This window comes from Sphingobacterium multivorum, assembly GCF_039511225.1.
GTDB lineage: Bacteria > Bacteroidota > Bacteroidia > Sphingobacteriales > Sphingobacteriaceae > Sphingobacterium.
The window spans coordinates 1-115,343 of the sequence record NZ_CP154261.1 but is presented as its reverse complement, the minus strand read 5'-3'; the positions used below and the strand labels follow the sequence as shown (position 1 = coordinate 115,343).

At 39.6% G+C, this 115,343-nt stretch carries 94 protein-coding genes, 2 tRNA genes and 1 pseudogene (1 of these 97 running past the window's edge); 44 read left to right on the top strand and 53 right to left on the bottom strand.

What is annotated here, in order from left to right:
* The 3 genes in view from AAH582_RS00485 to AAH582_RS00475 are tightly spaced (at most 60 nt apart) and all read left to right on the top strand, a layout consistent with a single transcriptional unit that may run on beyond the window.
* Positions 1-2,377, top strand: partial view of a TonB-dependent receptor gene (locus AAH582_RS00485; protein WP_343320910.1) — the 3' portion only. 1,022 nt of this gene lie to the left of the window's left edge; only the last 2,377 of its 3,399 coding nucleotides appear in the window; its start codon lies off the left edge, out of view; the stop codon is at positions 2,375-2,377.
* Between the two features lie 11 nt (positions 2,378-2,388).
* Positions 2,389-4,194 (top strand): RagB/SusD family nutrient uptake outer membrane protein, encoded by a 1,806-nt coding sequence (locus tag AAH582_RS00480; protein ID WP_046672630.1) that lies wholly within the window; start codon positions 2,389-2,391, stop codon positions 4,192-4,194.
* 60 nt (positions 4,195-4,254) lie between these two features.
* The gene (locus AAH582_RS00475; RefSeq protein ID WP_343320909.1) at positions 4,255-6,636 is read left to right on the top strand and encodes a PQQ-binding-like beta-propeller repeat protein; all 2,382 of its coding nucleotides are present in this window, start codon (positions 4,255-4,257) and stop codon (positions 6,634-6,636) included.
* 205 nt (positions 6,637-6,841) lie between these two features.
* Here the strand turns inward: AAH582_RS00475 and AAH582_RS00470 are convergent, their stop codons facing one another.
* Together AAH582_RS00470 and AAH582_RS00465 are read right to left on the bottom strand one after the other, a co-directional pair.
* On the bottom strand, positions 6,842-7,477 hold the full coding sequence (locus AAH582_RS00470; RefSeq protein WP_046672629.1) for a carbonic anhydrase family protein: 636 nt from the start codon (positions 7,475-7,477) through the stop codon (positions 6,842-6,844).
* 82 nt (positions 7,478-7,559) lie between these two features.
* Entirely contained in the window at positions 7,560-8,546 is a 987-nt protein-coding gene (locus AAH582_RS00465) for a phosphotransferase (protein WP_046672628.1), read from the bottom strand.
* Positions 8,547-9,753: 1,207 nt separating this feature from the next.
* On the opposite strand from AAH582_RS00465, the gene AAH582_RS00460 reads away from it, so the two are divergent.
* From AAH582_RS00460 to AAH582_RS24830, 5 genes and pseudogenes are all read left to right on the top strand, one after another.
* Positions 9,754-10,659, top strand: coding sequence for a hypothetical protein (locus tag AAH582_RS00460; protein ID WP_343320908.1), 906 nt, complete (start codon positions 9,754-9,756; stop codon positions 10,657-10,659).
* Between the two features lie 319 nt (positions 10,660-10,978).
* Positions 10,979-15,112 (top strand): DUF5977 domain-containing protein, encoded by a 4,134-nt coding sequence (locus AAH582_RS00455; protein ID WP_343320907.1) that lies wholly within the window; start codon positions 10,979-10,981, stop codon positions 15,110-15,112.
* Positions 15,113-15,125: 13 nt separating this feature from the next.
* A complete protein-coding gene (locus AAH582_RS00450) occupies positions 15,126-18,563 on the top strand; it encodes an RHS repeat domain-containing protein (protein ID WP_343320906.1) in 3,438 nt (1,145 codons plus the stop codon).
* A gap of 2 nt (positions 18,564-18,565) precedes the next feature.
* Entirely contained in the window at positions 18,566-19,111 is a 546-nt protein-coding gene (locus AAH582_RS00445) for a hypothetical protein (protein WP_343320905.1), read from the top strand.
* 377 nt (positions 19,112-19,488) lie between these two features.
* Positions 19,489-20,607 (top strand): annotated as a pseudogene (locus AAH582_RS24830) (IS256 family transposase).
* A 309-nt stretch (positions 20,608-20,916) separates the two neighbouring features.
* Here the strand turns inward: AAH582_RS24830 and AAH582_RS00435 are convergent.
* Positions 20,917-21,342 (bottom strand): DUF3805 domain-containing protein, encoded by a 426-nt coding sequence (locus AAH582_RS00435; protein ID WP_343320904.1) that lies wholly within the window; start codon positions 21,340-21,342, stop codon positions 20,917-20,919.
* A 322-nt stretch (positions 21,343-21,664) separates the two neighbouring features.
* Here AAH582_RS00435 and AAH582_RS00430 point away from each other — a divergent pair, with 322 nt between their 5' ends.
* A complete protein-coding gene (locus AAH582_RS00430) occupies positions 21,665-21,799 on the top strand; it encodes a hypothetical protein (protein ID WP_343320903.1) in 135 nt (44 codons plus the stop codon).
* A gap of 310 nt (positions 21,800-22,109) precedes the next feature.
* Here AAH582_RS00430 and AAH582_RS00425 read toward each other — a convergent pair whose 3' ends face one another.
* Positions 22,110-22,781, bottom strand: coding sequence for a phage integrase SAM-like domain and Arm DNA-binding domain-containing protein (locus AAH582_RS00425; protein WP_343320902.1), 672 nt, complete (start codon positions 22,779-22,781; stop codon positions 22,110-22,112).
* A 244-nt stretch (positions 22,782-23,025) separates the two neighbouring features.
* Positions 23,026-23,097, bottom strand: a tRNA-Glu gene (locus tag AAH582_RS00420).
* A 140-nt stretch (positions 23,098-23,237) separates the two neighbouring features.
* On the opposite strand from AAH582_RS00420, the gene AAH582_RS00415 reads away from it, so the two are divergent.
* Complete coding sequence (locus AAH582_RS00415; protein WP_343320901.1) at positions 23,238-25,754, top strand: family 20 glycosylhydrolase; 2,517 nt, start codon at positions 23,238-23,240, stop codon at positions 25,752-25,754.
* Positions 25,755-25,938: 184 nt separating this feature from the next.
* Here AAH582_RS00415 and AAH582_RS00410 read toward each other — a convergent pair whose 3' ends face one another.
* The 3 genes from AAH582_RS00410 to AAH582_RS00400 all read right to left on the bottom strand — a co-directional run bounded on the left by AAH582_RS00410 (position 25,939) and on the right by AAH582_RS00400 (position 31,790).
* A complete protein-coding gene (locus AAH582_RS00410) occupies positions 25,939-28,428 on the bottom strand; it encodes a TonB-dependent receptor (protein ID WP_084823088.1) in 2,490 nt (829 codons plus the stop codon).
* 143 nt (positions 28,429-28,571) lie between these two features.
* Entirely contained in the window at positions 28,572-30,500 is a 1,929-nt protein-coding gene (gene nagB, locus AAH582_RS00405) for a glucosamine-6-phosphate deaminase (RefSeq protein WP_046672626.1), read from the bottom strand.
* A gap of 141 nt (positions 30,501-30,641) precedes the next feature.
* The gene (locus AAH582_RS00400) at positions 30,642-31,790 is read right to left on the bottom strand and encodes a methionine aminotransferase (protein ID WP_343320900.1); all 1,149 of its coding nucleotides are present in this window, start codon (positions 31,788-31,790) and stop codon (positions 30,642-30,644) included.
* Between the two features lie 72 nt (positions 31,791-31,862).
* On the opposite strand from AAH582_RS00400, the gene AAH582_RS00395 reads away from it, so the two are divergent.
* On the top strand, positions 31,863-32,546 hold the full coding sequence (locus AAH582_RS00395) for a peroxiredoxin family protein (protein ID WP_046672624.1): 684 nt from the start codon (positions 31,863-31,865) through the stop codon (positions 32,544-32,546).
* A 76-nt stretch (positions 32,547-32,622) separates the two neighbouring features.
* On the opposite strand, the gene radA is transcribed toward AAH582_RS00395, so the two are convergent.
* The 3 genes from radA to AAH582_RS00380 form a co-directional block, all read right to left on the bottom strand.
* Positions 32,623-34,008 (bottom strand): DNA repair protein RadA, encoded by a 1,386-nt coding sequence (radA, locus tag AAH582_RS00390; protein ID WP_343320899.1) that lies wholly within the window; start codon positions 34,006-34,008, stop codon positions 32,623-32,625.
* 238 nt (positions 34,009-34,246) lie between these two features.
* Complete coding sequence (locus tag AAH582_RS00385; protein WP_343320898.1) at positions 34,247-35,407, bottom strand: dipeptidase; 1,161 nt, start codon at positions 35,405-35,407, stop codon at positions 34,247-34,249.
* The gene (locus tag AAH582_RS00380) at positions 35,404-37,128 is read right to left on the bottom strand and encodes a serine hydrolase domain-containing protein (protein WP_343320897.1); all 1,725 of its coding nucleotides are present in this window, start codon (positions 37,126-37,128) and stop codon (positions 35,404-35,406) included. Before AAH582_RS00380 ends, AAH582_RS00385 begins: the two co-directional genes overlap by 4 nt.
* Before the next feature lie 230 nt (positions 37,129-37,358).
* Here AAH582_RS00380 and xseA point away from each other — a divergent pair, with 230 nt between their 5' ends.
* Complete coding sequence (gene xseA / locus AAH582_RS00375) at positions 37,359-38,645, top strand: exodeoxyribonuclease VII large subunit (protein ID WP_343320896.1); 1,287 nt, start codon at positions 37,359-37,361, stop codon at positions 38,643-38,645.
* 49 nt (positions 38,646-38,694) lie between these two features.
* Positions 38,695-38,916 (top strand): exodeoxyribonuclease VII small subunit, encoded by a 222-nt coding sequence (gene xseB / locus AAH582_RS00370; protein WP_046672619.1) that lies wholly within the window; start codon positions 38,695-38,697, stop codon positions 38,914-38,916.
* Between the two features lies 1 nt (position 38,917).
* Here the strand turns inward: xseB and AAH582_RS00365 are convergent, their stop codons facing one another.
* The 8 genes from AAH582_RS00365 to AAH582_RS00330 form a co-directional block, all read right to left on the bottom strand.
* Positions 38,918-39,295, bottom strand: a complete 378-nt coding sequence (locus AAH582_RS00365) for a hypothetical protein (RefSeq protein ID WP_046672618.1) — start codon at positions 39,293-39,295, stop codon at positions 38,918-38,920.
* Positions 39,296-39,343: 48 nt separating this feature from the next.
* Entirely contained in the window at positions 39,344-39,988 is a 645-nt protein-coding gene (locus AAH582_RS00360; protein ID WP_046672617.1) for an MgtC/SapB family protein, read from the bottom strand.
* A gap of 147 nt (positions 39,989-40,135) precedes the next feature.
* Positions 40,136-40,849, bottom strand: a complete 714-nt coding sequence (locus AAH582_RS00355; protein ID WP_343320895.1) for a pirin family protein — start codon at positions 40,847-40,849, stop codon at positions 40,136-40,138.
* 98 nt (positions 40,850-40,947) lie between these two features.
* Entirely contained in the window at positions 40,948-41,694 is a 747-nt protein-coding gene (locus AAH582_RS00350) for an aspartate/glutamate racemase family protein (protein ID WP_343320894.1), read from the bottom strand.
* A 57-nt stretch (positions 41,695-41,751) separates the two neighbouring features.
* On the bottom strand, positions 41,752-42,735 hold the full coding sequence (locus tag AAH582_RS00345; RefSeq protein ID WP_343320893.1) for a DUF4973 domain-containing protein: 984 nt from the start codon (positions 42,733-42,735) through the stop codon (positions 41,752-41,754).
* 15 nt (positions 42,736-42,750) lie between these two features.
* Positions 42,751-44,808, bottom strand: coding sequence for a RagB/SusD family nutrient uptake outer membrane protein (locus AAH582_RS00340; protein ID WP_343320892.1), 2,058 nt, complete (start codon positions 44,806-44,808; stop codon positions 42,751-42,753).
* Positions 44,809-44,819: 11 nt separating this feature from the next.
* Positions 44,820-47,906, bottom strand: coding sequence for a SusC/RagA family TonB-linked outer membrane protein (locus tag AAH582_RS00335; protein ID WP_231585210.1), 3,087 nt, complete (start codon positions 47,904-47,906; stop codon positions 44,820-44,822).
* 10 nt (positions 47,907-47,916) lie between these two features.
* A complete protein-coding gene (locus AAH582_RS00330; RefSeq protein WP_343320891.1) occupies positions 47,917-49,374 on the bottom strand; it encodes an IPT/TIG domain-containing protein in 1,458 nt (485 codons plus the stop codon).
* Positions 49,375-50,016: 642 nt separating this feature from the next.
* Here AAH582_RS00330 and AAH582_RS00325 point away from each other — a divergent pair.
* Genes AAH582_RS00325 through AAH582_RS00315 form a run of 3 tightly spaced genes read left to right on the top strand, consistent with a single transcriptional unit; the run spans position 50,017 to position 54,062 of the window.
* Positions 50,017-51,771 (top strand): sensor histidine kinase, encoded by a 1,755-nt coding sequence (locus AAH582_RS00325; RefSeq protein WP_343320890.1) that lies wholly within the window; start codon positions 50,017-50,019, stop codon positions 51,769-51,771.
* 4 nt (positions 51,772-51,775) lie between these two features.
* On the top strand, positions 51,776-52,543 hold the full coding sequence (locus AAH582_RS00320) for a LytR/AlgR family response regulator transcription factor (RefSeq protein ID WP_343320889.1): 768 nt from the start codon (positions 51,776-51,778) through the stop codon (positions 52,541-52,543).
* The gene (locus tag AAH582_RS00315; protein ID WP_343320888.1) at positions 52,533-54,062 is read left to right on the top strand and encodes a TlpA family protein disulfide reductase; all 1,530 of its coding nucleotides are present in this window, start codon (positions 52,533-52,535) and stop codon (positions 54,060-54,062) included. The genes AAH582_RS00320 and AAH582_RS00315 overlap by 11 nt, the downstream gene beginning before the upstream one ends.
* Positions 54,063-54,125: 63 nt before the next feature.
* On the opposite strand, the gene AAH582_RS00310 is transcribed toward AAH582_RS00315, so the two are convergent.
* Both AAH582_RS00310 and purD read right to left on the bottom strand, forming a co-directional pair.
* Positions 54,126-54,197, bottom strand: a tRNA-Glu gene (locus tag AAH582_RS00310).
* An 89-nt stretch (positions 54,198-54,286) separates the two neighbouring features.
* The gene (gene purD / locus AAH582_RS00305; RefSeq protein ID WP_343320887.1) at positions 54,287-55,561 is read right to left on the bottom strand and encodes a phosphoribosylamine--glycine ligase; all 1,275 of its coding nucleotides are present in this window, start codon (positions 55,559-55,561) and stop codon (positions 54,287-54,289) included.
* Positions 55,562-55,685: 124 nt separating this feature from the next.
* On the opposite strand from purD, the gene AAH582_RS00300 reads away from it, so the two are divergent.
* The 7 genes from AAH582_RS00300 (at position 55,686) to idi (ending at position 64,192) form a co-directional block, all read left to right on the top strand.
* Positions 55,686-58,370, top strand: coding sequence for a carboxypeptidase-like regulatory domain-containing protein (locus tag AAH582_RS00300; RefSeq protein ID WP_343320886.1), 2,685 nt, complete (start codon positions 55,686-55,688; stop codon positions 58,368-58,370).
* Positions 58,371-58,406: 36 nt separating this feature from the next.
* Positions 58,407-59,171: an enoyl-CoA hydratase/isomerase family protein gene (locus AAH582_RS00295; protein ID WP_343320885.1), complete on the top strand. Its 765-nt coding sequence runs from the start codon at positions 58,407-58,409 to the stop codon at positions 59,169-59,171.
* A 17-nt stretch (positions 59,172-59,188) separates the two neighbouring features.
* A complete protein-coding gene (locus AAH582_RS00290) occupies positions 59,189-59,872 on the top strand; it encodes a hypothetical protein (RefSeq protein ID WP_156167559.1) in 684 nt (227 codons plus the stop codon).
* A 32-nt stretch (positions 59,873-59,904) separates the two neighbouring features.
* Entirely contained in the window at positions 59,905-61,641 is a 1,737-nt protein-coding gene (locus AAH582_RS00285) for a phospho-sugar mutase (protein ID WP_343320884.1), read from the top strand.
* Positions 61,641-62,183 (top strand): NUDIX hydrolase, encoded by a 543-nt coding sequence (locus tag AAH582_RS00280; RefSeq protein WP_046672608.1) that lies wholly within the window; start codon positions 61,641-61,643, stop codon positions 62,181-62,183. Before AAH582_RS00285 ends, AAH582_RS00280 begins: the two co-directional genes overlap by 1 nt.
* 79 nt (positions 62,184-62,262) lie before the next feature.
* Positions 62,263-63,576, top strand: a complete 1,314-nt coding sequence (locus AAH582_RS00275) for a nicotinamide mononucleotide adenylyltransferase (protein ID WP_333576003.1) — start codon at positions 62,263-62,265, stop codon at positions 63,574-63,576.
* 76 nt (positions 63,577-63,652) lie between these two features.
* Positions 63,653-64,192 carry an isopentenyl-diphosphate Delta-isomerase gene (gene idi / locus AAH582_RS00270; protein ID WP_343320883.1) on the top strand — a complete coding sequence of 180 codons (540 nt, stop codon included), beginning with the start codon at positions 63,653-63,655 and terminating at the stop codon, positions 64,190-64,192.
* Positions 64,193-64,265: 73 nt separating this feature from the next.
* On the opposite strand, the gene AAH582_RS00265 is transcribed toward idi, so the two are convergent.
* The 3 genes from AAH582_RS00265 to gcvP form a co-directional block, all read right to left on the bottom strand.
* Entirely contained in the window at positions 64,266-65,093 is an 828-nt protein-coding gene (locus tag AAH582_RS00265) for an N-acetylmuramoyl-L-alanine amidase (protein WP_343320882.1), read from the bottom strand.
* A 157-nt stretch (positions 65,094-65,250) separates the two neighbouring features.
* Positions 65,251-65,907, bottom strand: coding sequence for a hypothetical protein (locus AAH582_RS00260; protein ID WP_070562550.1), 657 nt, complete (start codon positions 65,905-65,907; stop codon positions 65,251-65,253).
* 201 nt (positions 65,908-66,108) lie between these two features.
* On the bottom strand, positions 66,109-68,982 hold the full coding sequence (gene gcvP, locus AAH582_RS00255) for an aminomethyl-transferring glycine dehydrogenase (RefSeq protein WP_046672603.1): 2,874 nt from the start codon (positions 68,980-68,982) through the stop codon (positions 66,109-66,111).
* A 575-nt stretch (positions 68,983-69,557) separates the two neighbouring features.
* Between gcvP and ctlX the strand changes: the two genes are divergently transcribed.
* Positions 69,558-70,508 (top strand): citrulline utilization hydrolase CtlX, encoded by a 951-nt coding sequence (gene ctlX / locus AAH582_RS00250; RefSeq protein ID WP_343320881.1) that lies wholly within the window; start codon positions 69,558-69,560, stop codon positions 70,506-70,508.
* 141 nt (positions 70,509-70,649) lie between these two features.
* Here ctlX and AAH582_RS00245 read toward each other — a convergent pair whose 3' ends face one another.
* From AAH582_RS00245 to rpmB, 7 genes are all read right to left on the bottom strand, one after another.
* A complete protein-coding gene (locus tag AAH582_RS00245) occupies positions 70,650-73,829 on the bottom strand; it encodes a TonB-dependent receptor (protein WP_343320880.1) in 3,180 nt (1,059 codons plus the stop codon).
* Positions 73,830-74,122: 293 nt separating this feature from the next.
* Positions 74,123-75,712: a bacillithiol biosynthesis cysteine-adding enzyme BshC gene (gene bshC, locus AAH582_RS00240; protein WP_343320879.1), complete on the bottom strand. Its 1,590-nt coding sequence runs from the start codon at positions 75,710-75,712 to the stop codon at positions 74,123-74,125.
* Between the two features lie 360 nt (positions 75,713-76,072).
* Positions 76,073-77,410, bottom strand: a complete 1,338-nt coding sequence (gene rimO, locus AAH582_RS00235) for a 30S ribosomal protein S12 methylthiotransferase RimO (RefSeq protein ID WP_046672599.1) — start codon at positions 77,408-77,410, stop codon at positions 76,073-76,075.
* A gap of 18 nt (positions 77,411-77,428) precedes the next feature.
* Positions 77,429-78,391, bottom strand: a complete 963-nt coding sequence (gene ftsY / locus AAH582_RS00230) for a signal recognition particle-docking protein FtsY (protein WP_046672598.1) — start codon at positions 78,389-78,391, stop codon at positions 77,429-77,431.
* 138 nt (positions 78,392-78,529) lie between these two features.
* A complete protein-coding gene (locus AAH582_RS00225; protein WP_070562566.1) occupies positions 78,530-78,691 on the bottom strand; it encodes a DUF4295 domain-containing protein in 162 nt (53 codons plus the stop codon).
* 51 nt (positions 78,692-78,742) lie between these two features.
* The gene (gene rpmG, locus AAH582_RS00220) at positions 78,743-78,925 is read right to left on the bottom strand and encodes a 50S ribosomal protein L33 (protein WP_002998409.1); all 183 of its coding nucleotides are present in this window, start codon (positions 78,923-78,925) and stop codon (positions 78,743-78,745) included.
* A 76-nt stretch (positions 78,926-79,001) separates the two neighbouring features.
* A complete protein-coding gene (rpmB, locus tag AAH582_RS00215; protein WP_046672597.1) occupies positions 79,002-79,235 on the bottom strand; it encodes a 50S ribosomal protein L28 in 234 nt (77 codons plus the stop codon).
* 217 nt (positions 79,236-79,452) lie between these two features.
* Between rpmB and AAH582_RS00210 the strand changes: the two genes are divergently transcribed.
* The 3 genes from AAH582_RS00210 to AAH582_RS00200 all read left to right on the top strand — a co-directional run bounded on the left by AAH582_RS00210 (position 79,453) and on the right by AAH582_RS00200 (position 81,131).
* Positions 79,453-79,704: a hypothetical protein gene (locus AAH582_RS00210; protein ID WP_046672596.1), complete on the top strand. Its 252-nt coding sequence runs from the start codon at positions 79,453-79,455 to the stop codon at positions 79,702-79,704.
* Positions 79,688-80,410 (top strand): DNA repair protein RecO, encoded by a 723-nt coding sequence (gene recO, locus AAH582_RS00205; RefSeq protein ID WP_046672595.1) that lies wholly within the window; start codon positions 79,688-79,690, stop codon positions 80,408-80,410. Before AAH582_RS00210 ends, recO begins: the two co-directional genes overlap by 17 nt.
* Before the next feature lie 232 nt (positions 80,411-80,642).
* A complete protein-coding gene (locus tag AAH582_RS00200) occupies positions 80,643-81,131 on the top strand; it encodes a DUF805 domain-containing protein (RefSeq protein ID WP_343320878.1) in 489 nt (162 codons plus the stop codon).
* A 139-nt stretch (positions 81,132-81,270) separates the two neighbouring features.
* On the opposite strand, the gene AAH582_RS00195 is transcribed toward AAH582_RS00200, so the two are convergent.
* Positions 81,271-81,465: a quinol oxidase subunit 4 gene (locus AAH582_RS00195; RefSeq protein ID WP_343320877.1), complete on the bottom strand. Its 195-nt coding sequence runs from the start codon at positions 81,463-81,465 to the stop codon at positions 81,271-81,273.
* A 178-nt stretch (positions 81,466-81,643) separates the two neighbouring features.
* Positions 81,644-81,835, bottom strand: coding sequence for a cold-shock protein (locus AAH582_RS00190; protein ID WP_046672593.1), 192 nt, complete (start codon positions 81,833-81,835; stop codon positions 81,644-81,646).
* 162 nt (positions 81,836-81,997) lie between these two features.
* Between AAH582_RS00190 and AAH582_RS00185 the strand changes: the two genes are divergently transcribed.
* From AAH582_RS00185 to gcvT, 6 genes are all read left to right on the top strand, one after another.
* Positions 81,998-82,714 (top strand): SIMPL domain-containing protein, encoded by a 717-nt coding sequence (locus tag AAH582_RS00185; protein WP_046672592.1) that lies wholly within the window; start codon positions 81,998-82,000, stop codon positions 82,712-82,714.
* A 2-nt stretch (positions 82,715-82,716) separates the two neighbouring features.
* Complete coding sequence (locus AAH582_RS00180; protein WP_046672591.1) at positions 82,717-83,214, top strand: DUF4112 domain-containing protein; 498 nt, start codon at positions 82,717-82,719, stop codon at positions 83,212-83,214.
* A 140-nt stretch (positions 83,215-83,354) separates the two neighbouring features.
* Positions 83,355-83,723 (top strand): DUF4359 domain-containing protein, encoded by a 369-nt coding sequence (locus AAH582_RS00175; protein ID WP_046672590.1) that lies wholly within the window; start codon positions 83,355-83,357, stop codon positions 83,721-83,723.
* A gap of 1 nt (position 83,724) precedes the next feature.
* Entirely contained in the window at positions 83,725-84,417 is a 693-nt protein-coding gene (locus tag AAH582_RS00170; protein WP_046672589.1) for a pseudouridine synthase, read from the top strand.
* Positions 84,411-85,229, top strand: coding sequence for a DUF6929 family protein (locus AAH582_RS00165; protein ID WP_286754194.1), 819 nt, complete (start codon positions 84,411-84,413; stop codon positions 85,227-85,229). Before AAH582_RS00170 ends, AAH582_RS00165 begins: the two co-directional genes overlap by 7 nt.
* Positions 85,230-85,309: 80 nt before the next feature.
* Positions 85,310-86,392, top strand: coding sequence for a glycine cleavage system aminomethyltransferase GcvT (gcvT, locus tag AAH582_RS00160; protein WP_070562585.1), 1,083 nt, complete (start codon positions 85,310-85,312; stop codon positions 86,390-86,392).
* 33 nt (positions 86,393-86,425) lie between these two features.
* Here the strand turns inward: gcvT and AAH582_RS00155 are convergent, their stop codons facing one another.
* Positions 86,426-86,656, bottom strand: a complete 231-nt coding sequence (locus AAH582_RS00155; protein ID WP_343320876.1) for a DUF6358 family protein — start codon at positions 86,654-86,656, stop codon at positions 86,426-86,428.
* 302 nt (positions 86,657-86,958) lie between these two features.
* Complete coding sequence (locus AAH582_RS00150) at positions 86,959-87,273, bottom strand: rhodanese-like domain-containing protein (RefSeq protein WP_046672584.1); 315 nt, start codon at positions 87,271-87,273, stop codon at positions 86,959-86,961.
* 247 nt (positions 87,274-87,520) lie between these two features.
* Between AAH582_RS00150 and AAH582_RS00145 the strand changes: the two genes are divergently transcribed.
* Positions 87,521-88,825, top strand: coding sequence for a M20/M25/M40 family metallo-hydrolase (locus AAH582_RS00145; protein WP_343320875.1), 1,305 nt, complete (start codon positions 87,521-87,523; stop codon positions 88,823-88,825).
* Between the two features lie 9 nt (positions 88,826-88,834).
* Here AAH582_RS00145 and AAH582_RS00140 read toward each other — a convergent pair whose 3' ends face one another.
* The 8 genes from AAH582_RS00140 to surE form a co-directional block, all read right to left on the bottom strand.
* The gene (locus AAH582_RS00140; protein WP_343320874.1) at positions 88,835-89,323 is read right to left on the bottom strand and encodes a GNAT family N-acetyltransferase; all 489 of its coding nucleotides are present in this window, start codon (positions 89,321-89,323) and stop codon (positions 88,835-88,837) included.
* Positions 89,320-89,904: a thiamine diphosphokinase gene (locus tag AAH582_RS00135; RefSeq protein ID WP_343320873.1), complete on the bottom strand. Its 585-nt coding sequence runs from the start codon at positions 89,902-89,904 to the stop codon at positions 89,320-89,322. Before AAH582_RS00135 ends, AAH582_RS00140 begins: the two co-directional genes overlap by 4 nt.
* Positions 89,905-89,911: 7 nt before the next feature.
* Complete coding sequence (locus AAH582_RS00130; RefSeq protein ID WP_112375450.1) at positions 89,912-91,102, bottom strand: M20 metallopeptidase family protein; 1,191 nt, start codon at positions 91,100-91,102, stop codon at positions 89,912-89,914.
* Between the two features lie 13 nt (positions 91,103-91,115).
* Positions 91,116-91,574: an SPOR domain-containing protein gene (locus AAH582_RS00125; protein WP_046672580.1), complete on the bottom strand. Its 459-nt coding sequence runs from the start codon at positions 91,572-91,574 to the stop codon at positions 91,116-91,118.
* Between the two features lie 20 nt (positions 91,575-91,594).
* A complete protein-coding gene (secA, locus tag AAH582_RS00120) occupies positions 91,595-94,882 on the bottom strand; it encodes a preprotein translocase subunit SecA (protein ID WP_112375175.1) in 3,288 nt (1,095 codons plus the stop codon).
* A gap of 257 nt (positions 94,883-95,139) precedes the next feature.
* On the bottom strand, positions 95,140-96,009 hold the full coding sequence (locus AAH582_RS00115) for a menaquinone biosynthesis family protein (RefSeq protein ID WP_070562601.1): 870 nt from the start codon (positions 96,007-96,009) through the stop codon (positions 95,140-95,142).
* Positions 96,010-96,057: 48 nt separating this feature from the next.
* Positions 96,058-96,318 (bottom strand): hypothetical protein, encoded by a 261-nt coding sequence (locus tag AAH582_RS00110; RefSeq protein WP_046672577.1) that lies wholly within the window; start codon positions 96,316-96,318, stop codon positions 96,058-96,060.
* Positions 96,308-97,108 (bottom strand): 5'/3'-nucleotidase SurE, encoded by an 801-nt coding sequence (surE, locus tag AAH582_RS00105; protein WP_046672576.1) that lies wholly within the window; start codon positions 97,106-97,108, stop codon positions 96,308-96,310. Before surE ends, AAH582_RS00110 begins: the two co-directional genes overlap by 11 nt.
* Positions 97,109-97,705: 597 nt before the next feature.
* Between surE and kduI the strand changes: the two genes are divergently transcribed.
* From kduI to AAH582_RS00090, 3 genes are read left to right on the top strand one after another with little or no spacing between them, the layout of a single operon-like run.
* Complete coding sequence (kduI, locus tag AAH582_RS00100; protein WP_343320872.1) at positions 97,706-98,551, top strand: 5-dehydro-4-deoxy-D-glucuronate isomerase; 846 nt, start codon at positions 97,706-97,708, stop codon at positions 98,549-98,551.
* Between the two features lies 1 nt (position 98,552).
* Positions 98,553-99,674: a DUF4861 family protein gene (locus AAH582_RS00095; RefSeq protein ID WP_046672574.1), complete on the top strand. Its 1,122-nt coding sequence runs from the start codon at positions 98,553-98,555 to the stop codon at positions 99,672-99,674.
* A 5-nt stretch (positions 99,675-99,679) separates the two neighbouring features.
* The gene (locus tag AAH582_RS00090; protein ID WP_172462444.1) at positions 99,680-100,444 is read left to right on the top strand and encodes an SDR family oxidoreductase; all 765 of its coding nucleotides are present in this window, start codon (positions 99,680-99,682) and stop codon (positions 100,442-100,444) included.
* A gap of 27 nt (positions 100,445-100,471) precedes the next feature.
* Here the strand turns inward: AAH582_RS00090 and AAH582_RS00085 are convergent, their stop codons facing one another.
* From AAH582_RS00085 to dnaN, 9 genes are all read right to left on the bottom strand, one after another.
* The gene (locus AAH582_RS00085; RefSeq protein WP_343320871.1) at positions 100,472-101,311 is read right to left on the bottom strand and encodes an SUMF1/EgtB/PvdO family nonheme iron enzyme; all 840 of its coding nucleotides are present in this window, start codon (positions 101,309-101,311) and stop codon (positions 100,472-100,474) included.
* Positions 101,312-101,371: 60 nt separating this feature from the next.
* Positions 101,372-102,127: a hypothetical protein gene (locus tag AAH582_RS00080; RefSeq protein ID WP_343320870.1), complete on the bottom strand. Its 756-nt coding sequence runs from the start codon at positions 102,125-102,127 to the stop codon at positions 101,372-101,374.
* 302 nt (positions 102,128-102,429) lie between these two features.
* A complete protein-coding gene (gene nadD, locus AAH582_RS00075) occupies positions 102,430-103,005 on the bottom strand; it encodes a nicotinate (nicotinamide) nucleotide adenylyltransferase (protein WP_343320869.1) in 576 nt (191 codons plus the stop codon).
* Between the two features lie 4 nt (positions 103,006-103,009).
* Positions 103,010-103,579 (bottom strand): guanylate kinase, encoded by a 570-nt coding sequence (gene gmk / locus AAH582_RS00070; RefSeq protein WP_046672570.1) that lies wholly within the window; start codon positions 103,577-103,579, stop codon positions 103,010-103,012.
* A gap of 2 nt (positions 103,580-103,581) precedes the next feature.
* Positions 103,582-104,457, bottom strand: coding sequence for a YicC/YloC family endoribonuclease (locus AAH582_RS00065; RefSeq protein WP_084823085.1), 876 nt, complete (start codon positions 104,455-104,457; stop codon positions 103,582-103,584).
* Between the two features lie 83 nt (positions 104,458-104,540).
* Positions 104,541-105,113 (bottom strand): CAP domain-containing protein, encoded by a 573-nt coding sequence (locus AAH582_RS00060; RefSeq protein WP_046672568.1) that lies wholly within the window; start codon positions 105,111-105,113, stop codon positions 104,541-104,543.
* Between the two features lie 166 nt (positions 105,114-105,279).
* The gene (locus tag AAH582_RS00055; RefSeq protein WP_343320868.1) at positions 105,280-105,927 is read right to left on the bottom strand and encodes a DedA family protein; all 648 of its coding nucleotides are present in this window, start codon (positions 105,925-105,927) and stop codon (positions 105,280-105,282) included.
* Between the two features lie 27 nt (positions 105,928-105,954).
* On the bottom strand, positions 105,955-106,617 hold the full coding sequence (locus AAH582_RS00050; RefSeq protein ID WP_046672566.1) for a DedA family protein: 663 nt from the start codon (positions 106,615-106,617) through the stop codon (positions 105,955-105,957).
* Between the two features lie 13 nt (positions 106,618-106,630).
* Positions 106,631-107,752 carry a DNA polymerase III subunit beta gene (gene dnaN / locus AAH582_RS00045; protein WP_046672565.1) on the bottom strand — a complete coding sequence of 374 codons (1,122 nt, stop codon included), beginning with the start codon at positions 107,750-107,752 and terminating at the stop codon, positions 106,631-106,633.
* A 209-nt stretch (positions 107,753-107,961) separates the two neighbouring features.
* Here dnaN and AAH582_RS00040 point away from each other — a divergent pair, with 209 nt between their 5' ends.
* The 7 genes from AAH582_RS00040 (at position 107,962) to AAH582_RS00010 (ending at position 113,767) form a co-directional block, all read left to right on the top strand.
* The gene (locus tag AAH582_RS00040; RefSeq protein ID WP_070562628.1) at positions 107,962-109,104 is read left to right on the top strand and encodes an ATP-binding protein; all 1,143 of its coding nucleotides are present in this window, start codon (positions 107,962-107,964) and stop codon (positions 109,102-109,104) included.
* 10 nt (positions 109,105-109,114) lie between these two features.
* Positions 109,115-110,488 carry a PSP1 domain-containing protein gene (locus tag AAH582_RS00035; RefSeq protein ID WP_343320867.1) on the top strand — a complete coding sequence of 458 codons (1,374 nt, stop codon included), beginning with the start codon at positions 109,115-109,117 and terminating at the stop codon, positions 110,486-110,488.
* Between the two features lie 53 nt (positions 110,489-110,541).
* A complete protein-coding gene (locus AAH582_RS00030) occupies positions 110,542-111,012 on the top strand; it encodes a gliding motility lipoprotein GldH (RefSeq protein ID WP_343320866.1) in 471 nt (156 codons plus the stop codon).
* Complete coding sequence (lpxK, locus tag AAH582_RS00025; RefSeq protein WP_343320865.1) at positions 111,009-112,058, top strand: tetraacyldisaccharide 4'-kinase; 1,050 nt, start codon at positions 111,009-111,011, stop codon at positions 112,056-112,058. Before AAH582_RS00030 ends, lpxK begins: the two co-directional genes overlap by 4 nt.
* Positions 112,059-112,219: 161 nt before the next feature.
* On the top strand, positions 112,220-112,588 hold the full coding sequence (locus tag AAH582_RS00020) for a hypothetical protein (RefSeq protein WP_343320864.1): 369 nt from the start codon (positions 112,220-112,222) through the stop codon (positions 112,586-112,588).
* Between the two features lie 339 nt (positions 112,589-112,927).
* Positions 112,928-113,311 carry a hypothetical protein gene (locus tag AAH582_RS00015; RefSeq protein ID WP_343320863.1) on the top strand — a complete coding sequence of 128 codons (384 nt, stop codon included), beginning with the start codon at positions 112,928-112,930 and terminating at the stop codon, positions 113,309-113,311.
* A 54-nt stretch (positions 113,312-113,365) separates the two neighbouring features.
* Positions 113,366-113,767, top strand: coding sequence for a hypothetical protein (locus tag AAH582_RS00010; protein WP_343320862.1), 402 nt, complete (start codon positions 113,366-113,368; stop codon positions 113,765-113,767).
* A 151-nt stretch (positions 113,768-113,918) separates the two neighbouring features.
* Here AAH582_RS00010 and dnaA read toward each other — a convergent pair whose 3' ends face one another.
* Positions 113,919-115,343: a chromosomal replication initiator protein DnaA gene (gene dnaA, locus AAH582_RS00005; RefSeq protein ID WP_046672557.1), complete on the bottom strand. Its 1,425-nt coding sequence runs from the start codon at positions 115,341-115,343 to the stop codon at positions 113,919-113,921.

The window sequence follows — 115,343 nt, the reverse complement described above, 5'->3', positions numbered from 1 at the left end:
ATATAAACACGATGCAGCTTACCCATTATATGATTTATATCCGGATGCCGTACGTGAATATGCGAAAAAGCTTCAGCAGGACCCGAGTTTACCGAACACGATCCTAGACCCTACAAACCCAGAGAAATGGGCGTACTATGGTCAAACTGACTGGATGAAGGAAGCCTATAAAAAATTGGCTCCAACCAATACGCTTAACTTGAGCTTGGGTAAAAGAACGGACAAATTAAGCTACTTATTTTCCGGTGAATACTATAAGCTCGACGGGGCCCTAAAATATGGGAATGACAAACTTAACCGTTATAATGTCCGCAACAAAATGGATATGCAAGTCACTCCTTGGTTGAACTTCGGAAATAATACGATATTAACAAGCCGACAATATGAAGCGCCTGTTTTTATGAGCGGAGATTTCTTCTGGAATGTGAACCGCACCCCGTCTTTGGATGTTCCTAAAAATCCGGACGGTAGCTGGACCCAATCAGGGGCTAGTTTATTAGGACTATTACAAGAAGGAGGACGAAGAAAAGAAAACATCAACGAGTTCCAAACGACATTCAATGCCAAAGCAGATCTGATCAAAAACATATGGACAGCCAATGCAGATGTTACTTTCCGTCGTTCTTTCGGTGTAATCGATGGTTATAATCGTCCTGTACAGTACAAGACGGGGCCGAATGCTACGCCTCAATATGCTGGTGGAACTGTACCTTCCGCATACAAACAGCAGGAAAACACCCGATATGATGTAATCAACGTGTATACACAATATACACAACAGTTTAATGACCACCATGTCAGCGCCCTAGTCGGTTATAACCAAGAATATCGGAATACCGAAAAGAATTACGCGCTTAAAAATGGCCTTTATTCTGCTGATATACCATCCATCGGTTTAGGTAGTGGAGCGACAACCGTTACCCATAGTATCGACGATTATGCACTGCAAGGTATATTTTATCGTCTAAACTATGATTATAAAGGGCGCTACCTCATTGAATCAAATGGCCGCCTGGACGGTTCTTCACGCTTTCCAAAGGGTGACCGCTGGGGATTTTTCCCATCGGTATCTGCGGGATGGGTACTTTCTGAAGAGCAGTTCTTTAGCCCGCTCAAATCTGCGATCAACTTCTTAAAACTTCGGGGTTCTTATGGACAATTGGGCAACCAGACTGTCTATGATAATAATATGAATCCGCTAAGTTATCCTTATTTGCCATCTATGGCAGTCGATAATGGTATTCCTCGCGTTATTGAAGGCAATCGTCCGATCTCCCTTAATCCACCATTAGTCGTGGCCAAGTCCTTAACCTGGGAACGTATTTCAACAATCAACGGCGGTATTGACCTTACTGTACTCAACAACCGTCTGAATACGACATTTGATATTTACAAACGTACCAACGAGGGAATGCTGATCCCAGGAAGAACGCTTCCCGGGGCTTTTGGAGCTGACGCGCCGAACTTCAATGCGGCCGACATGAAGACAAATGGTTGGGATTTACGCATTAGCTGGAAAGATAAGTTCGACCTAGCTGGATCGCCATTCCATTACAACGCCACATTTACACTGGCAAACAGCAAAGCTACCATTACCAAATTTGATAACCCAACGGGCGATATCAGGCAACATTATGCCGGACAGCGCATCGGTGAGATATGGGGTCTTCAAGCAGATGGTTTCTTCCAAAATGAGGATGAGCTAGCTAAACTGAACCAAACCGACGTAGGAACGGACGATCAACAATATAAATTCTATGTTGGAGACATTAAGTTCAAGGATATCGCTGGAGGGCCAGATGGAGGACCTGACGGAAAGATCACCAAAGGAAAACAAACGCTTGCTGACCATGGTGACCTCAAAATTCTAGGTAACTCTGAAGTTCAATATCCATATAGCTTTGACCTATCAGGGTCATGGAAAGGTTTTGACCTACGTGTATTTCTTCAAGGTGTCGGAAAAAGAGACTGGTATCCACCGGGCAGCCAAATCTATTTCTGGGGAATTTATGCACAACCCTGGACGAATGTGACCAAGCAAAACTTAGACCACTGGACTCCAGATAACAGAGATGGGTACTTTCCACGGATAAAATCGTACAGTGCAGAAGATACCGGAGAAGAGCTCGGCATGCCGAATACACGTTACTTGCAGAACGCAGCCTATTTAAGGGTAAAAAACATCACTTTCGGCTATAGCCTTTCGCAGAATTTCACGAAAAGAATTGGCTTACAGGCCGTGCGCTTCTATGTAAGTGGTGAAAATCTATTTGAACGCTCAGGGCTTAAAGTAAGCATAGACCCAGAAGCTTTAGGAAGCACTCGAGTATATCCTTTCCAACGCACGTATGCATTTGGATTAAATGTTAAGTTTTAATACGCATATTCATGAAAATATTTCACTATACTACACTAGCATTGTCTTTGTCACTACTGACAATAAGCTGTAATAAAGACTTTTTGGATCGTAGCAACAAGACTGCTGTGACAGATCAAAATTTCTTTAAAACGCCTGAAGATCTCAAAACCTATACCAATGGCTTTTATCGATTTATGGGCGCATCATATGACGACATCTTCTCAGATAATATCGGTGGATTCACAGGAAGCAGCTCAACCAACAATATGCTCCGTGGTACGCTAACACAAGGTAACGCATCTGGTTGGTCCGATGAATGGAAAAATTTACGCCGCATCAACTATATGATGGATCACCTTGGTACTGTAACCGGCGATCAGGCACAAATAGACCATTATGTTGGCATCGCCCGTTTCTTTCGTGCCTACATCTACTTTAATTTAGTGCGCGATTACAACAATGTTCCTTGGTATGACACGGCTTTGGGTGCTGAGGACGAAGCGATGTACAAGGACCAGGATTCGCGCGAGGTTGTTGTTAAACATATGATGGAGGATCTTGAATTTGCCGCAGCCCATATCAGAGAAGATAAAGTGGCCGGTAATTTCAAAGAACGTGTAACACAAGGCGCTGCATTAACACTGTTAGCTCGCATTGCCTTGCACGAAGGAACATTCCGTAAATACCACGAGGAGTTGAATTTACAAGCTACGGCAGATGAGTTCTTAAAAAGAGCAGCTTCAGCCTCTCAAGAAGTTATCAATTCTGGGAAATACAAAATTCATAACACCGGCGCCAAAGAAGTTGACTTTAGAACATTGTTCAGCAGCAACAATCTATCGTCGAATACAGAAGCGATTTTTATCCAAAAGAATGACCGTTCACTGGGTATAGCAAACAATTCACACACGGTATTGGACTGGCAATGGGCGTTAAGCGGAGAATTAATGGAAGAATTTCTAACAGCTGACGGGAAATCCTTTACATCAACTCCGGATTACAAAACGAAAACCTTTACGCAAATATTTCAGAACAGGGATCCTCGCCTGGCTGAAACCATTATGCCTGCCGGATTTAAAACGGATCCGAATAATCCTACGCCTTATTTAATAAAACCTAGTTTTGGCGGATATCTACAGATTAAATTCTACCCTAGAGATCCTGCACTTCGCGGTGGCTGGGTAGCAAACTACACCGATCTTCCTATTATGCGTTATGCTGAAGTATTGCTTATCAATGCCGAAGCTAAAGCCGAATTGGGCACGCTTACACAAGCTGATTTGGATGCAACCGTGAATGTTTTACGTGGGCGAGTCGGTGTACCAGCGTTACAGTTAGCAACAGCCAATGCACAGGTAGATCCTGTTCTTGCGGCGCGCTATCCAAACGCTCAAGGAGCCAATAAAGGAGCCTTGTTAGAAATCCGTCGTGAGCGCCGTGTCGAGCTTGCCTGTGAAGGTTTCCGTTTCAACGATGTGCTCCGTTGGAAAACTGGCGACCTACTGGCGGTTGCGCCGCATGGAATCTACGTACCTGCATTAGGTGCCATGGACGTTACCGGTGATGGAAATCCGGATATTGCCATTCTTGAAAATGAGAAAGCAACAGGTCCAATCGACCAGTTACCAGATGCTGTAAAAACCAAACTCGTAAAATATTACCTCGATGGGGGCGCATTTTACCTCAGCAATGGTACTTCGGGATATATTATGATGACTGTTGACCAAAAAAATAAGCGGTCATTTGTCTCGCCAAAATACTATTACAAACCAATCCCATTGGGACAAATAACATTGAATCCTAATCTAAAACAAGTTTTTGGATGGGATAAATAGTTAATAACCTTCACTTTTTGCTAGCTCTGAAACCGGAGCTAGCTTTTTTATTTAAACAACATGAAATTATTCCAATTACTTGCCTGCTGTCTTCTTCCAATTCCTGCCCTTTTTGCCCAACAACGCGTCGGTCGGGTTTATGAAGATCAGAATGCGAATAACCTGTTCGAACAGAACGAAAACCTGCTCGGTGGAATCACAGTATCCGATGGCTATGACGTGGTAAAAAGCAATAGCGACGGAACGTATACGCTGCCCCATAATCCCAACGCCCGCTTTTTGTCTGTCACTGTCCCGAGTGGCTACAAGGCAACCAAAACACATTACATTCCATTGCGTGCGGATGTCAAAAATCTGGACTTCGCTTTAGTTAAAGATGCGGTTCAACAAAACGATTTTCTACGGTTTATCCAAATCACCGATACAGAAACACCTTTATACGGACCTTGGATTGATAATGTCAGAAACTACGCCAAACAACAGCGTGCAAGTCTGATCATGCATACCGGAGATATCTGCTATGAGCCAGGCATGCTTTTTCATGCCAAGCAGGTGAACAGTGAACTCATGGGCAGACCGACTTATTATACGGTCGGAAATCATGACCTTGTCAAAGGTGAATATGGCGAGAAGCTATTTGAAGATCTTTTTGGCCCGACCTATTACTCATTTGATGCAGGGCCCGCTCACTTCGTCGTTACGCCAATGCCAAATGGAGATTATAAACCTAGCTACACTGCTGATCAGATCATCGCCTGGCTCAAAAAAGATCTAGCTGCCATGGATAAATCCAAGCCGTTGATCTTTATAAACCATGACTTCTTTGTAGGTCCTGACTTTGTACTTAAAGGAGAAAAAGAACAGATTGATTTAAAACAATATAACCTTAAAGCCTGGTTCTATGGACACTGGCACAACAATTTTGTCTTCAAACAAAATGGTGTCTATGTCGTTTGTTCCAATGCCCCCAACAAAGGTGGTATTGATAATTCTGCCGCACAGTTTGTTGTCGTCGATATTGACAAACAAGGAATCAAGAATATCAAGCCGATCTACACAAACTTACGTGACCACATCCAGTTGGTTCTGCCCGTGCTCAATCAGCCGTTAAATGCAGACCAAACACTGCCTATACTGGTCAACGCCTACGATAGTGAGCGACAAATACAGGGTGTAGACCTCACGGTATACGCGCATGATACCGGAAATCGCATAAGCTCGGTTCCGTTGAAAGCCGCAGGAGATTGGACATGGCAAGCAAATGTCCCTTTCAAAAAACAAAATCAAAAGGGACAATACGATGCACTTATCACCGTTCGCTACGAGAATGGCGAACAGACTTTAAAGAAAGAAAAGTTTAGTCTCGCGCCAGCAGAAAATGATAAGATCAAACTACAGTGGTCCACATCAGTCAATGGAAATATCTGGAAGACAAGTCCATTGGTTGTTGGCGACAAACTTTTTATAGCCACAATGGATGATGGTTTAGGAACCAATCACGCGATCAAAGCCCTGGATAAACGTAGCGGGAAAGTATTGTGGTCTCTGCCAACGATAAATTCTATTAAGCATAGATTGCGTTTCAGCGACGGCATATTATTGGCTACGGATGTTGAAACCAATGTTTATGCCATTGATGCAAATACAGGCAAAGTCCTCTGGACAAAGAAACCTTCGGCTCCAAGTCTCCCGACCTTTGTTTCTGGTGCCGCTCTTGACAAGGACATTTATTATACCGGACTAGGAAAACGCATGTCTGCGATTGACATCCATACGGGTAAACCGTTATGGGAAGGTGTAGAACCTTCAGGGGGAGAAGCTACTCCGGCAGAGCTATCGGTTGTCGGTCAGGTTCTTTTAGCTGGATACAACTGGAATGCACTCTGTGCTTATGATATCCATACCGGAAAGCTCCTTTGGAAGCGTCAGGAAGATGGTTTACGTTTTAGAACTGGTGGGGTAACCGCTCAAAATGATTACATCTATACGACCGGCCTCAATGGCATCTTTAAGATCGATCTAAAAACAGGAGAAATCGTACAAAAGAGCATTAAAACCGACGATTTTAAGGTAATGACCGCACCAAAAATCGGTGACAACCTTTTGGTTATGCCAACTTCCACCAACGGAATCAAGGCGTATGATCTGCAGACTTTGGAAGAGAAGTGGCATTTTCCCACTGGAGAAGCGCTTGTCTATTCTTCGGCATACAGTAGTCCTGATAACCGTAAGCTGGTCGGCACAGTTGAATCGGCAGTTATTGAAGTCAAAGACAAGTTAGTGTTTGGTGCTTCAGACGGCTATGTCTATGTCCTTAATAAAGCGGGCAAACTCTTATCAAAATTCAACCTGGGTGCCCCTATATTTTCGGACATCACAGTGGATGGCAATTTGATTTATGTGGCTGATTTCGCCGGAAATGTTTCGTGCTTTAAACTCTAGTAGCTCTAAATAAAACAAGCGCGGATCTAACTTTCATTTAAGTTAGATCCACGCTTACTTTTTCTATTTTTACAAGCGAATGCACATTCCATTTCTGCTCGAGATTAACAAATCGTAGGACAGCTCTGTACCTCATCTTACCTAAAGTCAGCTACGGTTCCCAGTCTTTTATAACCGACAAAACATGTGCGTCAGTTTCTACAACTTACAACCAACTTACGCTACCAGTTTCAACGTCATAGTTCGCTCCGACAATCTTAATTTTACCCTCTTCTTCAAGTTTACGGAGCGTTGAACTCTGTCTGCGAATGTCACGGATCGCATGTTTAATGTTCTGTTGATTTAGCTTTTCAAGCAGCACACTATTTTTAGAAGAACGTTCTTCCCCCTGCTCGATCACTTCATTGATGATCGGATCAAAATGATTAATCAAATGATTTAGGTTGTCCATTCCCATGCCCTCGATCTGCGCAGCATCCAATCCTCCTTTTAATGCCCCACATTTGGTATGCCCCAAAACGACAACAAGCTTAGAACCAGCTACATTGCAACCAAACTCCATCGAACCCAAAATATCCTGATTGACAAAATTTCCGGCAATCCGGATGCTGAAGATATCACCCAATCCCTGATCAAATATAAGCTCCGCTGAGGTGCGGCTATCGATGCAGCTTAGCACTACCGCAAATGGCCACTGCCCTTCACGCGTAGCGTTCACCTGTTCGAGTAGATCGCGGTTAGCTTTCAGGTTATTAACAAAACGCTGGTTTCCTTCTTTCAAAAAGTCCAGTGCCTTCTGTGGTGTAATTGTTGATTGTGTTTCGTACGTATGTGCCTTCATAAAATTATATTATTTGGAATATTAAAGGTAAAATTAATACGTTACATTTATATTACCAACAAGACAAAATACGTGTAATAGCTTACATAGCCCCAGTGACTTCGTTGTTTGTGTAATAATCCATCCAAGCTTTAATTCTTCCGACAAACATTTTAAGATAATTTTCTGTCAAAAATATGTTGGACCAATCAAATCTCTGTGCCTGTACTCCAAGATAAAAAACAAAAATAGCAGCGCCTGCTTTTGGTATTAACCTGAGCTCTTTTTCAGATAAAGGTCTATTACTTTGGTATCCACGCAGGAAACTTTGGATTTTTAATTCATACTGCTCTTTATCTGATTCTATGAAAAACAGCTGTTTGCAGAAATATCCAACGTCTAAAATTTGCCATCCATTTCCACAAAAGTCAAAGTCAAAAATGGTAATCTCATGCTCGTCTGTAACGGCCATATTATCATACCAGATATCCATATGTATAATTCCGGTTTTTGTATTATCAAAATCTGAATTTTGAAAATTTCTGCCAAACCCCTCGATGAATTCCATTTCTGGCAACTTGTCTGAAAAGAATTGTTGTAAATACGCATAAGGTAGTTCTATAAGAGACTTCTTATTGTAAGACACACGGTTAATATTCTTGTTTTCGGTATAGTTGTGGATATTTGCCATTAGAGAACCTATCCTAAAACACGTTTCGATGTCCATAAATCGAATTTTCTCCCCTTGAGCAAAGGAAAAAAGTACAACGTATCTGATTCCTTCAGGCGCATTTATTTCTTGAATGAACCCTCCATCTTTATCTTCAATTGGAAAAGAAACACTTAAATTATTCTTCTTCAATGATTTCAAAAGTTCAAGTTCTTCAATAATTTCGGATTTTGACCGCCAATTATGACTATAAACGCGCAAAACGTATTTCGTTTCGGTGTTGGAAAGAAAATACGTGTGATTCATTCCTGTTCTGAATAAGGAACATTGGTATTTGTCGTCTAGGCCATATCTATTTATCACAAAATCGCCTAATTGTTTGGCAGAAAGAGTAGATGCTATAACAGGAAATGTTGTCATTTTTTTTTCGTTAAATTTATGATTTCGTTGATGAAGGTTGTTTTTTCGAGTACATACGAGCCCCGGTCATTTCCCTTTTTCAATTCTTTTAGGCTCTTTTTTATTTTAGTTATTTCTGGAATTATTAATCGAATCAAGGCTTTAAGCGAATCCTGTATTCCCCTACAACTTTTGTTTATGGCCCACTTCGTTTCTTGAAAGTTCCTATTGGTTTTGTAGATACTAAGACAAAAAAAGCTTGCAATATGAATTGCAAGCTTTTTTAAATTTTAATCTTTCGATCTGTAGCCCGTAGGGGAATCGAACCCTACTTGCATCAATCTATTTATCAATATTTTACAAACCTTCCATTTCCCTACTCATCGAATAACTCACTGGTTTGATATACATTTTAGCTGCAAGTACTTAGTTTGTAAATAACAAATTATCAATAATTTATTTTTCCGTTTCGTTGCTTTTTTCGGAAAAGAAACAACTTTCTTTAAATAATTGTTTGGAGAAAAGCTATAGTTGGATTCAAATGTCCTTCCTGAAGAAGCAAATCTAAATTTTGGCTTGTTAGGATTTTGATACACGAACTAATGAAATATCATTTCATTATTCACGGGTTTTTCCACAATATTAAATTTTAATATAACTACATTCAACTTATTTTCAGTCAGTTATAGCGTCCTCGATATTCTTCTTCCATTTTTTAAAAATCCAACTCATCCAAGTCCATTATGTGCAAAATATGTTATTTCAGAATTAGAAATTAATTTAATATAGTTTTTGCCCGTGTTTATATATCCAACAATTTCATTTTGAAGTCCAAACAATAGTGGTCTATAATCTGTAGCAAAACAAGCTATATCATCTCCACCATATGTATGATGTTCTTTAAATTTCGTATAAAAATAACCGATTTGAATCTAGGTTGAAATAATAAGAAAAAAGCTCTCTACAAATAGTATGGATACGTGGTTTACACGTAAAAATCAATAACAAAGAAACAGTTGAAAAATATGATATTTTAAAAATGAGTGGTTATTTAAAAATAATTTTTCTATAAATTTTAAATAATATTTTGGATAAATATTATTTAAAATCGTATATTTAAGCTTTAGCATATATCCTACAAATCTAGCCGAGAAAAGTAACAAATATTTGATTTTATTGCCGTCCCTACATTTTTAAATTCGATTTTATCTAACCAATTAACTTGATCATGAACAAGCTTCAAGCGGGACTTCTGTTCTTTCTTAGTGCTGTTGCTATAAAAAGCAATGCACAAAATTTATTAAACCTCAATGAATGGGTAGCCGGTACTGGCGGCATTACTGGTTTTTCCGCTAATGGTCTGGCGACTGAAAACGAACGTGAATGGGGAATTGGTCCGCAAGGCCAACAAGTAATTGTCTGGAAAGGAACACCGAGTGGAGACCAGAGCGGAGATGGAGGATGGAATTCGACCAACATTTCTATCAATCATCAGAAAACCTATCGTTACACAGCATGGATAAAGAAAACAAATTCTAAAACTGGAACTACTTATTTGGGTTGTGGCGGAGCAGTTAATTCACTCGCGGGAGTGGCTAATAATAACCCTTACTTTTGGTATGGTAATCTTCCAGAACTGGATCGTTGGTATCTATTGGTAGGATATGTGCACGGTTCCAATGATCCATCAACTGTAAGTTCAGGTGGAATTTATGATGGTGTAACAGGGAAAAAAGTTCTTTCGACAACTGACTATAAATTCGCTCCTACTGCGACAACTACCTATCACCGCTCCTATCTATTTTATGACACAAATACAGGTGACCGCCAATATTTCTATGGGCCTAGATTGGAAGAGGTCAATGGTAATGAGCCTACCATCAGTTCCCTTTTAGACAATCCGGTTGGTGCTGGTGATTTTTACTTTTCAGGAAAAGTCGGTATCAAGACACAGATACCGGGGGATTACGATCTGGTGGTTAATGGCAAGATCCGTAGTCAGGAAATTAAGGTAGAAACTGCTGGCTGGGCTGACTATGTATTTGAAGAAGATTATAAACTTCCCACATTGGCTGAAACTGAAAGATTTATCCAAAAAAAACGGACATTTACCGGATGTCCCAAAAGCAAGTGAAGTAGAAGCAAATGGTATTTCATTAGGAGAAATGAATAAAGTACTATTGAAGAAAATAGAAGAGCTAACCCTACACTTTATAGAAAAGGATAAAATATTAAAGCAAGTGATTGAACGTCTTGAAAAGTCAGAGACGTCCTTAGCTACCGTTCTGAATGAGCAGTCAAAGAAAAGTCGTTAACTAAACTTTGATTGTTAAAATAAACTATCCTACCGCTTATGAACAAATATTGACCTAGCGTTCGATTCGATAAAGAATTAAGTCGGCTATCCGAACCACATAAGCGATCATATGCATTACTGTTACAATTAAACACGAATGAAAAACAATATTCTCTTACTTGCTTCTATCTGGCTGATGGGATTAGGTCTCTCTGTCAAAGGACAAGTGATCAATAAGGGTACGTCAATCGTCCCTAAAGTAATTTCCAAAAGCCCCCAAGCGGCAGCCTTGGGAACTTACGGTTTAAAATCCATCGATCTGTTCACAGGCAAACCTGAAATTAATATCGATCTCTATACAATTAAAGTTGGTGGTTACAGTTTTCCTATAAAACTCAGTTATAATACGGATCTGGTCAAACCAAACGAGCATCCTGGTATTATGGGACTTGGATGGTCTCTTGTAAACGGTGGGGTGATTAACAGAAGTGTTAATGGGGGCGTTGATGAGTACCTGAGCAACCAATCGTTGTTCACTCGAGCCTCTTATTATGACGATTATAGCGTATTGAACCGACCAAATTGGTATACATCGACATTTTTGGATACTCTTGAAGCCGGTATACGACAGGCATTTCCAGGGGGACCTTATAAAGAACGTGCTTTCCCTTCGCCTGATCGATTTTCCTTTAGCGTAAATGGCTTGAACGGTAGCTTTTATAAGAACCATCTCGGAAAGTGGCAGGTGACATCAAACAGGAATATTGATATACAGGTCGTTGATAGTATCATAAGCAATTACAAAGTAACCGAGAAATTATATTCCGAATTTAATCAGGTAATAAATCCAGAGGTTAAGCGGATAATCTACGGATTCAAATTAACAGATGATCAAGGATATCAATATATATTTGGAATGCAGCCCAATTCAATTGAATTTTCGGCTACCCCTGATCCCTCAGCAACCTCCGCTAACGAAGATCTCGTAGCAAATTCTTGGCATCTGACAAAGATAATCCTACCAAATACAGGACAAATCATTGACTTTCAATATACAAGCGATCAGCGAGCCATTTTAAAATATTATGCTGCCTATGCAAGCGGGAATACTAAAGTAGCAGGATATGAACAAAAGTATTCAAGAGAAGCCAATAGCATTGTTAAAAACCTACAGGTATATCTTGCCAAAATCAAAACGGACGAAATTGAAATCAATTTTTACCAGAGTCTTTCAAATGATCTTGACTACACATTTCCCACACCCAACTCCCCTGAAGGTATGAGATTATGGAAGCCATATATGGATAAATATGGTCCTCACGGTAGTGACATCGTTAATACCTACCCCACGAAGAAACACTGGTATAAACTAGATTCCATGGTGGTGAAATCCTTATTGTCAAACGAACGTTTGCAGAAGAATGTTCCCTCTTATCTTGAGAATCCAACAACCCGGCTCTTTTTGACCGGACTCAACATATACGGTAATAATAACCAAGATTTAAAGCAATATAGTTTCGGATATACGGATACCAAGCTTCCAGCCTATGGCACAATGGAGACGGACCATCAGGGTTTTTATAATGGGAAAAACTTTTTTAGTTCGGTGCGACCAGACGATAACGGATATTACACTTTTGCACAACTAAACACGTTATTTCCAAAATATAAGGATCCAAATACCTTGTCCATTAGCAGCAAGGGATATCTGAATATGATTTCTTATCCGACTAAAGGAACAGATATGCTCGTATATGAGCAAAATTCTTATTCGAAATTTGTTGATCCCGATTGGACTAATGCCCTTTTTGGGATAACAAAAAATCAAATTAATAAGAATGCCAGCGGATTACGGATAAGAAAAGTCATTTCCTATCCCAGAGACAGTCTTAAAGTATTAACCCGGGAGTATTTCTATGTGAACGATCTTATTGCGGGAGATACGCTATCCAGTGGTGTACTTTCGGGTGAACCTGTCTATTTTGAAAAAGCAACTGATAGCTCCGAATTTGAGTACTTTAAGTTTCGCGTAAATCCTATACTGATTGATAACTCCACTAATGGAAATCACATTACATACACCAGAGTATACGAGAAAGATGACACAGGAAGTTTAACGGAATATACTTTTACCAATCAAGATAATGGTTTTGGTGATAAACCGGCCAACATAATCAAGAGCAATACACTGGTCAAGAACGGCGCAGACAAAGTCATTCTAATGAATCAGCTGAAATTTGGTTCCCTGGAACATGAGCGAGGACAACCTCTCAGGATTCGCTACTTTGACGATAAGAAAAAATTACTAAAAAAAGAAACTTATGAATACCGCGGTAAGACTGTTACTGCCAATACCGGTATGAGAGCCGTCGATTATCAGTTCGAGTTCTTTGGGCAACCTGATAACTACGGTATATTTACCGACCTATCCAACTATTTTGAAAGTAGAAAAATGTCTGCTTATGATATATATACTTATCATTCCTATCTAAAGTCAAAGAGTACCGTAGAGTATGGTGTTATAGCTGGTGATTCTATTGTTACAAGCTTAGATTACCGTTATAATGATGGGGCTACGCATCAACTGAAAAACGTTACCCGAAACGGTTCAGATGGCAAGGCTACTAGAGAATCTTATCTTTATCCAACGGATTTTCAGGGACAAAATATCTATCAGGCCATGGTTGCCAGAAATATGGTCAGTACGGTTGTAGTAGACAGTACAATAGTCGGAAATGTGCTCGCTAAACAAACACGTACCAATTATGGATCTTTTACTCCTGTAACAGATAAAACACTTCTATTACCATCCTCTGTGGAACATAAAATTAAAAATGGCCCTTGGATCACCGACTATACAGTCAATGTATATACACCGAATGCTGAAATAGCAGAAATAAAATATCCCAATAATGTAGTGGAAACCTATCTTTGGGGTTATCAGTTTAACTATCCAATCGCCAAGATCCTGAGCAACGGCACAAATTATAACGCTGCATTAACTCTTATGGCCAATGGCTGGACTGTAAGCAACAGTCCGAGCCTGAGTGAGTCAGCTCTGAGTTCAGCATTACTTAGTTTAAGAAATAAGTTGAAAGCAACAACTAGTCAGCTCTGGACCTATACTTATAAACCAGAAATAGGTATGAGCAGCGAAACTGAACCTTCGGGAGAAAGTACTTTTTATGATTATGACTCATTCGGCCGCTTGAAGCATATCAAAGAGCTCAATGGACATATAAAAAAGTCCTTTGAATACGTATATAGCAATAAATCAGCTAGTAAAATGTATCGTAGTACAAAAAAATCACAGGTATTTACAGTATCATGTCCCACAGGACAAGTTGGCGACCAGATCACATACACCGTTGATTCCGGAGCTTACTATTCCTTTGTGAGCCAACTTGAAGCAGATAAACAGGCTCAAGACGATATCAATGCGAATGGACAGAAATATGCTAATGGAACAGGAGGGTGCAAAGTTATAGTCAGCTCCACAAATATCGGTCTCGATACTCATCAGGTTCAGGGCTCATTGGTCTTTGTAAGCACGGACAATTTCTCGTACCGTTTTCAAAACCCGGGAATCAATGCCACACTGGCCCTGCCCGTTGGAAATTATACATTGAAATTTGGAACTCCCGGAACAAATGCACTTTTTGATATTAATGGACAAAATCTCAAACTCGTAGACCTTCAAGCGGGGGGGGAAGCTTTGTTGGGTAATTATTACATTGGTGCTCCTTTTTATATCAAGGCAAGTACTACATATTATAAAAACGTAGCCATGAGCCAGAATTTTACTAAAAATGATTGTCCAAGTGGGCAACAGGGAGAAGTAATTGCTTATTCCGTACCTGCAGGATCCTACCTGTCACTTATTTCTCAAGCAGATGCAGACCAAAAAGCGACGGCAGAGATCAACGCCAATGGACAAGTCAGGGCTAATAACATTGGTACCTGCAAAACTTTTGTTTCGGTAAACTTTCAGCGCTATTCGAGCATCAATAATTTTAATCCAGTAACCGTAGAGTTCGTCCCCTCAGGAAAGAGTTCAGGAAGTAGCTACACATTTCCTTCGACCAACTCCGGCACTATAAATGAATCGATCGCAACGGGAAACTACATACTTAAATTTACTACACCAACTTCGATTCCATTTCCTGTTCAGATCACATTAAATGGCAGTAATATCGGAACTGTTCCTTCGGGTCAGACCAGTACTTCTATTTCGGTCAGTTTAGTCCAGGGAATGACGTATAGTTTAAAAATTAATGTTAATGATCTGTAAAAACCCAATAATAATGAAACGATATTTAACATTGCTATTTGTTTTGATGGGTTCGTTCCTACACTCGCAAGCACTCAAAAACGATACAACACTTAGTGCTTACAATAACCAGAGTATTATCCAGGCGTTGAGAAGTATTACCTTGACTAATGGCTTTCATATTCCAATTGGCAGTAATGTTATCCTGTCCATTGCATCTTTTCCTCAGCTGGTGAGCCAGCCCAGTAAAGATCAGAACTATGTCCTGACAAGAACCTTCCGTAAATCCGGTGTCACACCTGCGGCCTTCAACGTTGTACGCAATATAGGTGAAGAAAATCAGAGCATTGACTATTTTGACGGGCTTGGACGTGGTTATCAATCTATTCAGCTGATGGCCAGCCCCAGTTATAAAGATATCGTACAGCATATCGAATATGACGCGACGGGAAGAGAAAGTGTTAGATACCTTCCCTATGCCGAGCAATTCAGTGGCAACGGAGCATTCAAAACCGCAGCCAAAACAAACCAACTAGCCTTTTATAAAGCAGCAGGAAGCTGGGATACATCCGCAGTAAAAACACCCAATCCTTATGCGGTGACAATATTTGAAAACAGTGCGTTGAACCGGGTGAAAGAAAAAGGAGATGCGGGCGCCATCTGGCAGCCGGATGCCACAGGAACCGGGCATACAGTCCGTACGGACTATGGCAGCAATGTTGACAGCGAACCCGTGAAACTCTGGAAAATAGATTATAATACTGCAGGTAAACCCATCGGCGCAACGAGTTCTGGAAGCTTTACTAAGGGACGGCTTTACAGGACCACGGTAAAAGACGAAAACTGGGTCAGCGGGAAAGCTGGAACTGCGGATGAATATAAGGATTTTGAAGACCGTATTGTATTGAAGCGTGTTTGGAAAAGTAATACAGCCGCATTGGATACATACTATCTGTATGATGATTTAGGTAGCCTCGTTTACGTAATGCCTCCGGCTGTTTCGGTGTCCAAATTCACTGAAGGAGACCTTCCATTCAAGAATTACATCTATGCATATCATTATGATGACCGCGGCAGAGTAGTAGAAAGAAAGATTCCAGGAAAAGGCTGGGAATGGCTGGTCTACAATGTGAGCGATCAATTGGTGATGAAGCAGGATTCAGTTCAACGTCCTAAAAACGAGTGGACTTATAATAAATATGATGCCTTCGGAAATATCATTGAATCAGGCATATATATAAATACCAATATCACAACACGTAAAGCCGCGCAGGATACCATAGACAATTATAAATATAAAAATGTAGCTTATTATTTTGAAGAGCGGACGGATAGCACAGAATATAGCAATCGCAGTTTTCCAGGTAATGCGGGGCGAAAAATCCTTATCACGAATTTCTATGATAACTATACATTTAAGGATAATAATCTCACTGGGCTTGGAGCGGGCGGAATTGTTAAGAGTGACAGAACCAAGGGACTACTTACTGCTAGCCGAGTCGCTCTGGACGACGGACAAGCGCCTCTATTGACTATTTATTATTATGATGATTATGGGCAGATAATTCGTAGCGCAGCCCAGAATCAGCTTGCGGGTACGGACGTGGAGACCAATACTTACTTATTTAGCGGAGAGTTGAAAACGAGTGAACGGGTACATCGCATTGCGTCCAATCCTTCAGCAACGACGATACTAACAACAAATGAGTACGACCACGTCGGTAGATTGATTGAGACCAAGAAAAAGATGAATACCCTTGCCGAAATCTCCCAGAACAAACAATCCTATAATGAAATCGGTCAGTTGAAACAGAAGAATTTCCATAATTCCACAACCGGGGCTGTACAGGAAATTGTTTACGGCTATAACGAACGTGGTTGGACCAAATCAATTAACAATCCGTCAAATGTCACATCAAAGCGAATATTTGGTCTAGCGCTGACATATGGTGATAAGGCGGATAGTTATAACGGCAATATTGGATCCATGACTTGGAACACCAAGTCAGCTACAATGCAGCCTGTCCAGACTTATACTTATACCTACGACAAACTTGATCGCTTGATTAAAGGGAGTTATAAAAATGCAGCAGCAACTTCTCCCGCAAATAAAAAGAATTTCTACGATGAAGAGCTGGTATATGATGACTTGGGAAATATTGACAGCCTCCGCAGACGTAATGGTAGTAGCAGTACATGGTATAATGATTTTAAGTACAGCTATTCCGGGAACCAGTTATTAAGTATCGCCGACGGCGGCAGTGCGGCACGGAACAATACTTTTGTCTATGATGGTAACGGTAGTGCGGTGTCAAATCTCCGCTTAGGGATCACAAAAATTGAATACAATTATTTAAATTTACCCAAAAAGCTTATCAAGGGAACCGATACTTTGTACTATAGCTATGATGCTACAGGACAGAAACTAACAAAAAAGCTAAGAAATGCTGTGACCCAATATATTGATGGCATTCAGTATAAGAATGGGACCATTGAGTTTATCCAGACAGAGGAAGGGCGTATACTTCCAAATGGTAGCTCTTTTATTTATGAATATTTCCTAAAAGACCATCTGGGGAATACACGGGCAGTAGTCGACAATAATGGCTCGGTGAAGCAGATTCAGGATTACTATCCTTTTGGTATGGAAATGAACCAAGGGAACGCATTGAACAATTCCAACCTGTACAAATATAATGGAAAGGAGAAACAGGTAGAGCTTGGACTCGACCAGATGGACTACGGGGCAAGATTCTATGATGCAGAAATTGGCAGATGGAATGTGGTTGATCCCTTAGCAGACCAAATGCGTAGGCACTCTCCCTATAATTATGCTTTTGACAACCCTATCAGATTTATTGATCCAGATGGAAGAGGGCCGTTTGATCCTCCTACTAAGAAACAACAAAGAGTGGCTGCAGGGGTGATTGTGGGGGGAGCTGCGGGAGGAACATTGGCTGCTGGTATTATCGGAGGATCTTTAGCCGTGGGTGGGGCCGTTGCCGGGGGAGGAACTGCAACAATTGTCGGTGCGCCAGTAGGCTGGGTACTCGGTGGAGCAATAGCTGGAGGCGGACTCCTCGTTGGGAGCTTGGTCGCAGTCTATGAGAATTATACTGAAAGTAGAGCTGCAAAACCAAGCCGTATTGTTCTTAGCCAAGGAAAAACAGAAAAAAAGGCTCCGAATCCTAATGGTGCTAAAGGAAAACCTGATCATCAGGAGAAAGTACAGGAATTGGCTAAAAAAGCAAAATCTGAACATCCTGACAAACAGGTTGTTACTGAAAAAAAGATCAAATCAGAAGGCTCAAATAGGAGACCTGACGTACAAGTCGTAGATCCTAAGACAGAAAAAACAACAAAAGTATACGAAGCAGAGCGAAGACCTGAAAGTAAAAGGAATAAAAAGAGAGAAGCAGAGTATGACCGTTTAGGAATAGAACATGAAACACATAAAGTGGGGGGTAAATAGATATGAATTTAAAATTTTATTTCAATAACCATGAAATTCAAAAATTATTTGAATTTCTCATTTCAATTCAAGGTAAATTAATTCCTGATTTGCTATTTGGGGATTCAAATTATCAATATATAGAAAAATATGAAGAATTTGATTCAATTTTAAGATATCAAACAATTCATTTTTTTTTAGTTAGTGATTCATTCCAATTTGAAAGGTTAAAAGTAGCAGAAAATGAATATATAAAAGAAGGCAATAAGTACTTTATAATTCAACGTAAAGGAGGTCCCTATATAGATTTATTCTTTTATCGTGGATTTTCCGACGATGCAGCCGTTAAACATAAGAGTTCCGAAATAGATATATACAGCAAATTTATTCATGTAGATAGCTATGAAGAGTTTAAAGCAACGGAAGAACTGATCGTATATTATAAGTTTATTGTAGATTATATTAGGAAAAGGAGTAAAAGAATAAAAATCGGTACAAAAAAACATTATATAGGCTTAGAACTATTGATTGATAAAGATTTTTTAGAACAAAATAAGATAACATTATGATTACGTAATCTCCAAAAATGGAGATATCTGTTGAAACATCGGCATCAACCTAAATCATTATGTAACTTATTCTAATAGGGATTCCAGTTATTAGAAACTTAACCGAAATCCTTGTTTTGATTTATAGATGGGTAAGTCCTTCCATGTACGCTCCTTGAAAAACTTAAGAAAAAGTATTCGGAGACTATAATTAATAGAAATATCTGTAAATGGAGTCTGTAATGTAAATTGTATCAATGGAATATTCAATAAGATTATTTATTTTCAATTATTTAAATAACACAATTATGAAAGAAAAAGACTCGATTTTTCGTTAGTGTTTACTTTTAAGGAATTCAAGCGGGCTTCGTCGTTTTAAACGCTTCAAGGCTGAAGCCATATAAGGTCTTTACGAAAGTAAAAATTTGTCTCCAATAATGGCGTTCTAACGCCGTTAATGAAGCATCTGCTGGATGGAGAACTGGAATACCACTTTAACGATGAGAAAGCTCCGGGCAATAACAACCGGCGAAATAACAGGGCAAAAAAAAGAGAGTCCGAGGTTCCAATACCAGAACTTGTGAGCTGGAGGCAGGCTAGGATAGATCGAGAACTTTAGAACCTAAAGTAGTACCTAAAAGATTATTAATCGTCACTGAACAGCTTGAGAGACACGTGCTGAACATATATGCCAAAGGATTGAGTACACCTGCATTAAGTGAGTTTATCCGCGAAATTTATGGTATGAAGATCTCTACTACTGAAAAATCTCGTATTACCGAAAGTGTTCTCCCAGCAGTAAATGAATGGAGTAGTAGGCCCCTGAAAGCTGTTAATCCCTTTGTATTTCTGGACTGGAACTGGTGAATCAAGGGCTATCTATAACATATTGGGAGTCGGTATGGACGATAGATAGATCCGATCGGCCTTTATCGTCCAGAAAACGAGAGGCCCAAACTTCTGGCTTTCGGTGCTTACCGACCTTAAACAGCGTGGTGTTGAAGACATCCTTGTTACTTGTATAAATGATCAAAAAGAGTATCCCGAGGCTATAGAAGTTATTTTTCCAAAAACAAAGATCCAGCTATGTATTGTTCACCAGATCAGAACAAGTGTGCATTATACAAGCGAAAATTATAACATGCTAGTAATAGAGAGCCTAAAGCTAGCCTATAAGCAGTGAACGAATAAATGAGATATGTGAACCTGCTGTCATTCGAAGGAAAATGGGGTAAGAAAGACTCCCTTCTGTCAAATCCTGGGGGGATAACTGGACTAATTGTAATCTCTCTACTTATTTCGAGTACGAGGATCAAGTTCGCAAGGAAATATACACCACCAATCCGATCGAAAGAATGCTCGGTCAGATATAAAAAATCATTAAGTCCAACGGAGCTTTCATCTCCGATCAGACGCTAATAAAATGATGTATCTAATCATAAAGTATATCGCAAAAAAAGACGATGCCAATACATAACTGGGGCTTGATCATATCCCAACTTTATTTTAGATTTTAGAAAAGGCTCAAATTAGAATGTGCTTTTTAAAGTTTAATCCTATGACACGTTTTGAGTTATACTCCCAGTACATAATTATTAATTGACATTTATTACGTCTCAATCTCTTCGTCAAAATATGACTGGAGGATCCGACAGAAAAAATCTATTTTTCTTAAAATTTTCGAACAGGCAGTCCTAGAATGTGTACCAAGACCTATATTTAATGGCCTCGAAAATAGTCTCATTTATCAATCAACAGTTACTGCTCTATTTCATAGACATTTCTCACGTAAGATTAAGATATAGGTTTTGTTTATACACATTTTGCTATTTCTCTATTTTTAAGGTTGCTATTATACGATTAATTTCTTTCAGCTCTTCAACGATCTCCGGTGAAGCAATGCTAACAGTATCAATAGTATAACTACAATAGATTATTTTATTGTAATCCGCGAAAATCCAATTAAAAATTGTTAAAGCATCACCATTATTTTCCGATGAGGAGATATAATAGAGATATTTGTGCCCAACATCATTTCTCAAGACACTTCCACCATTCTCTTCGCATAGGTCTACCAAATACTCTTCGCTATTAAAACTATTAGATTCTATTTCTAATGGCGTGATTCTAAAGCTTCCTGTTTGTTCAGTATAGAAAAGATACGTCCCCTCTTCCTCTTCGACATAAATCAAATTAATAGGATAACTAAACTTTATCCATCCTTGATTAGAAACAAACTGATTATATTTCATATATCGTAAATTATATTCGAATTGATAATTTAAGATAAATAAAATTATTTCTGTCTCCAATCTCAAAGTTCGAAAAAGATCGTTATTAGCTCTTGATTATGGCAAATTGGCTCTTTTTTAGGACTTTTTTTATGGTACTGTGTTTCTTCCTCTATGACATACCATTATAGAAGTAAATGCCTGTGGAGTACATAACTCAGCGATTTTAGCTTGATTTGCAGGCACCCGTTTATTCCCAATTTTTCTTTCTAACCTGTCCATATCTACGGCGACCCTATTGTCCAATAATTTCGCTGAATGCTGTGTGGTTCTGATATTAAGTATGGCCGAGCTTTTGGAGACTGTTTCTATCGGAACACTATTGGCAAGTGTGACGGAGGTAGCGAAAGTATGGCGTGATTTGTGGAAGGTCAGTTCTTGGGCAATCTCACACAAGTCAGCTATTTCCTTAAGATAACTGTTCATTTTCTGATTACTCAGCGCAGGAAGCACCATATCCTTTGACACACATGCTGGCTAGTCACGATACCGTTCAATAATTTCATGTGGCTTGGACAATAGTGGAATATTTGACGAAGTTTCAGTTTTCTCTCTGCTTGAGAAGATCCAGAGCTTTCCGTTCACGCCCCTGCAATATCGGCCCATTTTTGTTTCTTCACATCTGCATAGGACAATCCTGTGTAACAGCAAAAATACGAAGATATCACGCACATGGGCAGACCTTGGTATCTTGAACAACTTTTACTATTCTCCGCAGTTCAGCATTTTCAGAAACTCTTCTCTTTAGCTTTCGCCTTGATCTTGTAGAATGCAATTGGATCCTCCGTTATCCATCTGTGCGCAATACAGATCTTGATGATCTTGCGCAGGTGCTTCATGTATTTCGCTGCCGATACTGCTGAACATCCCATCATAGCTCGCAGAAAGAATTCATACCCGCTGACAAATGCATGGCCGATCTTTCTTGTATCAATATCCAGCGACCTGTATTCTTTTTCAAGATATCCACAAATATGTAATAAAGAGGTCTCATAACCTTGGAGCGTATTGGGTTTGAATCCAATTCCCAACAATGCTTCCATCTGCATATTATGTTCCCTAAATACATCAAGGAGTTGCTTTCGTTTGATATCTTTTCCCTGACACCTAAGTTTGATGGATTCTGCCGTAATTTCTTCTCCTGCCGCTATCATAGCCGTATGGATAGTACTTACTTTACTTACAAGTGTATCAAGGTAACTGTTCAGGGTTTTGACAGTTTCGGTGGTACCTTTTACCCGATTGGCTTTGGAATTCCATTTTGATGGCTCACATTCACGTCCAACCGAAGTCTCCTTTGGTAGGCCGTCGACTGTAATCCGCATGTAGATTGGCTTGGGGCCACTAACATAATTTTTTGGTTTCTTCAAGTAGAAGAGCAAGGAATAATTTGTACTCATGACAACATCATTTAAGTGAAACAAATGTAGCATTGCAACTAAAACGGATCAAGGTTTAACTTTTGAATACACTGATTTTCAATTAATTAAGCCGTTACCAGTGAGTAAGTGTACTAGATGAAATGACTCACTGAATGACTCACTTTTTTATTGGGAATTTTTAGAAGTTTTGTAGTTACTGAAAAACAAAAAGCCTGCAAATTAAACATTTGCAGGCTTTTGTATGTTTTGACTTTTAGATGTGTAGCCCGTAGGGGAATCGAACCCCTGTTTCAAGAATGAAAATCTTGCGTCCTAACCCCTAGACGAACGGGCCGTTTTCTGTTTCGGTGTGCAAATATAGAAATATTTATAAATGTGTCAAAATTTTTATCTTTTTTTTATTCATTTTTTTTGAAATAGATCATAAAACCCTCTAGAATAGCTATATTTAAAGTCATTGAAAAAGTAACCAACATGACTAATTTAAAAAAAATCAAAAAACCGCTACTCTATGCCGGACTAGGCTTGGCTTTATTAAGTCAGGAAGCCTATGCTCAGAAATCGAGTGCAATCGCAGATCAACTGCAACTCACCTGGAAGGTCAAAGACGGAGAGAATATCCGTAAAAATCCGGTTTCTACCCTAATTTTAAAAAACAAGGGAAAAAATGCTGTTCAACTCAACGACTGGAGCCTTTGGTTTAATTTTATTCGCTCTATTGATCCCGATAAGGTCGACAAACGTTTTGCGATAGACCACCGAAACGGGGATCTCTTTCAGGTTAGCTTTAAGAAAAATAACTTTTTATTAAATGCGCAAGATACGGTCCACATCGATTTTATCACAACCGGACTGGTCAATTATACGGATGGGCCAATTGGTCTATACCTAAAAAATAATAAAACTGGGCTTGCAACAAATATTTCGGATTATTCTGCTGTTAAAATCGCTCCCCAGTCGGACGCTGAAAAAACAGATTACTTTGCTTATAAATACGACCAAAACAAGCTTGTAGAGGGGACAGCAGCACAACATATCATTCCCTTACCAAGTAATATCATCATAAAAACTAACGAGAAATTCAATCTACCGACAGGTACAAAACTTTTTGTCGATAAGGATTTTGCGAGCGAATCGGCCTTTCTGACAAACTTTTTTTCAGCATATTCAGGTATCAAGCTAACGGCTTCATCTAGCCCTCAGGGTGGCATCGAGATTGTCAAAGCAAATAACTTAAAGCCAGAATCCTATCACTTGACGATTGGTGCGAAAGGTATACGAATAGAAGCTTCCGATAAAGCCGGTGCATTTTATGCCATACAATCTTTAAAATCGCTGATCAATCACAGTCAATGGAATAAAGCCACAAAATCAATCGCTTTGCCATACGGTAACATTGAAGATAGCCCACGCTATGGCTACCGTGGATTTATGCTGGATGCTGCCCGTAATTTCCATAGCAAAGCCGAGGTTTTGAAAATATTGGATCTCATGGCTTCTTACAAGTTGAACAAGTTCCATTTCCATTTCATTGACGACGAAGGTTGGCGATTGGAAATTCCTTCTCTACCTGAATTAACGGCTATCGGAGCCAATCGTTCGGCTAATTTTGAAGATGGAAAAGCGATACAGTCTGCTTATGGTTCTGGAGCGACCGCCAAAACCCATCAATTCTACAGTGTTTCTGACTATATCGAAATTTTAAAATATGCACAGGCAAGACATATCGATGTCATACCCGAAGTAGAAACTCCTGGTCATGCGCGTGCAGCGATTAAAGCAATGCGTGCGCGTTTTGCGCATTATTCAAAACTTGGCGATAAACAGAAGGCAGAGGAATTCTTGCTGGACGATGCTGAGGACAAGTCCGTTTACAACTCTGCACAAAACTGGAATGACAATGTCATGAACCCTGCCCTACCTTCAACCTATCACTTTCTGAGCAAGGTGATCGATGAAATCAAAGCAATACATGATCAAGCTGGAGTTCCGTTGAAAATTATCGATCTGGGAGGCGACGAAACGCCAAGTGGTGTTTGGGGGAAATCGCCAAAGGTGTCGGCCTTTATGAAGGAGAATAATATCGCCAATGTACTCGATGTATGGCCACTGTATATTGCCAAAATTAATACCCTTGTTCAAGAAAAAGGATTGACGATGTCGGGATGGGAAGAAATGGGTATGCGCAATAAAGGAAAAGGCATGGTTGTAAATGCCGATCTGGGAAAATCCGGCATCCATTTGAATGTATGGAACAATCTCCCTGGCCAAGGACAGGAAGACCTCGCTTATCGATTGGCAAATGCTGGTTATAAAGTTGTTTATACGAGTGCTGCAAACAACTACCTCGATATGTCTTGGGACCGTGACTTTGCAGATCCAGGACACAGTTGGGTAGGCACGGTTAATCTGAATAGAACTTATTCGTTCTCTCCTGAAAATTTCTTCATCAACCTACGGAAGGATGATACTGGAAAAGATCTTAAACCAGAGGCTTACACCAACAAAGAACAGCTTACAGCCGAAGGGAAGAAAAATCTTCTTGGTATTAAAGGTGCTTTATGGGCGGAAAAGGTATCCACTGACCAACGTCTTGAGGAAATGATATTCCCACGTTTGATAGCGATTGCTGATCGCGCGTGGGCACCCGAACAGGCCTGGGAAAAAGGGGATTCTTTCGACGAAGCTACTTATCGCAAATCGTATACCGCCTTTATCAAAAAATTAGGTGAGGATGAATTGAAAAAACTGGATAGGGCAAATGGGGGCTATACCTATCGACTTCCAAAAATTGGAATCAAGAAAGAGGGCAGCCAACTCCTTATTAATACCGATTATCCTGGTTTCAAAGTCTATTATAGCGACAACGGAAGTAACCCAACATTAAAATCAAAACTGGTGAACGGTCCGATACCTTTCCAGAACGGAAAAAAATACTTATTTAAAGTATTTGATGCCAAAGGACGATCAGGTGATGTGATCAGCTATTAATTCATCGGGATTCATCTTGGTGAGCGCGATTGGCGTTGAAAATAAAAAAGCTGCTTTAAAATAACATCAGTCGCTCCAGCGTCCACTAGATGAAAAGACACTTAAACTGATAAAGGAAAATAGCATAAAAATAGGGCTGTCCAACTTCTTTGGACAGCCCTTCTGTTTATATAGACTTATATCTTTAAAACTTATAACTCAATGCAACAGCAGCATTTCTTGGATCAATCTGATTAATAAAACCACCGCGGAAGTATGAATTCAATCCGATCTCATTGGTGATATTATTTACAAAAACTTTCGCATCAAATTTGCGCCATTTGTATCCCACCTGTGCATTTAATGTGGTATATGCAGGCATATTGAAAGGTTCTGTACCATAATATTCGCCGTGTCCATTTGGGGTTAAGCTATATTCATTCACAGGTCGGTCTCCAACATAATAAACTCCGGCACTTAAGCTCAGGTTCCGAAGAGCTCCTTGATTAAATACATATTGTATCCATGCATTTGCCGTATGTTTTGGCGCATTCATCGGTGCGGATCCATCCATATAAGATGGTGAATTTTTATACCGCGCGTCTAAATAAGCATAGCCCAACATCACTGTCAAATTTTCCAATACACGACCGTTCAACTCAGCCTCAATACCATCGCGGACCAAATCCCCGGCCTTAAAGTATAATCCTGTGGCGACATTCGTGCCTGGTGTATACTCCGCATTCGTCAAGTTTGAGGTATAAATATGGAAATAGGTTAAATTGAAACGTAAGCGATTATTCAGCCAATCGGATTTAATTCCACCCTCAAATTGTTCGGTTTTAGAAGCACCTGCCGCTGTACCATCTGTTAAAGGATTTGCCGCATTCCTTAAATTCGTTGAGTTTGTATAAGATCCAAATACATTGAAATTTTCAAATGGCGTAACAATCACTCCCGCCATTGGATTCCAAGCCGACTCCCTTTTATTACCGTTTGATGTAAAATCTTTTGTTGTAATTTCGGAATAACGTAAACCTAATACAGCCTTAATGTATTTGTTAAATTCAATAACGTCTTGCCCCATAAATCCTATAGAAGAATAATAACTCCGTACAGGAGTTCCTGCTGTATAGGCAATTTGCTTTCCTTTTCGCTGGTTACCCAACGAATCGACGTATACCACTTCCGAAAGATCATTCACCCAATCACCATGGATATCAATAATATCAATTACATTGCTATTTTGATCGGCTTTTTTCAAAAGAACATTTTTCTCCAGTGGACTTAATTTTCCGGCAAAAGAAGTTGTTGTTGCATCAGCAATACGATAGTCCACCCCTGCCTGAACCAAATGTTTTACCTTACCCGTATAAAGATCTTTTCCGATCAAGTCAAACTGAAACGTTTTATTCTTGTCATCGCGCAGGCTCTTGCTCATTGAGCGCGAGAAGGTATTATATTGTTTTGCATCATCTTTAATCAATGAGGAAGATGATGATTGGTTATCAACCTGATAAGATGACGTTGCAATAGAAGCTCGGATGCTCCAGCGATCAGTCAGTTCATGATTGATCTGCGCCATAAAGCTCTTCATCTCTGTATTATTATTATCGGAATTGAAGCCCAAAAACTTATTGTTCGGGATAACATATAGCGCATTCACCCCCTGTGAAGGATTTAAATTGACAGCGGAATTAACCGGCGTGCGATTATCATTAAAATAATCACCCTCCAAAGTAATTGTCGTCTTATCCGTTGGTTTCCAAGCTAACGATGGATTTAAATAAACACGGTTAGAGGATACACTTTTACGGTAGCTATCACTACGTTCATACGCTCCATCCATTCGAAAAGCAACGGTCTGTTTTTTATCCAGTACCGTTTGGAAATCAAAGGTTGGGCGGAATTGTCCCCAGCTTCCTGCACGGACACCCACCTCACCGGAATTCGTGAAATTAGGGGTTTTAGTGACCACATTGATTACCCCACCAGCATTACCAATATCGGTAATAACCCCCTGTGTAACGGCAGCAGACCCTTTAATCATTTGAATAGACTCCACACCTTGCATATCAACAACTCCAGACGCCGTCTGAAATTGAGAGTCCATCCGCACGCCATTCTTCAATACAGGTACCCCTCTGAACCCACGGGTTGATAAAGATTCTTTAACACCCCCATAAGAACCAAACAAGGTTACACCGGGAATATTTCTTACAGCATCCGTCAAAGTAAGAATACCCTGATCTTGAATTACCTTATTGGAAATGACAGAAATACTCTGAATTTGATCCGAAGGTTTTAATGGCATACGTGTAATCATCTCCAAGCCTTTTGGCTTTTTGTTACGTTCACCAAACACTTCTACCTCATCAATGGCCTGCTCATTGCTCACTAGCGTAATGGGATCAATAATCACTTCAGGGCTTTTTGTGCTAAAAACATAATCGATAACGGTTGTTTGGTAGCCCATGTAGGTGAATTTAATCACCGTATTTTGGTCGATGCCATGCAGTCTAAAATGACCTCTATGATCGGTACGTACTTTTTTATCTCCGATTGAAACGGTTACTGAACTTAAAGGATTATTTTGTGTATCGACGACTTTACCTTTGACGATTCCCGAAGTTTGACCATATACTGCACCTCCGATTAAAAATGTAGAAGCAAGAGCTAGTAAGTGTTTGTCCATGTTAATAATTTTGGGTAATTATTTTTAATTATTCTAAATAACAAAGCAAAGGTATAAAAAATAAACTATTTAGAATGATTAAAAATAAAAAAGTCCTGAACCAACTCAGGCTCAGGACTTTTTTATTTATTTAGACAATTATTTTAGTCAAATTTCCATCTTACGAACGCTTCGATAGCTTCATAGTTTGCCAAACCTAATTGGTCATATAAAGCTGCGGTTTCGCTTGTACGGTCTTCAGCACGCACCCAGAATTCACGTGGATCATCTCCAGGGAATACAGGCAAATCTTTTTGAGACTGGTGTTTAAAGATGGCTAAACGTTTGCGATAAACTTCTTGTGGCGATAAAGGAACGGCCATTTGGATCTCGTGGATAGGATATTCATGCCATGCTCCACGGTATAACCATAACCAACAATCTTTGGTCCACTCATCCGTTTTACTCAATCTGTTTAGTGCTTCAAACAGAATGTCGAAACATACTTTATGTGTACCGTGTGGGTCAGCAAAGTCACCCGCAGCAAATACCTGATGTGGTTTTACGTGGCGCAACAATTCCATTGTTTGTTGAATATCATCTTCAAAAGATACATTTTTTGAAAACTTCTGTCTATCATAGAACGGTAGATCTTGGAAATGGATATTCTCATCTGGCAAACCTACCAAACGAGCTCCTGCGATCGCCTCACCCTTACGGATTAATGCTTTGATTTTACGGACAAGTTCAGTATCGATCTGATTTGGTTTTTTTGTTGCAAAAATTGCTCTTTCCTCATCATAAATGCGGCCGATCTGAGAAGCTTCTGCCTCTGCCCCAATTTGTTTAGCAAGATCTTCAGCAAACTCCAGATAACGTACCACATCATCATCCCAAACAGCTGTATTACCACAAGTTTGGTAAGCAACATGGACATTGTGTCCTTGATCTGCCAGGCGAATAAATGTACCGCCCATTGAGATGACATCATCATCAGGGTGTGGAGAAAATACAATCACATTTTTCTTCGCTGGATTGGCACGCTCAGGACGTTGTGAATCGTCAACATTGGGTTTACCCCCTGGCCATCCCGTGATCGTATGTTGAAGTTCGTTAAATATACGGATGTTAATATTATATGCTGGACCGGTCTCTGTAACCAACTTGGCCATCCCGTGCGCATTATAATCCTCGTCGGTAAGTTTCAGGATTGGTTTTTTGATCTCTAAAGCCAACCAAACGACTGCTTTTTTAATTAATGAAGGTGTCCAGGTAACATCTTCTGCCAACCAAGGAAGATCAAAACGTGTCAATAATGAAGCTGCCGCTTCATCAAGGATAAATTCAACGTTGTCCGATAACTGAAGATAAGTTGCAGGTATCTCTGCGGAGATTTCTCCTTCAACTGCTTTTTTAATGATCTCGGCCTTTGTCTCGGTCCAAGCCATTAAAATAATTTCTCTCGCTTTGAAAATTGTACCTACGCCCATGGTAATCGCTTTTGTTGGTACATTCTCTTTTCCACCAAAAGCACGGGAAGCATCGCGACGAGTCAAATCGTCCAACGTTACGACACGTGTACCTGAGTTAGGTGCAGAACCTGGCTCATTGAAACCGATATGGCCGGTACGGCCAATACCTAATAATTGAATATCTAAACCTCCTGCTGCTGTAATCTTCTGTTCGTAAGCCTCACAGAATGCATTTACTTGGTCAGGAGCTAAGGTACCATCTGGAATATTTACATTAGCCGCATCAATATCTACGTGATCGAACAAGTTTTTGTTCATAAAGGTCACATAACTCTGATCGGCATCAGGTTGCATAGGGTAGTATTCGTCAAGATTGAAGGTAATCACGTTCTTAAAGCTTAAACCTTCTTCTTTATGCAAACGAATCAATTCTTGATAGACTTTTACCGGAGTGGCACCGGTAGCAAGGCCCAGAACAGCTTTCTCACCTTTCTCTTGCTTTGCACGAATAATTTCAGCAATACGATTTGCAACGTTTTTCGAAGCTGAATTTTGATCTGGATAGACGCTCACAGGGACTTTTTCGAAGCGTGTTTCTTCCAATAAATTTAATCTAGCCATTTTATGGGTATGTTGATAAACGTGAATTACAAATTTATAAAATTAGTACCTCAAGTTGAAGTAAAATTTTAATAAAGTGGTTCTTTCTTAGCGATATTTTAAATAAAACCTTTTAGCTATTCTTTTACCTCAATAATACAGCTATACCTTATTCAGAATCTCGACAGCTTTTAATAGCGTTTCATCCTTTTTAGCAAAACAAACCCGCAAAACTTGTTGATTTGTAGCTTCTTTATAGAACGCTGAAAGTGGGATGGTTGCAATTTTGTGCTGCCTGGTTAACGAACAAGCAAATTCAAATTCCTTCTCCTGACTGATAGCACTGTAATCGATATTCAGGAAATAAGTTCCCTCGCAGGGAAGAATCTTAAACCGGGATCCCTTTAATCCGTCTTTCAATAGGTTTCTTTTTCGCTCAAAAAATTCCGATAGGCCTTTGACATAGCTTATATCCTCCAGATATTCCGCGATAGCGAATTGCATGGGTGTATTTACGCTAAATACATTGAATTGATGTACTTTTCTAAATTCCTGCATTAATTGTGGCGGAGCAATGCAATAACCAATCTTCCAACCCGTGGTATGCAATAGCTTTCCAAAGGAAGCAACAACAAAACTTCGCTCGCGTAAGGAGGGTATTTCCAATACCGATTGAGGCGAGACACCATCGAAAACGATATGCTCGTACACTTCATCACTCAACAAGAGTGCGTTGGTACCTGCCAACAAGTTCCCAAGTTTAATTAACTCTTCTTTACCCAGCACTTTACCTGTTGGATTATTCGGATTATTAATGATGATTAAGCGGGTTCTGGAATTAATTAACGTAGCGACGTAATCCCAGTCAATCTGAAAATCAGGTGCCATTAATCGCACGGGGACAACTTTACCGCCAAACAATTCGATAGTCGGCGCATAACAATCGTATGCCGGTTCAAAGATAATAACCTCATCTTGCGGTCTAACGACTGCGGCAATAGCTGTAAAAATTGCTTGGGTACCACCCGATGTCACAGTAAGCTCCGCCGTTGCATCGACCGCCACGTTATAAACTTCCCGGTATTTTTTGGAGATCGTATCGCGTAATGTCTGTGCTCCGATCATTGGCGCGTATTGGTTATGTCCCGTTTCCATTGCCTTAGAAACCAATTCCACCAACTTCGGATCGGTCTCAAAGTCAGGAAAACCTTGCGACAGATTTAAAGCGTGCTGCTCATTCGCAAGCATCGTCATTTTAGTAAAGATCGTCGTACCGACATGTGGAAGTTTAGAAGTTAGGTTAAAGTTCATTTTTTGACATTTTATTAATCTACTAAATTAGTGGATTTTCCTATATTTGTAAATATATATAAGAATAATAACATGATAAAATACATCACACTACTTTTTTTAATTCTGCCATTCATTGGTTCTGCACAAAAAAAGGAACTTACCAAAGAGGAGTATATTGCCCGCGTTAAAGCTGCTCCGGATTCTATCTCGACATTGGTTGACTTGCGTAGAGTTGGCGGATATGACCCGGTTTATCCCGAGCTTCAGGCGCTTTATAATACGTTGAGTAAAAATGTCAAGAATTCAAGTGAAGGGAAAGAGTTCCAAGACTATTTAAATACCTTGGAAACGGTTCAAATTGGAAAAATAGCGCCAGCGTTTACGCAAAATGACACTACTGGAAATCCTGTAAAACTTTCGGACTTTAAAGGAAAATATGTGCTTCTTGATTTTTGGGCATCTTGGTGCCCCGATTGCCGTGTCGAAAGCCCGGATCTTGTCAAAACATACCAACAATTCAAAGGTGAAAACTTTGAAATATTGGGTATATCCTTTGATAAGGATCGCAATTCTTGGATTAAAGCCATCCATGCAGATAAATTGCACTGGCGTCATGTTTCAGATCTTAAACGTTGGCAAAATGATGTCGGAACCTTATACGGCGTAAAATCTATCCCGCAGAATGTCCTGATCGATCCCAATGGGAAAATTGTAGCGAAGAACTTACATGGTGATGCTTTACGTGCAAAATTGAAAGAAGTATTGAAAAAGTAAACGATAGGCAATACATAAAAAGACCATGCTTTCTTAAAGCATGGTCTTTTTATTTGTATACTCATCTTTTAATCCGCTAGCCAAACAGGGCACTGAAGATGTCCTCCAATTTAGCAACCGGACGGATGGCAATATTATATTTTTTAGCGTCCAATCCTTTGGTATTGAATTTAGAAATAAAAATACCATCAAAGCCAAGCTTCTCAGCCTCCTGTATCCGCTGTTCTATACGATTTACGGCTCTGATTTCGCCCGATAAACCAATCTCACCTGCGAAAGTCAGATTGGAGCGAATCGCGATGTCCTGTTGTGAAGAAATAATTGCAACAACGACAGCCAAATCGATCGCAGGATCTTCAACACGCAACCCACCGGCAATATTCAAAAATACATCTTGTGCGCTTAACCTAAAACCAAAGCGTTTCTCTAAAACAGCCAACAGCATATTTAATCGCTTCGTGTCGTAACCTGTGGAAGAGCGCTGTGCATTTCCAAATGCCGTATTACTCACCAGCGCCTGTACTTCAATCATCATAGGGCGCATTCCTTCGAGCATCGCCGCAATGGAAACCCCACTGACAGGTTCATCGCGTTGGGAAATCATAATCTCCGAAGGATTCGACACTTCCCGTAGCCCCGACCCCTGCATTTCATAAATACCGAGTTCTGAAGCCGATCCAAAGCGATTTTTTACAGCCCGTAAAATTCGGTAGACGTGGTGGCGATCACCTTCGAATTGAAGCACCGTATCCACCATATGTTCTAAAACCTTGGGACCTGCGATAGACCCGTCCTTGGTAATATGCCCAACAATAAAAACTGGTGTACTCGTTTCCTTTGCAAACCGAAGTAACTCTGCGGTACATTCGCGTACCTGAGAAACCGACCCTGGTGCCGATTCAATTTGTGAGGAATGTAAAGTTTGTATAGAATCTATGACAATAACATTGGGCTGTACCGTCTCGACCTGCTTGAAAATATTTTGAGTAGATGTTTCGGTAAGAATATAACAATTTGCTTTGGATGATTGTGACAATCGTTCTGCCCGCATCTTAATTTGCTGTTCGCTTTCTTCCCCAGAAATATAAAGTGTCTTGACTTGTGGGATCGATAAAGCGAGCTGTAACATCAACGTAGACTTCCCAATACCCGGTTCGCCTCCGATAAGTACCAATGACCCCGGAACAATACCGCCGCCAAGAACCCGGTTGAACTCCTGATCAGGAGTCAATATCCGTAATTCATCCTGATAGACAATTTCGTGGATGATCGCAGCTTTATTCGCTCTCTTTGTGCTTCCTCCTGTGGTAGAACTACGCCATTCAGGCACTTTTGAGCTCGCCTTTTCGACGACTTCCTCAACAAAGCTATTCCATTGCTTGCATGAAGGGCATTGCCCCATCCATTTGGGAGACTCGTAGCCACAGTTTTGACAGAAGTATGCAGATTTTGATTTTGCCATGCTACGAAATTACAAATTTATAGCGGTTAAAAGCGTAATATCCTCCCCCGCACCTATTATATGCATTATCCAAGATATTACGGAAGGACTGGTTAGCCTTTCGCTAATACTGCTTCGATAAGGGTTAATTCCATACGCTGTATTATTACTATATACTACATCACTGCTTTAACAATACCTCAACAATACTGCATGTATACTGGAACCCTACTGAAAAGCCTTAAAAAAGCCAAGGTGTTTATCCTTCATTTTCTTTTAAGATCCGCAAGAAATTTTGTCCCATAATCTTCGCAACATCCGTCTTTGTATATCCTCTCTCCAACAGCGCTTTGGTCAGTAACGGAAATTTAGAAACATCTTCTAGACCTTGGGGTGAGGATTCTATGCCATCGAAATCCGATCCTACAGCAACATGGTCTATACCCACTTTTTTGACCAAGTAGTCAATATGATCCAATAATTTCGACAGTGGAGCATCGGCTTGCTGTTGAAGTTCCTTTGGCAACTTTTCATACATGGCCCAGGTACTCATTTTTGTATCCCCGGTATCACCAAATTGACTTGCATACAAACCCTTAAGCATTGTTTCATAGGCAGGATCCAAAAAACCTGAATAAAAATTCACACCAACAACGCCGCCATTTTTTTTCAGAGCCGCTAATTGTGCATCTTTCAGATTGCGGAAATGTGGACATAATGCATAGGCATTGCTATGCGAAACTAAGATCGGTTTGGTCGTTATCGCCAGCACGTCATAGAAAGTCTGCTCTCCTCCATGAGATAGATCTACCATCATCCCCAATTCGTTCATTTTGCGGATAATTGCTCGTCCTTGCCCCGTCAACCCCTTATCTTTGGAACGCATATCTCCCGATTCCATCGCGGCGCAGCTTGCCCAAGGCAAATTGTAGTTCCAGGTCAAAGTGAGGTATTTGGCGCCGCGCTCATGAAGCCGAACCAAATGGTCAACACTTCCTTCAATCATATTTCCACCTTCCACACCGATCAACGCAGCTATTTTACCTGTTTTTAAGATCGCATCAATGTCACCTGAAGATTTTGCCAAACTTATTTTATCGGCATTTGCTGCAATCATCTTTTCCAATGCATAGATCTGGTCATTGGCATGCTTAAATGCTCCGGATTTCCACTTCGCGTCATCGGACCACACAGCAAAGACCTGCACATCTACACCGCCTTCCCGCAGTCGAGGCAAATCTGTCGCTCCCGTACTTATTCGCTGGCCGATATCTTTTCCCTGGAAAATGGATTCATAAATCACATCATTGTGTCCGTCGACGACCACCAAATCTTGGTGTATCTGTTTATAGTCTTGACTATATCCAACATTGTTGAGTGTTGTCATTGCTAGTCCAAGTAATAGGAGACCTTTTATCATTTTTGACTTTCATTGATCGTTTCGTAAATGGCGTCCTGAATCCGACTTCTGATATTAAGGTCGAGGAGCTTGGTATTCACCTGAGGATGTACACGATTGGACAAAAAGATATAAATCAACTGATTTTGCGGATCAATCCAGATACATGTTCCCGTATAGCCTGTATGTCCGAATACAGTGCTATTCGCTAACTTAGATGGATATTCATTTTTCGGATTCGGATCCCAGCGGTCAAAACCTAGTCCCCGCCGACTGCTTGCCGATTGCTTTGAGGTAAATAAATCGACTGTTTCTGTTTTGAAGTAACGTTCACCCCCATATTCCCCTCTATTCAATAGCAACTGACCATAGATTGCCAAATCATTTGCGGTAGCAAATAATCCAGCATGCCCAGCAATACCGCCAGCCATTGCCGCCCCCTGATCGTGTACGTAGCCTTCTAACAATGTTTTTCGAAAGGAGGTGTCCTGCTCTGTAGGAACGATTTCATCCTTTGCAAAACGCTCGCGGGGAAGATAGCCAGCACGCTTCATCCCCAATGGTCTATAAAAGTTCTCCTGCACATAATCTTGCATTGGCTCAGCAGTCTGATGTTCTGCAACTTCTTTCATGACATACATGCTGATATCACTATACACATAATTTCCCGTGGGTTTTACCGGTGATTTTAGCATCTCTGGCCACATGACGTCACGGTAATAATTGTTGAGGATATACCTATTATCGGCCATTTTCACCTGATGGTTAACGTCGGCTGCCGATACAACATCGCCCCCTTTCAGATATTTATAAAAGGGAATAAAAGGTGTAAATCCCGCTTCATGTAACATGACGGAACGAAGCTTGATATCCTTTTTATTGGTATACTTTGCCTGCCATAGGTAGTGGCCCATGGTACTATCCAAATTAATTATATTGCGCTCGGTAAGGCGCATAATGACAGGAGTAGTACCCGCAATCTTACTGACAGATGCGAGATCAAAAATATCACTTGTTTTCGTGGAAATAGCTTTGGCATACGTGTGAAATCCGTAAGATTTCTCCAAGAGTACTTGTCCATCCTTCACGATCATGACTACAGCCCCTGGGGTTGCTTGCTTATCAATGGCTTCTTGTGCAATGGCATCAATTTTCTTCGTCAGCTTGTTGAGGTTGAGATTCGAGCTTGATGCAGCGCCATATTGTAGTCTTGTCTGCGTGGTTTTGACGTTACCGGCGGTAATTGGAAGCCCACCAAAAATAGACATTGCCATCTGACGTTGTCCAATTTCTGAAAACGGAGCAAGTAATTCAATCAAATCAGATTGTGGATGCTCAGATAGGCTCTTTTTGCTTTTGTCATTTTCAAAAAAATGACAAAGGATAACTTTTTTATCGTTTAATACTGCCTGCTTCAATTGCATTAGACAATCGGCATCTAAGTCATCCTCCTTTCCCGCCACAATAATTGTATTATAATATTTGATGTCCTCATCAAATTTATTAAAATCAAAAACTCTGGTATTTGCATAACGAGCCAACTGGTCCGTGAACATTGTATATTTTGCCGCGTTAGGAACAACAACTGCAATACGAAGTTGATCCAGGTTTTTTAAAGGTAACAGCTGGTCAAGGTTATTAAACAGTATCGTTTCGTTTTTAATTGTAGACTTATATTGAGCAAACAGGGGGCTAATACAGAACAAACCTGCAAATAATGCCCCAAAAAATCGTTTTTTCATTCTGCTTTTATCGTTTTTTAGGTTCTATCAAATAAAAATACGAATTATATAACGAAGGAATAGGTTCGTACGAAAAAAAATCAATTTTGTTACTTATACCTATTGCGCATTTCTAAATTGATGTATTATTATTTGCCATCCTCTTCAGGCTAAACGCAGCGACGTTCCTGAAACCTGAATTGGCTTTGCCCTCAATTGCATCATGAAGGTTTTTTCTGTAAGTTTGACTAATGCCAGAATTGATTCAAGATAAAACGATATTTTCCTTGCTGGAAGTCAGCCGCAGTATCCAAAAGACACTTGCAGAGCGGTATAAGAGTTTGTACTGGATCAAAGCTGAAATGAACAAGCTCAATCATTATACGCATTCTGGCCACTGTTATCCTGAACTGGTTGAGAAACAGGATGGTAAAATTGTCGCTGAAATTAGATCCATCTTATGGAAAGCTGATTACAATCGTATCAACAACAATTTTCTTAAAGTTGCCCAAGAACCTTTACGAGAAGGAATCACAATGTTATTTCAGGCAAGTATTTCCTACGACCCCATGTACGGGTTAAGCTTACGCATTGTTGATATTGATCCGACTTTTACCTTAGGTGAACTTGAAAAGGAGAAGTTAGATAGTATCCGAAAGCTGAAAGCAGAGGGCATATATGAGTCCAATAAATTATTGGACTTTCCAATGGTTCCCAAAAGACTGGCAATTGTTTCTGTAGAAACAAGTAAGGGGCTTTCTGATTTTTACAAGATCATTAATCAAAACCCCTGGGGTTATCGCATCGAATGCACGCTCTTTCCGGCATTATTACAAGGAGACAAATCAGTGCCATCTATTATAAATCAGCTTGCCACTATTGCTGAAAAAATAGACCGATACGATGTCGTCGCCATCATACGTGGTGGAGGTGGTGAGGTTGGGCTTTCCAGTTATAACAACTACTTACTAGCACGCGCTATCGCTATATTCCCTATCCCGGTATTGACTGGCATTGGACATTCGACGAATTATACGGTGAGTGAAATGGTCGCCTATAAAAACGCGATTACGCCCAGTGAACTGGCCGATTTTCTGATTCAGAAGTTCCACAATTTTGCTATTCCGGTCGATCGGGCTGCGGAACGTATACAGCAGCTCATTCTTACCCGATTTAAAGAAGAGCGCAATATGCTATCTCAACTGGCAACGCATATACAATGGATCGGAAAGAGAGAAATTCAGACCTCGAGGGCGGCCATCCAGCAATTTCAACATGATCTTAACGCTTTGATAAAATTGCGCTTTTATGAGCACAGAACGGCACTGGATCATACCGAACGAATTATTCAGCTATCTGATCCAATTAGACTACTAAAGCAAGGTTTTTCAATTACTAAGGTTAACGGAAAACTACTGCAGTCGGTGACACAAGTATCTCCGGGCGATGTGATACAGACGATACTCGAATATGGAGAACTTACCAGTACTGTAATGGATACATCGCCGAAAGACGGCCGAGACGAGCACAATACTTAATTTCACATCGGTACACAAAATTTAAAGAAAGCATATCAAGCATAGCATAATGGAACAGAATTATACCTACACAGATGCCTTTAACGAGTTACAAACGATCGTGAGGGAAATAGAAAATGGCACAACGAACATTGATGAGCTCGCGGGAAAAATCAAAAGGGCTTCCGACCTCATTCAAGTCTGCAAAGCTAAGTTAACAGCGACAGAGGACGAAGTAAGCAGTTTATTACAAAAGATATCCCCAACTCAGGAAACAGATGATGACGTATAGTTTACACCAAACGACAAGGCACATCGAGATCCTCTGTAAAATAATAACTGGCACATAAACGGTGGTAACCATCTGCTATGATCAGTTTTCCATTTGCCCGAACCAACAGAATTGGAGATAACTTTTCTTTCTTCTTGATCTTTCTTAGATTTTCCTTTATATGAAAGTTGGTTTCAGGCAATAAAGGGAGTCCACTGGCCCGTAAAATATCCTTGGACTTCTTTGTAATTGTAACAGCTCTCCGAAGTTTATCAACAAAAGTCTTACATTCTTCCTGAACAAATAAAAGCTCCAAATAATCGTAAGCTGCAGGGAAGTCATGCTCCTGAGGATCCGCTAACCAAAAAAATGGTTTTTTCTCAATTTTAACAGTACTCATACGTTGGTTTTTCTCTCATAAATACATTTCAGATATTGTCGTAATTCCCTAATATTGATAAGCAACAACCTGCCTATCACGTCGCAGGGTTTCTACAAACTCCCGATGTTTACTCACATTCCCCGTCAATCGCCATATTGTATTCAAGCTTTCTTTGTTATAGCGTTGACTTATCACGACAGCTTTAAAGCCCATACTTCGGATTAACTTTTCCGTGTGTTCAAAATCTGCTTCAGATGAGGTCTGCAGTTCATAGTCTTTTATTTTGTGATAATTGTCAATATAGGTCTGTAAATACGTTAACAATGCCAAAATCGCCAAAACCAACCCTACACCAATAAACGCCAAAAATATATATCCGGCACCGACACACATACCCAAAGAAGCTGCAGCCCAAATTGTCGTAGCGGTCGTTATCCCACTTATTTTATTGTCTTCTTTGAAAATCACGCCTGCACCTAGAAAACCGATACCCGTAATAATATTTGCTGCCAATCGATCTGGATTTGCTACTCCAATTTTTAACGAAAGAATAGTAAAAAGGCAAGATCCAAAGCTTACCAATATAAACGTCCTCAAACCCGCAGATTTATTGCGATATTCACGTTCAATCCCAATCAGCAGACCGATTAAGACTGATAACATAATAAGTAAGACGTCATGCGATTCAAAGGGTTGTAATAGGTTATCCATGAGTTTATTTCTTCTTCATCCAATTTAAGAAAAATAGGGAGATCTATCAAATGCCCGCCATTCAAGAATAACGTTTCCTAGACCTAAAACACAGGAGCTTCAATCAACAGTAATAATGCCGCACCATAAGCCTCATTTTTTGTCGACCTAATACATTGGAACTTCAATCAGCAGTAACGATGTATCATAGTACGCTTCAATGCTTATTTTTTCTGTTTCATATAAACCAATGGCATCCCTTCTTGAAAGCAATTCATTTGCTACAGCGATCTTTCCTTCCAAAACAAAAAGATAAAGTCCATTTTGTTCGGAATGAACAGTATAGTCTATCTTTTTACCTACCTCCAGATTTGCCAAGTTAATATAGGCATCCTGATGTATATGTACAGCTGTGTGATCCATTTTATCCGGCGAAACAATAGTGGCAAATTTATTATTCCGATCCAGCTGAAGGTAGGATCTCTGATCGTATCTGGGCTCCAACCCTATTTCATTGGGTATAACCCAAATTTGTAGAAATTTAACAGGAGCCTTCTGATCACTATTAAACTCGGCGTGCTGCACACCTGTACCTGCAGACATGATCTGCACTTCTCCTGTTTGGATCGTACGGCCATTGCCTATACTATCCTGATGTGAAAGTGCCCCTTCAAGTGGTATACTAACAATTTCCATATTGTCGTGACCATGCTGGTCAAAACCTTGTCCTCCTTCCACCTGATCGTCATTCAACACCCGCAATGCACCAAAATTCATTCTTTCGGGATCAAGATACTGTCCAAAACTGAATGAATGTGCGCTTTTCAGCCAGCCAAAATCGACGTGTCCACGATCATTTTCCCGATGTATTATCTTTTGCATGTTGTCCTCCTTACTGCATAAGCCTCTCGCTATCAGGAGACAAAACTCATACCAATAGGGACACAGATCCAAAATCTGACAATTTGTCAAGAGACACGTTACAGCGCTTTTAATTTATCCGGGGCAAATGAATGAACAAGTGCACGCGCTAGAATTCTATTCGGATCTATGACAATCATCCCATTATAATCCCGTTCAGGAATCGCTAAAGGTAACTCTGCGCAACCCAAAATAATGACCTGTGCTCCTTTCTTTTTCAAGTCATCTATGACCAACAATAGATCCTCCCTTGCTTTATTCGCGATCGGTACCGGTTGGGCCTTTATTCCATACTCCTCGTCATAGATTGCATTGTTTACCTTCTCTTGCTGTGTTCCTTCTGGCTCGACAACAACGAAGCCTTTTCGAATAAATGCTTCCCGATATAAACTGTAAATCTGCTCTCCAGCGGTAGATAAAATGCCTACTGCCGTTTCGGGATAGTTTTCGTCAACAAACCGAACCGTCTCATGAACGATATGCAATAGTTTCAACGCACTCCCCGTACGCGCCATCTCATCTTGAACAACAGAAAAAATCGGCTCAGCGTGTGCCGTATTGGACGGAATAGCCGCAATGGTCGCTCCAGCCACTTCAAGTTGTCTTAAAATTGCAGCGATAGCCTTACCGGGATTAGCATTGGACTTATCTAATAAATATGCCGTTCGGTCAGGGATCAAATTTGGACATGAGAATAACAAGAGCGGCAAGTGTTCCTGATCGGATCTTGCCGCAGTCTCATCTATAATTTTCTTTGTAATATCCAGGCCTCCATAAGGGCCTAGTCCGCCTACTATTCCAATCATAAAAACTATTTTTATATCATAGATATAACCAATAGCCCTACAAATGGTTTGTAGAATTTACCATTCTATGGACTGATCTTCGTCAGGAATCTGTGTATTTAGTTGCCGTTCCAAGATCAATGAGCCCGAAACCTTAAACTTAATGGCAGTCGTAGAAACCAGGGTATAATCCGTAAATTCATAATCCACATTATTTATTGTAATATAACGATGCAATAAGTAAGGACGTACGGCATCCATCTGTTCCGAAACAGTATAACTTGCATCCTTTTTAACAGCAAATTTCATATTTGGATTTTCAGCCCGAAATGTAACCCCTCCTGTTTCATTGAACGTTGCAAAGACCTTATAATTCTTTCTGTCTTTACGATCCTCATCAATATTCCCCGCATAAAAGAAAATTGTATTTTCATCGACTACATAGCTTCTTATTTGACTCTTTACAATCGGAGTTTCACTTTCATGCCCATCCATAACGACTTTTAAGGCTGTACCGCTGTAAGTTCCTGAATAATTATTGAAAGGATTGACACGCAGCAATGCTTTCTTATAGTATTTCCTAGGATTAATTTTGTATTTGGCCGTCGGATCCTCTAAAATGGTCAGTGGAAGCACCCATTTTTCGGCCATATCAATTCCTTTTAACGAAAAATCGATAGCCATTAACGCGGTGTTATCCCCCGACTTTATATTCACAGTCTCAGGTATAGAAAAATACGTATTATTCAGCTGCTTGTAATAGAAATCTTGCCTGGTCTGGAAACGTTCATAATTCAATATGCCCAATGTATCGGGATCCACCGCAACATGTATTGAAAGATCCTTATTATTTGTAGTCGAACCACTTACTTCCAATGGCTGTAGAAATGTCGTTTTTTGCCCCTCTTTATACCGGACATAAATATTTGTGACACCCTCGTTATCCAGAGGGGCCTTAAATGAAACGTAATGTTCAAATTGTTCCTCTTTCCATTCATCGTTGCATGCATAGCATACCCATAATACCATCAGGAACAAAAGCTGTATAGATGACTTTTTCATAAATTGCATAGTTGATTAATCATTATAAGTCCAACCAGGGTTTTGTGTTAAATTTTTATTGCGCTTAAGCTCTGTATGACTAATTGGCCAAAACCACATTTTATCCGCAAAGGTCGTTTTCAATGTCCAGATTGCGACGGGTTGATAAAAAAGATCGCGTTCCTTTTCATTCATTAGTACATTACAGCCGTAAACGGGCAGGGCCTCTTCCACTGGGGCGTCCATCCAGCGACGTAAATCGTAATAACGTTGCCCCTCGCCCATCAGCTCAATAAAACGTTCACGCTTTATTTTACTACGCAATTCATTCTTATTTCCATATACACTCGCCGAATAATCAGGAACTCCACCTCTAATGCGAACGGGCCGAATACCTTTTTTAATTTCAGCGACATCACGACTTATCGTATAACTTCCACCACGCCAAGACGGAATCGTAAAAGAGCCACTTAATTCATTTAATGCTTCGGCATACATCAGTAATATATCGGCATAACGAATAGCGGGTTCTGCCTTTGGGACGACACGTGATCCGACCCCCCCTTCATAGGTATCACTGGGGTGAACAAACTTTTTAACACCAAAACCCGTACGCAACCAATATCCATTGGCAGAGTTAAAGCCATTACCTTTTGGGTCTGCACTATAATAAAAGATCTGTTTATTTCGATTTTCCTCTTTTGTCTCATTCAGCAAGGTCCAGAAACTTCCGCTATAGGCCACTGAAGCATAAAATCTCGGCTCACGATTCGCATATTGTAAAGAAACTCCGGCACGTAATGGCCTGTATTTTTTCGCATTATAATCGTCCTGACTGACGTAACCAGCCACTCTACTTGAACCATTCCCACGCCCAATCTCCTTATCCTTTCCGGGTACATCCGTCCCATCATTCATGTAATAGGCGTCGACCAGTTTCTGTGTCAGTCCATGTGTATTCCATCCTGTTGCAGAGCGTGGTAATTGATGAATAACCATTTGGTCAATTCCTTCATTGGGCTGATTACTACCCCGTGTAAATATAAGTTCAGGATTACCGGAGGCAGATAAAGTTCCGTCAAAGACCTGTGCGTATGATTTTGCTGGATCAATATTTGCCCATCCTTCAGGCCAGTTTTTACTTGAAAAATCATGATCCTCAGGTGGTTTGACTGTTGCATCATCCCCTGTTTCCTGAAAGGGTGCTGTATAAAGTTTGTATACTCCCAATTCGATCACATCTCGGGCAGCAGCAGCAGCCTTCGCCCATTTCTCTTCGTTAAAGTCGACAGACAACAATCGTTTTCCTTTTTTGTCTACCAATAGTGCTGCATAGCCGGAATTATTACCATTGGCTAACGGACTTGCAGCATAGAGCAGTACTTTAGCACGTGCTGCCAATGCAGCACCAACAGTTGGCCGAGCCGAACCGTCCTGCCCGCGCTTCATACCTAAGGATTCCATTTCTTTAGCAGCCTGTACCAACTCATCACTTATATAAGTTGCACATTCCTCATAGGTGCTTCGGGGAATTGCCAGATCGTCATAACTATCGGTGTAATCCAGCCCTTCGTCCGGCAATAATGGAATCGGGCCGTATTTACGGAGCAATAACCAGTAAAGATAAGCTCTTGCGAAACGTGCTTGTCCGCGATAATCTGCAATTTCAGTTGCAGACATTTCGGTGTTCATATAGATGTTCTGAATAAAAGTCGAGGCATTACGAATGCCAAAGTAGCATTGCGTCCATGTACCTTGTTTATCTGCTTCAGTATATTCTCCCATCTTGAACATATTATAGGACAACTCATTTTTCGATGGATCGTATACTTTATCTCGGTCACCATAGTACATATCATCCGCAAAACAATGCGGCGTCAAGCCTTTACTCGCTACATCCGCATTCTCACCAACAAATTGCTGAAATACTTCGGCCAACCATTGCTCCGAGTACACCTTACTTTTAAATGTCTTCTCTATGGTAAGACGATCCTTAAAATATTGATCGGACTTTAAGTAATCTTTTTTGCAGGCTGAGAATATACCTATTCCCAATACAAGCATCACGGCTATGTTTAGTTTCTTTCTTTGCATCTTAATAAGTTTTATAGGTTGACATTGACGCCAAACGTGAACGATTTAGGCAAGGGATAATCTTCTCCTCGTGGTGATGCAAGCTCAGGATCCCAAAGCTTGAATTTCGACCAGGTTAGCAGGTTACTTCCAACCAAGAAAATACGAATGCTATTGGTTTTGATTCGGTTAGTAAGTTCTTTTGGTAAGGTGTAACCTATATCCAATGTCTTGAGACGGATATATTGGCCATTACGTAACCAAAAAGTTGACTCTCTAAAATTATTCGGATTCTCACCATAACTCAATCGGGGATAAGAGGCATTGGGATTTTCTGTTGACGGGTCACCAGATATATCTGCAGATATCCAACGGTTATCTCCCATTACGCCCTTCAACACTTGCCCCCATTCCCCCTCACTAAACGCATATACTGTCTTGCCATAGGTAAAGAACGTGGATTTCCCGGCGCCCTGGAAGTGAACGCTGATATCCAAACTCTTCCAGCTCACTGATGTTCCGATACCATAAACAAGATTTGGCCGACGTGTAGCTCCGATCGCTACGCGGTCACCGTCATCTACGATACCATCACCGTTGACATCTTTATATTTAATATCTCCAGGCTGATAAGTTCCGAATACTTGTTTCGGACTATTCCGTATATCATCATAGTCTTTAAATAATCCCAATGCTATAAGTCCCTTCGCCTGATCCACCCGATAGCCTTTCTGATTTTGATAACCGTATACATTATTTTCTTCATCAATCTCTGTGATCGTATTCTTACTGAACGTAACATTGCTGCGTGCAGTCACATTCACTTCGCCAATCTTTTGTCTATATTCAAGACGCCCATCAAAACCTTCAGATTTTACAGCCCCCACATTTGCACTTGGCACACTCCTAAGTCCAACCATGACCGGCAGATAATTCCTTGCCATATAGATCCCCGTCCGTTCCTCATTGAAGAAGTCCAAATTCGCAACAATCTTATCTTTAAGCAGGGCGACATCAAAGCCTAGATTTCTTTTTGTGGCCATCTCCCAGGTAACATTTGGCGAAGCGACCTGGGTATACTGCATGCCAGTGAAGTAACGGTTAGATCCATAGTCCGCCCATTGATAACCATTATTTGCGATCTCCCCGATGGTATATAGGTAAGGGAATCTCACACCACCAGCCAACTGATCATTACCGACCCTTCCCCAGGAATAGCGAACCTTGAACATGTTCAACCAGGAGACATTATTTTTTACAAAAGGCTCTTCTCCAATGTTCCAGGCCGCCGAAAACGCCGGAAAAAATCCATATTGTTTGCCTGGGGCAAAGTTTTCTGAGCCATTATACCCAAAGTTAAAATCAGCTATATAGCGTGACTTCCAATTATAGGTCAGTCTCCCCGCAAGACCTTGGTTTCTTCTTGCGATTCCATTTTTGATATCATCGCCAAGATTGACCGTCCGAATAAGAGCATCACGCGTAAAACGGGCCACTGCACCAATATTATGATTTCCTATACTGCGGTCATAATTGAACATCATGTCATAAAATTCGCGACGTTCTCCGCTGGCAGTACTGGACTGATACAATTCGTGCGGATCGGAAATATGGGTAAACACTAGATTTCCATTTTCGTCCCGAGCACGCTCTGCCCGCCACTGTTCAGGCCATTTACGACGAGAAATACTATTATCATTGTTTGTATCATAACCAATAATTCCCCTAAACCGTAATCCTTTGGTTATAAAATCAAAATTTTGCTCAATAGAAATGTTCGTCTGTATCTTGTTTTGCCAATTCTCATTATACCCAGTTTGTGTTGCGACCACCCAAGGGTTTGTCTGATTTCCTGTTCCAATTGCTGGAACATAACCATTTGAATACATGACAGGTGTACGAATTGGAGAATAGCCAAATAATACACCCCAGAAATCATTATCTCCCAAGCCCGGGCTATTCCTTTTATTGAGGGACCCTGCAACGCCAATTTTCAGAACTGTGCTTTTGGTCACGTTAATATCTGTGTTCAACCGGTAGTTATATCTTTTGTAATTTGCATTCGTATTGTAATCATTCCGCAATGTTTCATCCGTCTTGTACATTCCGCCCTCATCGATATAACTTCCAGACAAAAAATAACGTGCGGTAGATCCGCCGCCGGTCATATTCAGATTGGCACGGTAGGTCATCGCCCCATCTTTGAGCAACAGATCTTTCCAATTGACATTAGGATAAAGATCTGGATCTAGTCCCAATCGTAATATTTCTAATTCCTCAGGTTGATAGATGGGTGCGAAATTGCGGGTAATGCGCGCTTCGTTCAAGAGATTGGCATACGTAACACCATCTTCAAATTCAGGCGTAATGGTACGCGCGTTATAGATATTCTCATCTTTGAAATTGATATTAATCTTCCCGTCTTTACCACGCTTTGTGGTAATTAATATAACACCATTAGCTCCTCGAGAACCATAGATTGCGGTAACTGCAGCATCCTTTAACACCGTAAAAGTCTCTATATCTTCAATATTTATGTCATTAATATCACGTTCGATATTGTCCACCAATATCAGTGCAGAAGAGCCGCCACCAAATGTGGATATCCCTCGAATCCAGAATTCAGAAATATTTTTTCCAGGTTGGCCCGACTGTCCCATCGCAAATACCCCCGGCACGTTACCTGCCAATGCATTCGATAAACTAGAAGTCGGATTTCCTTTCATGGTGTTTACATCAACACTGCTCGTTGCCGCTGTCGATGTGAGTCTTTTTTGTGTACCGGTTCCTGTTACGACAACCTCTTCGAGCACACTAGTCTCTGATTCTTTTAACGTCACATTGATAACATGACCATCCTTTATTAATATTTCTTGTTTTACATAACCTACAGAAGAGAACACGAGGGTCTTGTAACGTTCTACTTTTATCTTAAAGTTACCCTTATTATCCGTTGTCGTCCCAAGTCCGGGAGCATCCTTTATGGAAATGCTGACACCAACAACAGGCTCCTTTTTAGCATCAGAAACGACACCTGTTACTTCTAGAATATCCTGTGCAAAGACGCCTAAAGTGCCACACAGAAGTAACAAACATGTTAGTAATATTTTATTCATCATCTTTCTCAGATTAATCTTGGTTATTTTCATCCATTTCTTCTAATGCTATTTTGCGGATTCGTCTATTCTCGCGATCGCCAATATAAAAAGCCCCTTCTTTCTCATTGTAGGCAATACCCGACGGACGGTCAAATCTTGCTTCCTCTCTCAAGTCACCATTGACATAACCATATGGATTTGAATTTAAGCTTGAACTGCCACGACCAGCAAAAGTAGTTACCGCCCCTTCCGGTGTAAGTACTCGGATGGCATGATTCATAAGGTCCGTAAAATAAAAGTCATACTGATCTGGCTTACCTGCTTCTACATAGGCTTGATTTTTCACAAATACTCCTTGGTAAGGCTGATTGACACGAGCGGATGAACCGACACCATCCTTGTATCCCGACTCCCTGACTTTTCCACAAACAAGATAAGGCTGGTTAAAACGTTTCTTTTCCCAATTGTAATCGGCACGCATAATATAGCCTTGGTTAATAACCAAAATATAAGCGTAATTTCCACTTGGATGAATCAATGCTCGGTATTCCCATTCCGGATCCTGAATGACATATAGAAACTCTGCCTTAGTCGTTTTATCGGTGAAATATTGATTCAGGTCGAAACGGTAAAACTCTCCTTTCGCATAGCTATTAAAGTACATTTCGCCATTGACCGGATGGACAGATGCGCCATTACATTGCTTACTTCTTGTCAATACCTCTTTATCCAAAAAGTTCCTGGCACGCGAAAAAAGCAGAGTAGATTCATCATTTTCTCCACCACGATCCTGGGCCACAATCATGTAGTTACCATCTAAAGAAAAATCAACGCTACGTGGACGAGAAAAATCCGAACGCTTTTTAGTAATTGTACTATCCTCAAAATTAACGAGATAAAGTCCATTGTTATCATCGAAGGTTACCCACAGGTGCTTCGGATTTAATGGATCAAACTTCATAAAAGAAGAAAGCCAAAAACCACTTGCCATCTGATTTTGATCCGCGTCTTTAAACTTCCCATCTTTCCACGGTTCATCGCCGCGAGCATTTCTATAACCTGCCAAAGTTGATACAACAAGTTTACGCTCATAATCAAAATTTGACTCGGCCTTTCCGATGACAGGTCTCGCCTCCTCACCAACGCGTACTTCGATGTCACCTCTGAAAGCCTGTTTTGGCACGAGACAGTAAAGAGACTCCCCCAAAGCATTAATAACGACAGCCTTTTTCCCTCCAATAAAAACAGCTACATTTTTTGGATCATTTCCAAAGTTTTTACCATAGATTATGAGTCGCTGTCCCATTCCTCCGGATTTTGGAGTGAAGTCCGAGACAACAACCGGTTTGGACGGATCAAAGGGCACACCTTCTGAAATACTGCCAAGATTGTCATTCTTACAGCTTCCAAAACTCAAAATAAGCACCATAATGGGCCAAATCATCCGATTTAGAAACCAACTATTAGTCGCTATTTGTTTAGTTTTCATAAGTTTTTTTTAATAGGTTAGAATTTATTCTATAAACATTACTATATCGTCGCAATGAATACCAGATTCTTTGATCTTCTGATACATCCATTAAAATTTCGTCAGCATAACAGCTATTTTAGAGGGTATTTTTAGGACGAACGGATTGAGGCCCGCCTCATCATTGAGCGAACGCTTAGTTTTAATTTCCACATAATTGGTTACTTTTATATAAAGCTAAATGGTATTAGCTTTCTTAAGCTAAAAAAAGACTCTAGGACAATCGCTTCAAAGTCTTCCGGTTTTTAAAATTACTTTTCTACTAATTTTCTATTTTATACACACAATAGATTATTGACCTTATCAGCTCCCATTCCAACGTTCTACATTATTTTTCTTTCACAAAGAAAATGGATGAATGATTTCTGATTTGAATTTCTAAATGCTTCTCTAAGGTTTTCTTTCTATAATTGATTACTCAAATTTAGGGATTGTAAAGATGCTGATACTATATAATTTTCTCAATAATGTGCTTATTTGTATCAACAAAGTGATGCTATTAACCTGTGTATTTTCCAAATACTCAGCAAATCATTCCAAACCCTCAATCATATTCTCAGTTTCAATATATTTTGAGCATTTTCGATTTATAAACTATAAATAATGAAAAGGCTATTCTTAATATTTTTATTAATTCAAATTTTCAGAACTTCAGCACAAGACCCACAAGGCAATGACTATTATTTTGGAGAAAATTTTCATTTTAATGGCTATTCTACAGATAAACGGATGATGGTAAGAAGTGATATCGTCTTTGTAAAATCTGACAAATATATATCGCATATCTTCGAGGACTTTGACAACAATAAAACATTGCCGGGCAAGGGCTTAAGGCAAATACCTAATTCACCGATTCTTTTAGGTATAAAACTAAATCCGAAGCTCAAAAACTTTATCTCGCCTAAGGTTCAAAACCTATCTAAGACCTATCATAGCTATTTTATACCGGACAGTTCTGATGCTATAATCATAGCTATGGGTATCAATAAAAATAATTATAAGGATTTTCTTTATCGAGTTGTCGAAAATGATAGCATCGAACTCACACCTTGGGCCCCTATCCCCACACTTTCTATGAAATATGGCGCCAAAGTCCCTTTTGGTGCAATTGGCACGTTCAATTATCCTGGAAAGTTAATTTTAGTTGAGGTCAGACACAGAAAAATTTACGGCATTAGAGACGGATACATCTTGGATTGGCGGAAAAATAAACGCCCTATACTCGAGCAAATCATCGCTCGTGGGCCGAGTGAATATGGTTATTTTAATCTACTAGATCGATCATCTAATAAAGGTTATGTGCACCAATACGACGAATATACTGGCGCGCCCTTAGATCTTACTTTCAATAAAGACAGCGTCACTTCGCTAAATCTCGAATTTGAGAACCATGCTACAACTCCTTATTCTGTCCAATTGATCAAAAAGATAAAAAATAGCGCTGACACCATTCAGCTTGAATGGTGGACACAAGCTAAAAAATTTGAAGTTTCCAATAAATATCTGAATGAAATAGGGGAATACGAATTGCTGATCCATAAAACAGGAGACATTAATACCTACGATACCAATGAGATTCTGAGAATACCTTATCATATTGTACAACCTCCACAACAATTTTCCTCCATGCTCTGGCCCATCTTATGGCCAACAACTCTCATTAGCCTAATAATCATTATTATTGCTTTTTTTACACTTCGACATAGAACGCGTAAACGTCTCGTAAAGGTTGAGCAAAAACGGCAAACGCTTACTCTTCAAATCAAAAATATACAATCTCAATTAAATCCTCATTTTATGTTTAACGCCATTAACTCTATACAGAACTTAATCCAAAAGAAGGACTTCAAAGGTACCCATCATTACCTGACTAAATTCTCTTCATTAACAAGGGCCACTTTAGAGAATGCAGAAAAAGAAATGAATACACTCAGCGAAGAGCTCCAAATATTAGATGATTACTTACAAATGGAACAATTGAGATTTGGATTCCAGTATGACATAGTGAATAATTTAAAAATCCATAATGATTTGATTGACATTCCAAACATATTACTTCAGCCAATTGTGGAAAATGCTGTAAAACATGGCATTTCAACGCTAGGTTCTCAGGGAAAAATTGTGGTCACAATCGACCAACAAGGACATGATCTCGTACTCGGTGTAGCTGACAACGGAGCGAAATTTAATACGAAGACTGTCGAGTCCACGGGTGGGTATGGCCTAAGATTAACCAAGGAACGATTGGCTCTTTTAGAACAGCTTTATCCAGAAAACTCCTTCCAAATACAAATCACAACAAGTTCAAGCATTACAGAAATCTGTATTGTCATTTCCCATTGGATAGCTAACATATAATACGATGATCGACTATATAATTGTAGATGATGAGATCAACAACATCGAAATATTAAAAAGATACTTAGATAAATTTGGGAGTACTTTACGTTTAGTAGGCACCGCTATACACGTTGAAGAGGCAACTGTTTTGATTAATAATCAAAAACCCGAATTGGTTTTTCTTGATATCCAAATGCCAGATAAAAATGGTTTTGATTTATTACAAGCGCTAGAGAACAGAGATTTCGAAGTTATTTTCGTCACAGCATATGACAGATTTGGTATTCAGGCGATTAAATTTTCAGCATTAGATTATCTCTTAAAGCCACTCAATTTTGCGGAGCTAGAAACTGCGTTAGAGAAAGCTATATCGAAAATTAAATTAAAAAAATACAATTTAAGTCTAGAAAACCTAATTCAAAATCTTACGAACAAACAGCGAAAGACCCACAAAATAGCCCTGCCGACAGGGAGAGAAACGCTATATGTATCTATTTCGGATATCATCCGCTGTCAGGCAGACAATAATTACACAGAAATATATCTTACTGGCCGTAGACCGATCATTATCAGTAAAACACTTAAAGAATATGATGATATGCTCCATGCATACGGTTTTATCCGCACACATCAAAGCCATCTTATTAATTCAGAACATGTTTTATCGATCAACAAGCGACAATCAGCCTATATTTTAATGAAAGATCATTCAATAGTGCCTATCGCAAGACAAAAGAAGGAATCTGTATTTAAAATTTTAAGTAAATCAAAAACGAATTATGAAAATTAATCTATTTTATCTCCTCATTTTTATTATCCCTTTAAATACCTTAGGGCAAACCAAGTCAGATGATTTTCCAATAACGACCCCTAATTATAGTCAACACTCTTTGAAAAAATCATACCCCCAAATTAAGGGACGCGTACTCAATGGTTCGACTAATGACCTACAGGATATAATGATCAAGTACAGTCTTGTCAACATCGGAAATCCAATGCAATCTTCCTATAACATCAAACTAGATCAAGATGGATCTTTTCTTATTACATTATCGGATAAACTTCCAAATCGTCAGATCTGGTTTACATTTGGTGATTATGTATATACCTGTCTCTATAGTGATGAATACCTTGAAATCACTTTTGATCTAGATAAATTAAAGAAAAAATCTGTCTATATGACAGGTGATGGAGTAAAATTCAGTGGAAAAGATGGTGATAAAAACCGGATTATGAATGAGTATATCCTTTTCAATAAAAGATATAATGAAAATTTTTCCGACAAAATAAGTTCAATCGCTACTGAAGATAATAACTATATAGCGAAATTAGACAGCATTTTTGCCATTCAACAACAAATCAATAAGAAATTTTATGCGAAATTTAGCAACACTTATCAAACATTGATTGAGGGGGAAACAAAATCAATCTATTATGCGAAGAAGCTTAAATATCTATTTCGAAATTCAATACAAGTAGACACAATCAGTGAATTGCTCACTCCCGTCTATTCCATATCAAATAATTCGCATGAATACTTCCAGTTTCTGAATTATTACATGCAAGTTGTAGGTTTTAAAAAAACAAAGAAAAAATTTAGTTTCATAAATGTAGCGTTATATTACGACGAAGTGCTTCCCTCCTTTTATGCAGATCTGCTAAAATTACAATTTGAAGATAGAGATATCAAAGAGCAATGTAAGCTCTATAAAGAATTAAGACCGACACTACATACTAGTTGGTCCAAAGATTATTTAGATTCACAAATTAAGGCGTTAACAAGAAAGATCGCTCAAATTGATTCTATCAGTGCTGCATCAGCGGTTATTCAACCTGAGGATTCAACTTTGGGAAAACTAATTATAAAGACGAGCTCTGGTAGCACTCTTTATATTGACCAACATAAGTCTGGTGAGGATCTTCTTAAAACGTTAAAGTCTGTCTTCGCAGGAAAGCTGGTTATCATTGATCTATGGGCGACTTGGTGTATTCCCTGCATCCAGGCTATGCCCTATAGTAAAAAATTACATGCTGAATCACAAGTCGCCGAATTACCAATTGAATTTGTATATCTCTGTACCTCCTCGGGATCAAACGAACAAAAATGGCAAAATAAAGTATTGGAATTAAATCAGCCGGGCACACATCTTTTTGTTGATTCAAAAGTTTTGACTGAGATCATGAATATCTTCGAGAAAGGAGGGTTCCCTTCATATATCCTACTTAATCCCAATGGTGAATATGACTACAAGTCACTTTCGAGCATGCAGGGATTGAGCTTGGATATGCTAAAGCAAAAGCTCTTATAGGTTAAGCGCCAGTATATATCAAAAACAAAAAAACCTGCAAATATTTGCAGGTTTTATCTTTTGTAGCCCGTAGGGGAATCGAACCCCTGTTTCAAGAATGAAAATCTTGCGTCCTAACCCCTAGACGAACGGGCCTTTTTATGCAACTCCAATAACATTGTTGTTTTTGGAGTTGCAAATATAGACCTTAAAATCAGTATTCCAAAAATAATTTTAAATATTTTTTAAATAAGGTCGAAACCGATATCTCTTCTGAAGTATTTACCTTCAAAATATATCCTTCCGGCATCTGCAGTTGCCTGCTGAAGGGCTTCAAACAGCGAATCTTGCAATGTGGTAACAGCAATTACACGTCCCCCTGCAGTAACAATCTTACCATCCACCTCCCTCGTACCTGCTTGAAATACGATCGATTCTTTGACATTTTCAATATTGACGATCTCTTTTCCCGACTCATAATCTCCAGGATAACCTCCCGCAACCAACATAACCGTTACAGCAGTTTTAGGAGATACCGTATAAGAACGTTGATCCAAATTGCCTTGTGCCACCCCCTCCAGTAAATCCAATAGATCCGATTCTATACGCGGCAAAACGGACTCAGTCTCTGGATCCCCCATACGAACATTATACTCGATGACATAGGGTTCCCCTTCCACATTCATCAGACCGATAAAAATAAATCCTTTATACGGAATACCATCTTTTTTAAGTCCTTCAACTGTCGGTCTGATAATACGTTCTTCCACTTTATTCAAAAATGTCTCATCGGCAAAAGGAACCGGAGATATCGATCCCATGCCTCCCGTGTTTAAGCCTGTATCACCTTCCCCGATGCGTTTATAATCTTTTGCAGAAGGAAGCACTTTATATGAATTCCCATCTGTCAAAACAAAAACAGACAATTCAATTCCCTTTAAAAATTCTTCAACAACCACCACCCGGCTAGCTTCTCCAAACTTTGAATCTGCGATCATCGCTTTTAGCTCAGCTTTAGCATCCTCAAGAGTCTCACAGATCAATACTCCTTTGCCTGCGGCTAAACCATCAGCTTTAAGCACAATCGGCAATTTTTGCGTTTCAAGGTAAGCCAATCCATCTTCCAATGATGTTGCATCAAACGATCTTGAAGCGGCAGTAGGTACGCCATGGCGATCCATAAATTGCTTTGAAAAATCTTTTGAGCCCTCCAATTGAGCCCCTTCCTGTTGTGGCCCTATTACCGGGATATTTTTTAAATCTTCCCGATTTAAAAAATAATCATGAATACCTTTTACCAAAGGTTCTTCGGGACCGACGAGCACCATTTGCACGTTATTCTCCAAAACGAAGGAAGCAATAGCAGCAAAGTCGGTCACTTTAATATTTATATTCTGACCATACGCACCTGTTCCAGCATTTCCTGGAGCAATAAACAATTGGTCTAAACGTGGACTTTTCGACAACTTATAGGCGAAGGCGGATTCACGACCTCCTGAACCGATTATTAGGATATTCATAACACAAAGATATTTTTTTTATGCTAATTTTAAGGCATCAGATCGTTTAAAATGAGACTAATATTTTGATTTATAAATTGATTAAAGGAAAAATATTTTCTAATTTTCATAAAACATTAGTCATATGTACGCTAAATTACTGCTGTTAGTAAATTGCTTGCTATTCGCTTTCCTGGCGTCGGCCCAGATCGATCAGACCTTGCAGAAACTGGATACTTACCATGAACAGCACATCAAGGAAAAGATTTATCTCCATTTGGACAAAAATGATTATTCGGCTGGAGAAACCATCTGGTTTAAACTATACTGTACCACCGCCCCATTTAATTATTTGAGCAACATCAGTAAAATTGCTAATGTAGAATTGATTTCTCCAACCAATAAGATCATTAAAAGTATCAAAATTCCAATTACACTCGGTCTAAGTATGGGCGACTTCAGTCTGCCCGACACCTTGGAAGAAGGCTCCTACCGCGTTAGATCATTTACCCGATGGATGCAAAATGACTCAATAGCCAATTTCTACGAACGCGTCGTTCCCATTACCAATGGTCGATCTGATCATATCATCACGAGAAGTGAACTGATCAAAAACGGAACAGAAAACATGTTCCAGGTTAATCTCAAAACGATACAGGGAGCTCCGCTGATTAATAACAACATCAGTTATACCCTACAACCGAACAACAATAAAGAGAAATCCGGCCGATTAAAATCGAATGATAATGGAACAATAGCGCTGGAATTGAAAGATGAGTTTAAAGGCGGGACGCTGTCTTTACAATTTCTTTCGCTGGATAAAAGACGTATTTTAAAAAGTTTTGTCATCCCGGATCCAAACAATCAAAATAGCATCCAGATTTTCCCGGAAAGTGGCGAACTGGTCAACAATATATTATGTAAAACGGGGTTCAAAATCCTTGCTCCTAACGGTTTGGGAAAAAAAGCAAAAATAACCATAGTAGAAGAAAACCAGACAACTGTTGCAGATTTTGAAACAAATTCACTGGGAATGGGAAGTATCCCGCTCGTCTTACAGACGGAAAAAAAATACGTCGCCACAGCCCTTTTCGAAGATGGATCGTCAACAAGTGCCTCTTTACCGCCTGTACGAAATTCCGGATATGTTCTAACGGTAAATTCGGTACTAAAAGATAAGATTGCAGCACAACTTTCCGCTACTGCAGACCTGGTCAATGGCAAAGATATTTATCTAGTCGCCCAATACAATGGCCTTGTTCTTCATGCCGCTAAGCAAAAACTAAATGGAACGGACATTTTATTCAATATCCCCAAAAAAAACCTGCCATCCGGAGTTTTACAGTTATCCGTCTTAACAGACCAAATGATTCCTATTGTGGAAAGACTGATGTTTAACTACAATACGACATCGACTTTACTTCCAGTATCCGTAGAACTCAACAAACCCAGCTTCACAACACGTGATAAAGTGATCGCAGATCTTTCCGTTAACTATGAAGAGAGTGACACCACGAGGTTTGCAGCGCTCTCTGCATCTGTGGTAAACCTTAGCAAGGTTGATTCTGCAACAGATCGCTATTATTCATCTATTGTCTCGGAGCTTCTATTGAAATCTGATCTTCGCGGCTTTATTGAACGTCCCAATTATTATTTTGAGGATTTAACGAACATCAAGCTGACAGAACTGGACAATCTCATGCTTATCCAAGGTTGGCGCAAGTTGGACTGGAAGAATTATACAAGTACAGCAACCGCTGCGTTCCTTCCTGAAAAAGGACTTACCATAGCTGGGACCATCAAGAAAACGGCCCGAAAAGCCGTAGTTCCAAATGCCAAAGTAACAATTATACCGACGAGCAACATGTTGCTGAGTATAGATACGCTGGCCGATAATAATGGCCGATTTTCATTTGACGAACTTTTATTTGCAGACAGCGTCAAGTTTATTGTGACAGGTGATGGCCCTAAAGAGAAAAAAAGAGTTGACATTGTTATCGACAACCCGCTCAACCCTACAACAACTACGAGTAAAGATCAACCCTTATTGCTTAACGACATCAATACCAACTTACTAACACAACTGAAAAATAGTCAACAGTTTCTTAGCGAATTGGAAGCCGCGGGCATAATTCAGAAGAGCATTCGATTGGAAGAGGTACAGGTCAATCGGGTAAGAACAAATAAAGCTGACAAGAACTCCAGAAACCTCAATGGGCCGGGAAATGCCGATCAAGTCATTTCAGCCGAAGACCTTTCCTCCTGTACGACACTGGAGCAATGTCTCGCGGGTCGATTAGTTGGTGTTATGTTCCGAAATGGTGTCCCTTACAGCACAAGATCCATGGGATTAAATGGCGGGAGTCCCATGCAAATTGTCCTTGATGGGATGTATATTGAGCCCGAACAAATTGATATGATCAATGTCGCCGATATTTCTAGTATTGAGGTCCTTCGCAGTGCAGGCAACACGGCCATATACGGAAGCTACGGGGGCAACGGTGTTATCGTGATTACCAGTAAATCGGGAGATGCCATCTCCTCATCTTATACCCCCACAGGCATTGTAACCATCACGCCAAAAGGGCTATACGTACCCCGAACCTTTTTCAAACCTCAATACGATGCAACAATCCAAAATAAGCTTACACGCGACCTAAGGACAACAATCGCCTGGGAACCCAATCTAATCACGCCAAAAGATGGGAAAACACATTTCGAATTCTTCACTTCTGACGAACCCGGGACTTACAAACTAACCGTTGAGGGAATAAGCATGGATGGCAAAATTGCTCATCTTGAATATTTAATAGCGGTAAAACCACAATAGCAGTGCAAACAAATCGTTAAATTTAAAAACACGGTTATGGAACATATTAAAACCAAAATAGAAGATCATATCTTAAGTATTTTTCTCGACAGGGGAAAGTCAAATGCCATCGACACACAGCTATTGAAGGAACTGATAGACATCTTGGAATCCTCTCAACAAAATGAAGCTATTTATGGTGCAATATTGATTGGCAAGGAAAACTTCTTTAGCGCGGGACTCGATCTAATTACCTTATTCCAATATAATGAAGAACAGATTCGGGAATTCTGGAATTTATTTTTGGAAGCGACATCGCTACTAGCCGCTTTTCCAAAACCAATAGTTGCTGCAGTATCGGGTCATAGTCCCGCTGGGGGCTGCGTACTGGCGCTCTGTTGCGATTATCGGATTATGGCCGAGGGGAATTTTGTGATCGGTCTTAACGAGATTCCTGTCGGACTAATCGTCCCTGAAAGTATATTTCAACTTTATGCATTTTGGATCGGAAAACGGAATGCTTATCAGAATTTGCTCGAAGGTAAATTGCTTACTCCTGTAGAAGCTAAAGCACAGGGGCTTATAGATGACATTGTACCCGCTAATATCCTCTTCAATACCGCAACAAAAAAAATAAAACAGATCACGCAGTTCAACCAAAAGACCTGGCAGACATCCAAATTGAACTTCCGAAAGGAAATAATCCTTAAATTGCGCGAGAATAGAGAAGAGACAATCCAGCGCATCCTCGAACAATGGTGGCTTCCGTCAACGCGCTCTATTTTAAAGTCAATCATTGAAAACTTGACTTCAAAGAAGTAATATTAAACAAAATCATCATGAGAAATCTCTTTTTCTTTATTCTTATTTGTCTCACTACAAGCATGATCTCCTGCAGAAATAGTAAAAAAGAAGATAAGGCTGTAAAAATTGTACAGGATTCAATTCCTGTGGATACCCTACAAAAACGTGACACGATTGAAAAGGACGTAAAGAAAGAGAACTCCGAAACACTGGAGGAAGTATTGGAGAAACTTGCCAAGGCCTATTCAGAACAGGACGGTAAAACAATAAATACCTACATACATCCCAAACTGGGAATTTATATGATCTACCGTCCAGGCGCACTTGATTCTTATGTACACCAAAACAGTTTTAATTTTTCTAAACCTGTGCCAGAGTATCATTCTTATGAAAAGTTAACGTACAAGGGCCCTTTGAAGTCCGGAAAACTACCTATTTTTGATTGTGGTACGATGAAGTGGGATAAATCCGGATTCTATTATGATAAAAAATCCCGCCCCAATGAACTATCGCAAACGGCAAAGTTCATGAATGAAATTCTTGATGCCAAAATTAGTAATACTGAATTACAGCGACTAAGAAATATAGAATCCAGAAGTTATAGAGCCATTATGACCTCCAATGAGCATGAGGAACCCTTTGTTTTTCATGTGACAAAAGAGGGAGAAAAATGGTATATTACAGTCATAGACCGCGCTTATGCCGGATGTGACGCATAGTATTTTGTAAATTTTAACCAAACTTAACGATAATGAAAAATTTAGATAAGGACATACAAAAGAAAATCGAAGATTGGTTAACCCCAAGTTATGATGAAGGAACGCGAAAAGCAGTTCAGGATTTAATCGACAATAATGAGGAGACGGAACTTACGGATTCTTTTTACAAGGATCTCGAATTTGGAACCGGAGGTTTAAGAGGCATTATGGGTGTAGGCTCCAATCGCATGAATAAGTATACGATCGGCAAAGCAACACAAGGATTAGCCAACTATCTAAAGAAACAGTTCCCAGATCAGGAGATTAAAGTAGCGGTATCGTATGACAGCCGCAACAATTCGCAGGCTTTTGGCCAGCTGGTTGCCAACGTGTTTGCGGCCAACGGCATCAAGGTACACCTATTCACGGCATTGCGCCCGACCCCAATGCTGTCGTTCGCCATCCGCCATTTCGGCTGTCAAAGTGGTGTTATGCTAACGGCTTCACACAACCCAAAGGAATACAATGGTTATAAGGCTTATTGGAATGATGGATGCCAGCTGACGGCCCCACATGATAAAAATGTAATCGATGAAGTAAACGCAATCAATGCTGTGAACGACATTAAATTTGAAGGGAACACACACAATATCATTCCCGTCGGCGATGAAATTGATCAGCTCTATATTGACGCCAATAAAAAATTAAGTATTCACCCTGAAGCGGTACTCGCTCAAAAAAACTTGAAAATTGTTTTTTCGCCGATACATGGAACTGGAATTACTATTGTCCCTAAAATGCTGGAGGCCTGGGGATTTGAAAATGTTTCAGTCGTTGCTGAACAAGCTACACCTGATGGCAACTTTCCAACGGTAATCTATCCAAACCCCGAAGAGGAAGATGCGATGGCCTTAGCAAAGAAAAAAGGAGAAGAAATTGACGCTGATCTTGTATTGGCAACAGACCCTGATGCCGATCGTGTAGGTATTGCCGTAAAAAATAATAATGGCGAGTTCCAACTGCTCAATGGGAATCAGATCGGCAGTTTATTGGTATACTACGTCCTCAGTACAAAAAGTGAACTAAAACAACTCGGATCGAATCCATATATCGTAAAAACCATCGTCACCAGCAATTTACAAGCCGATATCGCAGATCACTATGGTGTAAAACACTATGAAACCCTTACTGGCTTCAAATATATCGGTGAATTGATTACCAATTTAGGTGATTCAGCACAATATCTTGTGGGCGGAGAAGAAAGTTATGGTTTCTTAGTAGGTGATCTCGTGCGGGACAAAGATGCGCCGAACTCCTGTGCTTTCCTAGCCGAAATGACCGCCTATTTCAAAACAAAAGGAAAAACAGTTTACGAAGTCCTATTAGATATTTACAAAGAATTTGGCTGTTATCAAGAAAAGCTCATTTCCCTAACAAAAAAGGGGAAAGCTGGTGCCGAAGAAATTCAGGCCATGATGAATGGCCTACGTCACAATCTACCAACGACACTGGGAGGAATAAAAGTCAAAGAAATCCGGGACTACCAACTTTCCCAAACCACAGATATGAGTACAGGGGAGCGAAGAGCAATCTCGTTACCAAAGTCTGATGTATTACAATTTATAACAGTAGATGGCGATGTGATCTCTGCCAGACCCTCAGGAACAGAACCCAAGATTAAATTTTACTGTTCTGTAAAAGAAAACTTAACGGATACGGCAGATTATATCAATGTGCAAACTGTTTTGGAAGAGAAGGTTGACCGTATGATGAAAGATATCGTAGGCTAATGGAAAAATGGAAACTATTATCCTCTGCATATATCTGTAAAGAGCCTTGGGCCACGCTGCGCAGAGATACTTGTGAGCTTCCGGATGGACGGATCAATGATCATTATTACGTACTGGAGTATCCCGATTGGGTAAATATGATCGGAATTACTGAGCAGAACGAGCTTTTGGTTATCAAGCAATACCGTCATGGAGCCGGCATTATTGCATTGGAGATTCCCGCAGGGACAACAGAACCCGGAGAAGATCCTAAAAATGCTGCTGTACGTGAAATGCTTGAAGAAACAGGTTATCAATTTGATCAGATTGAAGAGATCGCCACTCTTTATGCCAATCCGGCGACAAGTGGCAATATTACCTATACCTATCTGATGACAGGAGGCAAAAAAGTTCAGGAACAGGCGTTAGATGAACATGAAGAAATCGATGTCTATCGTATACCGCTTGAAGAAGCAAAAAGGATGCTACTGGACAACGAATTCAATCAGGCACTCCATGCGAGTGCGCTATTCTATGCTTTCAATAAATTAGGCTTGTTATAAAACAAGCCTAATTTTATTCTGTTTTTTTCATTCATACTTTTAATTTTCACTAGCATGCTGATTTTTGTACCTTTGCGTTATGGCAAGAGAAATTTTTGAAACCAAACGAAAGGCCCTGAAAATAAATCTAAACCCAGAGATTTATGGAACCTTTGCAGAAATCGGTGCTGGACAGGAAGTCGCACGTAACTTTTTCAACGCAGGAGCAGCATCAGGCACAATTGCTAAAACAATGTCGGCTTACGACATGGCTTTCAGTGATGCGATTTATGGTGAAGAGGCTGATGGTCGTTACGTCAGCAGAACACGTTTAAAGAAAATGCTCTCCCATGAATTCGATCTTCTTACCCAACGGCTTCATGGCGATAAATACTGCAACAAAAAATTCTTTGCCTTTGCAGATACCGTAACAACGCTCAATTTCACGAAGACAAATGAACCTCATGGCTGGATCGGACTTCGCTTCCAGCATGAAGTGGGAGGCCCTACAAATGATATTATTGTCCATGTAAGACTGCTAGACAGCGACAACCAATTACAACAAAAAGTTTTAGGTATCATTGGTGTTAACCTGTTATTTGCAGCTTATTATTATACAGACAATGTGCAGACCATGATCGAATCATTGGTCGACAACCTTTCTGTTGGTTCCGTTGAGATTGACCTGGTTAAATTAAACGGACCGCTGTTTGAAAACGTCAACCAACGTCTCATCAACTTATACCTGATCGCAAAAGGATTTGCTAAAGCCGCAATATTCCAGCCTGATGGCAAAGCGGTACAAATTAAAGATTATCTGTACAAGAAGAACATTATTTTACTTCGTACCAAATACCGTCAGAAATCCCTTCCAAACTTTGACTTATTCAATCTTGCCGTTGAACAGTTCAAAAAAAATACGGGTGCAACTGACGCAGACACCATTGTATTAATTGAGGTCCTGATGGGAAATGTCTTGGAAGATACGCATGAAATTACAGATGAAGACCTTCAAGAATTTGCTTCTAGAGCTGACGAACTATGTGCGACAGGCAATAATATTATCGTCAGCAACTTTAGAAGAAATAATCATTTAGCAGAGTTTATAAGCAACTTTAAGCCCAAAAACATTGGAATTGCAACCAACGTTTACAATTTAAAGAACATTTTTAATTCAGATAATTATAATAAAGAGCTATACACAAATGAACTCCTTTCCTATATCTCGGGAATGTTCAACAAAAATGTGAAACTCTATGCATATCCTTATCTCTTGAAAAAAGAAAATAAGATTATTACGACGCACAATATGCCCGTTTCTGAAGAAGCCAAACCTTTGTTTGAATTCTTAATTAAAAACGGCTATATCATCGATATTGAAAATTACGACGAGAAATTTGTAAAAACCGTATAAGCAAATCGTCTACAAAATTTAAATTCATTATCTAGCCCAATTTTCTTAAATTGGGCTATCTTTATTTTTATGCCTTATGACGCAAGAAAATGTAATCCTGGTCGACAGCAATGACAATATGATTGGTAGCATGGAGAAATATGAAGCCCATGAAAAAGGGCTATTGCACCGTGCTTTTAGCGTATTTTTGTTCAATGATCAAGATGAATTGCTGCTGCAACAAAGAGCATTAGGTAAATACCACTGTGGCGGACTTTGGACCAATAGCTGCTGCTCTCATCAGCGACTGGGTGAAAGTAACGTAGAGGCCTCCAAAAGGCGTTTAATGGAAGAACTAGGCATTGCAGCAGTCGATCTTCAAGATACCTTCTCGTTCCTTTATAAGGCTCAATTTGACAACGGACTTACGGAGCATGAATTCGATTATGTCTTATTCGGAAAATTTAATGGAACTCCACAAATTAACGAAGAAGAAGTTGCCGCAACAAAATACTTGAATCAACAGGAAATTCAAGATGCAATACAACAAGCACCCGAGCAGTTTACACCCTGGTTCAAACTCATCATTGAACGTGCTTTTGATACCTACTTCAGTATATATAAAAACAAATTATAACAATCGTATACCTTACAAAAAAAGATCCTGCCTTTCAAAAAGCAGGATCTTTTTTCTTTCGTTTAGCAAAGCGCTATAAGAATTTTTTATAGATGGAATAAAGGATCTTAAGGTCATTCTCTCCCATGAACGCTGTATTTACGTCCTGCTGAATGTAGTGAATCTTAAATGCTTTTATTGCCGCATCGAGATTACTCACATCGTATCCGATAATACGTAATGCCATTTTCGGGTTAAAGTCTGCTGGAGGCGTTTCTAAATAGTCCTCATACCAAAAACCGAATCCTTGATCAGCCAGTTTTTTCCAAGGAAAACGTGATGGATCGTTTTTTCGAGTTGGTGCCAGATCCATATGTCCAATAAAATTTGCCTGCGGAATTCTATAAGTCGTTTTTAAATAAGCTAGCAACTGCGTCAAGGCATTTATCTGTGCATCAGTCCAAGGGTCAGTGGTCCCATTATTGTCCAGCTCAATGCCAATAGAAGAAGAATTGAGGTCCGTATCATTGCCCCATTTCCCCAACCCTGCATGATGCGCACGATAGAGGTCATTGACCATCTGCACTACTTTTCCATCCCGACCAACCACATAATGGGAGCTTACACCTGCTTTCGCGGAATGAAATGTACGGATGGTCTGTCCCAAAGAATCCTGCGCCGTGTGATGAATGACAACGAAATTGGGCTTACGTATACCGAAATTAATCGATGCAATCCATTGTTGATCTTTGACATTCGCCTTCTCCAATTGCCCCGTGACAGGCGACTGTTTATAGAGTTTTGAAAATTCTTTTGCTTGCTTCTTATATACCTTTTCAGTCTTCGCGTATTTCCCTCCTGCACAGGAGACCAATAATGCTGTTGCTACACAAAGATTGATGGAAAATTTTAGTATCTTCATATTGAAATGTTTCAGCACAAACTAAGGCAAATTTGCCAATAAAAACAAATTTATTAAGTCCATCCTATTGTCGGGTATATTTTCCAAAGGCCCTTTTCTTATACATATATGGGATAATGTAGGTCATTCCTCCTTTATAGTATAATTACGTTTTTTATTATTTCAGTGCGCTGAGGTTTAATTTTGTCAAAAAACCTTTCAGCTCGTCCAAGCTATACCCATTTCCCCGAAGGGTAATTAAATAGCGATCTTTCTCGAGATAACTTATTTCGGAACTTTTCGCCGTTGAGCCTTCCACTCCTTTACTATCCGTTGTTTTTGCCCGTTTGCCTTCAAACTCGCCAGTTTTTTCTATTTCAGTATCTGTAATTTTCTCTGAATCTACCATGAAGCCCATTTGCGCCAATCCCACGATTGCCGAAGCTGTTTCGCCCGCTCCATCAATAATATTGACTTTAATTTCCTTTTGATTATCTACAGTATATGTCGCCTCTCCAGATACAACCTCTGCCCCATACATGGATCCGCCAGAATAGGAAGTTCTTTTTAAACCATCTAAGCTTTCCGGTAAAAAAGCCTTCAACTCTTCCGAACTTAATGGTTTTTCGGATTTAAGTTTGGCTTGAAGGTCTTCCAATTTTTTTGCTCCATCACTCAGGTTATCCAAGTTGGATACTCCTTTAACTACATCCGAAATCCCAGCCTCTTTCTCCTTAGCATCTTCACTCCCTTCACTGGATTTGCTGTTGCCGCAGCTCGCGACCAAAAGGCCCAGTCCTAAGAGAACAGGCATTACTTTCCATTGTCTTTTCATGATTATCAGTTTTAATTAAAACGCCAAAAAGAGCAAAATAATATAATTAATCTAAATTTTAAAATCGGTTTGCATACGATCCTTCGACGGTAAAGTTTAACCAGAGTACCTTTCTATTTTTCTTTTACCCACGCATCTGAACAGATTGCACAAAAAAAGGCCTCTATACGAATATAGAGGCCTTCATTATAGCTACCGAGACTATGCTTCGGCGTACTCTTCAATTGATGGACACGAACAAATCAATGTACGGTCACCTTGAGAGTCGTTTACACGTCCTACCGAAGGCCAGAATTTACGTTCTCTTACATACTCCAATGGGTATGCGGCTGTTTGACGGCTGTAAGGTCTGTCCCACTCATCTGCGGTTACAACCGAAGCGGTATGTGGTGCATGTTTCAGTACATTGTTAGCTTGATCTACCTCTCCTGCTTCAACCGCAGCGATCTCTTCACGGATAGCAACCAATGCATCACAGAAACGATCCAATTCAGCCTTAGACTCAGACTCCGTAGGCTCAACCATCAATGTTCCTGCCACAGGGAAAGAAACAGTTGGTGCGTGGAAACCATAATCCATCAAACGTTTTGCAATATCTGCGACCTCGATACCAAAGTTTTTGAATCCACGGCAATCTAAGATCATTTCGTGTGCACAACGTCCGTTAGTACCAGAATAAAGTACTGGATATGCATTTTCTAAACGCGCTTTAATATAGTTTGCATTTAATATGGCTGTTCTTGTCGCATTTGTCAAACCTTCACCACCCATCATTGAAATATAGGCATGGGAAATAAGCAAGATTGATGCTGAACCAAATGGAGCTGCAGAAACGGCAGAGATGCCCTCTTCACCAGAAGTAGAAACCACTTCGTGGTTAGGTAAGAAAGGAACCAAGTGTTTTGCAACACCGATAGGCCCCATACCTGGACCTCCTCCACCGTGAGGAATACAGAATGTTTTATGGAGGTTCAAGTGACAAACATCAGCGCCAATATGGCCTGGGCTCGTCAATCCAACCTGTGCATTCATGTTCGCACCGTCCATGTAAACCTGACCACCATTTGCATGAACAATTTCACAGACTTCAATAATAGACTCTTCAAATACACCGTGTGTAGAAGGATAAGTCACCATCAGTGAGTTCAAGTTTGCAGCATGTTCAGTCGCTTTTGCTCTTAAATCTGGAATATCGATATTTCCCAATTCATCACATTTCACAACAACCACTTTCAATCCAGCCATAGAAGCAGAAGCAGGGTTCGTTCCGTGTGCAGAAGCAGGAATCAAACAGATATTACGTCCGTGATCACCACGGCTCTCATGGTAAGCACGAATAACCATCAGACCAGCGTACTCACCTTGTGCTCCTGAGTTTGGCTGGAAGCTCATTTTTGCAAAACCAGTGATCTCAGACAACCAATCGTTCAATTCGCCAATCATTTGCATATATCCAGAAGTTTGATCTGCAGGAGCAAATGGATGCAAACCGCCAAATCTCGCCCAAGTAACTGGTACCATTTCGGCTGTAGCATTCAATTTCATCGTACATGAACCCAATGGAATCATCGAGTGGCAAAGCGACAAATCTTTTGCTTCCAAAGATTTGATATAGCGCAACATCTCATGTTCAGAATGATAGCTATTAAAGTTTGGATGTGTTAAGTAGGCAGAAGTACGTACTAAATCGGCAGGAATTGAAGAACCTAAATTCTCTTCCAATGCATCGAAATCTACGTCATTCAATGTTTTACCTTGAATTTTAGCAAATACTTTGACGATTGTCTTGATATCTTCGTATGTCGTTGTTTCGTCTATAGCAATTGAAACTTCCGAACCATTGTAATAGAAGTTTAATTCGTTATTTAATGCTTCAGATTTCAAAGCACCAGCATGAGCACCTAAGTCTACACGTAGTGTATCAAAATAAGCTGCATTCAATTGCGTATAACCCAATGATTGTATTGCTTGATCCAACAGGTTGGCCAATGCATTGATACGTGATGCTATATTTTTGATTCCTTCAGGGCCATGGTATACGGCATAGAAAGAAGCCATAATCGCTAAAAGAGCTTGTGCAGTACAAATATTTGAAGAGGCTTTATCGCGACGGATATGTTGTTCACGAGTCTGCAAAGCCATACGCAATGCATATTTGCCATTTGAATCAGAAGTAACACCGATAATACGGCCTGGGATATTACGTTTAAAGCTGTCGCGTGTCGCAAAATAGGCTGCATGAGGGCCGCCAAAGCCCATTGGTACGCCAAAACGTTGCGAGTTACCGACAACAACATCTGCTCCCCATTCTCCCGGAGGCGTCAATAAGGCTAAGCTCATCAAATCTGCCGCCGCACACACGGTAATATGCTTACTGTGCGCTGTAGCAGCAAATGATTTATAATCGACAATGGAGCCATCAGCAGCAGGATATTGAACAAATGCAGCAAATACATCGTCTGTTAATTCTGATTCAGCGATAGCCGCAATTTTAAGCTCGATACCAAAAGACAAAGCACGGGTCTTCAATACATCAATCGTCTGCGGATAGGCATTGTTCGACACCAAGAAAACATTAGCATCTTTATTTTTCCGAGCTGAATAAAGCATAAACATGGCTTCAGCTGCAGCCGTAGCTTCATCCAACAAAGAAGCATTGGCAATTTCTAAACCTGTGAAATCACAAATTACAGTCTGGAAGTTCAATAAAGCTTGTAACCTACCTTGTGCAATCTCCGCCTGATAAGGCGTATACTGCGTATACCATCCTGGGTTTTCAAATACATTGCGTTGAATGACGCCCGGAAGGATTACATCGTAATAACCTTGACCAATAAAAGATTTAAAAACTTTATTTTTCTCAGCGATTTCCGCAATACGCTTTAAATAGGCTACCTCAGACAATGCTTTGGGAAGATTTAAAGGTTTTGGAGCACGAATTTGAGAAGGGACCGTTTGGTCAATAAGCTGGTCAATTGACGAAACGCCTAATTTAGCCAACATTTCATTCGCTTCAACTGGACTTGGGCCATTGTGGCGACTTTCGAATTTTTCTTGGAAGTGTATATTGCTCATGTGTGCAAAAAGTTAACGCTTATAGATAGTTAGCGACATAATAATTAGGCAATTAACTCTCTTATAAACAGTCGTTTTTTGGATGAGCAAAGATAGCAAAATAAATGACTGAAAACGAAGCAAAAAAGTGGATAAAAAGTCAGTTTTACTGAGCTACCGAAATGCAATCGATTGTCTTTGTCAATTAATTTTTGGAATAACCTCAAACATACAGGTTGTTCATTATAAATATAACAAACAATACAACAATCGCTTGCTACAATTTTAAAAAAAGACAGGATTATCTGCTATTTCACCCGCGCATTTCTTTCATTACTTCACTATCCTTTTTTGCAATGCCCATGAATTTTCAATAAATTAGTATATGTACCAATTGTAAAGTGACTTCGAAATAACGATATACACTTTTTTGCTAAGAACAACTGATATCAAGAGTATGTTGCGATCAGAAATCTTAACGAAGAAAACATTATCCAGCTAGGGAAGCATCTCTTTTGACAAATGTAAATTATCACAAAAAACGAATATCATTTCTTTTTAACGAATATAAAACAGCGAAGTAACGATTATAAACCATGAGAAAACAGGTAACAGACAGCGTTCTTTTAGTAAGACCCGCTGTCTTCCGTAAAAATGAACAGACCGCGGTCAACAACTTCTTCCAAAAGGATATCGAAAACCTCAGTATAGAAGAAGTCAACAAAGAAGCGCAAGGAGAGTTTGACGCGCTAGTAAATGAATTGAAGTCACATGGAATTTTGGTGACTGTCATTCAGGACGACGAGAAATCAGAAAGCCCCGACAGTATATTCCCCAACAATATTGTCTCCTTTCATCAGGATGGAAAAATAATTTTCTATCCCATGTTTGCTCCAAATCGTCGAAAAGAACATTTATTGGATTTCGAAGGGCCATTGAAGCAAAACGGTTATTATGTAAAACTAACCAAGGATTTAAGTGAAGCCGAAAACAATAAACAATATTTGGAGGGCACTGGCGCGCTCGTCTTGGACCGTGCTCACCGTATAGCCTACTGCGCCTTATCCGAAAGAGCGGACAGAAGTATGCTCGATGAATATTGCAGAACTGAAAATTATACACCGGTTGTATTTCACGCCTTCCAAACGGTCGATGGAGAGCGGAAACCTATCTATCACACCAATGTCGTCCTAGCGGTGGGTGAAGACTTTGCCATCTTATGTCCGCAGGCAATCGATAATCAGTCTGAGCTCGAAACGCTACTAAAAAGCTTAAAAGATACAGGCAAGGAGATCATTGAAATCAACGAAAACCAACTCGAATCTTTTGCGGCAAACTGCCTACAGGTAAGAAATAAATACGGGAATCGTTTTATTGTCCTGAGCAACAAGGCTTTATCTTCATTGACTTTATACCAAACAGCGCAATTAGAAAAGCATGGCAAAATCATTCATCAGGATCTCCATGTTATCGAGACCTGTGGCGGTGGAAGTGTGCGTCACATGATGGCCGAAGTTTTTCTTCCAAAAGAAAAGGTCCCTGTATAGCGATCAAAGATCTGCCTACAAACCCTATTGCATGTAAACCTTCATAAGCTTAGATCTAATGACTGTAAAAGACGAAGCCCCCAAAACTAGTGCTTTTGGGGGCTTCGCCATGAAAAGTGTCTTTTATATCGTTTTATGTGATTAGAACGAATACCTTAATCCCAATTGGAATTGATAGGGGTTACCCGAAGGTGAGACGATACCAGAGTTGTTTACATTATAATTAAACTGCTGTTTCGTAACATCAAAAGGCACCAATTTCTCTCCAGCGGCATCCTTTCCGCCTAAAGCATATAGATTTTGATTACCCAAAGACTCATTTACGCCCCAAGTCTTCTTAAATAAGTTGGCAACATTGAAAAGATCTCCCGAGAGCTCCAATGCATGGTTTTTATATAAATTGAATTTTTTAGCAATTCGAAGGTCGATCAAACCATAAAAACCATTTACTCCACCATTACGTTCAGCTATTTTACCTTGATATTTTTTAATAAAATCTTTAAGGCTCTGACTCGCTTCTGGATTATTCAACAAATTATTCAATCCACTAATCAGCTGTTTTGACGTATTGGGATTATTGGGATCAAAGATAAAGGCCAGATCATTGTCCCCAGCAACAAAGTCTCCATTTATATTTCCTCCGGCCAACAAACTGTATCGCGTACCACCAATACCTGAGTACCGTACTCCCACGCTGACACCATAAAATGTTGGTAAAGTACCATAGATCACAATCTTATTGCGGAATTGATTGTTCGAATAACTCATCTTGCTCAAATCGCGCGGATCATCTTTTACTGCCAAAGATAAGGTCGCTGTATTCGCCACGTTTCCATTGAAAGAAGTATTATCTTTCGCATCATTCCAGGTATAGCTAACCGATATAGATCCATCTTTGTAATATTGATAACTTGCATCCAATACGACTGCAAACTGATTCACTTTTCCTTCAGAGTTCAATTCTAGTACGCGGCCGAATTTATTGGAAATCCGTCCCTTTTTCCAATCCGGAGCCCCATCAACAATCGATGCCGCAGGAACAAAAACGCCCCTATTGTCTTCATTCGCTAATCTAAAGAACGGATCTTTCACCATATTACGATCCACATACATATAGTTATTACGCCCAAGATTCATATACCCTGAAAGACTCGCTTTTAACTTTTCGGTGAAGAAATGCGTATAAGATACATTTGCCTTGTAGACTACTGGAATTTTAGCGTCGGGTCCATAGGTATTGATCGTAGGTACTTGAAACTGCGCCAATGTTGGTGTTGTCAACGGGTCCTTTCTATAGCCCACAAAATTAGGTGTAGGTACATCATTACCTCGGACATCAACCGTCGCAAAATGCTTACCGTCGAAAGTCAAGTTATTGATGGTCATATAATTGTTAATATCTGAGGCGAAAACACCTGCTCCTATCCGGAAAAAGTCCTTTCGTTCTTCATTCACATCCCAAGTCATCTGGAAACGAGGCTGTACAACAAAAGATTTCAATTTGTGATCTGTACGCACCCCCACTTCTTTCAGCAATTCTTCATTCAAAGGAGAGGTTGGATAATGTCCGTAATCCAATCGTAATCCCGCAACCAAATCCAACCCCTGTGCCAACTTGGTCTGTAACTGACCATATGCACCGGCATTGAATATCTTACCGACCACAGCTGGATCACTTACCAAAGGAACTTCACGATAATAAGCATATGGCTTCATGTCGTTAAAGTTTTGCATGGCTGTCTTTCCATCACTCGGTCTAAAGTGAAAGCGCCCATTGACCTCACTTCCATAAATCGAGTTTGCGTGGGTATACATCAAGTCGACCCCAAAGGTGTAATTGATATTATCGGTACTGTAATAGATATTATTAACAAGCTGAAATACATTATTTTTAAATGATTCCTGTGCAAAACGATGTCCGCCCAACTGCAATGTGGTCTTTTTATCTTCTCCAGCGACCTTAGATACTGCATCCTCTACAATTGCACGGGGAATATTTTGACTTGGTAAAAGATCTCCTGGGCTACTTTTTTGATAGGTATAGAGATGTTGTACTTTCAATTCATTCGTTACCTTAGATGAAATAGTCGTACGCAAAGTTGCCAATAGACTGTTATCAATGTTTTTATCATTTCCATAAGATTCATACAAGGTAATTGGCTTATTATCCTGTAATCCCAACTTATTATTGTCACTTGTAAAGTTATTTCGGATCGTCAACAAGTTTTTCTCATTAATTTGCCAGTCAATTCGCCCAAAAATCGCATCAGACCCTCGCTTTTTATCAAAAGCACCATATTGACGTTCATTGCCCAATCCATACTTGTTACGTCCGATATTGACAAACTCATCCAAGGTGGCATTAGTGACATTAAATCTCTTCTCGTCGGCCTCAGAATTGATATCCGCAATAATCAGTGGGCGGGCATCGCGTTGATGATCCCAGGCTACAAAATAATGTAATTTGTCCTTTATAATCGGGCCGCCCAATGTAAATCCGTATTGATAGGTAGAGAAATCATTGCTTCGTTTATTTCCTCTGATATCGTACGGACTGGACAACCAATCGGCCCTTGAATAAAGCCATGCACTTCCGTGCGTTTGATTTGTTCCCTGTTTGGTCACCGCACTGACTGTTCCTCCTCCCGCTCTTCCGTAAGTCACATCATACTGGTTGGTGACCACTTTAAATTCACGGACTGCTTCTATCGAAATGGAAAAAGGTGCGCCACTACGACTGGTTGTTGAACCCGCAGAAGTCGGATTTTTGGCATTCATACCATCAATCGTAAAATTAGTAGAAGAACCCAACTGGCCACCGATATTATCGCCCTTACTCAAAGGAGACAGATCCATTAACGACGTAAAATTCCGGCCGTTGACAGGCAACTTCGCGATGTCCTTGGCTGTAACCGCTGTAGCAGCACCTAGATTTTCTATTTTATTCTTTAGCGTACTTATTCCTGTTAATTCAACGGTTTCCAATACATTCGACGTGTTTTGAATAGGAATGGTCAAGCGTACAATATCACCCTGATTTAAATTAAATCCCGAACGCACCTGTTCGCCATAGCCTATATAAGTAACTTTGATCGTATATGGACCGCCTAAAGGTAACTCCTTAAAGTTGAAGTCGCCATTTGCATTGGTTGAAGTCTTCGTTGTGAAACCGGTCGATTCATTCCGCACTTCGATGGAAGCACCATGAACCCCTTTGTTGTTCTCGTCCGTAATCTTTCCAGAAAACCCGGCTTGGGTCGTTTGTGCGTACAACCCTGTTCCAAGTGCGATGGCACACGTTGTAAGTAGAAATTCTTTCATTTAGTTGTTGGTTGTGATAATGAAAGCAAAACTACATCGGAACTGTTAACAGGAGCTAAACGAAATATTATGAAATTATAAACAAAGCATTTCAACATGTATATAAACAAAATGAAACTTCTTTAGGAAAAAAGAAGCAATATCGGAACAGGCAACAAAAGTATTTTAACATAGGTATAGAAATATCCCGATACTGCAAACATCATGATTTAGCAGACAGTAACAAAAAGAACGCAAACTGAAAATTCTTTCTGGCCAATAACATCACAAAAAAGTCAGCCGAAGCTGACTTTCTAATATAAAATCGTAAACTTAAAATCCAATGGATTAAAGTACTTGTAAAGATCCCTAAAGAGGCTATCACCGTATTTGACATAAAGCAAAGCGAAATTTTCAGTTCGCTCCTGCAGTCCTCCGCCAGGAAAAAGTTTTTCCTTCACGTTATCAATATCCGTTAAAGCATGCTGATGATTTCGCTTCTCAGCTTTCATCAGCTTTTTCTCCAAGTTATTGATCGCTTTCTTTAACCGTGCTTTTACGGCTTCAGTGCTAGGACCCAAACTTGGATCTATTTTATGAGTTCGTAACCTTATCTTACCAAAAATGGCGTTCAGCTCCATCCATTCGTCATTGAGATTCAGTCGTTCTTTGGTATGACGTCGAACATACTCTTTTTTCAGCACTTCTGCCGGCCGGAAAATACTCTTAAATGTAAGATCAACACGAAACAACTTAGCTGCAACGTTGTCCTCGGTAATCATTGCTGAATTACGAGGGATCAAAATTGGAAAATCTACCTGATATTGTTCAAAGTTGGATTTTAGCTGCATCCAATAGACCATTTCGGCGCCACCGCCAATATAAGCAAGATTGGGAAGTATAATTTCCTGATACATCGGCCGCATGACCACATTTGGACTGAAACGCTCTGGATAACGCTCGATCTCCTGCTCCAGCTCTGCTTTGGTAAAATAAATATGCTGGTGCAATACTTCGTATCGGCCGTCAGCAGTCAGTACTAAACGCTCTCTAAATTCGTCCGTCAAATAAAAGAAATTAATCTCACGGGCATGAACTTGGGTAGAGAAACCATTTGATTCCAACTCTTCCGATCGCGCTGTTATTGCCTTAAAGCTTTTTTCAGAGATGATATCTTCCTTAATAATTGGCTTGAACAGTTCCTTCAATTCCCGGTCATCCGCATCGACGATCAAAAGACCGTAAGACTTAAACAACTCATTGACCATATACCGTGTTGCATCTGCTAATCGATCATGGTTCAAATAGGCTTCTTCTATAATGCGTGTCAGTCTGGTCGAATTTTCGGAAAGCCCTAAAATATTGGTGTACTGCTTCACAGCATCAACGATTGTTGCGGTATCCATTCTCCCGGTAGCAGAAACAGCAGGAGTATCCCAAGCAATTTTCTTACCGAAGACTTTGGTGTGGTTGATCTCTTCAAAATCATGATCTTCAGTTGCCATCCAATATACCGGAATAAAATTTTTATCGGGATGTTTGCCTTTCAAATCTTCGGACAAACGTATTGCTGTCATTATTTTAAAAATAAAATACAACGGTCCGGTAAAAATATTGAGCTGATGCCCAGTCGTAATGGTATAAGAATTTTGGTCCAGCAACAGTTCTAAATTGGCGGCTACGGCAGGAGAATCTTTTAATAGTTCGCCATATTGGTTTTTAAGGCGCTCAACAAGAATTTCCCTGTGTTCAAATTTCTTCTTTTCATTCAATTGCTTTTCAAAACCAGCCCAGGTAGGCCAATTCCCAACAAAAGGTTTTAAGGCTTCATCATGTGCCAAATAGGCTAATAAAGTCTTGGAGAAGCTATTTGTTTCACTATATTCAATATAAGTTGCTTTCATCTGCAAATTTATTATTCATTTTCTATTCTTATTGATTACGAAAATTCCCAAAGCAACCTGATCGGAGGGAGAATCTTTTTCGTCCCAACAGCACCTATTTTTATCTTAATCAAAAGAATGATTCATCCTGAAACTACAGGCCTTCATAAATCTGATTTTAAACGGTTATAGATTGTTTAAAATGGGGATTGTACGCTTACAAATGTATCTAGTTTGCGTCGACAAAATAGTGATTTTTCGCAAAATGCTTGTCCCACTTTTAAATTATATCATTTCACTGACAATTGCCTATAAACAAACGGGCCTCCTTTGAATAAAGGAGGCCCGTTTGTTTATAGTATTAGCGATAAGCTGTTAAACTTATTTCCTTACAATCTCACCATATAGATCGAAATCTTCAGCTCGGTCGATTTTTACCTGAACAAAATCACCAATTCGTGCATAGGTATCTGCAGCAGGAATCAAGACCTCATTGTCGACCTCCGGAGAATCGTATTCTGTCCGGCCAATAAAGTAATCGCCATCTACCCGATCAACCAGCACTTTATAGGTATTACCGACTTTGGACTGATTGATATCGTACGAAATACCTTGCTGTACTTCCATGATAGCTTCCACTCGTTCTTCTTTTACTTCCTGTGGCACATTATCCTCCAAAGAATGTGCGTGCGTCTTTTCTTCATGAGAATAGGTAAAACACCCTAACCTGTCAAAACGGGTCTCTTCAACCCAATCCAACATCTCCTGAAAATCCTGTTCAGTTTCACCTGGATAACCACAAATTAATGTTGTACGCAACGCGATATCTGGAACCTTGTCACGTATTGCGTTGACAAGATCGATCTGTTTCTGTTTCGTTGTACCTCTGCGCATAGACTTCAACATTGGATCAGAAATATGCTGCAATGGCATATCCAAGTAATTACAGATATTCGAACGTTCGTTCATTGCATCCAAAATATCCATTGGGAAGCCGGAAGGGTATGCATATTGAAGCCGGATCCATTCGATTCCATCGACGTCCGACAAATGACGCATTAAATCAGAAAGATTGCGTTTTCCGTAGATATCGAGACCGTAATAAGTGAGATCCTGTGCGATTAAAATTAATTCTTTTGTCCCATTAGAAGCTAAATATTTTGCCTCTTTGACAAGATCGTCAATGGATTTGGAAACGTGTTTACCACGCATTAAGGGAATTGCACAGAAAGAACAAGGGCGGTTACACCCTTCTGCAATCTTAAAATAAGAAAAATGCGAAGGCGTTGTCAATAAGCGCTCTCCCAACAATTCGTGTCGATAATCAGCTCCAATGGTTGACAACAGATCCGGTAGATCATTTGTACCGAAAAAGGCATCAACATTGGGGATTTCAGCCTGTAACTCCGGCTTATATCGTTCAGAAAGACAGCCTGTAACGATCACTTTGTTAATTTTACCCTGATCTTTTAGATCCGAATATTGTAAGATCGCATCAATTGATTCCTGTTTGGCATTATCTATAAAACCGCAGGTATTGATTACGACAATATCATTCTCCTGTATATTGGATGCTTCATGCACGACTTCCATCTGATTGCCCTTTAACTGGCCCATCAGGACTTCACTATCGTGAATATTTTTCGAACAGCCCAATGTTACCACATTGACGCGTGGTTTATTAATCAAAGGAGCTGGTTTCGCGTATTTTGTCTTCATATGATTAGACGGTAGACTCTATTTGAAAAGGGAGTCGACAAATTCCTTTTTGTTAAACAACTGAAGATCACCAATTTTCTCTCCTACACCAATATATTTCACCGGGATCTTAAATTGATCAGATATACCAATAACCACCCCGCCTTTAGCCGTTCCATCGAGTTTAGTCAATGCTAAGGCGTTCACATCAGTTGCCTGTGTAAATTGCGTGCATTGTTCAATGGCGTTTTGCCCTGTCGATGCATCCAAGACCAACAAGATTTCATGTGGTGCCCCAGGAACAACCTTCTGCATAACATTCTTGATCTTCGTGAGCTCATTCATTAGGCCAACCTTATTGTGCAAACGGCCTGCGGTATCAATGATACACACATCTTCGCCATTTGCTACTGCCGATTTCACGGTATCATAAGCCACTGAAGCAGGATCCGAGCCCATGGCCTGAGCGACAACACGCACGCCAACACGCTCACCCCATAATTTAAGTTGATCAACAGCAGCCGCCCGAAACGTATCCGCTGCCCCCAACACAACTTTGCTTCCAGCTTGTTTCAGCTGATGGGCTAGTTTGCCAATAGTGGTTGTTTTGCCAACCCCATTGACACCTACAACCATAATGACGTATGGTTTATGATCGCCATAATTGAAGTTCTCGAAATCAGCACTATTGTTTTCTGCCAGCAGCGTTTGAATTTCTTCTTTCAGGAGATTGTTGAGCTCAGAAGTAGAAACGTACTTATCTCGGGCAACACGGGCCTGTATGCGATCAATGATTTTTAAGGTGGTCGTAACCCCAACATCAGAAGTAACCAAAACTTCTTCCAGATTATCCAGGACATCGTCATCTACTGTTGACTTACCAACGACAGCCTTTGTAATCTTAGAAAGAAAGCCTTCTTTTGTTTTTTCCAAACCTTTATCTAAGGCCTGTTCTTCTTCTTGTGTTTGTGGTTTTTTCTTAAAAAAATCAAATAATCCCATGGAGTGTTTAGTGAAAATTGATGTTCAAATATAAACAAATGTCCTCAACAAAAAAAGCCCTTTCGGTAGGATACCAAAACGGCTATTTTTATCGAATTCTTTTTAAAGAAAAACTTTAAAAAAGGAAAATGCTACTCGTTATTTTTGAGCTGCAGCAACGACGTCTTTCACTTTATCGTTGTGAACCATACCTTCTTTGAAAGTATACGCGCCAGTTTTTGCAGATTTAGTAGTAATAATAACCTTTGTAAATTCTTTACCGCCACCTTTTTGTAACGATGCAACTGCTTTCTTTGCCATGGTATATTAATATTTTACTTAGCCTCTTTTTCAAATGCCAAGATGTGTGACTTACTTAATTTCTTTATGAACAGTAACTTTTCTCAATACTGGGTTGAATTTTTTCAATTCCAAACGCTCAGTTGTGTTCTTTTTGTTTTTAGTAGTGATGTAACGAGACATTCCCGGAAGACCACTTTCTTTGTGTTCAGTACATTCTAAGATAACCTGTACTCTATTTCCTTTTTTAGCCATTGTTTTACTTTATTTTGAATCCTCTTAAGGATTGAAATTTCATGAATAATCTTAATCTAACAGGCGAAACAATCAATTAGATTGAACCTTTAACGATAAATTTATTGATCGCCGCTGTAATCCCGTTCTTGTTGATAGTTTTGATAGCAGAAGTAGATACTTTCAATGTAATCCAACGATCTTCTTCTGGAATGTAAAAACGTTTAGTTTGTAAATTTGGATAGAATTTACGTTTAGTTTTAACGTTTGAGTGAGAAACGTTATTTCCTGTTAACGCCGCTTTGCCTGTTAAATCACAAATTCTTGACATGATATTATTTTTTTGTTGTCTTTATTACAATATGTTAATCCTTTGCACTCTCTGCAAAGAGTTTGCAAATATCTATATTTTTTTTTAGATAAGCAACAAGATAATTGGAATTATTTTTAAAAATAGTTCTACACAGGAAGGGTAAGGGCAAAAATAAAGGATTTTATTGTATTATATTTGCTCTGTAAAGAAAAATAGTTTTCAACAATTCACATTTATGAACAAATATCTTCGCAAGGGCTTAAGGGAAATAATCATTGGTGTCGTACTTGTAATCTTAGGATATTACCTCATGGAACAACGCTCCAACTGGTATAAACTTGCTATGCTTGTCGGAGTTATTGTATTTAGTATCGGTGTCCTGACTTTGATCTATCGCATGATTCGTAAAGTAGACCGAAATGCCATTATGGAGATGCGCGAAGAATCGCATAAAAAAGAGAAAGAAGGAGATGCTGATCAAAACTAGGGGTATTGTCCTAAAAACAACCAACTATTCGGAGAGTAGCCTTGTTGCGCAGATATACACGGAACAGTTTGGGATGCAATCCTATCTCATTACGGGCGCAAGGAAGCCTAAAGCAAAGATCAAGGCCAATATTCTTCAACCCTTACATTTACTGGAAATTGTCGCTACACATAAAGATAATGGTTCATTACAACGGATATCCGAAGCGCGTCAAGTCCCTGTTTTGCAAGAAATACCTTATGACATTGTTAAAAGCTCACTTGCCCTTTTTCTGAATGAAATACTCTATAAAATTCTGAAGGAACAAGAAAATGACCATTATCTTTTTGAGTTCATCCACCAGTCTGTCCGCTGGCTAGATGAAACGCATTTAAATCTGGCCAATTTCCATCTTGTTTTTTTAATCAAGCTAACACGCTTTCTCGGGTTTTATCCCGCTGAATCAAAACAGCCCCGCCCTTATTTTAATCTTCATGAAGCTACCTTTTCCGATAGCCTTCCTGAACATCCACTTGTATTGCAGGAACCGCATACGTCAATTTTCAGAAATTTAATCGAATCCGAATATTCAAACTGCGACCGCATCAAAATGACCGCTTCTGATCGGCAATTCCTGCTGGAAAAAGTGCTCGACTTCTATCGTCTCCACCGCACAAATTTTAAAGAAATAAAATCGCTGTATATACTCGAAGAGATTTTTAGATAAGCTATGCACAGCTTTCTCCTTTGAAAGCGAATCCTATGCTGCCTTTAGATCCAAAACAGGCGGATGAACGCGGCTATTCTTTTGCCCAAGCGCAGCAACTATAGCTCTTCCAAACACTTACCCTTTTATAATAATTGATCTCTCGGATAAATTCTTGGTACATTTATTGTAACAAAATTGAAATAACATTTTGATTTACTAACATCATTTTCACCTAAAAAAGTCTTAAAATATGGAACTTAAAGAAAACTTTTTAAAGGTTGTTCGAGACAACTATGCCAACTTTGAAGGAAGGGCTCGCCGCAAGGAATATTGGATGTTTTTCCTTGCAAATCTCATCATTAGCGCAGTATTTGCAATACTTGGACAAATTGCAAGCTTATTTACGTATGTCTCAGGTTTAGTAAGTTTAGCTTTACTAATTCCCGGGATAGCCGTTACGGTCCGAAGATTACATGACACCAATAAATCAGGCTGGTTTATATTAGTTGCATTGATTCCATTTATTGGTTGGATCTACCTGCTTTACTTATTGGTACTGGAAGGCGACAAGGCTTCAAATCAATATGGTCCAGATCCCAAAGCGCTGGAAAACGTAACAAATCATCCTTTTACGCAAAGCCAAGATCCCTTCGGTTCTTCTCAGCCACAGGACCCATTTGGAAGTTCACAACCATCAAATCCTACGCCACCAGCACCTGATAAAGATCCTTTTGCTTAGATGCTAACAGCATAAAAAAAGCTTTCACAATTGTGAAAGCTTTTTTTATGCTGTTTTTTATCACTCTTAAACCAGTTTTCTATAGTGAAAAGCAAATTTACATAGACAGCAATCGGATATCTCCCATTGCATAAAAGAATTAATGTCTGTATTTTTTCTTTTGTTGTCCTGGAGCAAAATCACGTGCCGACTGCTCACCATAGTATTTTTTAGCATGCCCAGGAGGCATTCTTTTCGGACCACGGCCATGACCATGGTGATGATGGGCAGAATAACAGGCCGACATGGATAGCGCAATAACAACAGACAGCCCCAATACTAGAATACGTTTCATCTTCACTAACTATTTTTAAATACCCTATTGCAATTATCAGTCCAAATTATTTACTGAAGCAAAGTAAACAGTCCCTGTGGTAGAATATCCTGTTTCTAAGGGCTCAGATTTCCCATAAAATAAAAAAGCCCATGCTGTTCGCATAGGCCTTTTCACAATAAATATATCTTGAATCTAATTAGATAACTCTTACATTTACCGCATTAAGACCTTTACGGCCTTGTTCAACTTCGTAAGATACATTGTCATTCTCACGAACTTTGTCTACTAATCCAGAAACGTGAACAAAAATTTCGCTCTCGCCTGAGTTAGGGATGATGAAACCGAAACCTTTGGTCTCATTAAAGAATTTTACTTTACCTTCTTGCATGGCACTATATTATTAATTTCCCTAAAGGTAGAGAAATAAAATCAAAAATCTTAACCTTTTTATTTTTTTTATCCGTTAAACTTTTTCATAAACTTTGGCTCCAATCTTGTAGCAATGCGATAATGGCAATCGTATTATTATAAAAAGTTAAAGACGAAAAATATGAAAAAAATACTATTAGGACTAGCCTTTTTAGGTTTGATGACCCAAGTAAACGCGCAACAAATGGTTAATAAAGAATTTGTATCTACGGTAGGCCGTGCAGAAGAAGAAGTAACACCAGATATTATCTATATTGATGTTACCCTAAAAGAGTTTTATGAGAACGGTAACACGAAGAAAAAGGCCGCAATAGAAAAGCTAGAAAAAGATCTGTTCGATTCGGCGACAAAAGCGGGTGTAAAAAAAGAAGATTTTACCATCCAGAATATCTGGAGCTATAATGTTCCGGATAAAAAGAAAAAAGACACCGATATCTTGCTCTCCAGACAATACCGTATTAAGGTAACCAACTTGAACAATTTGGGCCAACTATTAGACGGTGTTGACAAAGCCGGTATCCAAAGCACCTATATTAGCGAATATGATTATTCAAAGAAAAAGGAGTTGGAAAAAAGTTTAAAAACCAAGGCGGTATTGGATGCAAAAGTCAATGCTCAAATTTTGGCAGAAGCCGCAGGCCAAAAAATTGGTAAAGCGATCGTATTATCTGAAACACCACAACAAATTATATTTGGCGTACAACCGATGATGCGTAATGCCATGTATAAAGGTGCTATGGCCGAAGCAGCAGACAGCGCTGGTGACAGTGGGTTAGATTTAAATATCAGACCGATGAAAGTTACGAGTGAAATCAGCGCTTCATTTGAGTTATTGTAATCATGCATAGGGAAAAAACTCCAGCAGATAAATTAAAACAAATTGACCAAGATTTCGGTTGGATTGACCGAATATCTTGGTTAATGGATAATCAATTCAAGATTGGAAACTTTCGCTTCGGACTTGATCCAGTCTTGAATCTCATCCCCTTAGGTGGCGCGATAGCGGGCTTCGGAACCTCTCTGGTTCTTGTCATAGCCATGTGGCGTAACGGCGCCAGTCCAAAATTAGTCATACGCATGTTACTCAATATCTCGATTGATGCTGTTTTGGGTAGCATTCCTTTCCTCGGAAACTTTTTTGATTTTTTTAGCAAGGCCAATGAAAAGAACATCAAATTATTACGACAACATTACTACGAAGGCAAGCATTCAGGCTCGGGTATCGGTATAATCATCAGTATTCTAACGGTCTTCTTCTTATTCATCGGTGTTACATTTTATCTTATCTGGACGTTGTTCTCTTGGGCATTCTCGCTATTGAATACCCTCGGATTCTAAATAAACCTCCTTGCTTCACCTATAGGGCAGAATCCTTCGCATTTCTCTTAAAACAGTTGCCCATATCTAATATCTATTTAATAATTTTGATCGCGATAGTCATCGTGTTATGACATCCAGAACTTAATCTCAAATTTAAAATGAGCAAAAAAAGAATATTTTCACTGATTTTGATCGTCATCATGCTGGCCGCAATTTTGACTAACCCAAGCAAAGAGGAACACGAAAAGGTTGTACGCGCGAAAGCTGAACAGCTATTGAAAAGCCAGCTTCATGCGAAAGATCAAGAGTTTTTCGGATTGGGGATGCAGCTCTTCGGAAATGACATCGTCGATAAATTTATCCAAAGTTCCGTTGTGGTCGACAACTACTATTTGTTTTCGCTAACCAAAATAAAATGGCAGGGTACAGAACAGATTATCGGTGGCGGAGCTTTTAAATACATCTGGCTGAGCCCAAAAATTGATGAAAAGGCCGACGAAATTATTGCTGCATTGAAAAAGATTTAACATGCCTTTAGAAATACTTTATCAAGACGAATCCATCGTTGCAATCAATAAACCACATGGACTATTGGTGCACCGATCTGCTATTGCGCGCGATGCTTCAGCGTTTGCCCTACAGCTCCTTCGGGACCAATTAGGAAAAACCGTTTATCCCGCACATCGTTTGGACCGGAAGACCGGAGGCATTCTGTTATTTTCATTAAATAAGGAGACGGACCAATACTTACAAAAAAGTTTTCAGGAGCGTAAGATCAACAAAAAATACCTCGCTGTTCTGAGGGGCTTCGCGCCAGCAGAAGGCCTGATTGACTATCCCTTAAAAAGGGACGATGGCACCGTTCAGGAAGCACAAACATCTTTTCGCTTACTTGCTCAAGGCGAGTTGGCCGTTCCCTTCGGAAAATTTCCGACAGCACGATACAGTCTCGTCGAAGCCAACCCAATTACAGGTCGTATGCATCAGTTACGTCGCCATTTTGCGCATATCTTTCATCCCATTATCGGCGATCGCCCGCATGGATGCAATAAACAAAACAAGTTCTGGAAAGAAGCCTACCAAATGGATACCATGCTATTGCATGCCTCGGAGCTGACCTTTAAACATCCTTTATCGGGCGAAGACGTTCATATCAAAGCGCCCCTACAACCCGATTTCATCCGGGTATTGGAAATATTAAACCTCAACGCGATATGTTAAAATTGATTCTCGAAGCCTTTATCAGCATATCCGGTATTACCGCAGCTTCTGGTATTGTCTATCAGGATAGGCAAATCCATATCGTTTCTGACAATAGCAATTATATCTACAGCTATAGTATCACAGACCAAAAGTTGTCAAAAACGGCACTACGGCAGTCTGATCCAATGGAAAATAGGGCTAAAGCAGCTAAAATGGATTTGGAATCGATCACTTTCGATGGAAGCCGCTATTATCTCTATGGTTCTGGTTCTACCCCAAACAGAAACACTCGTTTTATTTGGGACGGCAAAACAGTCCTTCAGGAAGACTACAGTAACATCTATTCTTCCTTAATGGAAAAATTCAATATTTCCAAAGAAGACTTCAATATTGAAGGCGTAGTTCATTTAAAAGATAAGATCTTATTTTTTAACCGGGGAAATGGCCCTAAAGGCATAAATGCCATTTTAGAGTATCATCCGCTTGCTGCCGAACAATCCCGCTGTATCCCGATTGAACTACCCAAGCTCAATGGCATATCGACAGGTTTCTCAGATGCGACCCTGGTTGGAAATGAAATCTATTTTATTGCTACCGCCGAAAATGCAAAATCGACTTATCTGGATGGAGAGATCAGTGGTTCCCTCCTTGGAAAAATACCTTCCGATCTTTCCGGCAAACCCGAGACATTCGAAATTCCCGAAAAGCATAAATTTGAAGGAATCACATTGAAAGAGGAAACTGCCCATGGCCTAATTTTCCTACTATGTGAAGATACCGATAGCGAAGATGATCATATGACCATCTATTCGCTCCGGGTAAGCAATTAAATCGATTGTTCTAAAATGGATTCACAGTGAGGAATCACGTATATTTTATTAAATTTGTAGCTGATTAAAACTTAATTTTTATGTTAAAAAATACTGCCCTTTCGGAGACGCACATTGCTTTAGGAGCAAAAATGGTTCCCTTTGCAGGCTTCAACATGCCCGTACAATACACAGGCATCAATGATGAGCACGAAACAGTTCGCACAGGTGTAGGAGTTTTTGATGTAAGCCACATGGGTGAATTCATCCTAAAAGGGGAAAAAGCCCTGGATCTACTTCAAAAAATCTCTTCCAATGATGTGTCAAAATTATACGATGGCAAAGTTCAATATGCTTATATCCCCAATGAAACTGGCGGTGTAGTTGATGACTTCCTAACATACCGTATAGACGATAAGACATATTTTTTGGTTGTGAATGCGTCAAATATTGAGAAAGACTGGAACTGGATCTCCAAATACAATACAGCTGGTGTGGAGATGAAGAATATCTCTGATCAAACCTCCTTATTCGCGGTACAAGGTCCTAAGGCTGCAGATGCACTTCAATCGCTTACCGACATCGAATTAGCTCCAATGGAATACTATACCTTTGCAAAAGGTACATTTGCGGGCGTAGAGAATGTGTTGGTTTCTGCAACAGGATATACGGGAGCTGGAGGTTTTGAAATCTATGTGGCCAATGAAGATGCCCAAAAAGTATGGGATGCTATTTTCGAAGCCGGTAAAGCTTATGGAATCAAACCTATTGGTTTAGGTGCCCGTGATACTTTACGTCTAGAAATGGGTTTCTGCCTATACGGAAATGACATCGACGATAATACTTCTCCTTTAGAAGGCGGTTTAGGCTGGGTAACGAAGTTTACAAAAGACTTTGTGAATTCTGCGGCGCTTAAAGCGGAAAAAGAAGCTGGTCTAAAGAAAAAGCTCGTTGGTTTCGAAATGATTGACAGAGGCATTCCTCGTCATGATTACGAAATTGTTGATGCTGATGGAAATGTAATTGGACGTGTGACTTCAGGTACGCAATCACCAACATTGAAAAAATCAATCGGTTTAGGTTATGTGGACACAGCCTTTTCAAAAGACGGCACCGAGATCTTCATTCTGATCCGTAATCAAAAAATAAAAGCAAAAGTAACAAAACCACCATTTGTGAAGTAATAAAAAAAGCCTGCTTAAAGCAGGCTTTTTTTATTACTTCTTCTTTTGTTTTGTAGTAGGTTGTTGTTTACCGCTTTCTTTTTCCTGAATAAGTGATCGAACCCGCTTGCTTAAAACAACACGGAGATAGATCAAAACCACCAGAAAGGCGATGGATAATCCCGTTACCAGCATGTTGCCGGCCTTATACCCTTCAAAACCACTGTAAACTAAAAATACAATAGCCAAACTCAACACTATATTTAGAAAAAAATACTTTAACATATCACTTTTTTATTAATCCCAATACCCGCTGTCTCCATCCGCCAAAGAAATAGAATGCTCCACCAACAATGTTTAATAAAACAATTGTCAAAGCCATCAGCATCCTTTCTGTGTTAGAAATTGTCCTCGAAAGCATGATTTCCCGTAGAACCAATATTACCCATAGGAGAGACAATAGAATGGAAAGGCTACCTAATATGGGGAATATACCAAGGTTAAATAATCGCGCTAAAATAGCTACGCTATAAAAAGCAAGACTAAACAAGAAAGCTTGCTTAGTCTGATGCTCCAAATTTTTCATCTTAATAAACGTCTAACTCTGGATCGATTTCCTCTTTCCAAGCTAAAATTCCGCCTTTTAAATTTGCAAGATTTTCAAAACCCTGTTGTTCCAATAACATAATCGCCTGTGCAGAACGTTTTCCAGAACGGCATTGTACGATAACAGGTTTATCTTTCGCAATCTTATCAGCTTCGATCAGTATACCTGAAAGTGGAATATTCAATCCATTTAAATTGGATACTTCATACTCAAAGGATTCACGAACGTCTATCAACTGAAAATCTTCGTTGTTATCGATTTTATTCTTTAATTCTTGTACAGATACTTCTTTCATTTTCAAACAATTTAATAGTCAAATATACTACATTTTTTCCGAAAGTGTTCGCTTTCATGGATGCTCAAAATCAGTCGATGTTGCTAAGAATAGCCTCATTTTTTAGTGTAATAACGGCATTAGAAATGTTAGATGGGTTTTGCCTGTCATCGGATCATTTGAAATGGGTCATTTTAGGAAGTTTATTGTCTGCACAATTCGCTTGTAGAATTTTCCTTATCTTCACCCAGACTTTACTAAGCTTTATATGAATTCAATACCTAAAATTATACTGTCTATATCTTTACTTGCACTCTCGGCAGTAAGCTATGGACAGCAAGTTATTTCCGAGCAGGAACGCCAAGATGTGAGCCGCATACTCCATACCTTAGCCGCCGACGATATGCGGGGGAGATCGGCTTTGACAAAAGACATCGAACCAGCTGCAGATTTTATCGCTGCCGAAATGAAGAGAATAGGCCTCAGCCCCTACGCAGAACAAAATTACAGGCAAACATTCCAATTGGATAAAATCTCTCCCGTAAGCAAATCCGCAACCATCAATAAGCAGCTGATCCCAGCTGACCATATTATTTCACTTGGAAATCACGTGAATTTACAGTGGGACAATACAAACACCCATAACATTGTTGAAATAAAATCGGGCGATGATTTTGCGAAAGTATTTAGAGAACATTCTCTAGCCAAAGAAAATACACTTGTATTGGTAGATCCTTCCTTTGAAAGCTATTTTGTCCGTTTCGGTCAGATGCTCAACTCCCCTAAATTTATAGAGGAATCCACCAGGCAAAAACCATCAATTGTCTACCTTTTAACAGCGGAGAAACCCCAAACTTTTCAAATTCATATTGAACGGAAACTTCAAAATTTCCCCTTATTTAACGTGGCCGGAATCATCCCCGGAAAAAGTAAACCGAACGAATACGTTATCTTTTCGGGACATTACGATCATATTGGCATCCTTCCGGCAGTAGGCCAAGATTCTATTGCCAATGGCGCAGATGACGATGCCTCGGGCGTGACCGCAATGCTGACCCTTGCAGATTACTACAAAAAACAAAATAATAATGAAAGGACCCTTATTTTCGTCGCTTTTACGGCAGAAGAACTGGGCATGTATGGCTCAAAATATTTTTCCAACCACATCGATGCCGATCAGGTCGTGGCCATGATCAATATGGAAATGATCGGAAAAGATTCCAAATTCGGTCCCAATACAGTGTATATTACAGGATACGATCAGTCGAATCTTGGTGAATTAATGCAGGAAAATTTAAAAAACACAAATTTCCGATTCTATCCTGATCCATATACCAAACAAAATCTCTTTTATCGAAGCGATAATGCGGTATTGGCAGCCAAAGGTGTGCCTGCGCATTCATTTTCAACATCCCAAATGGATAAGGATGAATATTACCATACCGTAAAAGATGAAGTGTCTACATTAAATGTTCAGAATATCATTTCCAGTATAGAAGCGATCGCCATAGGCACCTCGGGAATTGTAACAGGCAAACAAACACCTTCACGGGTCGAAAAACTAAAAGATTAGGCGACAGGCCTAAGCTTTTACTTCCTTTTGCATGACATAATCGTTTAGAACATAATCATAATAAGGAATATCAATCGTTTCAATGACCTCAAAGCCCTGCTTTAAATAGAAATGGTAAGCAGGGTTATTTCTATTTACGTTCAATTCAAGAATCCCTTTACCCTTTAAGATGGTTTTTTCTGAAGCGAAGTCTATCAGCGCCTTTCCGAAACCTTTTCCTTGCACATTGGGCATCAAATAGAGCTTTTCAATACGTACACGATCCTCAAGAGTTTTCAAGGCAATAAATCCCTGGCCGATACCATCTTCTTTCAAAACATAAAAAAATTGGCCATTAACCATACTTTCTGCAAGTCCCTCAACGGTATAGCTTTTTTCGAGCATAAAGTCAATTTGATCCTGTGAAAGTATCTCTCCATAAGTAACAGGCCAAATACTATGCGCCATATTTGAAATGCTTCTGATATCGCTTTGTTCTGCCAATTCTATTGTTATCATGCAATCTTTTCTCCTATTAAAATGTATTTTATATGGGAAAATTTAAGGACAAATAAGCCGTCTTTTTCCATTTCGTATTCGTTGTCATTGTCATTGATCTTAATCAAGCCTTCGTGCGTGTTTTTTTCATCAGCATCAAGCCCCTCAATTCGGATTCTTTCCCCTGCAGGCTTCCATTTGGTGAAGCCCGTTGTTACAAAACAATAGCGTACGCCCTTCGTGATCAGCACAATATTAATCTGCTCCAGATAGGGCCGGTAATAAGCCACATCAAGCTGATCAGTCAGGATATTCACCGCTTTGTATTGATGTGCTATCAGGTATTCTATAGCCGTCTTTAGAAAATCATTATCATAGGAAATGATCTTTAAATTTTCCTGTGAATCGTTAATGGAGTTTTTTGTAAAAACGATATCGAACTTATAACCACGCGCATCCAATAAATCGATGGTTTCCGCCTCAATGACAATTGTGGGGCTCCATTCCAGCAACTGCCCCAAGCCCTCTTCGTCGATGAGGAAAAGGTCTTCAATCAGTAATGCAGGTTCCTGATTCTCTCGAACAATGTGATGAGATGACATATATAATTTAATAACCGAGCCTACGCAAGGTAATGTATGCCATCAACCCCGTACTAATCTCCAAAGAAGTCTCATCCACGTCAAAAGTCGGCGTATGGACAGCCGAAGAGATACCACGTGCTGCATTGCCTGTACCCAAACGATAGAAGCAAGCATTAATTTCTTGTGAATAATAGGAAAAATCCTCCGCGGCAGGCCATAGATCTAAGTCTACCACATTTTCCTTGCCGAGATATTCTTCCGCAAATGTCCGTGCACTTTTTGTCAATTGGGGCTCATTGATTAGAAAAGGATATCCCTTACGCACTTCAAATTCACAAGTCGCTCCCATACTTTCAGCAATGCTCACAGCAATCTTTACCATGCGCGCATGTGCTTCAGCACGCCACTCCTCATCAAATGTGCGAAACGTACCTTCCAGATAAACCTGATCGGGAATAATATTTGTAGCTCCGTTGGCCATAATCTTTCCGAAAGATAGCACAGTCGGTGTACGTGGATCTGCAAAACGACTAGCAATCTGCTGCAAAGCGGTAATGATCTGAGCTGTAATAACAATTGGATCAATATTTTGATGCGGGTGCGCACCATGCCCGCCCCTGCCTTTGACTGTCATAAACAGTTCATCGCAGGAAGCCATATATTTTCCCTCACGGAAACCAACCTTGCCTACCTCAATAAATGGCATCACATGCTGACCTATTATGGCTGAGGGGGCAGGATTCTGCAAAGCGCCCTCTTTGATCATTAAGGAAGCTCCTCCGGGCAAGCGCTCTTCGCCAGGCTGGAAGATCAATTTGATCGTTCCTCCAAATTCGGCTTTTAGGCTATTCAATATTTTAGCTGTCCCCAAAAGTGAGGAGGTATGTACATCATGGCCACAGGCATGCATCACTCCTGGGGTGTTGGAACCATATGAACGCCCCTCCACTTCTTGAATTGGTAAAGCATCCATATCTGCGCGCAACGCGATAACTTCATCTGAGGGTAGGTCACCTTTGATTAAAGCGACAATCCCCGTATCAGCTTTAGCCTCATAAGGAATTCCCAATTCATCCAATTGCTTTTTTACAAATGCCGAGGTATTGTATTCTTCGAAGGAAAGTTCAGGATTCTGATGAAGATGTCTACGGTTGGAAACCGTATCTTCAAAATATTGATGAGCTAAGGCCAGGACTTTTTCTTTCGTACTTGCCATAAGGTTGATTGATTTATTGATATACAAAAACGTTCTCTGAAAAAACAAAGACGTTGCTAAAATATTGACGTAACTCGCGCATGAAGGCATTTGCTTCAGAGCGACTTCTAAAATCACCTACCTTGACGCGATAATTGGGTTCATCATAGGTGATATAAGTATCAATATCTTTATACATGCTTCGGAAACGTGTCTGCTCCGAAAATGCCTGATTCCGATTCGATCCAGCAAAGATCTGTACACGGAATCCCCTTACTTTGACCCGCGTCGCCGCTGAGCGGACGATGGGTTTAGCAGGAACTACTGTCGCTTTGCTTTCGACAGGATTGATCCCCATAGCTGCCCTGAAATTTTGAAGCTGTGTAATCAATGAATCTTTGGTTACAATTACTCCACCTTTTTCTTGTGCGTTTACCTGAACTAGTGCAAACAACACAAGTGCATGTATGAAAATCAATCCTCTCTTCAGCATAGTTTAACCTTTCTTATCGATTAGTTATTTGCGCCGTGGCAATTTTTATATTTTTTTCCTGAACCACAAGGACATTCGTCATTGCGTCCAACAGTATTCTCGTTACGAACAGGTTCTTTTGGACCTTCATTCACATCCTCCTCACTCACACCTGTAGGCGAAGCCAATTCAGCTTTAGTTTCAATCGTTTTTACTGGAGCCTGCTGTACTTGTCTCGCTTGCATAGAAGTCGGTTCTTGACCAGGGATCTCTCCTTTGAAAATAAAGCTAACGACATCCTTATTCATTGAAGCCAACATCGATTTAAACAAATCAAATGCCTCCATTTTATAAATGATAATCGGATCCTTTTGTTCATAAACAGCATTTTGAACCGATTGTTTCAAATCATCCATTTCACGCAGGTGCTCTTTCCAAGCCTCATCGATTAATGCCAATACGATTCCTTTTTCAAAAGATTTGAAAACTTCTTTACCGTTGCTTTCGATGGCTTTTTTCAAATTCGCCGAAACTTGAATGCCACGGATACCATCCGTAAATGGAATAACGACATTTTCGACGATCTGACCTCTTTCCGCATACACATTATTCAATACAGGAACTGTCAAAGCACCAACGGCCTCAATTTTATGGTGGTAAGCGTTAATTGCATGCTCAAAAAGACGATCAGTCAAGCCTTCAATTTTACCCTGTGCAAATTCTTCTGCTGTAATTTCTGGTGTGATCGCAAAAATACGGATTACTTCGATTTGGAAATCTTCGTAATTACCTTGCTCTTTTGCTTCAACGACAATTTCTTCTGCAACATCAAAAATCATGTTGTTCAAATCCACGTCTAAACGTTCTCCAAACAAAGCATTTTTACGTTTCGAATAAATTACGGTACGTTGGGAGTTCATTACATCATCGTATTCCAATAGACGTTTACGGATACCGAAGTTATTCTCCTCCACTTTACGCTGTGCGCGTTCGATGGATTTGGTCAACATACTATGTTGCATCACCTCGCCCTCTTCAACACCCATTTTCACCATGATGTTAGAGATTCTCTCTGAAGCGAATAAGCGCATCAAGTTATCTTCCAAAGAAACGAAGAATTGCGAAGAACCTGGATCTCCCTGACGACCGGCACGACCACGTAACTGACGGTCAACACGACGAGATTCGTGTCTTTCGGTACCGATAATGGCAAGACCACCAGCTTTTTTAACTTCTTCGGTCAATTTAATATCCGTACCACGACCAGCCATATTCGTCGCGATGGTTACTTGTCCTGGGCGTCCAGCTTCAGCGACGATATCAGCTTCTTTTTGGTGTAACTTCGCATTTAATACGTTATGCTTGATCTTACGTAATTGAAGCATACGGCTCAATAACTCCGAAATTTCAACCGATGTGGTACCGACCAATACTGGCCGTCCCTGCTCTGTCAATCGTTGGATTTCTTCAGCTACAGCATTGTATTTTTCACGGGCCGTACGATAGATCAAATCTTGACGATCATCACGTTGGATTCCACGATTTGTCGGAATTTCTACGACATCCAATTTATAAATTTCCCAAAGCTCACCGGCCTCTGTCGACGCTGTACCCGTCATACCCGAAAGTTTGTGGTACATGCGGAAGTAATTTTGCAATGTAATCGTTGCGTAAGTTTGTGTCGCATCTTCTACTTTCACATTCTCCTTTGCTTCGATCGCCTGGTGCAAACCATCTGAGTAACGACGGCCATCCATGATACGACCTGTTTGCTCATCGACAATTTTCACTTTACCTTCATCAACGATATATTCAACATCATTTTCAAACAAGGTATATGCTTTTAACAACTGGTTGATCGAGTGGATACGCTCTGCTTTAATCGAATAATCGCGCAACATATCTTCTTTCTGAGCTGCCTTTTCTTCCAAAGTCAACGAAGACTTTTCAATTTCAGCAATCTCAGTACCAACATCCGGTAAAATAAAGAATGAAGGATCTTCGCCTGTTGCTGTAATCAACTCGATACCTTTTTCTGTCAATTCTACTTGGTTGTTCTTTTCATCAATCACAAAATAAAGTTCTGCATCTACTTTAGGCATATTTTTATTTTGCTCTTGCATATAGTAGTTTTCTACTTTTTGTAAGATCGAACGATTAGCGCCTTCGCTTAAGAACTTGATTAATGCTTTATTTTTAGGCAAACCTCTGTACGCTCTTAATAATGCCAAACCGCCGCCTTCAACGTCAGAATCACCTGCCGCCAGCGCTTTTTTAGCATCATTCAAGACGGTATTGATGTACGCTTTCTGTACATGCACCAAACGCTCGATACGTGGTTTTAATTGGTAGAATTCGTGTTGATCGCCACGAGGAATCGGACCTGAGATAATCAATGGTGTACGGGCATCATCAATCAATACGGAGTCAACCTCATCGACCATGGCAAAGTGTAATTTTCCTTGCACCAATGCGTCCGGAGTCTGAACCATATTATCACGTAGATAATCGAAACCAAACTCGTTATTCGTACCATATACGATATCCGATTGATAAGCTTTACGACGTTGCGGGGAATTCGGCTGATGTTTATCAATACAGTCAACAGATAGCCCATGGAACTCAAATAACGGAGCATTCCACTCCGAGTCACGACGAGCAAGGTAATCATTCACCGTTACAATGTGTACGCCTTGACCAGAAAGAGCATTTAGATAGGTCGGTAATGTTCCTACCAACGTTTTACCCTCACCGGTTGCCATCTCGGCAATTTTACCACTGTGCAATACAATACCACCGATTAATTGGACATCATAGTGTACCATGTTCCAAGTGACCTCAGTACCTGCAGCCATCCATTTGTTTTTCCAAATCGCCTTATCACCATTGATGATAACGTTTGATTTGTAAACAGCCAATTCTCTGTCAAAATCGTTGGCAGTAACTTCTAATTCTTCGTTTTCTGTCAAACGTCTTGAAGTTTCTTTTACCACGGCAAATGCCTCCGGCAAAATATCCTTCAATACCTCTTCCAACTTCTTGTCACGGTCTTTGGACAATTTGTCCACTTGCTCGTAAATAGAAGTTTTCTTTGCCATATCGTCCTCATCTTGATCCGCTTCTTTTTTAAGCGTGTCAATTTCTTGGTCAATATCGGCTAGGTAATTTTTAATTCTTTCTTTGAAATCAACGGTCTTGGCACGTAACTCGTCATTGGTTAGATTTGAAAGCTTCTCATATTCAGCTTTGATTTGGTCTACCACAGGCTGAATTCCCTTGATATCTCTCTCGGATTTACTTCCAAATAATTTACTTAAAAACTTTAACATAATTTTTTTTCTATCTCAACTTAAGATTTTGTACAATAATGACTCCAAAGTAAAATTGCAGACAATTTGACACTAATCGGGCAAATTTAGTTATTAGATATGATATCTAACAGCTTACATCCATTTTTTTTACGTTATTTTTATTGAAAATGTCAGTTCCTTACAGCCTGCAAGAATCCTCTACCTATTTATCCCCTTTTACGCCATCTTGACGTGAAGTTTTTCTGAGCAATATGAGCTTTAAACCGACAGTCAATTTATGATAAAAACAACTTACGGTCTGAATGCGGAATGAATCCCAGTTCCTGTGCCTTTTCAAACATCTTCGTAATTGCATCACGTCCTTCAAGCCCCAATGCTACTGAATATTTATTGACATAAAGTTCAATATGCTTGTACATCACCTCTTCACTCATTTCCTGTGCATGTGCACGAATGAATTCAAGCCCAGATTTCGGATTGGCAAATGCAAATTCTACACTTTCTTTCAAAATCGTATTCAACGTCTCCTTCACTTCTTGTGGCAGACTACGTTTTACGACAATTCCTCCAAGAGGAATCGGAAATTTTGTCGTCTTCTCCCAATACTCACCCAGATCCACCACCTTATGCAGTCCTTTTTCGGCATAGGTGAACCTATTTTCATGAATAATCAACCCTAAGTCGATGGATCCATCCAGTAAAGCTCCTTCAATATCCGAAAAAACAAGTTCTACTTTATTTTTTAATTCGGGGAATGCCAGGCTTAACAAAAAATTAGCCGTGGTATATTTCCCTGGATACCCTACTTTCAATTGATCAAACCCATCTAAACTTTCGGCCCGATCTAATTTTTGCTGCAGCAATTTTGCTAATTTCGGATCCTTCGTAATCAGCATAGGCCCTACACCAAATCCTAAAGCACTCCCTGCATCGAGCAACTCATAATCTTCAACAGCGTAGGCAAAGGCATGATAGCTCAGCTTGGTAATGTCAAGATCGCCTTGAAAAGCTTTCAGGTTCAAGGTCTCCACATCTTGATATTCCACCTCAAAATCCAGTCCTTTGGTATCTATCTTATGATGAATCAATGCATCAAAAATAAATGTATCGTTTGGACATGGAGAAAATCCTAATGTTAATTTCATGTTGTACAAAATTTTTCCCGTCGGTCAGATGGGGTTTATGAATTTTAATCAAACTGTAATTCTATGCGTGATCAGGTATAGTATCATAGCCAAAAAAGTACTTGCAATAATTCCTTTTCCCAGGTGATCTTTCCCCGATCGATACGCAAAACGTAAAAGCACTAAATTAACCAATACAGCTATAGTGTAGATGGCCATAGGCTTCTCGGGTAAAAAATGAAGTTCAAGATCCGTAAAACGTACTAAAATATAAGCCAATACTGGAGATACAGTACCGATACCCAATCCGATCCAGCTATTATTTTTCACGTTTATCGCCTCCCCTTGTATTTCCCAAATGATCAAAGCTCCATGAATTCAATTCTGGAATGGCGTGATGTGCCGTCATATCGAACTGTGTCGGAACGACAGATACATAACCATTGGCCAATGCAAAACTATCGGTATCTTCTCCTCTGTCCTGCAAGACAAATTTACCCGTTGTCCAATAATAATCACGATTGTGTGGATCAATACGTTCATCAAATTCTTCTACCCAATGTCCTCCTGCCTGTCGGCAAATTTTAATACCTTTAAAACCTGCTGTTTGGGGAAAATTAACATTCAGCAATGTATTTTTAGGGAGACCGTTAGCCAGCACCTGCTCGGCAATAGAAATCACGTAGGGTCTGCAATAGCTAAAATCCGCATCGTGAGAAAAATTATCAAGCGAAAACCCCACAGAAGGAATCCCTTCAATGGCCCCCTCTACCGCAGCAGACATCGTACCGGAATATAAAACATTGATTGAATTGTTGAGCCCATGATTGATCCCCGATACACATATATCAGGCTTTTGCCCTTTAAAAACTTTATTTACAGCAAGTTTTACACAATCTACTGGCGTTCCTGAACACTGGTACATTTCAACCCCTTCATATAAATTGATTTTATCCAAACGTAGTGGCCTACCAAGTGTAATGGCATGCCCCATTCCAGATTGTGCCGAATCAGGAGCAACGACAACTACATTTCCGATTTTCTGCATCTCTTCCAACAGCACCTTAATACCTGGCGCTGTAATACCGTCATCGTTAACAACTAAAATATTGGGTTTCATATGTAAATAATTTGCTTTTTAGATGGTCATAAGGGCCCCCCCAGTCCTCTCGGTCCGTGTTTATGCGTTTAGAATATGGGAATTTCTTCTTTACCATACACGAAGTTAGTAAATCTGAAACCGAGATGTAAATAATATTGACACAACAGGTAATTATTATCTGCAAAGGCCGCACATTAGGACGCCAAACAGTAAAAGCAACTGTGGAAAACAGCGGTTCAAACGAACACATGGAAGTTGGAAAAGAGCGATGAGATTTGGGCGCATCAAATGAGGATCAGATGGTGACCAAATTCGATATTTTGACAGTGTTTGTTCAGTGCTCGTTCAGTGCTTGTTCAGTGCTTGTTCAGTGATCATTCAGTGAACACTGAAGGAATACTGACTGATTACTGTTTAAAAATTGGTTAAAAACTGTTATTAGGTAGAATTTGGTCAAAGTATATTGCAATCATAATAACCATCTCGATTATCTTAAAGTTGCTACCGCTTTCGGAAAACCAACCGATCACTACGACATCGTTTGCGTAAGATTGTATCGCAATTGACAAATATTAGCCCTAAATTTAGCATTCAAACAAAAATAATAATTCAGTTATGAGCATTAATTTTGAATCCCGCTATGCAATAGGGCCAAAGGAATACAAAACTTTAGATACACAAGGATTAAGGGAGAATTTTCTAATTGAAACAGTTTTTGAAGCAGACAAAATTAATTTTGTCTATACCCACTACGATCGCTATATGGCCGGTGGAGCAATGCCTGTAAGCTCAAAAATCAAATTAGACACCATTCCCGCATTATTAAAAGAACCTTACTTCCTTTCTAGAAGAGAGTTGGGTATTATCAATGTCGGTGGGAACGGTCAAGTCGAAGTTGACGGCATTATTTATGATCTCAATACCAAAGAAGCCCTTTATATCGGTCAAGGTGCTCAGGAAGTTTATTTTTCAAGCCAGGGTGCTGCAAAACCAGCAAAATTCTATTTAAACTCTACACCTGCACATTGCAGCTATCCAACTAAAAAGGTAACGAAAGAAGATGCGAATAAACTAGAATTGGGTTCATTGGAAACTGCCAACCACCGTACGATCAACCAGATGTTATTGAACAAAGTGGTACAAACCTGCCAATTACAGATGGGCATGACTGAGTTAAAACCCGGATCTGTATGGAATACAATGCCATCCCACACCCACGATCGTCGTATGGAAGTCTATTTCTACTTTGAATTACCTGAAGGTCAGGCTGTATCACATTTTATGGGACCTATCGATGAAACCCGCCATATTTGGATACACAACGATCAGGCTGTAATTTCACCGCCATGGTCAATTCACTCAGGAGCTGGAACGTCCAATTATACATTTATATGGGGAATGGCAGGTGAAAATTTAGATTATGATGATATGGACAAATGTGCCATCACAGAATTGAAGTAATATGAAAAAAACACTCGTATTGAGTTTAGCGCTAGGGCTTTCAACACTTGCTTTTGCACAGAACAACAAAACCATTACTGTAAACAACTCTTCCGCTAGCGCAAGAACAGAGTTGATCAGTATCCCTTATACCACATTTGAAAAACACTTCGCATTAAAAAACAGTGTATTTACAATTGTGGATAAAGATAAAAAGGAACTGGCCTATCAAGTTGAAAAACTAGGAAAACCGACGGCACAAAATATTTTGATTCAAATAACCGTTGCTCCTAGAAGCTCAACAACCTTTGGGGTTAATGGAAATAAACCCGCAACTGTCACCCAAAAAACTTATGCGAGATACGTCCCTGAACGAAAAGATGACTTTGCTTGGGAAAACGATATTGCAGCTTTTAGAGCTTATGGTAAGGCCTTAGAAGGCAGCTCTGAGGACGCACAAGGTTTTGACTTCTGGGCAAAACGTAGCAATGATCTTATTGTTGACGAATGGTATAAAACTGGAGATTATCATGCCGATCATGGCAAAGGATTAGATTATTATTCCGTCGGACAAACCTTAGGCGTCGGCGATGCAACGCCATTCATTGATGAACAGGTCGTTTACCATAAGCATTATCGTCAATACGAGGTCTTGGACAATGGTCCGCTACGATCCACATTCAAACTTATTTATGAACCGGAGAATGTGAAGGGCCAACAGCTACAAGTTGAGAAAACGGTTTCTTTAGACGCTGGGAGTCAATTGAACAAGATAAGCTATTCCATCAAAAACACAACCTCAGCCGCTACGCCAATTGTTGTGGGTATCGCTAAAAGAAAAGAGGAAAAACCTCAAATTCTAAATGATGTAAAGAATGGCATTTTAGCCTATTGGGAGCCTGCAGAAGGAGATAAAATTACAGGAACAGCCGTTATTTTACCAAAAGTAAAGTATGTGTTCAAAGACAGTCCAAAACAATTTTTACTAGCAACCACCGTCAAAAATGATAAACCCTTAGTTTATTTTGCGGGTGCTGCGTTCAATAAAGCTGGCAAAATAGGGAATTTTGAGCAATGGCAGTCTTATGTAAAAACATTCAAAAACAATTTAGATCAACCATTAACAATAAAATATTCAAAATAATGTCCATACTGCAATCTTTTGACTTAAGTGGGAAAGTAGCCTTGGTAACAGGCTGCAAAAGAGGAATTGGCAAGGCAATTGCCGAAGCATTGGCTGAAGCTGGAGCAGATATTATAGGCGTTTCAGCGTCATTGGAAATTGAAGGCTCCGCAGTAGAAAAATCCGTAAAAGCATTAGGTAGAAATTTCTATGCCTATCAGTGTGATTTCGCCAAACGGACAGCGCTTTACGCGTTTATTGAAAAGGTAAAATCAGCGCATCCTGCGATTGATATCCTTTTTAATAATGCAGGAAACATCCTTCGAAAACCTGCCGCTGAGCATCCTGATGAATACTGGGATGAAATCATCGAAATCAATCAAAATGCACAGTTTATATTGACGCGCGAGATTGGAAAGGACATGATTTCACGTGGAACTGGAAAAATCGTATTTACAGCATCTTTATTAACTTTCCAAGGTGGTATCAATGTTCCAGGATATGCCGCTTCAAAAGGTGCCGTAGGATCCATGGTAAAGGCTTTTGCAAATGAGTGGGCTTCCAAAGGTGTCAACGTAAACGGGTTTGCTCCAGGATATATCGCTACAGATAATACCGAGGCTCTGAGAGACGATCCCGAACGCTCCAAGTCCATTTTGGACCGTATACCTGCAGGACGCTGGGGAACTCCAGAAGATTTTAAGGGGCCAGCAGTATTCCTTGCTTCAAAAGCTTCCGATTATGTTCATGGAACCATCCTAACAGTCGATGGTGGCTGGATGGGCAGATAGAAAATCAATCTTTACGATGAGTTTGTTTTAAAAGTCTTTATTCTCAGGAGTAAAGGCTTTTTTTACAATTCTAAACCCCAAATTACTAAAAGAGGCATTGGGACTCACAGAACCGATGTACACTGCATTGAAAGCGGCGCAGCTATTTTTACTACACCACCAGGAGCCTCCACGGGCATGTGCAATAGAGCGGTTGCCATCCCTTTCGAGCTTTCCGGTGCAAAATTCAAATACATTGCCAAAGATATCATACAGTCCCCATGGATTGGATTTGAATTTTCCGACCGGAGAAGTATAGAGATAACCATCGGAATAATCAGCTTTCAAATGATCTCTTCCATGCCATACATTTGCATAATCGCCCATATTCTCTTTACTGAAACCTTCAAAATAATAGCCTTCGCTTCCGGCTCTAGCTGCCACCTCCCACTCATCAAAAGATGGCAATCTACAATTTGCCCATGTACAATAGGCCAGTACATCTTTGTAAGAGATACAGGTAACTGGGTGGTCCATCTTTGCCGTAATTCCGCCACGACTTACACCATTCGGAAAGCGCCAATAGGCCGTACTATCCTGCAACCAGCGAAACTCCGCCAGGCCAGGCTCAAAGACCATGGCATTATGGTAGCGTTCTGCTAATGTCCTGTAGCCCGTTGCCTGAACAAATTTTTCAAATTCGGCATTCGTCAGCTCAAATCTCGAGATCCAGAACGATTCGATATGTACTGTTCTTTTGGGATTATCTAAGCTTGCTGTATCGCCCAAATGATAGTCTCCGGCTGGAATTTGGATATAGTTTCCAGCTTGGGCTTCACATTGGAGATGTAAAACAATCAATCCTATCAAATAGAGTAGTTTCCTCATTCTCCTTGCCGTTTGTTATAATACAAATTTGAAGTTTCGAATACTAAAAATCCAACTGCACTACTTGCTTTTTTTCTCATCGTAATATTTAAGCGCCCGACTAAAGATCAGCGCCTCATTTTCTTTGTTGTAATTTAGAAACGAATAATAATTACTGTCCTCTCCATACAACTTTTTAAATGAACTGGATTTTATAAATTCACTGTATTCACCCCGTTTCATCAGTAATAACAGCAACGTCAATGCATCTTTATCTTGTGGTGTTTTCTTGGCATAATCAACAATAAAAGGGATCATCTGCCAGCCATTAATCTCCACTATGGCATGCTTATAATTTACCCCCATCCGTTTGCTCCGGACAACAGATTCCTGAATAAGCTTCATCACTGAATCCCTATTTTCCTGCAAAAAATCAGTCTGTCTTTGCGACCACGAGGATTCATTAAAGCCGTCCAATAATGTAGCAAATATTTTTTTGTCGATCTGCGTCTGATACTCGGGTATAGCACAATTTTGCGCATATAGCTCGGCATGAATCATGGTATAGGTGAACTTTTCACGCAGCGTTAGCTTTTTAAAATCAACGGCTGAAATCGCATTTATTCCCGCATCTGTCGTTTCCTTATCTTCTTCAGGGATTATTTTTGAAATTAATGCTTTTACTTTATCCAAACCGTAAGGTGGTATGGTCATTTTGCTCCGCAGCTCAATAACGGCAGGATCCATAAAAAGACTATTGTCATCCGCACTATCCGTCTGTGCAAAACCGGTCCCCCAATACACGAAACACATAATCAATAAAACGAGCTTTCTCATAGTATACGAATTAATATATTTTTCTCTATCATAAACCTTCCCAACAATCCCAGAACTAAACTAAATACTCATGCTGTTATCCAAACAAACCTGATAGGCTAAAAAAACAGGTTCTCACGAATGATTGCTTTTCGGTCCAGGCTATTTTAATTATTCATTAACGATCGCCTTATTTGAGCTTAAAAGTGAAATATTATTCCTGCAAAAATTATTCCTTAATATTTTCTTGAGATGCCTACAAACAAAAATCCCCGGATTTAATAAAACCTGGGGACATTATGCTTTGTTTATTTCTGTCTATATCAAGAGTATAAACCTTTCTTATCGATAAATTCAATCACCTTTTTAGGGGTAAAGAATTGAATATTCTTTTTTTCCTTGATTGCATTTCGCAAAAAGGTAGAGGATAATTCCATTAGCGGAGTGTCTGTGACGGTGATTGCAGGATGATCTTTAAATTTTTCATTATCGAACCCCGGTCTTGGATAAACATAGATATTGTAATCACGCAAGATAATATCTGCATTTTTCCACTTCTCCAGCGATTCCAAATTGTCTTGTCCCATGAGTAGCACAAATTCCCGGTTTGGATATTTCTCGCTTAGATGCGTTAAGGTATCGATGGTATACGATGGTATGGGCAAATGGAATTCAATGTCACTTACCTTCAAATGATCACAGTCTTCCAAGGCCAGATTCAGCATTTCCAAACGGTCATAAGGATCTGCTAATGTGGATTTCTTTTTAAATGGATTCTGTGGCGAGACCACAAACCAAACTTCATCCAGCCCCGTAAAATTGGCCATATAGTTGGCTATAATCAGATGTCCTACGTGCACCGGATTAAAAGAACCAAAAAACAAACCAATCTTTCGCATGAACTTATTTATTGATAAATCCCATGACAATTTTTTCAGCTTCGGCACATGCTGTAGCTAAATCAAAATTGTTCAATATGACATCAAATTTATTGGCATAGGTAAGTTCCAGTTCTGCCTTGGCAAAACGCTCTTTCAGCTTTTCTTCTGAATCCGTTCCACGTCCTGTTAAACGCTCCTTAAGCACCTCCAAAGAAGGTGGTTGTACGAAAATAGAAATTGCCTGTTCTGGAAATTTTGACTTCAAACGTAACCCACCGACAACGTCGATGTCAAAAATAACATGTTTACCTTCTTTCCAAATACGTTCGATTTCTGAACGCAAAGTACCATAGAAAGTCCCTGAATATACTTCTTCAAATTCGATAAACTCCTGTTTTGCTACCTTATGTAAAAATTCTTCTTTCGACATAAAATAGTAGTCTTTTCCGTTCACCTCCTGCCCTCTTGGATCACGTGTACTTGCTGAGATGGAAAACTCAATCTTATCACCGTGTTTACTTAAAAGATCTCTTACTATTGTTGTTTTTCCCGCTCCAGATGGTGCCGAGAATATAATTAATTTACCGCTCATTCTTATAATACGTTGAGCAATTGCTCTTTTATTTTTTCCAATTCTTCTTTCATTCTGACCACAATCTGTTGAATGCCAGCATGGTTGGCTTTGGAGCCTAGGGTATTGATCTCCCGCCCCATTTCTTGTGAAATAAATCCCAGTTTCTTCCCATTTGAATCCGCGGAATCAAAAGCCTTTAAAAAGTAATTGCAATGGGCACGCAATCGGACTTTTTCTTCGGTCACATCCAATTTGTCAATGTAGTAAACCAGCTCCTGTTCAAATCGGTTTTGATCCACATTATCTTTACCCACCGTATCATTTAAAAACTGTTCAATACGCTGTCTGATCAAAGGAATACGTTCTACTTCTAAGGCCTCTACTTCTCCAAGATAAGTTAAAATAAGCTCTGCGCGCTTTTTTAAATCTCCTGCGAGCACATTGCCCTCATCTTCACGAAATATATTAAAACGTTTGACCGCATCATAGAAAGCATCCATCAATACTTTGGATTCTTCGTCATCAACCGAATCATCATTGTTGGTAATCACTTCAGGCATATTTAACGCCAGTTCAAACAGATTGACATTGGTATCGTTAAGTTCCAATGCGATCTGCTGCAATTGACTGTAATATTTTTTGAGTAAATCAGCATTAATAGAAGATGCCTTCGCTGTTTGATCCGTGTATTCAACCGTTACATTCATGTTAACTTTACCACGTTCAATAAGTTTACTGCTCTCAGTGCGCAGGGTCAATTCTTTGTCCGAAACAACTTTGGGCAAGCGAAGATTTAATTCAAGGAATTTTGAATTTAAGGACTTTATTTCGACACTATATTTAACTTTACCGTTATCAGCGGAAGCCGTGCCATATCCTGTCATGGATTTTATCATATGCAAAGGTATGACTTTTCGGTAAAAATTGAATACCCTGCGTCGATTAATTGCTGATACTCCCCAAATTACCTTTCACTTATTTACCAGTCGTGCTTGGCAATGATAACAACTAAATAACTTTCATAAGGTTTGGCGCCTTTACATTCGACGTAACCAATGCCGATATCGTATAGCGAAGCATTCCACTGATCCATGCCCAGTAAATGTGTGCGATGATGATAACCCGGAGCTTCCTTTCCAATAATTAGAGCCTTAATGGCAGCTGTAGCACTAGATCGGTTGGCCGCAATGGACTCAAAATTGTTTGCATTCCGTTTGGACAGCCATGCCGGGTTAAGTTTATACCCCGCCTCGTCAATGAAATAATTAGGCCCATAACCCTCAGGTGAAACATGGTCAAAATAGGAGCGCTTGGCCATATCTTTTGCACGATAAACTGCAACCTCCGCCAACTCCTTATTCCAATTGAGTTTGGTCCGTTTAATCTTCTGCAGGTTGAAGAGCTTCAGTTCTTTCTTATACCGTTCTGGATTTGTACGGATTTTGTTCAGTAATTCATAGGCCTCGGTCGCCTGGTGATGATCGACAACGATACGTTGGGCAAAAATAGACTGTGTAAAAAGCAGGGTAAATGCTAAAACCAAATAGTTCATACGTAAATAATATCTTCTTGAGTGAGTTTACGAGATATCCAAACTATCGTCTCCCCTTTGCTCTTATCAAGTACAAACTATATCTAACTGCATTATTTGTACTTTTTGATAGGGATATTTCGTATCAAACCTTTAACCTTAAAAGACTGTATTTAGTATGTAACGTTTAATCTTTTTTTGTTTTTGTCTGCGAAAAAAACTGTATAAACATGGGTATTAAGCTAATACAGATAACCGCCAAAATAACAAGGGAAAAATTATGCTTAAAAAATGGTATTTGTCCAAAATAATAGCCAGCCAAAATAAATAACGAAACCCATAATATGCCCCCAAGTATATTATATTTTCCGAAGGTTGTATAGGGCATTCGGCCAATGCCCGCCACAAATGGTGCAAAGGTCCTGACAATCGGTACAAATCGGGCATAAACAATAGTCCTTGTCCCATGTTTAGCATAGAACTCTTGTGTTTTTTGCAGATAAGCCGGTTTAAATAATCTTGATCCAGGCTTAAAAACTCGAAATCCAAGATATTTGCCAATTTCATAATTTACAAAATCACCGGAGACAGCGGCAAAAATAAGAACGACTATAAATAATGGTAAAGAAAGTTGGCAATCCGGACGGGCAATGATTGCACCCAAGGCAAATAAAACGGAGTCACCAGGTAGGAATGGGGTAACAACAAATCCTGTCTCCGCAAAAATGATTAAAAACAAAATCAGATAAGTCCAATTTTCATAACTATTGATCAGTTGCAAAAGATGCTGATCGATATGCAGGATAAAATCAATAAGCTGTGAAATGAGTTCCATTTTTTTGATCTATAAAAAAAGGGAATCTTATTGGATTCCCTTTTTAGTTTTTATCTTTTCCTTTACAAGCTCGAAGATTATCGGCAATATGGATATAAAAATAATAATCAATACGACCTTCGAGAAGTTATCTCTTATAATAGGAATATTTCCTAAAAAGTACCCTGCTAGGGTTACACCCCCCACCCACAAGAGCGCACCTACGACATTATAGGTAATGAAAGTACCATAATTCATCCTTCCAATACCACCCACGAAAGGCGCCAAGGTACGTACGATCGGTACAAAGCGAGCGATAACAATTGTTTTACTGCCATATTTCTCATAAAAAGAATGTGTTTTGGCAATTTGCTCATCTTTGACAACCTGCTTACCAAAGAGCTTAAATTTTGTAAGGCGCATACCAAAGTGTTTACCGATAGCATAGTTTAAGGAATCCCCAGACACCGCGGCTACCAATAAAATGAGAATCATCAACCATACGTTAAGATCATTGGGTTGTGCGGCTAACATACCAGCGGCAAACAACAACGAATCCCCTGGTAAAAAAGGCATTACAACCACTCCTGTTTCCACAAAAATGATGAGAAACAGAATAAGGTATGTCCAAGTCTGATAATCATTGACTATTTCAACCAAATGTTTATCGATATGGAGTACAAAGTCAATAAGATGCGTAATTATTTCCAAAGCGAAAAGACGATTAAGCGTTGTTTAACATAACCGGCATTACCAACATCAAAATATCTTCATGATCTTCAGATACCGCCGGAATCAACAAACCAGCACGATTTGGTGTACTCATCTCCAAAACAACTTCTTCGCTCTCCAGGTTATTCAACATCTCGACTAAGAATTTAGCATTAAAACCAATTTCCATATCGTCCCCTTCAAATTGACAGGATAAACGTTCATGTGCTTCATTCGAAAAATCAAGATCTTCTGCAGAAATATGCAATTCACTACCTGAGATCTTCAAACGAACCTGATGTGTGGTTTTATTAGCGAAAATCACCACCCGTCTCAATGTATTTAAAAACAATAGTCTATCGACAGTCAACTTATTTGGATTGACTTGAGGAATTACAGCAGCATAATCTGGGTAACGTTCGTCAATCAACCGACAGATCAAATTGATATTACCAAAGCTAAAGAATGCATTGGTTTGATTATATTCAATAGATACTGTAATATCATCGGATGGCAATGAAGATTTAAGTAAAGAAAGTGCTTTTTTCGGTAAAATAAGGGATGCAGGTTTTTCCGCTCCGATATCCGTTCTTGAATAACGCACTAACTTGTGTGCATCAGTGGAGACAAAAGTCACGTTCTTTTCGGCTAATTGAACCAAAACACCAGACATCGCAGGTCTCAACTCGTCATTACTGACAGCAAAGATCGTCTTACTGATTGCTTCAGACAAAATAGGCGCAGGCATCTGAATAACTGAACCATTATCAATTGAAGGAATTTTAGGAAAATCGTCAGCATTCTCTCCACTCAATTTATATTTTCCATCACCGGCACTGATCTCAATAGCCAAGGTATTCATGTCTACTGAAAATGCTACGGGTTGATCTGGCAAAGTTTTTAATGTCTCGATCAAAATCTTCGACGGCATGGCTACTCTTCCCTCTTCCTTTGCTTCGATCTGTAAAGAAGTAACCATACTTGTTTGCAGATCCGTAGCAGAAATAGTCAAGTTATTGTCTTTTATTTCAAAAAGAAAGTTTTCCAAGATTGGCAAAACAGTACTTGTACTGGATGCACCATTGATAGCTTGTAACTGCTTTAATAAAATTGATGTTGATACAATGAATCTCATTTCCTGAATACTAATTATTATGTGCAATAATACACAAATTAATCAATATTTTTCAGTTTTATGGGCGCCTTTCTTTCCACATCTGGCGATTTCAATCGCTCAAATAAGCAATTGTATTTCAATTAATAAGCACAGCGCCAAAAGTATAGAAAGCAAATTGGGCCCAATAAATCACAATATTTATTACATTTGTATAATAGCAGTACTGTATGCAGTTTAAAGAGATCATTGGGCACAAAGACATCAAGGAACATTTAGTTCGCACAGTTCAAGAAAACCGTGTGAGTCACGCGCAATTATTTCTTGGTCCTGAGGGCTCAGGCAGCCTTGCACTTGCTTATGCTTATGCACAGTTTTTGAATTGTGAAAACCGGCAATTGACAGACAGTTGTGGCGAATGTCCATCGTGTCGAAAATATAGCAAACTGATCCACCCTGATCTTCACATGTCGTATCCTTTTATAGCCAAGCATAAGGAAGATACAGCAACAGATTATGCGGACAGCTGGAGAAAATCTTTTCTATCCAATCCTTACATGGGATTGGAGTATTGGCGCAATCAATTGGATGCGGACAACAAACAGGTGAATATCAATATTGCCGAAGCGCATGGTATCATCAAAAAATTAAGCCTAAAGTCCTTTGAAGCGGAATATAAAGTTTTAATTATGTGGTTGCCCGAATACTTGGACACACAAGGCAATGCGCTGTTAAAGTTAATCGAAGAACCACCCGAAAAAACGCTCTTTATTCTAGTTGCAGAAAATCAGGACAAAATATTAAATACGATCATATCACGTACGCAATTGGTCAAAATAAAGAAGTTGGATCACATGGAGGTCGCACAACATCTCAAGAGCGTATATCATCTTTCGGATCAGGAATCAGCTGAAATTGCGTTTATAGCGGATGGAAACCTGCAAGAAGCCATGAATCAAATTCAATCGCAAACAAATAATCATTTTGGCATTTTAGTCAATTGGTTGCGTTTCATTGTTTCAGATGCTGGAACCAATATGATCTCGTTAGTGGAAGAAGAACTCTCAAAAATGGGGCGAGAAAACCAAAAAAGCTTTCTTTTTTATGCAATTAATATGATGCGTCAAATTATATTAATCAAAGAAGGGCTTTCCAGTTTAGTGTTCTTACCGGCCAAAGAATTGGATTTTGTTCAGAAATTTGCAGTACACTATACCGTTGAACAAATTGAAGCAACAATAAATCTATTTGAGGAAACACATTATTTTGTAGAAAGAAATGCAAATCCCAAAATATTATTTTTAGATTTATCTTTGCAGTTAACATTAATATACAAGTACAAAACGTTTCCGAAAGGAACTCAATATATATAAATAGAAAACTATGGGATGTGGCAGTTGCTCATCCGGCGGAGGTTGCGGTACTACCACGACAAATGGTACACCGGCAGGATGTCAGAACAATGGCTCTTGCATGACTAGCGGATGTAATAAATTAGATGTATATGACTGGCTTTCCGATATGGATATGCCTTCAAACTATAAACCATTTAATATCGTCGAAGTACGATTCAAGGGATCACGAAAAGATTTCTTTATTAATGTAGACAATACCTACCTGGAAATGGGGGAAATGGTGGTCGTAGAACCTTCTACCGGTGGCTATGATGTCGGACATGTCTCCTTAACGGGTGAATTGGTCAGACTACAATTAAAAAAGAACAATGTTACCCCAGAAATGGTAACTAAAAAAATCTATCGGAAGCCCAATGAAATGGATGTAGAGAAGTATAACGCAGCAAAAGATCTCGAATGGGAAACGATGCACAAAGCCCGTAAACTGGCTTTGGACCTGGGTTTGTCCATGAAGATTTCTGATGTTGACTACCAGGGTGATAAAACCAAGGCTACCTTCTACTACACGGCTGAGGGTCGCGTGGACTTTCGTGAGCTTATCAAAAAAATGGCCGAAGCTTTCAGGATTCGCATTGAAATGCGCCAGATAGGTATGCGACAAGAAGCTAGCCGACTCGGCGGAATCGGTTCCTGTGGGCGCGAACTTTGCTGTTCAACTTGGTTAACAGATTTTAAGACGGTGTCTACATCGGCAGCACGTTATCAAAATCTTTCGTTGAATACGCTAAAGTTAGCGGGCCAATGCGGAAAATTAAAATGCTGTCTCAATTATGAATTGGATAGCTACATGGATGCTTTAAAAGACATCCCGAATAATATCGACCGCATCGAAACACAAAAAGGAGTTGCTTATCTTCAAAAGACCGATATCTTCAAGAAAATGATGTGGTTCTCTTTTCCTGGAGCCGAAAACTGGATCGCCATCCCCGTTCTGCAAGTTAAAGAGCTTGTCGAAATGAATAAGCAGGGGATCAAACCGGAAGCGATTTCGAGTGCAGTAGATAACGATGAAGTCAGAGAGGAGAAAAATATCAATTACGATTACGAAAATGTAGTCGGACAAGATAGCTTAACACGACTCGATGATCGAAATAAAAGAAAGAAAAAAAGAAAATCCAAAAGCAACACAGTCAAACCGGAAAATAAGGCTGGACAAAAAACTGAGAGGTCCGAACCAAATCCACCCAAACAAGGAGGAAGACCTCAGGTAGCAAACGATTCTTCAGCATCTACGGTGAATAAAGACAATAAAGAGGGTGCTAGTAAACCGAAGAAACGTTTCAACCGCCATCGGAATAAAAACAAAGGTAATAACAACAATACTGCTCCAAAAGCAGAGTAAAATAAAATATGCCTAATTTTAATCCATTAGGCATATTCTTTTTATAAATAAACATGAGACTCAAACGCACAGCATTCCACATTGGTATATTATGTATTTGCATAGGGGGTTCTTGTGAACAGACTTCCATTATAAATAATAACAAACCCATTGATAATAAAGCTTGGTTGAATACATCGCCGCCTAGCTTTCAATTTCATATTAGTGATAAAACCAAACGATATGATGTATTAATGGATGTCCGTCATACACCGGAATATGCCTTTTCGAACCTTTTTATCCTAATCTACCAACGTGGTCCAGATAAGAAGCAATCTATTTTCCGCAAAGAAATAAAAATGGCTCGATCCGATGGAAAATGGCTCGGAAAATCCTCAGGGAGCTTATATAATAACCAATCCATAATCCATAAAGATTACCTATTTCCGGATACAGGTATGTATACTATTTCCATCATGCAGAATATGAAAGAAAATCCGTTGAAAGAAATCACCGACGTCGGACTAACGGTTATTCCAAAATGATTGCTTTTTTACGTTATCTATTATTCCCCTTTTCGATCCTATACGGCTTAATCGTATGGCTGAGAAATAGACTATACGATTTCAAGCTACTCAGCTCAAAGTCATTTGAAATTCCCACGATTGTAATCGGTAACCTTTCTGTCGGAGGTACAGGAAAAAGCCCAATGACTGAATTTGTTGTTTCGAGCCTCAAAGATCAGTATAAAACAGCAATACTTAGTCGAGGCTATGGACGGGTGACTAGCGGATTTCATTTGGTAAAGACCGATTCACTAGCAAACAATGTTGGCGATGAACCCTTACAATTCAAAAATAAATTTCCATCAGTTACCGTTGCGGTTTGTGAAGATCGCTGCACGGGAATAGAAAAACTTCAATCAGATCATCAACTGATTATTCTGGATGATGCTTATCAACATCGAAAATTATCGCCGCTTTTTAATATTCTATTGTTTGATTTTTTATCATTTGCTAGTCCCATGTTTGTTTTTCCTACAGGAAACTTTAGGGACTTACTTATTGAAGCCAAACGGGCGCAGATTATAACGATTACCAAATGCCCAATAGATCTCTCGAACCATGATAAAATGCGTATAGAACACAAAATCAGACGCTATAATAAGAACGCATTAATTACTTTTAGCCATATAAATTACTTTCAAGCCATTGACAGCGTCGGAACTACGATCGATTTCAACGACAGCGATGTTATTTTGGTTACAGGCATTGCCAAACCGCAACCGCTCGTGGATTATATCAAAAAGAAGGCAAATTTAGTCAAACATCTATCTTTTGGAGATCATCATACTTTTAGTGAATCGGATATTGAACAAATTACAGAATCCTACCTAAGCCTGGCTAGTACTAACAAAATGCTATTGACTACTGAAAAAGATTTTCAGCGGTTGAAGCCATTTAAACAGCAATTAGCGGCTATTGATTTGGTCTATCTTCCGATCGGCCTACAATTTCATGATCCCATTCATAAAGAACTATTCATTAAAACGGTCCATAATGCAGTAGCTCAAAGTGTTAATCAACCTTAAATTTTGTTAAGATAAGTTTCTATACTAAACTTTTTCCTCAAATTTATATTCAATACGTAACGAAATGACTTAAAAGTCTTTTCGGTCCATGGGAATTGGACAATAAACAAATAGAATGCACAATTACAACGATTGGCATTCATGATATAAACTATACAAAGATGAAAAAGAAAATTTTAATGGCAGTAACCTGTTTATTATTAAGCGCTACAGGAGTTTTTGCGCAACAACGTCAACAACGCAGTCCTGAGGAACAAGCTAAAATGCGTGTAGAGCATCTTGACAAATTACTAAGCCTCAATCAAACACAAAAGGATTCGATCTATAACCTTACATTGACCCAAGCGCAACAACGGGCTGCTCTTCGAAACGATGGCGGAGATCGCAAGGCAAATATGGAAAAATTCAAACAGCTTCAGGAAATACAAACAGCTAAGATCAAATCTTGGCTTAGTCCCGAACAAGGTAAGTTATTTGACGAACAACAAGAAAAAATGAAGGAAAGAATGTCTAAACGTTCCGATAATTAATGATTAAGTACTTTTAAAGAAATGCTCTTGTACATAAAACAAGAGCATTTCTTATTTCTTCACATTGATCTTGTCTACAATACTACTTTACCTGCAATTCCTAATCAATGCAGTATATTTTAATCGCCAAGAGGTGATCGCGCCGAACAAGATATCCGGCACCGGATAAACCGTTGTTACCTTGTTTATCCTAAAAAAATCAACAAATTGTTTTACAACCTGTTAACACGTTACTCTGTGTTAAAAATTTGTTAAAGTAACAACTTTAATACAATATAAATACCAATTCCAAGTTTTATAGTAAAACAGTTTAATTGTAACTTTTTAAATACAATAGATATGAAAAAGCTAATTTTAACAGGAATCGGATTCTTTTTAGCCTTCAGCCTAACATTTGCGCAACAGGGTACTCCGGAGGAAACTGCGGCAAAAGCAACAACTGAACTTGTTCAGAAACTGAATCTGAATGATGAGCAAAAGACTGCAGTATCAACTATATTATTGGATCAGGCAAAAACCGAGCAAACGATAACAAAAGATAGTAGCTCTTCTGCTGAAGTAAAAAATGAAGCACTAAATAAGCTTCAAAGCGAGGTAGACGCCAAAGTCAGCCAGTTGCTAACCGAGGATCAAAAAGCACTTTACCAAAAAATAATTGCTGAGAGACCGGCGAAATCAGCCCCCGGGGCAAAGCAACCAGTAACAACTGACCCCACGCGTTAATAGTGAAACAAATAGAGAATAGACATTGAATAATTTCATCTAAAATTAAACATCATGAAAAAGCTATTTTTAACAGGTATAGGTTTCTTTCTAGCAATGAGCCTTACATTTGCACAACAAACAACACCAGAAGAGAATGCAACCAAAGTGGTGACTGAATTAGTGACAAAGCTAACATTAAACGAAGAGCAAAAAACAGCTGTGTCAACCATCGTATTAAACCAAGAAAAGGCTATTGCGGCGGTTATCCAGGACGCGACAGCTACAGCTGATGCCAAAAAGGAAAGCATAACCAAAATTCAAGGTGAATCCGATACTAAGATAGCACAACTGCTCACTGATGAACAAAAGACAGCTTATCAGAAATATGTCACAGACAGACCCCCAGTAAGTATTCCTGCGACTCAAGAAAAAACTGAACAAAACGAATCCGACAACGGACAGAGCAATCAATAACAACAATCGTTCTATTAAGAATGAAAAAACCTCTGGATATAGATTATTTCCAGAGGTTTTTTAATACCTTACAAGAGCTTAAATGCATTAAAAAAGGGCTATCCAATCATCTTGGACAGCCCCTTTTGTTTACTGCTTACGGTAATTGACATTAAGATTTCAATTTTTTCATAATGTCACTTACATAAGTCTTAAATTTCTTGTCAGTTTCAATTAAATCCTCTACGGTTTGACATGCATAAATGACTGTCGAGTGGTCTCTTCCTCCGAAGAAAGCTCCGATCGATTTTAGTGAAGATTTGGTATGAGCTTTTGCTAAATACATCGAAATTTGCCTGGCCTGCACGATTTCACGCTTCCTAACTTTCGACTTTACCATATCTACAGGAACTTCAAAATATTCACAAACTAATTTCTGAATAAAGTCCATTGAAATTTCCTTATGGGTATTCTTCACAAAGTTCTTCAACATCGATTTTGCTAAACCCAAATCGATCTCTTTCTTGTTCAATGTAGATTGAGCCAATAATGAAACCATAGCTCCTTCCAATTCACGAACACTGTTATCGATTTGTGTTGCGACATATTCCACTACATTTTCAGGTAAATCAATACCGTCAGAATACATCTTCTTCTTCAAAATTGCCATTCTCGTCTCAAGATCAGGAATCTGAATATCTGCAGATAATCCCCATTTAAAACGACTAAGCAAACGTTCCTCCAAACCAGCTAAATCCTTAGGCGCCTTGTCTGAAGTTAAAATAATCTGCTTTCCAGATTGATGCAAATGATTAAAAATATGGAAGAAAATATCCTGTGTTTTTTCTTTACCAGCAAAATTATGCACATCATCCATAATGATGACATCCATTGCTTGATAAAAGTTAACGAAGTCGTTGATTGTGTTATTTTTCAATGAATCCACAAACTGTTGACAGAATTTTTCACAAGACACATAAATGACCAGTTTATCGGGAAGATTTCTCTTGATTTCATTTCCGATTGCTTGGGCAAGGTGTGTCTTTCCTAAACCAACATCACCATAAATCATCAAAGGGTTGAATGAAGTACCACCCGGTTTATTCGCCACAGCATATCCTGCAGAACGAGCAAGACGGTTACACTCACCTTCGATAAAATTTTCGAATGTATAGTTTTGATTCAATTGCGGATCAACCTGCAATTTTTTCAATCCAGGAATAACAAACGGATTTTTGATATCCCTATTTAAAGATACCGGCACAGGGATAGATTGCCTTTTCCCTTCTGCTCCATTGCCATTCGATGGAAGATTAGTCGTATAAGGATGAGAAGCTGAAGACTTCTCCACTACAATATTGTATTCCAATCTACCTTGTTCTCCTAGGAATTTCTTTACGGTCTTGCGAAGAATTCCTACATAGTGTTCTTCCAACCACTCATAAAAAAATAAGCTAGGCACTTGAATAGTCAAAACGTCACCCTCCAAACGGACTGCTTTCACAGGTTCAAACCAGGTCTTGAAACTTTGTGCTGGTATATTATCTTTGATAATCGAAAGACAATTATTCCAGACACTTGAATACGTTTTTTCCAT

Bases quoted from the DNA above. Each gene is read 5' to 3' on its own strand.
- AAH582_RS00480 (WP_046672630.1), top strand. From the start codon at position 2,389: ATGAAAATATTTCACTATACTACACTAGCATTGTCTTTGTCACTACTG.
- AAH582_RS00475 (WP_343320909.1), top strand. From the start codon at position 4,255: ATGAAATTATTCCAATTACTTGCCTGCTGTCTTCTTCCAATTCCTGCC.
- AAH582_RS00470 (WP_046672629.1), bottom strand. From the start codon at position 7,477: ATGAAGGCACATACGTACGAAACACAATCAACAATTACACCACAGAAG.
- AAH582_RS00465 (WP_046672628.1), bottom strand. From the start codon at position 8,546: ATGACAACATTTCCTGTTATAGCATCTACTCTTTCTGCCAAACAATTA.
- AAH582_RS00460 (WP_343320908.1), top strand. From the start codon at position 9,754: ATGAACAAGCTTCAAGCGGGACTTCTGTTCTTTCTTAGTGCTGTTGCT.
- AAH582_RS00455 (WP_343320907.1), top strand. From the start codon at position 10,979: ATGAAAAACAATATTCTCTTACTTGCTTCTATCTGGCTGATGGGATTA.
- AAH582_RS00450 (WP_343320906.1), top strand. From the start codon at position 15,126: ATGAAACGATATTTAACATTGCTATTTGTTTTGATGGGTTCGTTCCTA.
- AAH582_RS00445 (WP_343320905.1), top strand. From the start codon at position 18,566: ATGAATTTAAAATTTTATTTCAATAACCATGAAATTCAAAAATTATTT.
- AAH582_RS00435 (WP_343320904.1), bottom strand. From the start codon at position 21,342: ATGAAATATAATCAGTTTGTTTCTAATCAAGGATGGATAAAGTTTAGT.
- AAH582_RS00430 (WP_343320903.1), top strand. From the start codon at position 21,665: ATGGCCGAGCTTTTGGAGACTGTTTCTATCGGAACACTATTGGCAAGT.
- AAH582_RS00425 (WP_343320902.1), bottom strand. From the start codon at position 22,781: ATGAGTACAAATTATTCCTTGCTCTTCTACTTGAAGAAACCAAAAAAT.
- AAH582_RS00415 (WP_343320901.1), top strand. From the start codon at position 23,238: ATGACTAATTTAAAAAAAATCAAAAAACCGCTACTCTATGCCGGACTA.
- AAH582_RS00410 (WP_084823088.1), bottom strand. From the start codon at position 28,428: ATGGACAAACACTTACTAGCTCTTGCTTCTACATTTTTAATCGGAGGT.
- nagB (WP_046672626.1), bottom strand. From the start codon at position 30,500: ATGGCTAGATTAAATTTATTGGAAGAAACACGCTTCGAAAAAGTCCCT.
- AAH582_RS00400 (WP_343320900.1), bottom strand. From the start codon at position 31,790: ATGAACTTTAACCTAACTTCTAAACTTCCACATGTCGGTACGACGATC.
- AAH582_RS00395 (WP_046672624.1), top strand. From the start codon at position 31,863: ATGATAAAATACATCACACTACTTTTTTTAATTCTGCCATTCATTGGT.
- radA (WP_343320899.1), bottom strand. From the start codon at position 34,008: ATGGCAAAATCAAAATCTGCATACTTCTGTCAAAACTGTGGCTACGAG.
- AAH582_RS00385 (WP_343320898.1), bottom strand. From the start codon at position 35,407: ATGATAAAAGGTCTCCTATTACTTGGACTAGCAATGACAACACTCAAC.
- AAH582_RS00380 (WP_343320897.1), bottom strand. From the start codon at position 37,128: ATGAAAAAACGATTTTTTGGGGCATTATTTGCAGGTTTGTTCTGTATT.
- xseA (WP_343320896.1), top strand. From the start codon at position 37,359: ATGCCAGAATTGATTCAAGATAAAACGATATTTTCCTTGCTGGAAGTC.
- xseB (WP_046672619.1), top strand. From the start codon at position 38,695: ATGGAACAGAATTATACCTACACAGATGCCTTTAACGAGTTACAAACG.
- AAH582_RS00365 (WP_046672618.1), bottom strand. From the start codon at position 39,295: ATGAGTACTGTTAAAATTGAGAAAAAACCATTTTTTTGGTTAGCGGAT.
- AAH582_RS00360 (WP_046672617.1), bottom strand. From the start codon at position 39,988: ATGGATAACCTATTACAACCCTTTGAATCGCATGACGTCTTACTTATT.
- AAH582_RS00355 (WP_343320895.1), bottom strand. From the start codon at position 40,849: ATGCAAAAGATAATACATCGGGAAAATGATCGTGGACACGTCGATTTT.
- AAH582_RS00350 (WP_343320894.1), bottom strand. From the start codon at position 41,694: ATGATTGGAATAGTAGGCGGACTAGGCCCTTATGGAGGCCTGGATATT.
- AAH582_RS00345 (WP_343320893.1), bottom strand. From the start codon at position 42,735: ATGAAAAAGTCATCTATACAGCTTTTGTTCCTGATGGTATTATGGGTA.
- AAH582_RS00340 (WP_343320892.1), bottom strand. From the start codon at position 44,808: ATGCAAAGAAAGAAACTAAACATAGCCGTGATGCTTGTATTGGGAATA.
- AAH582_RS00335 (WP_231585210.1), bottom strand. From the start codon at position 47,906: ATGATGAATAAAATATTACTAACATGTTTGTTACTTCTGTGTGGCACT.
- AAH582_RS00330 (WP_343320891.1), bottom strand. From the start codon at position 49,374: ATGAAAACTAAACAAATAGCGACTAATAGTTGGTTTCTAAATCGGATG.
- AAH582_RS00325 (WP_343320890.1), top strand. From the start codon at position 50,017: ATGAAAAGGCTATTCTTAATATTTTTATTAATTCAAATTTTCAGAACT.
- AAH582_RS00320 (WP_343320889.1), top strand. From the start codon at position 51,776: ATGATCGACTATATAATTGTAGATGATGAGATCAACAACATCGAAATA.
- AAH582_RS00315 (WP_343320888.1), top strand. From the start codon at position 52,533: ATGAAAATTAATCTATTTTATCTCCTCATTTTTATTATCCCTTTAAAT.
- purD (WP_343320887.1), bottom strand. From the start codon at position 55,561: ATGAATATCCTAATAATCGGTTCAGGAGGTCGTGAATCCGCCTTCGCC.
- AAH582_RS00300 (WP_343320886.1), top strand. From the start codon at position 55,686: ATGTACGCTAAATTACTGCTGTTAGTAAATTGCTTGCTATTCGCTTTC.
- AAH582_RS00295 (WP_343320885.1), top strand. From the start codon at position 58,407: ATGGAACATATTAAAACCAAAATAGAAGATCATATCTTAAGTATTTTT.
- AAH582_RS00290 (WP_156167559.1), top strand. From the start codon at position 59,189: ATGAGAAATCTCTTTTTCTTTATTCTTATTTGTCTCACTACAAGCATG.
- AAH582_RS00285 (WP_343320884.1), top strand. From the start codon at position 59,905: ATGAAAAATTTAGATAAGGACATACAAAAGAAAATCGAAGATTGGTTA.
- AAH582_RS00280 (WP_046672608.1), top strand. From the start codon at position 61,641: ATGGAAAAATGGAAACTATTATCCTCTGCATATATCTGTAAAGAGCCT.
- AAH582_RS00275 (WP_333576003.1), top strand. From the start codon at position 62,263: ATGGCAAGAGAAATTTTTGAAACCAAACGAAAGGCCCTGAAAATAAAT.
- idi (WP_343320883.1), top strand. From the start codon at position 63,653: ATGACGCAAGAAAATGTAATCCTGGTCGACAGCAATGACAATATGATT.
- AAH582_RS00265 (WP_343320882.1), bottom strand. From the start codon at position 65,093: ATGAAGATACTAAAATTTTCCATCAATCTTTGTGTAGCAACAGCATTA.
- AAH582_RS00260 (WP_070562550.1), bottom strand. From the start codon at position 65,907: ATGAAAAGACAATGGAAAGTAATGCCTGTTCTCTTAGGACTGGGCCTT.
- gcvP (WP_046672603.1), bottom strand. From the start codon at position 68,982: ATGAGCAATATACACTTCCAAGAAAAATTCGAAAGTCGCCACAATGGC.
- ctlX (WP_343320881.1), top strand. From the start codon at position 69,558: ATGAGAAAACAGGTAACAGACAGCGTTCTTTTAGTAAGACCCGCTGTC.
- AAH582_RS00245 (WP_343320880.1), bottom strand. From the start codon at position 73,829: ATGAAAGAATTTCTACTTACAACGTGTGCCATCGCACTTGGAACAGGG.
- bshC (WP_343320879.1), bottom strand. From the start codon at position 75,712: ATGAAAGCAACTTATATTGAATATAGTGAAACAAATAGCTTCTCCAAG.
- rimO (WP_046672599.1), bottom strand. From the start codon at position 77,410: ATGAAGACAAAATACGCGAAACCAGCTCCTTTGATTAATAAACCACGC.
- ftsY (WP_046672598.1), bottom strand. From the start codon at position 78,391: ATGGGATTATTTGATTTTTTTAAGAAAAAACCACAAACACAAGAAGAA.
- AAH582_RS00225 (WP_070562566.1), bottom strand. From the start codon at position 78,691: ATGGCAAAGAAAGCAGTTGCATCGTTACAAAAAGGTGGCGGTAAAGAA.
- rpmG (WP_002998409.1), bottom strand. From the start codon at position 78,925: ATGGCTAAAAAAGGAAATAGAGTACAGGTTATCTTAGAATGTACTGAA.
- rpmB (WP_046672597.1), bottom strand. From the start codon at position 79,235: ATGTCAAGAATTTGTGATTTAACAGGCAAAGCGGCGTTAACAGGAAAT.
- AAH582_RS00210 (WP_046672596.1), top strand. From the start codon at position 79,453: ATGAACAAATATCTTCGCAAGGGCTTAAGGGAAATAATCATTGGTGTC.
- recO (WP_046672595.1), top strand. From the start codon at position 79,688: ATGCTGATCAAAACTAGGGGTATTGTCCTAAAAACAACCAACTATTCG.
- AAH582_RS00200 (WP_343320878.1), top strand. From the start codon at position 80,643: ATGGAACTTAAAGAAAACTTTTTAAAGGTTGTTCGAGACAACTATGCC.
- AAH582_RS00195 (WP_343320877.1), bottom strand. From the start codon at position 81,465: ATGAAACGTATTCTAGTATTGGGGCTGTCTGTTGTTATTGCGCTATCC.
- AAH582_RS00190 (WP_046672593.1), bottom strand. From the start codon at position 81,835: ATGCAAGAAGGTAAAGTAAAATTCTTTAATGAGACCAAAGGTTTCGGT.
- AAH582_RS00185 (WP_046672592.1), top strand. From the start codon at position 81,998: ATGAAAAAAATACTATTAGGACTAGCCTTTTTAGGTTTGATGACCCAA.
- AAH582_RS00180 (WP_046672591.1), top strand. From the start codon at position 82,717: ATGCATAGGGAAAAAACTCCAGCAGATAAATTAAAACAAATTGACCAA.
- AAH582_RS00175 (WP_046672590.1), top strand. From the start codon at position 83,355: ATGAGCAAAAAAAGAATATTTTCACTGATTTTGATCGTCATCATGCTG.
- AAH582_RS00170 (WP_046672589.1), top strand. From the start codon at position 83,725: ATGCCTTTAGAAATACTTTATCAAGACGAATCCATCGTTGCAATCAAT.
- AAH582_RS00165 (WP_286754194.1), top strand. From the start codon at position 84,411: ATGTTAAAATTGATTCTCGAAGCCTTTATCAGCATATCCGGTATTACC.
- gcvT (WP_070562585.1), top strand. From the start codon at position 85,310: ATGTTAAAAAATACTGCCCTTTCGGAGACGCACATTGCTTTAGGAGCA.
- AAH582_RS00155 (WP_343320876.1), bottom strand. From the start codon at position 86,656: ATGTTAAAGTATTTTTTTCTAAATATAGTGTTGAGTTTGGCTATTGTA.
- AAH582_RS00150 (WP_046672584.1), bottom strand. From the start codon at position 87,273: ATGAAAGAAGTATCTGTACAAGAATTAAAGAATAAAATCGATAACAAC.
- AAH582_RS00145 (WP_343320875.1), top strand. From the start codon at position 87,521: ATGAATTCAATACCTAAAATTATACTGTCTATATCTTTACTTGCACTC.
- AAH582_RS00140 (WP_343320874.1), bottom strand. From the start codon at position 89,323: ATGATAACAATAGAATTGGCAGAACAAAGCGATATCAGAAGCATTTCA.
- AAH582_RS00135 (WP_343320873.1), bottom strand. From the start codon at position 89,904: ATGTCATCTCATCACATTGTTCGAGAGAATCAGGAACCTGCATTACTG.
- AAH582_RS00130 (WP_112375450.1), bottom strand. From the start codon at position 91,102: ATGGCAAGTACGAAAGAAAAAGTCCTGGCCTTAGCTCATCAATATTTT.
- AAH582_RS00125 (WP_046672580.1), bottom strand. From the start codon at position 91,574: ATGCTGAAGAGAGGATTGATTTTCATACATGCACTTGTGTTGTTTGCA.
- secA (WP_112375175.1), bottom strand. From the start codon at position 94,882: ATGTTAAAGTTTTTAAGTAAATTATTTGGAAGTAAATCCGAGAGAGAT.
- AAH582_RS00115 (WP_070562601.1), bottom strand. From the start codon at position 96,009: ATGAAATTAACATTAGGATTTTCTCCATGTCCAAACGATACATTTATT.
- surE (WP_046672576.1), bottom strand. From the start codon at position 97,108: ATGAAACCCAATATTTTAGTTGTTAACGATGACGGTATTACAGCGCCA.
- kduI (WP_343320872.1), top strand. From the start codon at position 97,706: ATGAGCATTAATTTTGAATCCCGCTATGCAATAGGGCCAAAGGAATAC.
- AAH582_RS00095 (WP_046672574.1), top strand. From the start codon at position 98,553: ATGAAAAAAACACTCGTATTGAGTTTAGCGCTAGGGCTTTCAACACTT.
- AAH582_RS00085 (WP_343320871.1), bottom strand. From the start codon at position 101,311: ATGAGGAAACTACTCTATTTGATAGGATTGATTGTTTTACATCTCCAA.
- AAH582_RS00080 (WP_343320870.1), bottom strand. From the start codon at position 102,127: ATGAGAAAGCTCGTTTTATTGATTATGTGTTTCGTGTATTGGGGGACC.
- nadD (WP_343320869.1), bottom strand. From the start codon at position 103,005: ATGCGAAAGATTGGTTTGTTTTTTGGTTCTTTTAATCCGGTGCACGTA.
- gmk (WP_046672570.1), bottom strand. From the start codon at position 103,579: ATGAGCGGTAAATTAATTATATTCTCGGCACCATCTGGAGCGGGAAAA.
- AAH582_RS00065 (WP_084823085.1), bottom strand. From the start codon at position 104,457: ATGATAAAATCCATGACAGGATATGGCACGGCTTCCGCTGATAACGGT.
- AAH582_RS00060 (WP_046672568.1), bottom strand. From the start codon at position 105,113: ATGAACTATTTGGTTTTAGCATTTACCCTGCTTTTTACACAGTCTATT.
- AAH582_RS00055 (WP_343320868.1), bottom strand. From the start codon at position 105,927: ATGGAACTCATTTCACAGCTTATTGATTTTATCCTGCATATCGATCAG.
- dnaN (WP_046672565.1), bottom strand. From the start codon at position 107,752: ATGAGATTCATTGTATCAACATCAATTTTATTAAAGCAGTTACAAGCT.
- AAH582_RS00040 (WP_070562628.1), top strand. From the start codon at position 107,962: ATGCAGTTTAAAGAGATCATTGGGCACAAAGACATCAAGGAACATTTA.
- AAH582_RS00035 (WP_343320867.1), top strand. From the start codon at position 109,115: ATGGGATGTGGCAGTTGCTCATCCGGCGGAGGTTGCGGTACTACCACG.
- AAH582_RS00030 (WP_343320866.1), top strand. From the start codon at position 110,542: ATGAGACTCAAACGCACAGCATTCCACATTGGTATATTATGTATTTGC.
- lpxK (WP_343320865.1), top strand. From the start codon at position 111,009: ATGATTGCTTTTTTACGTTATCTATTATTCCCCTTTTCGATCCTATAC.
- AAH582_RS00020 (WP_343320864.1), top strand. From the start codon at position 112,220: ATGAAAAAGAAAATTTTAATGGCAGTAACCTGTTTATTATTAAGCGCT.
- AAH582_RS00015 (WP_343320863.1), top strand. From the start codon at position 112,928: ATGAAAAAGCTAATTTTAACAGGAATCGGATTCTTTTTAGCCTTCAGC.
- AAH582_RS00010 (WP_343320862.1), top strand. From the start codon at position 113,366: ATGAAAAAGCTATTTTTAACAGGTATAGGTTTCTTTCTAGCAATGAGC.
- dnaA (WP_046672557.1), bottom strand. From the start codon at position 115,343: ATGGAAAAAACGTATTCAAGTGTCTGGAATAATTGTCTTTCGATTATC.